Origin of the sequence: Mesorhizobium sp. L48C026A00 (genome assembly GCF_000502375.1) — a bacterium.
GTDB lineage: Bacteria > Pseudomonadota > Alphaproteobacteria > Rhizobiales > Rhizobiaceae > Mesorhizobium > Mesorhizobium muleiense.
In genome coordinates, this window is the sequence record NZ_AYWU01000007.1 from 225,167 (window position 1) to 337,003 (window position 111,837).

General features: G+C 62.3%; 120 protein-coding genes and 1 pseudogene (2 of these 121 only partly in view). 40 read left to right on the top strand and 81 right to left on the bottom strand.

All coding sequences use genetic code 11. The features are described 5' to 3' along the window. The 7 genes from X738_RS57630 to X738_RS57660 all read left to right on the top strand — a co-directional run. Positions 1–408 carry the final stretch of a LysR family transcriptional regulator gene (locus X738_RS57630; RefSeq protein ID WP_023799178.1) on the top strand. 516 nt of this gene lie to the left of the window's left edge, so 408 of the gene's 924 nt are visible here — the last part of the coding sequence; its start codon lies off the left edge, out of view; it ends in the stop codon at positions 406–408. A 168-nt stretch (positions 409–576) separates the two neighbouring features. Next, entirely contained in the window at positions 577–1,113 is a 537-nt protein-coding gene (locus X738_RS57635; RefSeq protein ID WP_023799179.1) for an Lrp/AsnC family transcriptional regulator, read from the top strand. Next, positions 1,110–2,273, top strand: a complete 1,164-nt coding sequence (locus tag X738_RS57640) for a saccharopine dehydrogenase family protein (RefSeq protein ID WP_023799180.1) — start codon at positions 1,110–1,112, stop codon at positions 2,271–2,273. The genes X738_RS57635 and X738_RS57640 overlap by 4 nt, the downstream gene beginning before the upstream one ends. Before the next feature lie 113 nt (positions 2,274–2,386). Continuing rightward, positions 2,387–3,175, top strand: coding sequence for an ABC transporter substrate-binding protein (locus X738_RS57645; protein WP_023799181.1), 789 nt, complete (start codon positions 2,387–2,389; stop codon positions 3,173–3,175). 147 nt (positions 3,176–3,322) lie between these two features. After that, the gene (locus X738_RS57650; RefSeq protein ID WP_023799182.1) at positions 3,323–3,994 is read left to right on the top strand and encodes an amino acid ABC transporter permease; all 672 of its coding nucleotides are present in this window, start codon (positions 3,323–3,325) and stop codon (positions 3,992–3,994) included. Then, positions 3,991–4,665, top strand: a complete 675-nt coding sequence (locus X738_RS57655; protein WP_023799183.1) for an amino acid ABC transporter permease — start codon at positions 3,991–3,993, stop codon at positions 4,663–4,665. Before X738_RS57650 ends, X738_RS57655 begins: the two co-directional genes overlap by 4 nt. Positions 4,666–4,694: 29 nt before the next feature. Beyond that, positions 4,695–5,423, top strand: coding sequence for an amino acid ABC transporter ATP-binding protein (locus tag X738_RS57660; protein WP_023799184.1), 729 nt, complete (start codon positions 4,695–4,697; stop codon positions 5,421–5,423). A 391-nt stretch (positions 5,424–5,814) separates the two neighbouring features. On the opposite strand, the gene X738_RS57665 is transcribed toward X738_RS57660, so the two are convergent. Then, positions 5,815–6,609: a class I SAM-dependent methyltransferase gene (locus X738_RS57665; protein WP_023799185.1), complete on the bottom strand. Its 795-nt coding sequence runs from the start codon at positions 6,607–6,609 to the stop codon at positions 5,815–5,817. Between the two features lie 1,193 nt (positions 6,610–7,802). Then, complete coding sequence (locus X738_RS57675; protein ID WP_198032816.1) at positions 7,803–9,107, bottom strand: adenylate/guanylate cyclase domain-containing protein; 1,305 nt, start codon at positions 9,105–9,107, stop codon at positions 7,803–7,805. A 156-nt stretch (positions 9,108–9,263) separates the two neighbouring features. Here X738_RS57675 and X738_RS84750 point away from each other — a divergent pair, with 156 nt between their 5' ends. After that, complete coding sequence (locus tag X738_RS84750) at positions 9,264–9,404, top strand: hypothetical protein (RefSeq protein WP_023799189.1); 141 nt, start codon at positions 9,264–9,266, stop codon at positions 9,402–9,404. Between the two features lie 1,001 nt (positions 9,405–10,405). Then, the gene (locus X738_RS57680; protein ID WP_245277657.1) at positions 10,406–12,616 is read left to right on the top strand and encodes a tetratricopeptide repeat protein; all 2,211 of its coding nucleotides are present in this window, start codon (positions 10,406–10,408) and stop codon (positions 12,614–12,616) included. Between the two features lie 47 nt (positions 12,617–12,663). On the opposite strand, the gene X738_RS57685 is transcribed toward X738_RS57680, so the two are convergent. Then, the gene (locus X738_RS57685; protein WP_023799193.1) at positions 12,664–13,176 is read right to left on the bottom strand and encodes a YHS domain-containing (seleno)protein; all 513 of its coding nucleotides are present in this window, start codon (positions 13,174–13,176) and stop codon (positions 12,664–12,666) included. Positions 13,177–13,201: 25 nt separating this feature from the next. Beyond that, a complete protein-coding gene (locus X738_RS57690) occupies positions 13,202–13,870 on the bottom strand; it encodes an ankyrin repeat domain-containing protein (RefSeq protein ID WP_023799194.1) in 669 nt (222 codons plus the stop codon). Positions 13,871–13,981: 111 nt separating this feature from the next. Here X738_RS57690 and X738_RS84755 point away from each other — a divergent pair, with 111 nt between their 5' ends. The 13 genes and pseudogenes from X738_RS84755 (at position 13,982) to X738_RS57745 (ending at position 26,405) form a co-directional block, all read left to right on the top strand. After that, on the top strand, positions 13,982–14,230 hold the full coding sequence (locus X738_RS84755) for a hypothetical protein (RefSeq protein ID WP_023799195.1): 249 nt from the start codon (positions 13,982–13,984) through the stop codon (positions 14,228–14,230). 646 nt (positions 14,231–14,876) lie between these two features. Next, on the top strand, positions 14,877–15,272 hold the full coding sequence (locus X738_RS80840) for a hypothetical protein (protein WP_023799196.1): 396 nt from the start codon (positions 14,877–14,879) through the stop codon (positions 15,270–15,272). An 814-nt stretch (positions 15,273–16,086) separates the two neighbouring features. Beyond that, a complete protein-coding gene (locus X738_RS82630) occupies positions 16,087–16,395 on the top strand; it encodes a hypothetical protein (RefSeq protein WP_084833709.1) in 309 nt (102 codons plus the stop codon). 302 nt (positions 16,396–16,697) lie between these two features. Then, positions 16,698–17,349: pseudogene (locus X738_RS82635) on the top strand (SulP family inorganic anion transporter); the annotation flags it as partial. Positions 17,350–17,354: 5 nt separating this feature from the next. Beyond that, positions 17,355–17,621 carry a hypothetical protein gene (locus X738_RS84760; protein ID WP_128174512.1) on the top strand — a complete coding sequence of 89 codons (267 nt, stop codon included), beginning with the start codon at positions 17,355–17,357 and terminating at the stop codon, positions 17,619–17,621. 660 nt (positions 17,622–18,281) lie between these two features. Next, positions 18,282–19,505 (top strand): septal ring lytic transglycosylase RlpA family protein, encoded by a 1,224-nt coding sequence (locus X738_RS57710; RefSeq protein ID WP_023799200.1) that lies wholly within the window; start codon positions 18,282–18,284, stop codon positions 19,503–19,505. A 209-nt stretch (positions 19,506–19,714) separates the two neighbouring features. After that, a complete protein-coding gene (locus tag X738_RS57715; RefSeq protein WP_023799201.1) occupies positions 19,715–20,881 on the top strand; it encodes a D-alanyl-D-alanine carboxypeptidase family protein in 1,167 nt (388 codons plus the stop codon). 64 nt (positions 20,882–20,945) lie between these two features. Beyond that, complete coding sequence (gene tmk / locus X738_RS57720; protein WP_023799202.1) at positions 20,946–21,617, top strand: dTMP kinase; 672 nt, start codon at positions 20,946–20,948, stop codon at positions 21,615–21,617. Then, positions 21,614–22,669 carry a DNA polymerase III subunit delta' gene (locus X738_RS57725; RefSeq protein WP_023799203.1) on the top strand — a complete coding sequence of 352 codons (1,056 nt, stop codon included), beginning with the start codon at positions 21,614–21,616 and terminating at the stop codon, positions 22,667–22,669. Before tmk ends, X738_RS57725 begins: the two co-directional genes overlap by 4 nt. An 80-nt stretch (positions 22,670–22,749) precedes the next feature. Beyond that, the gene (gene metG, locus X738_RS57730; RefSeq protein WP_023799204.1) at positions 22,750–24,303 is read left to right on the top strand and encodes a methionine--tRNA ligase; all 1,554 of its coding nucleotides are present in this window, start codon (positions 22,750–22,752) and stop codon (positions 24,301–24,303) included. Beyond that, a complete protein-coding gene (locus tag X738_RS57735; protein ID WP_023799205.1) occupies positions 24,303–25,097 on the top strand; it encodes a TatD family hydrolase in 795 nt (264 codons plus the stop codon). The genes metG and X738_RS57735 overlap by 1 nt, the downstream gene beginning before the upstream one ends. A gap of 3 nt (positions 25,098–25,100) precedes the next feature. Further along, positions 25,101–25,919, top strand: coding sequence for an MBL fold metallo-hydrolase (locus X738_RS57740; RefSeq protein ID WP_023799206.1), 819 nt, complete (start codon positions 25,101–25,103; stop codon positions 25,917–25,919). A gap of 15 nt (positions 25,920–25,934) precedes the next feature. Continuing rightward, a complete protein-coding gene (locus X738_RS57745) occupies positions 25,935–26,405 on the top strand; it encodes a YbaK/EbsC family protein (RefSeq protein WP_023799207.1) in 471 nt (156 codons plus the stop codon). A gap of 57 nt (positions 26,406–26,462) precedes the next feature. Here X738_RS57745 and X738_RS57750 read toward each other — a convergent pair whose 3' ends face one another. Beyond that, a complete protein-coding gene (locus X738_RS57750; RefSeq protein WP_023799208.1) occupies positions 26,463–27,116 on the bottom strand; it encodes a TetR/AcrR family transcriptional regulator in 654 nt (217 codons plus the stop codon). 243 nt (positions 27,117–27,359) lie between these two features. Here X738_RS57750 and X738_RS57755 point away from each other — a divergent pair, with 243 nt between their 5' ends. Further along, the gene (locus X738_RS57755) at positions 27,360–28,307 is read left to right on the top strand and encodes a homocysteine S-methyltransferase family protein (RefSeq protein ID WP_023799209.1); all 948 of its coding nucleotides are present in this window, start codon (positions 27,360–27,362) and stop codon (positions 28,305–28,307) included. A gap of 509 nt (positions 28,308–28,816) precedes the next feature. Here the strand turns inward: X738_RS57755 and X738_RS57760 are convergent. From X738_RS57760 to X738_RS86055, 4 genes are all read right to left on the bottom strand, one after another. Further along, positions 28,817–30,052: a MalY/PatB family protein gene (locus tag X738_RS57760; RefSeq protein ID WP_023799210.1), complete on the bottom strand. Its 1,236-nt coding sequence runs from the start codon at positions 30,050–30,052 to the stop codon at positions 28,817–28,819. Between the two features lie 190 nt (positions 30,053–30,242). Continuing rightward, complete coding sequence (locus X738_RS57765) at positions 30,243–30,812, bottom strand: OsmC family protein (RefSeq protein ID WP_031254923.1); 570 nt, start codon at positions 30,810–30,812, stop codon at positions 30,243–30,245. 375 nt (positions 30,813–31,187) lie between these two features. Beyond that, the gene (locus tag X738_RS57770) at positions 31,188–31,841 is read right to left on the bottom strand and encodes a TetR/AcrR family transcriptional regulator (protein ID WP_198032817.1); all 654 of its coding nucleotides are present in this window, start codon (positions 31,839–31,841) and stop codon (positions 31,188–31,190) included. Further along, the gene (locus X738_RS86055) at positions 31,838–32,002 is read right to left on the bottom strand and encodes a hypothetical protein (protein ID WP_023799213.1); all 165 of its coding nucleotides are present in this window, start codon (positions 32,000–32,002) and stop codon (positions 31,838–31,840) included. Before X738_RS86055 ends, X738_RS57770 begins: the two co-directional genes overlap by 4 nt. A gap of 179 nt (positions 32,003–32,181) precedes the next feature. Here X738_RS86055 and X738_RS89055 point away from each other — a divergent pair, with 179 nt between their 5' ends. After that, complete coding sequence (locus X738_RS89055; protein ID WP_353682583.1) at positions 32,182–32,355, top strand: isochorismatase family protein; 174 nt, start codon at positions 32,182–32,184, stop codon at positions 32,353–32,355. 70 nt (positions 32,356–32,425) lie between these two features. On the opposite strand, the gene X738_RS57775 is transcribed toward X738_RS89055, so the two are convergent. The 6 genes from X738_RS57775 to X738_RS57795 form a co-directional block, all read right to left on the bottom strand. Further along, complete coding sequence (locus X738_RS57775) at positions 32,426–32,707, bottom strand: hypothetical protein (RefSeq protein ID WP_023799214.1); 282 nt, start codon at positions 32,705–32,707, stop codon at positions 32,426–32,428. Between the two features lie 47 nt (positions 32,708–32,754). Beyond that, complete coding sequence (locus X738_RS88350) at positions 32,755–33,066, bottom strand: DUF2076 family protein (RefSeq protein ID WP_280807953.1); 312 nt, start codon at positions 33,064–33,066, stop codon at positions 32,755–32,757. Continuing rightward, positions 32,975–33,310, bottom strand: coding sequence for a DUF2076 domain-containing protein (locus X738_RS88355; protein ID WP_280807954.1), 336 nt, complete (start codon positions 33,308–33,310; stop codon positions 32,975–32,977). The genes X738_RS88350 and X738_RS88355 overlap by 92 nt, the downstream gene beginning before the upstream one ends. A gap of 124 nt (positions 33,311–33,434) precedes the next feature. After that, entirely contained in the window at positions 33,435–34,151 is a 717-nt protein-coding gene (locus X738_RS57785) for a Bax inhibitor-1/YccA family protein (protein WP_023799215.1), read from the bottom strand. Between the two features lie 21 nt (positions 34,152–34,172). After that, a complete protein-coding gene (locus tag X738_RS57790) occupies positions 34,173–34,946 on the bottom strand; it encodes an anti-sigma factor family protein (RefSeq protein WP_023799216.1) in 774 nt (257 codons plus the stop codon). Positions 34,947–34,954: 8 nt separating this feature from the next. After that, positions 34,955–35,473 (bottom strand): sigma-70 family RNA polymerase sigma factor, encoded by a 519-nt coding sequence (locus X738_RS57795; RefSeq protein ID WP_023799217.1) that lies wholly within the window; start codon positions 35,471–35,473, stop codon positions 34,955–34,957. A gap of 375 nt (positions 35,474–35,848) precedes the next feature. On the opposite strand from X738_RS57795, the gene X738_RS57800 reads away from it, so the two are divergent. The 3 genes from X738_RS57800 (at position 35,849) to mazG (ending at position 39,279) form a co-directional block, all read left to right on the top strand. Continuing rightward, a complete protein-coding gene (locus X738_RS57800) occupies positions 35,849–37,000 on the top strand; it encodes an OpgC family protein (protein ID WP_051407826.1) in 1,152 nt (383 codons plus the stop codon). Between the two features lie 182 nt (positions 37,001–37,182). Further along, a complete protein-coding gene (locus X738_RS57805) occupies positions 37,183–38,367 on the top strand; it encodes an amino acid aminotransferase (RefSeq protein ID WP_023799219.1) in 1,185 nt (394 codons plus the stop codon). 87 nt (positions 38,368–38,454) lie between these two features. Beyond that, positions 38,455–39,279, top strand: coding sequence for a nucleoside triphosphate pyrophosphohydrolase (mazG, locus tag X738_RS0141610; RefSeq protein WP_031254926.1), 825 nt, complete (start codon positions 38,455–38,457; stop codon positions 39,277–39,279). A 6-nt stretch (positions 39,280–39,285) separates the two neighbouring features. On the opposite strand, the gene hflX is transcribed toward mazG, so the two are convergent. From hflX to dusB, 8 genes are all read right to left on the bottom strand, one after another. Further along, the gene (hflX, locus tag X738_RS57810) at positions 39,286–40,677 is read right to left on the bottom strand and encodes a GTPase HflX (protein ID WP_023799220.1); all 1,392 of its coding nucleotides are present in this window, start codon (positions 40,675–40,677) and stop codon (positions 39,286–39,288) included. Then, complete coding sequence (gene hfq, locus X738_RS57815; protein WP_006202172.1) at positions 40,678–40,923, bottom strand: RNA chaperone Hfq; 246 nt, start codon at positions 40,921–40,923, stop codon at positions 40,678–40,680. It lies immediately after the preceding gene. Positions 40,924–41,068: 145 nt separating this feature from the next. Then, positions 41,069–41,929: a D-amino-acid transaminase gene (locus X738_RS57820; RefSeq protein WP_023799221.1), complete on the bottom strand. Its 861-nt coding sequence runs from the start codon at positions 41,927–41,929 to the stop codon at positions 41,069–41,071. Positions 41,930–42,117: 188 nt separating this feature from the next. Further along, on the bottom strand, positions 42,118–43,479 hold the full coding sequence (ntrX, locus tag X738_RS57825) for a nitrogen assimilation response regulator NtrX (protein WP_023799222.1): 1,362 nt from the start codon (positions 43,477–43,479) through the stop codon (positions 42,118–42,120). Further along, a complete protein-coding gene (locus X738_RS57830; protein ID WP_373420413.1) occupies positions 43,469–45,799 on the bottom strand; it encodes a sensor histidine kinase NtrY-like in 2,331 nt (776 codons plus the stop codon). Before X738_RS57830 ends, ntrX begins: the two co-directional genes overlap by 11 nt. Positions 45,800–45,923: 124 nt before the next feature. Then, positions 45,924–47,384: a nitrogen regulation protein NR(I) gene (gene ntrC, locus X738_RS57835; protein ID WP_023799224.1), complete on the bottom strand. Its 1,461-nt coding sequence runs from the start codon at positions 47,382–47,384 to the stop codon at positions 45,924–45,926. After that, on the bottom strand, positions 47,381–48,523 hold the full coding sequence (locus X738_RS57840) for a two-component system sensor histidine kinase NtrB (RefSeq protein WP_023799225.1): 1,143 nt from the start codon (positions 48,521–48,523) through the stop codon (positions 47,381–47,383). The genes ntrC and X738_RS57840 overlap by 4 nt, the downstream gene beginning before the upstream one ends. Continuing rightward, positions 48,520–49,548, bottom strand: coding sequence for a tRNA dihydrouridine synthase DusB (gene dusB / locus X738_RS57845; RefSeq protein ID WP_023799226.1), 1,029 nt, complete (start codon positions 49,546–49,548; stop codon positions 48,520–48,522). The genes X738_RS57840 and dusB overlap by 4 nt, the downstream gene beginning before the upstream one ends. A gap of 218 nt (positions 49,549–49,766) precedes the next feature. Here dusB and X738_RS57850 point away from each other — a divergent pair, with 218 nt between their 5' ends. Both X738_RS57850 and X738_RS57855 read left to right on the top strand, forming a co-directional pair. Next, entirely contained in the window at positions 49,767–50,996 is a 1,230-nt protein-coding gene (locus tag X738_RS57850) for a bifunctional 2-C-methyl-D-erythritol 4-phosphate cytidylyltransferase/2-C-methyl-D-erythritol 2,4-cyclodiphosphate synthase (RefSeq protein ID WP_023799227.1), read from the top strand. Continuing rightward, a complete protein-coding gene (locus tag X738_RS57855; protein ID WP_023799228.1) occupies positions 50,993–51,502 on the top strand; it encodes a CinA family protein in 510 nt (169 codons plus the stop codon). The genes X738_RS57850 and X738_RS57855 overlap by 4 nt, the downstream gene beginning before the upstream one ends. Here X738_RS57855 and X738_RS57860 read toward each other — a convergent pair. The 16 genes from X738_RS57860 to X738_RS88360 all read right to left on the bottom strand — a co-directional run bounded on the left by X738_RS57860 (position 51,478) and on the right by X738_RS88360 (position 65,243). Further along, the gene (locus tag X738_RS57860) at positions 51,478–51,936 is read right to left on the bottom strand and encodes a type II toxin-antitoxin system RatA family toxin (RefSeq protein WP_023799229.1); all 459 of its coding nucleotides are present in this window, start codon (positions 51,934–51,936) and stop codon (positions 51,478–51,480) included. The two genes, X738_RS57855 and X738_RS57860, sit on opposite strands and share 25 nt — an antisense overlap. Before the next feature lie 12 nt (positions 51,937–51,948). Beyond that, on the bottom strand, positions 51,949–52,914 hold the full coding sequence (gene lipA, locus X738_RS57865) for a lipoyl synthase (RefSeq protein WP_023799230.1): 966 nt from the start codon (positions 52,912–52,914) through the stop codon (positions 51,949–51,951). A gap of 126 nt (positions 52,915–53,040) precedes the next feature. Continuing rightward, a complete protein-coding gene (locus tag X738_RS57870; protein WP_023799232.1) occupies positions 53,041–53,298 on the bottom strand; it encodes a GlsB/YeaQ/YmgE family stress response membrane protein in 258 nt (85 codons plus the stop codon). 96 nt (positions 53,299–53,394) lie between these two features. After that, positions 53,395–54,858 carry a dihydrolipoyl dehydrogenase gene (lpdA, locus tag X738_RS57875; protein ID WP_023799233.1) on the bottom strand — a complete coding sequence of 488 codons (1,464 nt, stop codon included), beginning with the start codon at positions 54,856–54,858 and terminating at the stop codon, positions 53,395–53,397. Positions 54,859–54,877: 19 nt separating this feature from the next. Then, positions 54,878–55,516, bottom strand: a complete 639-nt coding sequence (locus X738_RS57880) for an SGNH/GDSL hydrolase family protein (protein WP_023799234.1) — start codon at positions 55,514–55,516, stop codon at positions 54,878–54,880. Positions 55,517–55,663: 147 nt separating this feature from the next. After that, positions 55,664–57,073 carry a pyruvate dehydrogenase complex dihydrolipoamide acetyltransferase gene (locus X738_RS57885; RefSeq protein WP_023799235.1) on the bottom strand — a complete coding sequence of 470 codons (1,410 nt, stop codon included), beginning with the start codon at positions 57,071–57,073 and terminating at the stop codon, positions 55,664–55,666. Between the two features lie 101 nt (positions 57,074–57,174). Beyond that, on the bottom strand, positions 57,175–58,560 hold the full coding sequence (locus tag X738_RS57890; protein ID WP_023799236.1) for a pyruvate dehydrogenase complex E1 component subunit beta: 1,386 nt from the start codon (positions 58,558–58,560) through the stop codon (positions 57,175–57,177). Between the two features lie 15 nt (positions 58,561–58,575). Further along, positions 58,576–59,622 (bottom strand): pyruvate dehydrogenase (acetyl-transferring) E1 component subunit alpha, encoded by a 1,047-nt coding sequence (pdhA, locus tag X738_RS57895; RefSeq protein ID WP_023799237.1) that lies wholly within the window; start codon positions 59,620–59,622, stop codon positions 58,576–58,578. A 172-nt stretch (positions 59,623–59,794) separates the two neighbouring features. After that, on the bottom strand, positions 59,795–60,118 hold the full coding sequence (locus X738_RS57900; protein WP_023799238.1) for an FtsB family cell division protein: 324 nt from the start codon (positions 60,116–60,118) through the stop codon (positions 59,795–59,797). A gap of 198 nt (positions 60,119–60,316) precedes the next feature. Beyond that, positions 60,317–61,591, bottom strand: coding sequence for a phosphopyruvate hydratase (gene eno, locus X738_RS57905; protein ID WP_023799239.1), 1,275 nt, complete (start codon positions 61,589–61,591; stop codon positions 60,317–60,319). A gap of 403 nt (positions 61,592–61,994) precedes the next feature. Continuing rightward, entirely contained in the window at positions 61,995–62,360 is a 366-nt protein-coding gene (locus X738_RS57910) for a PRC-barrel domain-containing protein (protein ID WP_023799241.1), read from the bottom strand. Positions 62,361–62,457: 97 nt separating this feature from the next. Continuing rightward, positions 62,458–62,661, bottom strand: a complete 204-nt coding sequence (locus X738_RS57915) for a dodecin family protein (RefSeq protein WP_023799242.1) — start codon at positions 62,659–62,661, stop codon at positions 62,458–62,460. A 101-nt stretch (positions 62,662–62,762) separates the two neighbouring features. After that, positions 62,763–63,593 carry a 3-deoxy-8-phosphooctulonate synthase gene (kdsA, locus tag X738_RS57920; protein ID WP_023799243.1) on the bottom strand — a complete coding sequence of 277 codons (831 nt, stop codon included), beginning with the start codon at positions 63,591–63,593 and terminating at the stop codon, positions 62,763–62,765. Then, positions 63,590–64,501, bottom strand: coding sequence for a VOC family protein (locus X738_RS57925; RefSeq protein ID WP_031254930.1), 912 nt, complete (start codon positions 64,499–64,501; stop codon positions 63,590–63,592). The genes kdsA and X738_RS57925 overlap by 4 nt, the downstream gene beginning before the upstream one ends. A gap of 208 nt (positions 64,502–64,709) precedes the next feature. After that, on the bottom strand, positions 64,710–65,000 hold the full coding sequence (locus X738_RS57930) for a Dabb family protein (RefSeq protein ID WP_023799245.1): 291 nt from the start codon (positions 64,998–65,000) through the stop codon (positions 64,710–64,712). A gap of 108 nt (positions 65,001–65,108) precedes the next feature. Further along, a complete protein-coding gene (locus tag X738_RS88360; RefSeq protein ID WP_023799246.1) occupies positions 65,109–65,243 on the bottom strand; it encodes a hypothetical protein in 135 nt (44 codons plus the stop codon). A 243-nt stretch (positions 65,244–65,486) separates the two neighbouring features. On the opposite strand from X738_RS88360, the gene X738_RS57935 reads away from it, so the two are divergent. Then, positions 65,487–66,743: an SAM-dependent methyltransferase gene (locus X738_RS57935; RefSeq protein ID WP_023799247.1), complete on the top strand. Its 1,257-nt coding sequence runs from the start codon at positions 65,487–65,489 to the stop codon at positions 66,741–66,743. Between the two features lie 207 nt (positions 66,744–66,950). On the opposite strand, the gene X738_RS57940 is transcribed toward X738_RS57935, so the two are convergent. After that, positions 66,951–68,216 (bottom strand): NAD(P)/FAD-dependent oxidoreductase, encoded by a 1,266-nt coding sequence (locus X738_RS57940; RefSeq protein WP_023799248.1) that lies wholly within the window; start codon positions 68,214–68,216, stop codon positions 66,951–66,953. Positions 68,217–68,457: 241 nt separating this feature from the next. Between X738_RS57940 and X738_RS57945 the strand changes: the two genes are divergently transcribed. Next, complete coding sequence (locus tag X738_RS57945; RefSeq protein ID WP_023799249.1) at positions 68,458–69,114, top strand: 5-formyltetrahydrofolate cyclo-ligase; 657 nt, start codon at positions 68,458–68,460, stop codon at positions 69,112–69,114. Here the strand turns inward: X738_RS57945 and X738_RS57950 are convergent. Further along, positions 69,111–69,584 carry an Lrp/AsnC family transcriptional regulator gene (locus X738_RS57950; protein ID WP_023799250.1) on the bottom strand — a complete coding sequence of 158 codons (474 nt, stop codon included), beginning with the start codon at positions 69,582–69,584 and terminating at the stop codon, positions 69,111–69,113. The two genes, X738_RS57945 and X738_RS57950, sit on opposite strands and share 4 nt — an antisense overlap. A 159-nt stretch (positions 69,585–69,743) precedes the next feature. On the opposite strand from X738_RS57950, the gene ald reads away from it, so the two are divergent. Both ald and X738_RS57960 read left to right on the top strand, forming a co-directional pair. Further along, positions 69,744–70,859 (top strand): alanine dehydrogenase, encoded by a 1,116-nt coding sequence (gene ald, locus X738_RS57955; protein WP_023799251.1) that lies wholly within the window; start codon positions 69,744–69,746, stop codon positions 70,857–70,859. Positions 70,860–71,060: 201 nt separating this feature from the next. Beyond that, the gene (locus tag X738_RS57960) at positions 71,061–72,362 is read left to right on the top strand and encodes an outer membrane protein (protein WP_023799252.1); all 1,302 of its coding nucleotides are present in this window, start codon (positions 71,061–71,063) and stop codon (positions 72,360–72,362) included. Between the two features lie 221 nt (positions 72,363–72,583). On the opposite strand, the gene X738_RS57965 is transcribed toward X738_RS57960, so the two are convergent. The 6 genes from X738_RS57965 to X738_RS57990 all read right to left on the bottom strand — a co-directional run bounded on the left by X738_RS57965 (position 72,584) and on the right by X738_RS57990 (position 77,372). Continuing rightward, positions 72,584–73,051, bottom strand: a complete 468-nt coding sequence (locus tag X738_RS57965) for a DUF1203 domain-containing protein (protein ID WP_023799253.1) — start codon at positions 73,049–73,051, stop codon at positions 72,584–72,586. A gap of 77 nt (positions 73,052–73,128) precedes the next feature. After that, positions 73,129–73,935: a 4-hydroxy-tetrahydrodipicolinate reductase gene (gene dapB / locus X738_RS57970; RefSeq protein ID WP_023799254.1), complete on the bottom strand. Its 807-nt coding sequence runs from the start codon at positions 73,933–73,935 to the stop codon at positions 73,129–73,131. 112 nt (positions 73,936–74,047) lie between these two features. Then, positions 74,048–74,611, bottom strand: a complete 564-nt coding sequence (locus X738_RS57975; RefSeq protein WP_023799255.1) for a GNAT family N-acetyltransferase — start codon at positions 74,609–74,611, stop codon at positions 74,048–74,050. 5 nt (positions 74,612–74,616) lie between these two features. Next, positions 74,617–75,468, bottom strand: coding sequence for a 3-mercaptopyruvate sulfurtransferase (sseA, locus tag X738_RS57980; RefSeq protein ID WP_023799256.1), 852 nt, complete (start codon positions 75,466–75,468; stop codon positions 74,617–74,619). A 51-nt stretch (positions 75,469–75,519) separates the two neighbouring features. Next, on the bottom strand, positions 75,520–76,263 hold the full coding sequence (locus X738_RS57985) for an alanyl-tRNA editing protein (RefSeq protein ID WP_023799257.1): 744 nt from the start codon (positions 76,261–76,263) through the stop codon (positions 75,520–75,522). Beyond that, positions 76,263–77,372 carry a cysteine synthase A gene (locus tag X738_RS57990; RefSeq protein WP_023799258.1) on the bottom strand — a complete coding sequence of 370 codons (1,110 nt, stop codon included), beginning with the start codon at positions 77,370–77,372 and terminating at the stop codon, positions 76,263–76,265. The genes X738_RS57985 and X738_RS57990 overlap by 1 nt, the downstream gene beginning before the upstream one ends. Positions 77,373–77,586: 214 nt before the next feature. On the opposite strand from X738_RS57990, the gene X738_RS57995 reads away from it, so the two are divergent. Both X738_RS57995 and X738_RS58000 read left to right on the top strand, forming a co-directional pair. Further along, the gene (locus X738_RS57995) at positions 77,587–78,408 is read left to right on the top strand and encodes an SDR family oxidoreductase (protein WP_023799259.1); all 822 of its coding nucleotides are present in this window, start codon (positions 77,587–77,589) and stop codon (positions 78,406–78,408) included. Positions 78,409–78,503: 95 nt separating this feature from the next. Further along, complete coding sequence (locus X738_RS58000; protein ID WP_023799260.1) at positions 78,504–79,478, top strand: alpha/beta hydrolase; 975 nt, start codon at positions 78,504–78,506, stop codon at positions 79,476–79,478. A gap of 101 nt (positions 79,479–79,579) precedes the next feature. Here X738_RS58000 and X738_RS58005 read toward each other — a convergent pair whose 3' ends face one another. Beyond that, complete coding sequence (locus tag X738_RS58005) at positions 79,580–81,001, bottom strand: DEAD/DEAH box helicase (protein WP_245277658.1); 1,422 nt, start codon at positions 80,999–81,001, stop codon at positions 79,580–79,582. A gap of 584 nt (positions 81,002–81,585) precedes the next feature. Here X738_RS58005 and X738_RS58010 point away from each other — a divergent pair. Together X738_RS58010 and X738_RS58015 are read left to right on the top strand one after the other, a co-directional pair. Next, positions 81,586–81,873 carry a GIY-YIG nuclease family protein gene (locus tag X738_RS58010; RefSeq protein ID WP_023799262.1) on the top strand — a complete coding sequence of 96 codons (288 nt, stop codon included), beginning with the start codon at positions 81,586–81,588 and terminating at the stop codon, positions 81,871–81,873. Between the two features lie 363 nt (positions 81,874–82,236). Further along, positions 82,237–83,769: an acyl-CoA carboxylase subunit beta gene (locus tag X738_RS58015; RefSeq protein ID WP_023799263.1), complete on the top strand. Its 1,533-nt coding sequence runs from the start codon at positions 82,237–82,239 to the stop codon at positions 83,767–83,769. 35 nt (positions 83,770–83,804) lie between these two features. Here the strand turns inward: X738_RS58015 and X738_RS86995 are convergent, their stop codons facing one another. From X738_RS86995 to X738_RS58025, 3 genes are read right to left on the bottom strand one after another with little or no spacing between them, the layout of a single operon-like run. Beyond that, the gene (locus X738_RS86995; protein WP_245277659.1) at positions 83,805–84,350 is read right to left on the bottom strand and encodes a hypothetical protein; all 546 of its coding nucleotides are present in this window, start codon (positions 84,348–84,350) and stop codon (positions 83,805–83,807) included. Continuing rightward, the gene (locus X738_RS58020; RefSeq protein ID WP_245277660.1) at positions 84,286–85,809 is read right to left on the bottom strand and encodes a hypothetical protein; all 1,524 of its coding nucleotides are present in this window, start codon (positions 85,807–85,809) and stop codon (positions 84,286–84,288) included. Before X738_RS58020 ends, X738_RS86995 begins: the two co-directional genes overlap by 65 nt. Continuing rightward, entirely contained in the window at positions 85,806–87,338 is a 1,533-nt protein-coding gene (locus X738_RS58025; RefSeq protein ID WP_023799264.1) for a bifunctional ADP-dependent NAD(P)H-hydrate dehydratase/NAD(P)H-hydrate epimerase, read from the bottom strand. The genes X738_RS58020 and X738_RS58025 overlap by 4 nt, the downstream gene beginning before the upstream one ends. A 388-nt stretch (positions 87,339–87,726) precedes the next feature. Here X738_RS58025 and X738_RS58030 point away from each other — a divergent pair, with 388 nt between their 5' ends. Both X738_RS58030 and glnA read left to right on the top strand, forming a co-directional pair. Continuing rightward, positions 87,727–88,065 carry a P-II family nitrogen regulator gene (locus tag X738_RS58030; protein ID WP_006205430.1) on the top strand — a complete coding sequence of 113 codons (339 nt, stop codon included), beginning with the start codon at positions 87,727–87,729 and terminating at the stop codon, positions 88,063–88,065. A gap of 54 nt (positions 88,066–88,119) precedes the next feature. Then, the gene (gene glnA / locus X738_RS58035) at positions 88,120–89,529 is read left to right on the top strand and encodes a type I glutamate--ammonia ligase (protein ID WP_023799265.1); all 1,410 of its coding nucleotides are present in this window, start codon (positions 88,120–88,122) and stop codon (positions 89,527–89,529) included. Positions 89,530–89,697: 168 nt separating this feature from the next. Here glnA and X738_RS58040 read toward each other — a convergent pair whose 3' ends face one another. Then, positions 89,698–90,738, bottom strand: coding sequence for a glutamine synthetase beta-grasp domain-containing protein (locus X738_RS58040; protein ID WP_023799266.1), 1,041 nt, complete (start codon positions 90,736–90,738; stop codon positions 89,698–89,700). A 316-nt stretch (positions 90,739–91,054) separates the two neighbouring features. Between X738_RS58040 and X738_RS58045 the strand changes: the two genes are divergently transcribed. After that, positions 91,055–91,249 carry a DUF2735 domain-containing protein gene (locus tag X738_RS58045; RefSeq protein ID WP_023799267.1) on the top strand — a complete coding sequence of 65 codons (195 nt, stop codon included), beginning with the start codon at positions 91,055–91,057 and terminating at the stop codon, positions 91,247–91,249. A gap of 85 nt (positions 91,250–91,334) precedes the next feature. Here X738_RS58045 and X738_RS58050 read toward each other — a convergent pair whose 3' ends face one another. The 29 genes from X738_RS58050 to rpsC form a co-directional block, all read right to left on the bottom strand. Further along, a complete protein-coding gene (locus X738_RS58050; RefSeq protein WP_023799268.1) occupies positions 91,335–93,221 on the bottom strand; it encodes an MFS transporter in 1,887 nt (628 codons plus the stop codon). Between the two features lie 286 nt (positions 93,222–93,507). Next, a complete protein-coding gene (locus X738_RS58055) occupies positions 93,508–94,299 on the bottom strand; it encodes an ATP12 family chaperone protein (RefSeq protein WP_023799269.1) in 792 nt (263 codons plus the stop codon). A gap of 11 nt (positions 94,300–94,310) precedes the next feature. Beyond that, positions 94,311–95,225: a DMT family transporter gene (locus X738_RS58060; RefSeq protein WP_023799270.1), complete on the bottom strand. Its 915-nt coding sequence runs from the start codon at positions 95,223–95,225 to the stop codon at positions 94,311–94,313. Positions 95,226–95,236: 11 nt separating this feature from the next. Then, positions 95,237–96,217: an RluA family pseudouridine synthase gene (locus X738_RS58065; RefSeq protein WP_023799271.1), complete on the bottom strand. Its 981-nt coding sequence runs from the start codon at positions 96,215–96,217 to the stop codon at positions 95,237–95,239. Positions 96,218–96,281: 64 nt separating this feature from the next. Further along, on the bottom strand, positions 96,282–96,620 hold the full coding sequence (locus tag X738_RS58070; RefSeq protein ID WP_023799272.1) for a DUF190 domain-containing protein: 339 nt from the start codon (positions 96,618–96,620) through the stop codon (positions 96,282–96,284). After that, entirely contained in the window at positions 96,617–97,117 is a 501-nt protein-coding gene (gene crcB / locus X738_RS58075) for a fluoride efflux transporter CrcB (protein ID WP_084833712.1), read from the bottom strand. The genes X738_RS58070 and crcB (X738_RS58075) overlap by 4 nt, the downstream gene beginning before the upstream one ends. Beyond that, on the bottom strand, positions 97,114–97,503 hold the full coding sequence (crcB, locus tag X738_RS58080; RefSeq protein WP_023799274.1) for a fluoride efflux transporter CrcB: 390 nt from the start codon (positions 97,501–97,503) through the stop codon (positions 97,114–97,116). The genes crcB (X738_RS58075) and crcB (X738_RS58080) overlap by 4 nt, the downstream gene beginning before the upstream one ends. Before the next feature lie 78 nt (positions 97,504–97,581). Beyond that, positions 97,582–98,892, bottom strand: a complete 1,311-nt coding sequence (locus tag X738_RS58085) for a replication-associated recombination protein A (protein WP_023799275.1) — start codon at positions 98,890–98,892, stop codon at positions 97,582–97,584. A gap of 51 nt (positions 98,893–98,943) precedes the next feature. Further along, entirely contained in the window at positions 98,944–100,431 is a 1,488-nt protein-coding gene (locus tag X738_RS58090; protein ID WP_023799276.1) for a DegQ family serine endoprotease, read from the bottom strand. A 196-nt stretch (positions 100,432–100,627) separates the two neighbouring features. Next, a complete protein-coding gene (gene rplQ, locus X738_RS58095) occupies positions 100,628–101,059 on the bottom strand; it encodes a 50S ribosomal protein L17 (protein ID WP_023799277.1) in 432 nt (143 codons plus the stop codon). 144 nt (positions 101,060–101,203) lie between these two features. Next, positions 101,204–102,214, bottom strand: coding sequence for a DNA-directed RNA polymerase subunit alpha (locus X738_RS58100; protein WP_023799278.1), 1,011 nt, complete (start codon positions 102,212–102,214; stop codon positions 101,204–101,206). A 205-nt stretch (positions 102,215–102,419) separates the two neighbouring features. Further along, a complete protein-coding gene (gene rpsK, locus X738_RS58105; RefSeq protein WP_023799279.1) occupies positions 102,420–102,809 on the bottom strand; it encodes a 30S ribosomal protein S11 in 390 nt (129 codons plus the stop codon). A 139-nt stretch (positions 102,810–102,948) separates the two neighbouring features. Next, the gene (rpsM, locus tag X738_RS58110; protein WP_023799280.1) at positions 102,949–103,317 is read right to left on the bottom strand and encodes a 30S ribosomal protein S13; all 369 of its coding nucleotides are present in this window, start codon (positions 103,315–103,317) and stop codon (positions 102,949–102,951) included. 191 nt (positions 103,318–103,508) lie between these two features. Then, positions 103,509–104,129 carry an adenylate kinase gene (locus X738_RS58115; RefSeq protein ID WP_023799281.1) on the bottom strand — a complete coding sequence of 207 codons (621 nt, stop codon included), beginning with the start codon at positions 104,127–104,129 and terminating at the stop codon, positions 103,509–103,511. Continuing rightward, positions 104,126–105,466 carry a preprotein translocase subunit SecY gene (gene secY / locus X738_RS58120; RefSeq protein WP_023799282.1) on the bottom strand — a complete coding sequence of 447 codons (1,341 nt, stop codon included), beginning with the start codon at positions 105,464–105,466 and terminating at the stop codon, positions 104,126–104,128. Before secY ends, X738_RS58115 begins: the two co-directional genes overlap by 4 nt. A 191-nt stretch (positions 105,467–105,657) precedes the next feature. Continuing rightward, a complete protein-coding gene (gene rplO, locus X738_RS58125) occupies positions 105,658–106,131 on the bottom strand; it encodes a 50S ribosomal protein L15 (protein ID WP_023799283.1) in 474 nt (157 codons plus the stop codon). Between the two features lie 22 nt (positions 106,132–106,153). Then, positions 106,154–106,351 (bottom strand): 50S ribosomal protein L30, encoded by a 198-nt coding sequence (gene rpmD / locus X738_RS58130; protein WP_006205449.1) that lies wholly within the window; start codon positions 106,349–106,351, stop codon positions 106,154–106,156. A gap of 25 nt (positions 106,352–106,376) precedes the next feature. Next, positions 106,377–106,940, bottom strand: coding sequence for a 30S ribosomal protein S5 (gene rpsE, locus X738_RS58135; RefSeq protein WP_006333394.1), 564 nt, complete (start codon positions 106,938–106,940; stop codon positions 106,377–106,379). 156 nt (positions 106,941–107,096) lie between these two features. Beyond that, complete coding sequence (gene rplR, locus X738_RS58140; RefSeq protein ID WP_023799284.1) at positions 107,097–107,456, bottom strand: 50S ribosomal protein L18; 360 nt, start codon at positions 107,454–107,456, stop codon at positions 107,097–107,099. Between the two features lie 192 nt (positions 107,457–107,648). After that, complete coding sequence (rplF, locus tag X738_RS58145; RefSeq protein ID WP_023799285.1) at positions 107,649–108,182, bottom strand: 50S ribosomal protein L6; 534 nt, start codon at positions 108,180–108,182, stop codon at positions 107,649–107,651. 111 nt (positions 108,183–108,293) lie between these two features. Further along, positions 108,294–108,692 carry a 30S ribosomal protein S8 gene (gene rpsH / locus X738_RS58150; RefSeq protein ID WP_006205453.1) on the bottom strand — a complete coding sequence of 133 codons (399 nt, stop codon included), beginning with the start codon at positions 108,690–108,692 and terminating at the stop codon, positions 108,294–108,296. A 12-nt stretch (positions 108,693–108,704) separates the two neighbouring features. After that, positions 108,705–109,010 carry a 30S ribosomal protein S14 gene (gene rpsN, locus X738_RS58155; protein ID WP_023799286.1) on the bottom strand — a complete coding sequence of 102 codons (306 nt, stop codon included), beginning with the start codon at positions 109,008–109,010 and terminating at the stop codon, positions 108,705–108,707. 27 nt (positions 109,011–109,037) lie between these two features. Further along, on the bottom strand, positions 109,038–109,616 hold the full coding sequence (gene rplE, locus X738_RS58160) for a 50S ribosomal protein L5 (protein WP_023799287.1): 579 nt from the start codon (positions 109,614–109,616) through the stop codon (positions 109,038–109,040). Beyond that, on the bottom strand, positions 109,609–109,923 hold the full coding sequence (gene rplX, locus X738_RS58165) for a 50S ribosomal protein L24 (protein ID WP_013531428.1): 315 nt from the start codon (positions 109,921–109,923) through the stop codon (positions 109,609–109,611). The genes rplE and rplX overlap by 8 nt, the downstream gene beginning before the upstream one ends. Positions 109,924–109,935: 12 nt before the next feature. Then, complete coding sequence (gene rplN, locus X738_RS58170; protein ID WP_006205457.1) at positions 109,936–110,304, bottom strand: 50S ribosomal protein L14; 369 nt, start codon at positions 110,302–110,304, stop codon at positions 109,936–109,938. 71 nt (positions 110,305–110,375) lie between these two features. Next, a complete protein-coding gene (gene rpsQ / locus X738_RS58175; RefSeq protein ID WP_023799288.1) occupies positions 110,376–110,615 on the bottom strand; it encodes a 30S ribosomal protein S17 in 240 nt (79 codons plus the stop codon). A gap of 11 nt (positions 110,616–110,626) precedes the next feature. Further along, entirely contained in the window at positions 110,627–110,827 is a 201-nt protein-coding gene (gene rpmC, locus X738_RS58180) for a 50S ribosomal protein L29 (RefSeq protein WP_023799289.1), read from the bottom strand. 13 nt (positions 110,828–110,840) lie between these two features. Beyond that, positions 110,841–111,254, bottom strand: coding sequence for a 50S ribosomal protein L16 (rplP, locus tag X738_RS58185; RefSeq protein ID WP_023799290.1), 414 nt, complete (start codon positions 111,252–111,254; stop codon positions 110,841–110,843). A gap of 27 nt (positions 111,255–111,281) precedes the next feature. Further along, positions 111,282–111,837 carry the 3' portion of a 30S ribosomal protein S3 gene (gene rpsC / locus X738_RS58190; RefSeq protein ID WP_023799291.1) on the bottom strand. The gene runs 170 nt beyond the window's last position, so only the last 556 of its 726 coding nucleotides appear in the window; its start codon lies off the right edge, out of view; its stop codon occupies positions 111,282–111,284.

Sequence of the window (111,837 nt, forward strand, 5' to 3'; positions counted from 1 at the left end):
CCGGCCTATCTGGCGGCGCGGGGCAGACCGGCCGTCCCACAGGACCTGCCTGGCCACGAAGGCATCCGGATGTCGAACATCGCGGGAAGCGACACGCTCGCCCTGCAGGGGCCGGGCGGCGACCGCCATGCGGTGTCCTTTGGCGGCCGATTTCGGGTCGACCATGGGCTCGCCGCACGCGAAGCACTCGTCGCCGGGCGCGGTATCGCACCTGCCCATCACTGGCTTGTCGACGATCTCCTCGCGGCCGGCCGGCTGGAAGTGATCCTGCCGGACTACGCCCCGTCTCCCATTCCGCTGAGCATGCTGATCGTCCCGGAGCGCGCCGGGATTGCCAGGGTCCGGCTGCTGGTCGATTTTCTCGCCGAGCGGATCGGCGGCATTCCGGGGATCGAGAAACCGCGTTAGTCGGCATACCCTCGGTCGGCTGCGGCTGGCAAAGCCCTCCGTCTTCCGGGATGCGGCCTTGTTGACAGTGGCCGAACGCTCTTGCGATTTAAAAAGATAAACCCTAAGCTGTTTTCACATCAGAAAGAAAAGTCGATAAATTCTTTTCATTTATGAAAGCCTGAGTGTTTGCGGGAACATCTCGATCAGACCGACCGGCGACTGGTCAAGCTGCTGTCGCAGGATGCGCAGCTTGGCGTCAATCGCCTCGCCGAGAAAATGGCCGTCTCGGTGCCGACGGTGCGCATGCGGCTGCGCAACCTGCTTGACCGCAACCTGCTCAAGATCGTCGGGCTGCTCAACCTGACCGAGCGCCCAGAATTGATCTCGGCGATCGTCGGCATCAATGCGCAGGGGCGCGGCCGCGCCCGGGAACTGGCGCAGCGCATCGCCGAACTGCCTTTCGTGAACTCGGCCTCGGTGGTCACCGGACGTTTCGACATCATCGTCGACGTGACGGTGGCCGGCGATGTCGCCGATCTCTATCGCGTCACCAGCGAACTGATCCCCGGCGCCGGCGAGCCAGGCGAAGTCGTGCGCAGCGAGACGTTCGTCGTCATGGCCTCCTGCAACAAATGGGTCAGCCTGCCGGAAGGCTGCTGGTCGGACGAGACCAAGCGCGACGAAACTGGGCGCGACGATACTGGGCGAAAGGAAATACCATGAAGATCGCGGTTCTCGGCGGCCTCGGCCTGCAAGGCCGGGCGGCGATCGCCGATCTCGTCGCCAGCGCCGATGTCGAAGAGGTCGTCTGCGTCGATACTGCGCCGAATGGGGCAGCCCGGCTTGGCGGCCTGACCGACCTTGCCCGCGTGCGTTTCGTCGTGCCCGAAGGCGCGATCGCCCCTGTGTTGGCGAGCGTGCTGGCGGGTGTCGACGCCGCCATCGATCTGTTGCCGCAGCCGCTGATGCGCGAGGCGGTGCAGGCCGCGATCGCGACGCGCACGCCGCTGGTCACCACCAATTACGGCAAGACGATCGCCGACCTTGCCCCGGCAGCGGAAGCGGCCGGCGTTTCGATCATGACCGAATGCGGGCTCGACCCCGGCATCGACCTTGTGCTCTACGCGCGCGCCGCCCGTCAGTTCGACGCCATCACCGCGATCGATTCCTATTGCGGCGGTATCCCCGAGCCGAAGGCGATGGCCAAGCCGCTGTGCTACAAGGTGAGCTGGAACTTCGACATGGTTCTGATGAGCCAGAACCGCGACAGCGTGCTGGTCGAGAACGGCAAGCGGGTCGAAGTGCCGGCCGGCCAGCAACATGAAAATCGCTTTATCCACGAGATCGAGATCGCCGGGCTCGGCAGGCTGGAAGCCTTCCCCAATGGCGATGCGCCGCATTATGCCGGCATGCTTGCCGCCGCCAAGGGGTTGCAGCGCTCCGGCCGCTATTCGTTGCGCTGGCCGGGTTGGTCGGCGTTCTGGGCGCCGCTGAAGGAGCTTGGCTTCCTTTCCGAAGACAAGGTGCCCGGCGTTGGCGCCAGCCCACGCGAATTTCTCGGCCGGCTGCTCGGCCCGCAACTGCAATATGGCGCCGACGAAAAGGACCTGTGCGTGATGCGCAATGTCTTTACCGGCACCCAGGATGGCCGCCGCAAGACGGTGATGTCGGACCTGGTCATCGAACGCGACCTCGCCTCCGGCCTGTTCGGCATGAGCCTTGGCGTCGGCTATCCCGCCAGCATCGTGGCGCAGGTGCTGGCGCGGGGCGAAATTACCGAGCCCGGCCTGCTCAATCCGCTGCTGCATGTGCCCGACGGCCGCTTTCTCGATGAACTGGCCAGACGCGGTATACGCGTATCCGAAACGATCGACTGGGACTGAAGGATTTTCGAACGGTGGCCGCCGCCGGCAACGGCGCTGCCGCTCAAAAAGCACCCCCAAAGGGGTGGAACAACAAAGTGAAAATAACAAACGACAACAAGGAGGAATGCCCAATGACGATTGCCAAGCTTTTCATCGCAGGTCTTGCGCTCGCCGGCCTCACTGCCGCGGCCAGTGCCGGAACGCTCGACGAGATCACCAAGCGCGGCGAATTGCGCGTTGCCGTGCAGACGCAGGGACCGCCCTTCTCGCTGGTCGGCGCTGCCGGCGAGCGCACCGGCAGTTCGGTCGAGCTTGCCGAACTGATGGCCAAGGAAATGGGCGTCAAGATCACCTTTTTGGATTTCGATTGGGACGGCCTGATCCCGGCCCTGCTGTCGGGCAAGGCCGATCTTCTGGTCGCCGACATGACGCCGACGCTGGCACGGGCGATGAAGGTCGCCTTCACCAAGCCCTATATGTACACGGGCAGCACCGTCTTCACCAAGGCCGACGGCAAGTTCAAATCCACCGAGGATTGCAAGGCCAAGGGTACCAAGATCGCCGTGCTGCTCGGCGCCACCGGCGAGAAGGAGGCCAAGAAGGCTTTCCCGGACGCCGACATCAAGAGCTACAAGGGCGGCGGCCCGCTGCTGCTTGACGCCGTCAACAACGGCCAGGCCGATTGCGGCGTCAACGACGTCTCGGCGGTCAAGGGCCAGTCGACCGCCTACCCGGCCGGCAGCTTCACCATCATGCCGGACATGCTGTCGAAGGAGCCGCTGGCCTTCGCCACGCGCTATGACGAGCAGGACCTGCTGACCTGGATGAACCTGTTCCTCGACCAGGTCAGCCTCGACGGCCGCCTGCAGAAGAACCTCGACTACTGGGTCAATTCCGACGACTGGAAGAAAGATCACTGAGTAGAGTTAATAGGCAATAGTGAATAGTGAATAGTGAATAGTGAATAGTAAGTATTAGATCACTACTCGCTATTCGCTGTTCACTACTCCCTATTTAACCATTCACTATTCACCATTCACCGCCATTCACCATTCACCGCCCCACCCATGCTCGAAAATTTCAGCTTCCGCACCATTGTCGAATATCTGCCGCTGTTCGGGCAGGGCCTCGTCACGACCGTGTGGCTGTCTGTCCTCGCCTTTGCCGGGGCGCTCACCGTCGGCATCGTGCTCGCCGCCATGAACCTGCAGCGCGGCCGGCTGTTCCGCATGCCGGCCAAGGCCTATATCGACGCGGTGCGCGCCACGCCCTTGCTGGCGCAGCTCTATTTCCTCTATTTCGGGCTGCCGCGGCTCGGCATCATCCTGCCTGAGCTCGTCGTCGGCATCCTTGCTTTGTCGCTGAACAGCGGCGCCTATGTCGCCGAGATCATCCGCGCCGGCATTCTGTCGATCCCGCGCGGCCAGGTCGAGGCCGGCGTCGCCTCGGGGATGACCTATGTCCAGCGCATGCGCTTCGTCATCCTGCCGCAGGCGTTCAAGGTGACGATCCCGCCGCTGCTCGGCCAGGCGATCGTGCTGGTCAAGGATTCCGCTCTGCTGTCGCTGATCGCGGTCGCCGAACTGACGCGCGCCGGACAATTGCTCGCCTCCGACCGCTTCATGCCGGCGGAAGGTTTCATCACCATCGCCGCCTTCTACCTGCTGCTCTATTACGGGCTGAAGGGACTGGCGGCGGTGTCCGGGCGCTGGCTCGGCCTCGCGGGGGCACGGACATGATCTGGCAGCAGCTGCAAAGCATAGCCGGCAGCTATCCCCTCGCCCTGCGCGGCCTCGGCATGACCGTGATGCTGTCGCTGGTCAGCCTGGTGCTGGGCACGCTGATCGGCTTTGGCCTCGGCATCCTGCGGACCGGCGGCAACCGGCTGATCAGCGGCGTGATCGGCGCCTGGGTCGACCTGATCCGCGGTACGCCGTTCCTGGTGCAGATCTTCCTGATCTTCTTCATCCTGCCGGAACTCGGCATCGAGCTCGACGCCTTCACTGCCGGCATCATCGCGCTGACCAATCTGGCCGCCTGCTTCATCTGCGAGATCGTCCTCGCCGGCATCCGCTCGGTGCCGACCGGCCAGGTCGAGGCGGCGCTGGCGTCCGGTCTGTCGCGCTGGCAGCGCATGCGCCAGGTGGTGCTGCCGCAGGCGATGCGCATCGTGCTGCCGCCGCTGGTCGGGCAATATGTGCTGCTGATCAAGGATTCCTCTGTCGTTTCGGCTATCGGGCTCACCGACCTCACCCGCGTCGGCTGGCTGGTTGTGCAACGCGTGCCCAACGGCCTGCTGGTCTTCTTCCTCGTCGGCCTCGGCTATTTCATCGTCTGTTATCCGCTGATCCTGCTGGCGCGCCGGCTTGAGCAGCGCATGGGTGCGGCCCATGGCGAGGTGCAGTTGTGACGTTGAACCTCAGCAAAAATGGTACCGGCATGATCGAGTTTCGCGGCGTCAACAAATGGTTCGGCGCGCTCAATGTGCTCAAGGACATCACGCTCAGCGTCGAGCCGCGCGAAGTGGTCGTCGTCTGCGGGCCGAGCGGTTCGGGCAAGAGCACGCTGATCCGCTGCATCAACGGGCTGGAGACGATCCTTGACGGCGACCTGGTGGTCGACGGCCAGCACCTCGGCGACCCCGCCACCAACATGACGCGGCTGCGCACCGAGATCGGCTTCGTCTTCCAGTCCTTCAACCTCTATCCGCACAAGACCGCGCTCGAGAACGTGACGCTGGCGCCGATCCATGTCCGCAAGATCCCGCGCGCCGAGGCCGAGAAGGCCGGGCGCGAGCTGCTTGCCAAGGTCGGCCTTGCCGACAAGGTCAATGCCTATCCCGCACAACTCTCCGGCGGCCAGCAGCAGCGCGTCGCGATCGCCCGCTGCCTCGGTATGCGCCCCAAGATCATGCTATTCGACGAGCCGACCTCGGCGCTCGACCCTGAGATGATCTCGGAAGTGCTCGACGTCATGGTCGCGGTCGCCGAGGAGGGCATGACCATGATGGTGGTGACCCACGAAATGGGCTTTGCCCGCAAGGTCGCCCAGCGCGTGGTGTTCATGGATGCCGGCGCCATCGTCGAGAGCGGCACGCCGGATGAATTCTTCTCGCACCCCAAGACCGACCGCAGCCGCGCCTTCCTGAGCAAGATTCTGCGGCATTAGAGTCAAAACTCAACCAGCTGGCTGTCGCCAACGGCCGAGACGGGTGGAATGTTGCCATTCGTCTCGTTGATGGTAACGAGCAATTAGCGCCAGAAGCGGTCACTCCGTAGCAAGCCCTTGAATGACCGCAATGGGGCCTTAGCGGTCAGTCGGCTTGCGGTGCAGGGGATAACGATAGCGGACATTCAACCTGCAAGGCCCGATGTCGTGGCCTGACCCCAGGCGGACCTCCCACCCGGTCTGCTTTTGCGTGGCTGTAATGACCGGACCTGACCTACACCGCCTTGACCACAGGGCGTGCAGCGATTCGCGAGAGGCGAGGGATTGTCGCCGCGTCAACCAGGAGGGCCTGTCTTTCGCAGCGCGTTTGGATGCTTTGCCGGAATGGGCGTTAAGCAGTGCCTCGGACTGCCCAGGCAACGCTCGCAAATCCGCGAGGGCCGTCGCTGTCGCCGCCAAGGTAAGCTGCTCTCACCGCGTCCCGAAGCCGGTCTCGCCTCGTCTCAGGTAGACCGTCAAAAAAGCCGCCAAACGTTCCCTGTCCGTAAACCATCGGATACCAGAAGTCTTCGAAATTTGCATAGTCCATACGGATCGCGAGCACCGTGTCTGCGACATCCGCAAAGCCTGCATGCTCGAAGACTTCGCGCAACTCTCCTTCGCCGGTCATCGGCTGCTTTGCGCTTGTCGGGCTTATATCGGCTGCTTCCGGCTCGATCGCGACGATTGCGTCCCAGAACAAACGCCAACTCGGCATGCCGCCGTAAGCCCAGACCGCAGCCGCGGCCCTGCCGCCGGGCCGCAGGACACGCCGCATTTCCCGCACCGCTCGATGCGGATCCGACGCGAAGTGTAGCACCAAGAGGGAGTAGACGCCGTCAAACTCCCCATCTCCATGGGGCAGCGCACAGATATCACCTTTTTGGGCTTTTATTCTGGGATCGGTCGTGCGCTTGCGCAGAGCGGTGACGAAGTCCTCCTCAAAGTCCACGGCCTCGATCGCTGCCAGATTGAGATAAGCCGCCAACGCCAAGGTCAGACTGCCGGTACCACATCCCGCATCGAGCACGCAGCCACCGGGTGGCACTCCCGAAAAATCGAGGAATGGTTCGGCCAGCCGCCGGCTCCAGCGTCCCATGATGGCTTCATAGCCATCCGCACCTTTGGCGACGAAATTTGATGGCATGTGATCCTCGACGCCTTTCAGGTGGTCTCCGTCAGGCTGAGCCCCTTTTGCAACGCGACTATGGCACATGTGTCAGGATAATCTATCCAGTGACGGGCTGATCCCTTTTTGCTGGTCCAAGAGGAGACTTGTTAACCACGTGCCGGATGTCCGCTTCTGGCGCAACGTGCTCGTTCTGGCTGTTGAGCCGAATGGCAACTTCCCATCCATTTCGGCCGTTGGCGGCGGCCAGCTGGTGGAGTTTTGACGCTGCACGTCGGCGTGCGAGATCGCCGCTGCCGGGACGGCCGGTCGCCGGCACGCGCTCGGGCGGGGGTGGGGTCGAATGTGGGGCCTACCCGATATGCAGGCGGCTGGTTTCAGCGGCAGGCCCAGTCGACAGCTGGGGAGGTAATGATCACAAATACCCACCGCTCGCTTCAACACAAGTGCATGGTCTGCGGTCTCCCACTGCACTGATCGGCCCCGACGATGTGGTGTGCGACCTGACGTGGAGCGCATCGCGTCAAGCCCTTGAGACCGGTTCGGGGGCCGCCGCCCGCCACTTAGTTACAGTAGCGATGCTGTGGTGGTGATCGCAATAGACGCGGTCCGGCGAGGTTGGCCCAGCACAAAAGCGGTGGCCGCCGGGCACTAACGGGTCTTCGCGAACCGGAAAGCGGCATTGACAGGAACCCAGCCTAATGAGGGGACGCCGCTCGTACTTACTTAGTCTGGGAATTTCAGGCATGATGTCTTTCAGGATCCTAGGGTTGGCAGTAGGCCATCGCCATGACGTACGAGTCTGCTTCCACCGTGAAGGGCAGCACGACCGTGTCGGGGCGAGCTTTCCTCGCCTTGGCTGGCTATGGACCACCATGTGGTATCGGGCGCTGCTTCAATGAAGTCCGAGGTTTGCTTTCAGAAGCCATTTGATTGCTGCTGGAGGCCACAGCTGCTGATGGTAGGTGCGCTTGGACTTTCCAAGACAGGAAGACCGTCGGACCCGCTGCGGCTCCACCTTTGCCGATTGTGTTTGCAGCTTCGCGGCGTTTGGCGACCATGTTGCGCCTTGCGACCGCCGAACCCGGCTGACGNGCTTGCCGATTGTGTTTGCAGCTTCGCGGCGTTTGGCGACCATGTTGCGCCTTGCGACCGCCGAACCCGGCTGACGCGAGGTTTGGAGCTCCAATGCGTCGCTTCAACCAGCGGCGTCAGAGTCCGTGTTCCGGTACGGTGAACAGGCTCACAGGGTCAGGGATGCCGCGGATGGGGAAGTCGCCCAGTTCCTCGACGGGCTCTTCGATCAATTCAGCAACCCTGTCGGACAGGAGCAAGCGCCGCCCGGTCGTTTTCGATAGCGGTTCGATCCGCGCCGCCAGATTGACAGTGCGCCCAATGGCGGTGAAGTCGAGCCGATCCCTGGATCCGATATTGCCGAAGAATACGGGACCGCGATGCAGCGCAATTCCCATGCTGAGCGGCCGCCAGGACAGGTCGCGCGACGGCTCGCCGGACTGAGCCTCGTTCAGGCTGTCCACCGCAGCCAAACCGTTCCGAGCGGCGGCGAGTGCCGCAGCGGCGGCGGCCGGCGCCGACTGCGTGCCGAAAATGGGGAAGGCCGCTAGCATGCCGTCACCGACAAATTTCAGGACCTCACCGCCTTGTTCATGCACCGCATCCACGAGACCTTCGAAAAAGGCGTTCAGCAGCCGGATCATCTCGGCGCTAGCGATGCGATCCGAGAGGCTGGTGAAGTTGCGCATGTCGGATACCCAGATGACCGCCTCGATGGTCTCGCCAAATCCGCGCCTTATGTCACCGGCGAGGACCCGCTTGCCAATGCGTCGGCCGAGATACGCATCGAGCACGTGCTCCGCGATCTTGCCACGCGAGACGATCTCGACATTGAGCGCCAGAGCCGGGCGCAACGCCTCGACGGCTTCGATGGTGGCGCGGGAAAAGCCCCCTGCTTGCCGTGTGGCAAGCGTCATCAGCGTAAACTGGCGGTCGTCCCGCTTCAGCGCGAAGCCCCAATAGTCCGTGTATCCGGCCTCCGCGAGGGTCTGCATGATCGGGTATGTCGACTGCGCCACTGAATCCTGGGGGTTCACCCGAATTGACCGGCCCTCCTCGATGATCGGCCTGAGGGGGCTGGTCAGATAGTCGGTTGTTTCGCGGACATGCGCGTTGACTTCCACCTCATCACAGACACCGAGATCTCCGCGCCAGTGCGCCGTGATGCCCACAAGCTGCGGATGCAGCGTCGACATGTTGAGCGTTGCCCGCTCGATCGGCTGGCCTGCCGCGACCAGTCGGGCGATGACGCCGTCCAGCAGCCCTGCCGGTCCGGCGGATGCTGCCGTCCCCGACATCAGCCAGTCGAGCGCCGTGCCATCATCTGTCGTGACTAGCGAAATGGGTCGGCGCCGGACCAACTGGAGATCAGGCGGATATTCCAACCCCACCGGACCAGTCGACAGCGATGCTTCAGCGAGTTCGGATCGTTGAGCCGGCATCATTCCTCGCGGCGTCATTCAAACGACAGATAGGCTTCCGAGGGGCAATCGCCAAGCTCCTATCATACGGCCTTTGAGCCCATCACTGTCTACAAAACGGTCTTGCCGACTTCTGCTTCTCCCTACGTTCCTCGATCGGGAGCATGAGGTAGCAACATGTCCAAGCTGAAAATCGCGGTCATCATTGGTTTCACGCGCGATTCCCGTTTCGGGCCGGCGCCCGGACAATGGATCTTCGAACTGGCCCGGAAGCGCGAAGAACACGATGTGGAACTTCTCGACCTGAAGGCGGGTTAGGTGACTGCAAAGCGCTGCGCCGCAGGTGGATCTGGTCACTCCGCCGAAGCAGGCGCCAGCAATGTCTGGCGCGACCTGCTCGCGCAGATGAGCCAAGGGCAACTTTTCGCTCTCTACGGTCGTTCAGTTGCGAGCGTNTGTCTGGCGCGACCTGCTCGCGCAGATGAGCCAAGGGCAACTTTTCGCTCTCTACGGTCGTTCAGTTGCGAGCGTCGCATGACGCGATCTGACCCGAAGCAGACTCTCCCAAACGGACCCGTACATGACAGCGTTGCGCTTAATGTCGGTCATTGAGATGATCTTTGCTGTTGCCCGATAGCAGACGCTGCCGGCGATCACCCTAGACATCGTAATTGCGCCATTTCGTGACCTTTGCGGACGCCGTCAGAAAGGTCCGGTTCCTGACACATTCTGCCTTCGGACCGCGCAATGACGCCCTGAACCCGTAAGCGTGGCCCCGGCTCGCAGCCCGAGCTAGTGCCGGGTCGGCCGCGGCAGGATTTGACGGAGCACCGTTTGGCACTGCAACCGGTCTCGCTGCATGCCTACTGGGACGGTCTGGTCGGTGACAAAGCAATGCCGCAGAAGGCAGTCGAAGCCGCGCGACGCTGCCGATTGCGCAATCCTCTTCACATTGCTGCATGCGGCGCGGTGCGGGTGCGCGTCCCGCGATAATGCCAGCAAATTGGTGGGCCAGCGTCGCAATCCAGACAACCTGCGCCTGCGCCATGCCTGGGGTCGCGTGTTTGCGAAGCTACATGGCGTCGCGTCTCCCCTTCGGTCCGCGCGGCGGCCTGCTCGAGATCGGCGGTACCGGATCCGCGTTCGCGATCCCTGCAATGCTGCACCAAAACCTGTGTGCTGCACGATTTAGCACAAAGGTTTCCCGCATTGAGCGTTTTCAGAGACTTAGCTTAGTGCTCGACGTGCAGCATTCGACGTTCGGGCTCCTTGGCCGCGCATATGGTCTTACCATGGGGCTTTCCCTATAGTCATGCGCAGTGGAACAGGACCAACATCTGGAACGCAAGCTGGTGGCCATCCTCGCCGCCGATGTGGTGGGGTACAGCCGGCTGATGGGGCTGGACGAGACAGGCACGCTCACCCGGCTCAAGGCGCTTCGCCGCGAATACATAGAGCCGTCGATCGAAGGATATCATGGCCGCGTCGTCAAGCTCATGGGCGACGGCGCGTTGGTCGAGTTCGCCAGTGTGGTCGATGCAGTAGCCTGTGCCGTCGAAATCCAGCGCGTCGCCGCGCAGCAGAACTTCAACGTGCCGGAGAACGCCCGGATCGTGTTCCGCATCGGAATCAACCTGGGTGACGTGATCATCGACAAGGATGATTTTTACGGCGACGGCGTCAATATCGCGGCCCGCCTGGAAGGACTGAGCGATCCCGGCGGTGTCGTCATATCCGGAACAGCCTATGATCAAGCCCGCAGCAAGCTCGGCCTGACCTTCAAGTCGCTGGGCGAACAGCGCCTGAAAAACATTGCCGAGCCGGTGCGCGCCTATCGCGTGCTGTTGGAGCAAGCCCCTAGTGCCAGGAAGTTGCGCTCTCGGCGGCCGTTGATCGGCGCTGCAGCGCTTTTCCTGGTGCTGGCGGCGGGCCTCGCGGTGGTTCTCTGGCCGCGGGCGGTCGCGCTTCTGCAGGACCAAAGCTCGACGATCTCCGCAGAGGGCAAGCCCTCCATTGCTGTGTTACCCTTTGCAAATCTCGGCCAGAAGGCGGACCAGGACTATTTCGCCGAAGGGCTCACAGACGATCTCATCACCGATCTCTCGAAGATCTCCGGGCTCCTCGTCATTGCCCGCAACTCCTCGTTCTCCTTTGGGGATCGATCCCTCGACATCAACGAGATCGCGAAGCAGTTGAATGTCCATTACGTGGTCGAGGGCAGCGTTCGCCGGGACGGAAATTCGGTCCGCATCAACGTTCAGCTCATCGACGCCAAAACCGGAAGCAACATCTGGGCCGAGCGCTTCGACCGCGACTACTCCAAGATTTTCGTGCTGCAGGACGAAGTGATCGGGCGCATCGTCGAGGCTCTGTCGGTGCGCCTGACGGAAGGCGAGAAGGCGCAGATTGCTCGCCTGCCGACGCGAAATCTGGAGGCGTACGACTTCTACACCCGCGCCGAGCAGAAAGCGTACGTGGTCGACTTCACGTCTCTCGGTGAGGCTCTGTCCCTGTATCAAAAGGCCATCAAGCTCGATCCGGCGTTCGCGGACGCCTATTCGGGATATGCCCGAGCCACCGTGGACGTGCTCGGCTTCGATTTCCAGCGCCTGATGCTGAGTGCCGTCGCACGGCAGCGCGCCTATCAAGCGGCAGGGCGAGCGCTGGAGCTCAATCCCCAGTCCTCGCGAGCCTATGCCGTGCTGGGCATCCTGCAGATGCTTGACGGCGAGATCGACGAGGCGCTCGCGTCCGTCCGCAAAGCCGTCGCGCTCGACCCGAACGGCGCGGAGGCAGAGCTCAACCTGGCGATCGTGCTGACGTATGCCGGGCAGAACCCGGAGGCACTGGCGGCTATGGAACGGGTGCTGCAGCTCGATCCCAAGCCACGGGCGCAGATCTACGACTATTACGGCTTCGTGCTCTATATGAACCATCAATACGAAAAGGCCCTGCAGGCGCTGAGCCAGGTCCAGCCGGAAGAGCGCAGCGACCTCGGCCTGGAGGCGCTCGCCATGGCAAATGCGCGCCTGGGCCGAATGGCCGAGGCGCGCGATGCGGTTGCAGCAATCCTGAAGAAGATTCCCGCGCAGAGTCTCGCCGGCTTTCGCGTCGTATACGCCCACCACCGGCGGCAGCAGGATCTCGATCATCGGCTGGATGCTCTTCGCTTAGCCGGGTTTCCGGAGCGCGCCTTCGATTTTCGTGCGCAGGAGGAGGACCGCCTGGACGCCGAGGCCGTGCGAGCCTTGACGGGCGATCGAACCTGGACCGGACGTCAAAACAATGGCGCACCGTTCGTCATGGAGCTGAGCGCAAACGGAGATTTCGCCCTGAGCTCGCAGGGCAGCATCATCACCGGTACGTCCACGCTGGAGGGCGACCTCTTCTGCACGCAATCCGTAGCGACGTTGCTCGGCCGCAAGTTCTGCGGCCCGCTCTATCGCAATCCCCAGGGGAACCGCGAAACGCAGGACGAGTATGTCTGGCCGGACTCCGTCACGGTATGGTATTTCTCGGTGTCTCAGTGATACGTTCGGTTCGACTCGAGCGACCGCGACATCGCGCCTGAGCCGAGTCAGTTGCCGGCCGCTCTCGCCTCGAATTCCTTCGCTTCGACCGCAGGCCATTCGGCGTCGGCCTTCGCAAGGACAGCGGCGGGGTCGGCATCGAAGTCTTCCTCCAGGCCCTCCTTCCCAGAGAAAAGGAAGAGCTTGCCGTTCACAATGCGCCAGGCTTCCGGGTCAATGTTCGCGGATGCCCCCTTGAATGCCGCATTCAGCGTGCAGAAGCCGCCAAACTGAGGGGCATAGCGCACCGGCTCGGAAGCGAAGGCATCGCGATGTTCGACGCTGGCGAAATACCACGTCGCCCCGAGCCACTTCTTCGAGATCTCGGGCGAACCCATGGTCGCACGACCGTCGGTGAAATACGCCACCGGATCGTAGCCCAGTATGGCGACGTTGCCGAAGTATCCAGTGTTCACTCCATCGACGGCGTAGGATGCGCCAGTGCCAAGGAGCAGGAGGGACGCGGCTGCCACTCCTGCGCAAAGCAAACTGTCAAACGCTCTGGAACGGTTTTGTGTCATGTTTCTCTCCAGTAACTTCGTGAGGTCAGTTTCCCGCGGCCATGCAATCCTTGAGCGCCGCCCCCAATTTTTCCTTGGGTTGGCATTTCGCCCCGCGCTGCTTGAGCAGAACCATCACCTGCGCACTCTGAAAGAACGTCGCCCGGCTGAGAGGTGTAAACCCGTACTCCTGGATTGCCTCGACCTGTGCACCACGCGCGATCAACAGGTCGGCGACGGCCACCTGGTTCTCTTCGGCCGCTACGTGCAGCGGGGTGATCTTGTGCGTGCTCAACGAATCAACCGCGGCCCCGTGGTCGAGCAGCAGTTCCGCTATCTTCAGGCTTCCTGAATACGCCGCCGCATGAAGCGCGGAGAAGCCGCGGTCGTTGCGGGCGTCGACGTCGGCCTTGGCCTCGATCAGCACCGTCGCTACCTCCACCTTGCCGGCAAGCGCGGCGTCGATCAGTGCAGTCTCGCGGCTTTCGTCGCGACTGTTCACATCCTCGCCTTGTGCAAGGAGCTCGCCGACTTTGGCGGCATCGCCCTCGCGCGCAGCGTCGTGAAGCGGCCCGGCAGTCACCGCACCGGCGGCTAACCAGGAAATGAAAGTAACGACGAGAGCCCGACTGAAAATCCGAAGCCAGCCGGTTCGGAAACGCCTGACCCGCATCGGGAAGGCCCTCGGCAGCAACAATCGCCTCGAGATCGTCATCGTCTAACCCTCCGGGCGCCGTTCGCCCGCGGATGGACGTGTATGAGACTACTCTAATACATTCGGCGCAGCGGAGCCATAGGGTGCGCGCGTCGAACTCGCGCGGACGGCGTGCCCAACAAGGCGACGCGAGAGCGTCAGCCGGTCCCTCTCGACGTGATCATCAATCGCATTCGCTGTCACGAGCGCAGTTCCTACCTGGCGCTCAAGGCGAACAATGACGTCGAGGCCGAGCGGCACCTCAAAGAGGCGGACCGCAGCCAGGGCCGCGGTGCCATACGTGATCCGAAGCTGTCCGCGATCGAGATGAACGGCGAGCTTGGGCGCGGGCGTGGTCAACGTCGTCGGGGTAGGCAGTAACGAGGATCGTCGGAATCGCGTAACCCGCCTCGATGAGGTGAAATGTCCGCCTTCCACTCCAATGCGGACCTCCAACGCGGTTCCGTGGAACGGCAGCATCGGGTCACATCCAGACCACCCTTTGAAGTGCAGCGCACGTCCGCTTCCGCACTTCGACTGCCGAAAGCTGTCTGTCCGCTGCCGGCCCCGTTCCGGTCGTTCCAAGATGCACTTCCGAATGGCTTACTTCTGTCGCAACGTGCTCGTTCTGGCCGTTGAGCCGAACGGCAACTTTCCATCCATTTCGGCCGTTGGCGGCGACCAGCTGATAGAGTTTGACCCTAGAACGCCAGCGTGCGAGATCGCAGCCGCCGGGACGGCCGGCCGCCGGCGCTGAATGTGGGGCCCAACCACCCCGCGCGTTCTGGTTCGAATGGCCTACTGACCACATTGTCAGCAGACGCGTCCGACCATCTCCATGACCTGCCACGGTGGTGCTATGGTACTCCGGCATCATCGGCAGCGAGGAGGACATAATCCATGAACGCGATCACCCGCCGTTCCCTTCTCGCGCTGACCGGCGCTGCGGCTGTCATCGACCCGGCGTCTGCTGACGTAAGGGTCTCGCCGGAGCTGCAGGCACTGATCGCGGCGCATGAGGCGGCCTATGCCGCTTTCCACCGCGTTGTTAATCGAGCAGCGAGCAGCAGGGATGACCGCGCGAGAGCTGACCGGCGGGCGCCGAAACTATGCCGAGATTGATGGCGGATCTGAGCTGATTGCGCTCGCAAAGAAGCTGCACCGTTATCCGGTCAATGGCCGGCAGCGGACTCTGGCTGATGTAGCGAAGGCGTTGGCGGACGCGGAGTATCTGTCGAGTGCTGGAACGCAGTACACACCGACTGCAGTATCGAGAATGCTGGCATCCACGGGAAGTAAGCGTGCCAAGCCACTCAAGGGCGAGGCAAAATCGCCCCTTGAACCAGTTGCTGCCGAGATCAAGGACGATGTGACCGTGACTGCGGATCCCGTTATGCGGACACCGCTTGGTTCGCGCTGGTAGCCATGCGACAATTTCTTGATTTTTGGGGGGCGGAAATGGCTCTGCAGCTTTGGATAAACGATTGCGGCCACTATTTCGTCGACACCACGCTTGGCGGCATCCAGGTTGGCTAAACTTGGTGCACGCCCTATGGCGACTGGGCGGTTGAGGTTAACGACGAGGAGCTTTCCGCTCCCGACCTCGAGGCAGCAAAGCGGCTGTTTGTCGACCTATATGATCGATCCAAGATAATGGTGAGCCCATTCGCTATCTCGGCGGAAGGAGACGGCTTGGAAGCGGATTTCAAAATTATCGACCTGCGCCGATGAGAACGCACAGGCAATCTGACATCGTAGGCGCCCCCCGGGCCCCGCCCCGCCGGGTTTGTCGGTGGCGGGGGCAGGGGTGGCCTGTGGGGCCCTTATCAGGTGCGCCCGGCCCTCGTTCAGGTTCAGGACCCTCCGCCTCTCTCGCCCCCAAAACCCAAATCGCTCCGAAAGACGGAGTTCAACCCCAACGGCGCTGCGAATCGCAGCAATGCGCGGCTGATCCGGTCATTCAAATGATCGCGTCCCATCCCCAACAGCGGACATCGTTGGTGACGGAGGCAGCAGCGGCGTGCGCCTTTCTCGGACAATCGCGAAGGCCGCTGCGAGATCGAAGGGCGTGGACCGCATAGAGGTTGGCGCGCGACCTTATTTGCTGCACGCTGGGCCGAACCATTAGCGACGATGCGCAACCTCGTTGACGTGGATCAATGCGGCTGCCGATGCAAATGTGCATCATTACTAAACCAGATTGGACAGGATCGACGAGCAGGCCGGGGAGACGGAACTTGGGTAAGAAAAAAATCTATCGAGCTCTTTTGGACGGCGCGACAGATGGGCTGACAGGTTCGCAACTGTCCGACCACGTCTTACAGCTGTTCCCGAACGCAACCAGCAAGAAGATTGTGGGTGCTGCTGCTTTGGCACTCAGCGACATCCATTTGAAGGACAGAAACGTCTTGAGAGTTATATGCGCGCTCGCAATTCAGCACCGAACACGTCCCTTGATCAAAAACAATGGAGGCAAACCTCCAGCGGCGATTAGCAGAAGAAGAGCAACGCCAGCGCCCGGGCATTCCTCGCCCACCAAAGACTAGCGCTCTGCGATCAGCTTCAAAGGCGGCCGCCCCGCATAAATGCGCGCTTCGATAGTACAGGAGTTGTCATGTACGAGTTTTCCGCCAAGCCGAGATGCGTTCCGCCCCAGAGAAGTTAAAGGTCAACCATGGCCAACCTGCCCACCCCTGCGAATTCTTGGCCTATGCGGCGGAAGCCGATTATTGCGCCCCGTTGTCCGTTAGACCTGATGCGCCAGGGATCCAAACAAGCAGCAACGCAGGATGTAGAAGCCGTGTCACACCTGCTGGGTTTCGAGGCGAATTTGATCTGTTGCTCGGGGCTCGGCGGGACCGCAGGGGTCGAGGTGCTCGGCCCATTGCCGGAGGGCTTGCCGTCTTTCACACTGCCGAGGATCCAGGCGAGCGACCTCGTTCCCGTCGTCACCCCTGGATTCGCCGTCGCACTCGTGTCCTTTGCCGACACCAGTGTCCTGTCGCGCTCCTACGCTGCACGGCTGCGGCAAAGCGTAGACCCCAACCAGGAAATGATCGGGCTCGGGGCAGCCAATCTCGCTGCGGGGTTCTTCCAGGGCTTCCCGATCAGCAGCAGTTCCTCGCGTACGCCCGTGGCAGAGTCCGCAGGTGCCAGGACACAGCTAACCGGCGTCATCGGAGCGGGAGGCGTGGCGCTGCTCCTGGTCCTTGCACCGGATCTTCTGCGAAACCTGCCCAGCAGCGGGCTGGCGGCAGTGGTGATCGCAGCCGCTATCGGCTTTTCGAGGTGGCCGACCTCAGGCGTAGCTACCGCATCCAGCGCTGGGAGTTCTGGCTGTCCATGCTGTGCTTCGTGGGGGTCGCCGTCTTTGGCGCCATCCCGGGCATCGGGATCGCGATGTCGTCGCGGTGATCGAGTTTCTCTGGGACGGGTGGCGTCCCTATTTCGCGGTCCTCGGTCGCGTTGACGTCCTGCGTGGCTACCATGACCTGAGGCGCTAACCTTGGTGGCCAAGCCGCCTCATCCTGTCAGAATTGTTCTGGAAGATGATCTTTACGGGGTTCGTTTCCGGACAGACTCCTGCCGACCAGCGAGCGTCCGTGATGACAGCGGCCTTCACTCGCTCATCGATCCGGTTGTTGATCCACCAATAGGCTCCGCCAGCGCAACCGACCGCAACTATCACACCGAGGAGCATGAAAACCTGACGAGGAAACGTGAAGAGCAGGAACAGTCCAATTCCTATTCCGATCACCCAAAACATTGTTAGTCCCCCCACCGCCCGGACCTGCCGATAGTCGCAGGAAATCCTTGGGAGCGCGAGCCCAGAACAGCCAGTGAACGAGTTGCTACGCTTTTTGCAACGCAACGCTACGGTATCGGACAGGACGACGCGGCACGAACGGCGCTGCTGGGTCTTCAAATGCTTGATAGACAAAGCATTGCGGGTACGCGGCGGGATGGGCAGGGATGGCTGGTAGCGAATTTCAAGACCGGTGCCTTAAACCGCTCGGCCATCCTCCATCGTGATTTTTCAACCACCTGGATGCTCGTCCTGATCTCAACGCGTACCCTGTGGGCACGCCTCGGAGATCGTTCGCGCTTCATTGCTCTAGTGCGCCCAACGAAGTCCTGTCAACCGGCTGTTGCCGGTTCCTGCCAAGCGCAGGGCACGGGTGCTTGGCGGCGGGCTTGAGCAGGACGAGCAGCGCTGCGCCGAAGCTCGAAACGCCGTGATTTCTCACAGCGATCGCCGGGACGGCTTGTGCCACAATCTCGCCCGGTTCCGACCATAATCGGTTAATACGGTGATAAACAATTCCTGTGCACAAGGGATTGGGAATCAAGGTGGCGCTGGCATTGTCGGGTAGGTTTTGGCCCGGCCGACGGTCAAGTCGCGGCGCCTTTGTTGAGAGGGGACAATCGAAAAATGCCAAGCACGACGCGCCCGCGTCTTCGTCGCGCTTCCGCTTTCGCGTTGTGTGCCTTGTCGGCTGCCTTGCTGGCGGCTTGCGCGGCGCCGCCACAGCCGAAGACAATGGTCAACAAGAAGCCTCGCTCCAAGGAATATTTTTCGGAATCCGAATATGGCGTAAAAGCCAGCCCGCGCGTTACCTTCAAGATGTCGGGCCTGCAGCGTGGCGGCGGACGCGATCAGCTCGGCAAGCCCTATCAAGTGCGCGGCAAGTGGTATTATCCGAAGGAAGACAAGCGCTACGCCAAGAAGGGTCTTGCCTCCTGGTATGGCGAAGCCTTCCACGGCAGGCTGACCGCCAACGGCGAAGTCTACGACATGACACATCTGACCGGCGCGCATCCGACAATGCCGCTGCCGAGCTATGCGCGCGTCACCAATCTGAAGACCGGCAGCTCGGTCGTCGTGCGCGTCAACGATCGCGGTCCTTACCATGACGGGCGCATCATCGATGTGTCGAAGCGGGCCGCCGAAATGCTCGACTACGCCAATATCGGCACGGCCAAGGTGAAGGTCGAATATGTCGGACGGGCGCCGCTTCACGGCAATGACGAACAGTATCTGATGGCCTCCTATAATCCAGGCAACAGAGTGCCGGATCCGTCGGACGGCCTGCCCACCGGCGTCATGATCGCCATGAACGGACCATCGCCGAGCACGGCGTTGGCCGCCGCCGCTGCCTTTCCCGGCCAGTTGACGAATTCCGCATCGGCACAGCCTGTCGTGGCAGCGCAGACGTCGGCCGCTGACAGTGTGACGCTGCCCGATTTCGGGCCGATCGTACCGGAACGGCCGCAGATCAATCTGCCGCCGCAATCGCCGTTCAGGGTAGCGACGCTGTCTTACGCCAACGAACGCGTGCAGCGCGCCTCCACTGTCTTTGCCGCGATGGATGGCGCCGGGCCCGCCGAAATCCTGCAATCGTGGAAGCGGCAAGTTCCTACGGCCGCTTTGCCCACGGACTATATCGCGGCGGGCTCGTTCGAGGATGCCGCCGAGGCGCAGCAGGTGGCAACCCAACTTTCCGGCTTTGGCAAGACCGAAATCCAGCGCTCCGAGTTCGAGGGCAAGGACTGGTATTCGGTCAATCTCTACCCGGACGGCCATGGCAGCCTGGACGAGATGCTGCAGGCGGCATGGTCGCATGGCGCGCCGGACGCGCTCGTGGTTCGGAATTGACCGGCAAAATCTGAAGTTTTGGCCGGTTGTCCATCGCGCGGTTGCTCGGCCGGGACAAAGCCTGATAATGCATGTCGCGCAAAAGTGTGCAGCGGTTTTGCGACAACGACATGCATGAAACAACAACCTGAAGCGCGTCGCGTGAGGTCGTCGAACGCGACGCGCTTTAGAGCTTGCCCGGAACTACCGGCTGACAGGTCGAACTTCTCATGAACTTTCGCTTCGCCGCGCCTCTCGCCGGGCTTCTGGGTTTTGGCCTGCTGCTGCTTTCGCTGGCTCCGGCCGCGGCGCAGCTTTTCGAAACCAAGGCCGCGCAGGCCTTCATGATCGATGCCGAAACCGGAACGGTGCTGTTTTCCAAGGATGCCGACAGGCCGATTCAGCCGGCGTCGCTGGCCAAGCTGATGACGATGGAGGTGGTGTTCAACGCCATCAAATCGGGGCGCGTGACGCTCGACGACACATACGTGGTGAGTGAGAACGCATGGCGCACCGGCGGCGCGCCATCCGGCACGTCGACAATGTTTGCCCAACTCAAGTCGACGATCCGGCTTCAAGACCTGATCCAGGGCGTGACGGTCCAGGCAGCCAATGACGGCTGCATCATCATCGCAGAAGGGTTTGCCGGGTCGGAGGCGAATTTCGCGACTGAGATGACGGAGCGTGCAAGGCAGATTGGCCTCGAGAAATCGGCATTCGTCAATGCAACCGGTCTGCCGGCCGATGGTCAGCAGACGACGGTTCGAGAGCTTGCGCTCCTGGCCCTGCATATCTGGCGCGAGTACCCGGACCTTTATCGCTACTACGGCCAGAAGGACTTCACTTGGAACAAGATCACCCAGAGGAACCGCAACCCGCTGCTGGCGATGGATATCGGCGCCGACGGCCTGGCTATCGGCAGGAGCGAGGCATCCGGCTTCGGCATCGTCGGCTCGGTCAGCCAAGGTGGCAGGCGGGTCATTGCGGCGATGAGCGGCCTGGCAAGCGACCGCGAGCGCGCCGAAGAAGCGCGAAAGCTGCTCGACTGGGGCCTTCGTTCCTTTGAGAAAACCGAGATTTTCGCCAAGGACGAGGTGGTCGGCGAGGCCCAGGTTTTCGGCGGCGCGAAATCCGGCGTGGCGCTGAAGGCAAAAGCGCCCGTGGTCATCTTCCTGCCGATCGCCAACCGCGACAAGCTGACCGCCAGGATCGTCTATGAGGGACCGGTTGCAGCCCCCGTGGAGGAGGGGCAACCGGTGGGTGCACTGCGGGTCTGGATCGGTGACACGCTGAGCCAGGAAACGCCGCTTTTCGCCGCCGAAACGGTTGGCGTCGGCTCGCTGCCGCAACGCGCGCTCGATGCCGCCAAGGAACTGGCGGTCGGCTGGCTGCGTTAGCAGCCGCGGCGTGGACCTTTTCTCAAGTCAGGACTATTACGGTCCCGCAGCATGGACAAAGGCTTTGGTGAGCGGATTCTTCATCACCTTCGAAGGCGGAGAAGGGGCAGGCAAGTCGACGCAGATCGAGCGCCTGGCCGGCAAGATGCGCGCCAAGCAATACGATGTTGTTGTCACGCGCGAGCCGGGCGGTTCGCCAGGCGCAGAGGCGGTCCGGCATGTCCTTCTCTCCGGCGCTGCCGAGCCATTCGGCCCCAGGATGGAGGCGCTGCTGTTCGCCGCTGCGCGTTCCGACCATGTCGAGCAGGTCATCCGGCCGGCGGTCGAGCGCGGCTCGGTCGTGCTTTGTGATCGCTTCATGGACTCCTCGCGCGTCTACCAGGGCGTCACCGGCGGCCTCGATCCAGCCTTCATGGACGCGCTGGAAAAGGTCGCCATAAACGGCATGGTGCCTGACATGACGCTGATCTTTGATCTCGACCCGGCCGAAGGACTGCGGCGCGCCACCGCACGGCGGGGCACCGATGCCGGCGCCGACCGCTTCGAAAAGGAAACGCTTGATATCCATCAGCGCCGCCGCGAAGCGTTTCTGGCGATCGCCGCGGCAGAACCCGAGCGCTGCATCGTCGTCGACGCGTCCGCCGACCCCGACACGGTGGAGAATGTCGTCGCCGGAGCCGTGTTCGCGGCGCTGGAGACGATGACGCCGAGACACAGGAAGCAGGCGCCGGGATGATTTTCGAACGGATCGCACCAGAACAGCACGACACGCTTGATGGCGTACCGGAGCCATCCGAGACGCCGCGCCTGGTCGGACATGACCAGGCAGCGAACATGCTGGCATCAGCCTATCGCTCCGGGAAGCTGCCGCATGCGCTGATCTTTGTCGGGCCGGTCGGCATCGGCAAGGCGACGCTCGCCTTTCATCTGGCGCATCATCTGTTGAAGCATCCGGCGTTCGAACAGGCGCCGGAGGTCCTTGCCGTTCCCGATCCGGCGTCATCGCTGTTTCGCCAGATCGCCACCGGCGCGCATCCCTCGGTGCTGCATCTGACCCGCCCGCCGAACGACAAGACCAAGAGTTTCAAGACGGTCGTCACCGTCGACGAGATCCGCAAGGTTAGCCGTTTCCTGTCGCTGACCTCGCATGACGGCAGCTACCGGGTGGTGATCGTCGACCCGGCCGACGACATGAATACCAATGCGGCCAACGCCTTGCTGAAGAATCTTGAAGAACCGCCGGCACGCACCTTGTTCATCCTCACCGTCCATGCGCCGGGCAGCCTGCTGCCGACCATCCGCTCACGCTGCCAGATGGTGCGGCTGACGCCGCTCGATGCCGAGAGCCTGATGACGGTTTTGGAAAGCGTCGAACCACCGCCTCCGGACGATCCCGCGGCGCGCGCGGCACTGGCCAAGCGGGCAGGGGGCAGCGCCCGCACCGCAATCCTGTTGACGCAGTATGGCGGGCTGGAAATCGCCGAGACGCTCGACGCCCTGGCGACAGCGGCAAAGAGCGATGTTGCCGGCGCCTATCGCCTCGCCGAGGCGGTCGCCGGGCGCGACCGGGCGATCCAGTTCGATATTTTCAATCGCCGTGCGCTCGACCTGCTCTCGACCGGCGCAAGCCAGGCCGCGCTGGCGGGCGATCTGGCGCGGGCCAAAACGCTGTCAGACACTTGGCACGAGGCTTTGAACGCTATATCTGAAACCGACACCTACAATCTCGACAAGAAGCAGCATGCCTTGACCATGATCGACCGCCTGAATTCTGCAATGCGAATGTGACGGCCCATCGGGATGGCAATCGCCGTTTCGATGCGATATCCACCGACATCTTTCATTCAGACATTCATGACGGTTCATTCATGTCACGCGAAAAATACTACCTCACGACGCCGATTTTCTATCCGAACGGCAAGCCACATATCGGTCATGCCTACAATGTCATCGCCAGCGACACGCTGGCCCGTTTTCAGCGGCTCGACGGTAAGGACGTCTTCTTCGTCTCGGGAACCGACGAGCACGGTTTGAAGATGCAGCAGACGGCGGACGCCGAAGGCCTGACGCCGAAAGCGCTTGCCGATCGCAATTCGGCGATCTTCCGCTCGATGCTTGAAGCGACCGGCTGTTCGAACGATATTTTCATCCGCACCACCGAGGAGCGCCACTACAAGGCCTGCCAGGCGATCTGGACACGCATGGCGGAAAATGGCGACATTTATCTCGACCGCTATAGCGGTTGGTATTCGGTGCGGCAGGAAGCCTATTTCGACGAGGCCGAAACCAAGGTCGGCGACGACGGCGTCCGTCGCGAACCGCTCGGCTCGCCCGTCGAATGGACCGAGGAAGAGAGCTATTTCTTCCGCCTTTCCGCCTATCAGGATAGGTTGCTCGCGCTCTATGAGAACAGCCCCGAATTTGTCGGACCGGCGGAGCGGCGCAATGAAATCGTCAGCTTCGTCAAATCCGGGCTGAAGGACCTGTCGATCTCGCGCACCACGTTCAAATGGGGCGTGCCGGTGCCGGGCGACGACAAGCATGTGATGTATGTCTGGGTCGATGCACTGACCAACTACATCACGGCTGCCGGTTATCCGGATGCGGCCGATGACAGATGGTCCTTCTGGCCGGCGAACGTCCACGTCATCGGCAAGGACATCGTCCGCTTCCATGCCGTCTACTGGCCGGCCTTCCTGCTGTCGGCAGGGATCGAACTGCCGAAGCGCGTATTCGCGCATGGCTTTCTGTTCAACCGCGGCGAGAAGATGTCGAAGTCGGTCGGCAATGTCGTCGACCCGTTTGCGATGATCGAGCATTACGGCCTCGATCAGGTACGCTATTTCTTCATGCGCGAGGTGCCGTTCGGCCAGGACGGCAGCTACAGCCACGAGGCCATCGTCAACCGCACCAATGCCGACCTCGCCAACGGCCTTGGTAATCTGGCGCAGCGCTCGCTGTCGATGATCGCCAAGAATTGCGGCGGCGTGGTGCCGAAACGCAGCGATCTGGCGGAGGCCGACAGGGCGATCCTCGACCAGACGGTGGAGGCGGTTGCTGCTGCACGCAAGATGATGGCGGAGCAGGCCATCCATCTGGCGCTGGCGGCGATTTTTGGCGTCGTGGCGGAGGCCGATCGCTACTTCGCCTCGCAGGAACCCTGGGCGCTCAGAAAGACCGATCCGGCGCGCATGGAAACGGTGCTGTGGACGACCGCGGAAGTCGTCCGACGCGTGGCGCTGCTGTGCCAGCCCTTCATTCCGGGGTCGGCCGCCAAGCTGCTCGACCTGCTGGCTGTGCCACAGGACCGTCGCGATTTCGCGCATGTCCACGCGGACTATGCGCTGGTATCGGGGGTTGCCTTGCCCGCGCCGGAGGGCGTGTTTCCGCGTTACGTCGAGCAGCCGGACGCGAACATCTGATGTTGGTCGACAGTCACTGCCATCTCGACTTTCCGGATTTCGCTGAGGAGCGGACGGCCATCGTCGCCCGCGCCTTGGCCGCTGGAATCGGTCGCATGGTGACGATCTCGACGCGTGTGAAAAAATTTCAGCAAGTACTTGAGATCGCAGAATCTTTCGACGAAGTCTATTGCTCGGTCGGCACCCATCCGCACAACGCCGCCGAGGAACTGGACGTGACTGTCGAGGCGCTTGCCCGGCTGTCCGCGCATCGCAAAGTGGTGGCGATCGGCGAGGCCGGGCTCGACTATTTCTACGATCATGCGCCGCGCGACGCGCAGGCTCAGGGCTTTCGCACGCACATCGCGGCAGCGCGGGAGACGGGCCTGCCTCTGGTCATCCATGCGCGTGATGCCGACAGCGACATGGCTGATATCCTCGAGGACGAAACAGGGAAGGGCGCCTTCCCCTTCGTCCTGCACTGCTTTTCGTCCGGGCGCAGGCTGGCCGAGATCGGCGTGGCGCTCGGCGGCTATGTTTCCTTTTCCGGCATCGTGACTTTCAAGAATTCGGCCGAGCTGCGCGCCATCGCCGCCGATGTGCCACACGACCGCCTGCTGGTCGAAACCGACGCGCCGTACCTGGCGCCGATCCCGTTTCGCGGCAAGCGCAACGAGCCTGCCTATGTCGCGCATACGGCCAAGGTGCTGGCCGAAACGATCGGCGTCAGCGAGGCCGACATTGCTGCCATTACCACCGACAATTTCTTCCGGCTGTTCAGCAAGATGCCGCGCCCGACCGCGCTGAGCGCCTGACGCATGAGCGACCGGCTGCGCCTCACCATTCTCGGCTGCGGCTCGTCGCCGGGCACGCCGCGCATCACCGGCGACTGGGGCAATTGCGATCCGGCCAATCCGAGGAACCGGCGCATGCGCACCGCAGCGCTCATCGAGCGGATCGCGGCAAACGGCGACAGGACCACAGTCGTCATCGACACCGGGCCGGATTTCCGCGCGCAGATGCTGCTGGCTTCAGTCAGGCGCATAGATGCGGTCGTCTATACGCATCCGCATGCCGACCACATCCACGGCATCGACGATTTGCGCGGCTTCGTGCTCGAGCAGCGTCATCGGATCGATATCCACGCCGACCAGCCGACCATGCTGCGGTTACGGGAAGCATTCGGCTATTGTTTCGAAACACCGTTAGGCAGTTCCTATCCGCCCATTGTCGAGCCCCATATCATCGACCATGCCAGGCCGGTGGTGATCGAAGGCGAGGGGGGTGCCCTGACCCTCGAGCCGCTGCCGCAGATCCATGGCGACATCATATCGCTTGGGTTTCGCATCGGCGGCCTCGCCTATTGCCCCGATGTCAGTGATTTCCCCGACGCCACCGCCGAACGGCTGCGCGATCTCGACGTGCTGGTCATCGATGCGCTGCAATACAGGCCGCATCCGAGCCATCTGTCGCTCGGCCAGGCACTCGGCTGGATCGAAAAACTGGCGCCGAAAAAGGCCGTACTGACGCATATGCATGTGCCGCTCGACTACGCTGCGGTGATGGCCGAGACGCCGGCCGACGTCGACCCGGCCTATGACGGCATGACGATCGAAATCCCTTATGAATCTGCATGATAGGTTCGGTTCTTCATGGCTGGAAGCATTGATCGTGTGACCAGGGCAGCGGCCGATGCCGGCCTCGACATCGAAATCAGGCGCATGGGCGCCTCGACACGCACCGCCGAGGAAGCCGCCGCGCAATGCGGCTGCACAGTCGCCCAGATCGTCAAATCCCTGGTGTTCCAGGGAGAAACCAGCGGAAAGCTGTTTCTCTTCCTGGTTTCCGGCTCCAACCAGCTCGATCTAGCCAAGGCTGCAGCACTGGCCGGCGAGTTGCTGAAGCGCGCCGACCCGCGGCAGATCCGCGACGAGACTGGATTTGCAATCGGCGGCGTGGCGCCGATCGGCCATCTGATTGCAATCCCGGCGTTCGCCGACGAAACGCTGCTCGGTTTCGATCGTGTTTGGGCAGCGGCCGGCGCGCACGACGCGGTGTTCGCCGCCGAGCCACAGGCAATGATCAGGGCAGCGCAGGCTGTCGTGGCGAAGCTGGCAGTCTGAATCGGACGCGCCTGATACGCAGCCTCGGGGGCTGAAGCGAGCGCCGCCCGGCGCACTCTATTCGGCGGCGATGGCGGTGGGCGGCTGCATGATTTCGGGCGCCGCCGGCGCGAACAACATCTTTACGACGTTGCGGAAGGCGAGGATCTGGCGTTCGAGGACACGCGGGTCGCCGAGCCCCCGCGACATGATGATGCCGCCATCGATCACACAGGAGAACATGATGGCGACGTCGTCGAGGTCCATGCCCTTGCGGGCAGGATAAACGGCCGCGATCTCGTTCAGCGCATCGCGAAACCGCCCGTTCCAGGAGCGGACGGCGGCGGCGGCGATGTCGCGAACGGTGCGGTCAAAGAGGCGCTCCTGATATGTGAACGTCGCGATCAGGCAGCCGGGGTGGCCGTTCGGCAAGTCACCCATCAGCTCGGCAAGCAGCTTGAGCGTGATCAGGAACGACTGCAACGGATCATCGGACAATTGCCTGCCGCGGTGAAACACATCATCGAAGATGCGATCGTTCTCCTCGACGTAGCGCAGCATCAAGGCGCGGGCGAGTTCGTTCTTGTCCTTGAAATGATAGAAGAAGCCGCTCTTGGTGATGCCGGCTTCGGCGATCACCTCCTCGATGGACGTCGCGCCGAACCCCTTGGCGAGCACCGAGGCCTCGGCGATCTCCAGAATGCGTTCGCGCGTTTCCGCACCTTTGCGCATGACCGAATGCCCTCAAATCTACTGTACCGGCGGTATGGTTTTCACACCCGCCACCATCGGCACCGATAGCAATATGACCGGCCCAGCGCGGCTGTCCGTCTGTAATTGCTGCGGTTTCCGCTTCGTTGGAGTACCGGACCACAAGCCTTCTACCGCACCGGCGGCACGTACTGCTAAAACCTGCCTATTGCGAACCGGCCGCCATCAGGGCGGCACGGTGTCATCTTACCACTGGAGACAAACATGGCCAAGTACCGCCAGAATCTGCCGCAACTCGCCAACAGAACATTCCTGAGCGATGGCGGCATGGAAACGACCCTCATCTTTCACGAAGGCCTCGACCTTCCGCACTTTGCTTCATTCACGCTGATGGCAACGCCTGAAGGCCGGCAGAAGCTGAGGGAATATTTCGTCCGTTATCTGACCATTGCGCGCAGAAGCGGGACCGGCTTCATCCTCGACACGCCGACGTGGCGAGCCAACCCCGATTGGGGAACCTTGCTCGGCTACGGGCCGGAAGCGTTGCGGGCCGTCAACGAGGCCTCGATCGAGCTTCTTCTCGACCTACGCAATGAGTTCGAGACCGCCGAAACGCAGTGCGTCATCAGCGGCGCGATCGGGCCGCGCGGCGACGGCTACAAAGCCGGCAAGATGGACGCCAGCGAGGCGGAAGCCTATCACGCGGCGCAGATCGAGAGTTTCGCGCGGACCGAGGCCGACATGGTTGCGGCCTATACGCTCACCAATTTCCACGAGGCAATCGGCGTGGCGCGGGCTGCCAAGGCGCATGCCATGCCGTGCATGATCTCGTTCACCGTGGAGACGGACGGCAAGCTGGTGACCGGCATGGCGCTCGGCGAGGCGATCGACAGGGTCGACGACGCGACAGACGGTGCGCCGGCCTACTATATGATCAACTGCGCCCATCCGACGCATTTCATGCAGGCGCTGAACAAGGGCGAGCGCTGGCTCGATCGCGTCTATGGCGTGAAGGCGAACGCTTCAACCAAAAGCCATGCCGAACTGGATGAATCGGAAACGCTCGACGCGGGCGACCCGGACGATCTCGGGCGGCGCTACAGCAGGCTGACAGCTTCGTTTCCGACGATGCGCATCCTGGGCGGTTGCTGCGGCACCGACCACCGGCACGTCGCGGCGATCTGCGAGGCCTGCGTGCCACAGGCGGCGTAGGAACTTGTGTGCGTCGCAGGAGGCGCAACGCCATCAACCGCAGTTCCGCTGGTTCCAAAGGAAATAAGGAACTGCGGTTGGGCCGAAAAGCAACGCAATCACAACGCACATCAGTTCCATAATCTATCTTATGCGACTTTCTGATGGGTGGAATTCTCAGCGTGAACCGACGGAAAGCCTCTCTGATTTTTGCGTCGATCGGCTTAGCGTAGGATTTCGTCCCCTACAGCACCGAAATCCTCAAGACCATCAAAATGACCGCCTCGCATCCCTTTCTCGGCTTCCCCGATCGTCTCGCCAATGGCCACACGCCCGTGCGGTGATCTTCGGAGCCGGTCACGGCAGCACCTATCCCGGCACGGCAAGCGGTCTGCTGCATCGACGCCGGCGACATCCCGACCACCATGCATGCGGCGACTGAGGCCGAGCACAAGGCCCCCAGCCGAACAGGCCGGTGCCTTCCGCTCTGTCGGCAAAAACCGAAACTTCCGCCGAAGCGATCTTCGGGGTTACCGCAGCGGCCTTGCATCCGCGTTGATTGGTTGGGTCCCTCGCCCCGCAAGCGCCTTATGTATATGCATGAGGGCGCTCGACAGCACTGGCCGTGGGCATGCGATGTTGAGGCGAACATGGCAGCCACCGTTCGACACGAACATCTCACCGCCTTCCAGTACGACGCCTGCTTTTTCCAGGAAGAAGCGCGTCAGGTTGATCGGCCGTGGGAAATAGGCCGACAAGTCGACCCAGGCGAGATAGGTCGCATCGGGGATCTTGAAGCGGGCTTGTTGCAGATGTTGGCCAAGGAAGGCCGCAACCATCCGAAAGTTTTCGTCGAGATAGGTGCGTAGCGCGTCCAGCCACGCACCTCCCTCGGTGTAAACCGCGACCGCCGCGGCAAGGCTGATCGGATTGACGAACGGATAGTGCCGCTCGCGCCACTGCGCGCGAAGCGACGGATCCGGGATGATGATGGTCGCGAGCATCAGTCCAGCGAGGTTGAACGTCTTGCTGACCGCCATACAGGTGACGATGTCCTTGCTGTCCGGAAACAGCTTCGCCAGCGGGAGGTGCCGTTTGCCCCGACGCAACAAATCGGCGTGAATTTCGTCCGACACCACACGAACGCCATTGGCGAAGCAGAATTCGCCCACACGGCGCAGTTCGTGCTCCGTCCAGGCACGGCCGGTTGGATTGTGTGGGTGGCACAGGAAGAACAGCGTGACAGACGGGTCCTTCACCTTCGCCTCGAAATCGACGAAGTCGATTTCATAAAGCCCATCCTTCAAGACGAGCGCGGATGACACCAGTTCATGGCCGGTCTGAACGGCTGCGCGCTGGAAATAGCCATAGGCGGGCGTCAGGGTCAGAATTTTGTCCCCTGGCGCGCAAAGATACTCCGCAAGCGCATAGAGCGCCGGGATAACGCCCAGCGACACCTGCAAGGCCTCGCGTTCGAAGCGCCAGTCGTATCGCTCGACGCACCAGGCATGGAACGCGTCGTAGAGTTCGCCGCCCATGTTCATCGTGTACCCGAAGATCGGGTGCGCCAGCCGTTCCGTCATTGCATCGAGGGCAGCTTGCGGCGCGGCGAACTGCATGTCCGCAACCCACATCGAGATCAATTCAGATCGAGGGACTGGCAACTTCAAATCGGCGTCGCCGCCGAACAGATAGTTCTCGAAACCGTCCTCGGCCACGGCGTTGGTCGCGGTGCGTGGAATGATGCGGTCGAAGTCGAAGGTCATGGGTGCGCCAGTATCAACAGGACTGCGAGCGACGGCATTGCCGCCATCATGTTGGGAGGGCCGGCCGACATTGGACGGCCAATGACGACGCGATTGGCAAGGGTGGCGCCCGACAGGCCGCAGGAGGTGAATAGCTGCTCATGGTAGTTGCGGGCGCCCGGTGTCGACAGGAAGGTTGGGTTCGAGGGACCTAGGCCTCGACGATCTCCAGCTTCGAGACCATCCGGATCGCCTTTGAGAAGTTCGCCAGGTTGACCGATGTCCTGGTGACGACGGCGTGAAGTTCTTCCAGCCGGTCGCGCGGGGCGTCGGTCGTCAGGCGAACGACGTAGCTGACCTCGTCGTAGCCGGGATTGACGCTCTCATCGAGCCCGAGGAAACCGCGAAGGTCGAGTTCGCCATCGGTCTCGATCTCGAGGCTGTGTACGGTGATGCCCATCGCCGCGGCATTGACGACGTAACCGACGGTCAGGCAGGCATTAAGCGCCGCCATCAGCAGCTCCTGGGGATTGGGCGCCGAATTCTGGCCGAGCAGTTCGGTCGGCTCGTCCGCGGCGATCTCGAAGTTGCGCTGATGCTCCAAACCGCCCAGCGAATAGTGGCTGACGGTCGCGACGGAGCGGGTCTGGCCGGCCCACTTCGTCTTGACGTTGAACCGCGCGCTGCGCTTCGACGAGTCTTCGGCGACCCCCATTGCGAACTGCTGCAGGGCCGCAACATCGATGCCATTGGGGTCGATGCTATTGGGATTGTCAGTCATGTGAGATGTCCTTGTTTCTGGATGTGGAGTGATGGTGGAAGAAGATCGACCCCAGGCGCCTTGTTAGGTCGCGAGATGTGTGAAGGCCGGAACTGGTCGGACCGGCGGTGCGGGCGACTATCCGGTGCACCCGTCGGCGCTGCAGGCAGCGCCGTCTGCGATGTCCATCGCCGCAGGCATCTCGATCGCCGCGTCACCACGGACATACGAAGTCCGCCCAAACCTGCACGTTAACTGTTTTCAAGACCGTCTTTCCTTTATGGTCACCACAGACTTTGTCGTTGCCGCTCCAACCCGACTAGTTGGTTGGCTCTCAAGGGAAATGGATGCCGCCACGGTTCACCGAACGCCCGGGGCCCGACCGCCTGCCCGTTCTCAGGTGCCTTCGATGATGAGGCGGATGATGCCGTCGTCGATGACATCGCCGTCTTTGGTTGCCCAGTCGATGAAGCTGGAACCCTCCAGCAAACTTAACAGCATGAAGGCCTTCTGCCTGGCGCCGCACCCGAGCGGAATTTCGCCGCGGCCTATTCCCTGCTCGATGATCCCGCTCAGCCACTTGAGCTGAATATCGAAGAAGCGTTTGGTCATCTTTTGCAGCCCAGCCGGGAGCGCCGACATTTCCGCGGCCAGCGCACCACACAAGGGCAAAAACCCGCTCTCGGTGCTCTTCCGGAACATTGTAAAGAAGGCTTCGAGACGTGCGATGACGCCACCGTTCTCGGCCTCGATCCGATCGAAGTCACGCCGGACCCGATCAATATAGGCTTCGACGATGGCGGTCCCGAGATCCTCCTTGGCGGGGAAATGATGGTGGATGGTCGGCTTGCTGATGCCCACCGTTTTGGCCAGATCCGCATAACTGAAGGCCGCATACCCTTTGGTCCGTATCAGACCCTCCGCGGTCTTTATCAGTGCATCACGTGTTCCGATTGCCATGGTCTTTCCATCCGCCTCGCCTCTTGGCGCCCGCCGTTCCAATTGCTTCACCTTACCGGTCGGCGCGCAGCCAGCCGATCGCTCGATCAAAGCTGCTCATAGGCTTCGAGCGCGCGGGAGGAATAGACATAGGCCCCTCTCTCGCGTGGGGCCTCCACCTTATGGACGGCGCTCGTAACCGGCGGGGTCGCTTTTGCCAATCCGCCGACCCGCTTGACCAGCGCGCCCAGTCTTTCGTTCCAGGTGTTCAATCGGATTGTCCCGCCAGCATGAACTTTGACTCTCTAACCTACCTACTAGTCGGTTGATAGAAGAGCGATCGCCCTCTGTCAAGCCTAAATGAAATTGTTGCCACGAAAGCGACGCCCCCTGAGGTAATGCGTTTGCCGGGCTTGACGAGCTACTGGCGGAATTGGGCGTCGGTGAATTGGTGTTATGCGGCGTCAATACGCACGCCTGCATCCGCATGGCTGCGGTGGACGCCTATCAACGGGATTTCCGGGTGGTCCTGGCCGAAGAATGCGTCGGCTCTTACGACGCAGAGCACGCGCGCCTCCCTGCATTACATGAACGGCTAGATAGCCAAAATAGCGACTGCTTCTGAGATCCTTAAACCTCTCGCGCAATCTCGCGCAATCTAATGAACGTCTGAAAGGCACCGACTGCGGTCATCATCACGAGTACATCCGATAAAGCACAAGCGGGATCAGGCCCACTACAATTGCAATGACGGCGCGTTCCAACCATCGCATAAATTTCGACTTCGAACGATTGCCCGATATCAAGTTACCCAGCATGTCACCGAGAAATTGGAGCAAATCACCCATCGTATATCCCAAGTCGTCATCGCCCTGCCGCTGTGAATGCACTACATCATTTACTTTTAGGTTGATGACCTGGCGGCTTAGGGCCGCACCCTGCCCTTCGCGTTGTCGTTGCCAGACACTCAAAACCAACGCCGGGAATTCCTGCTCAGACCGCCCTGCGCGCTTGCCGCTCCTTGTCAGAAGTCAATATCGCCGAAATCGCCACCGCCATCGGAGCCGGCATCGTCTGCCTGGTCGGAACCGCCCTCCTCTGCCTGTGACGCCGCCGGCTCGGTTGCCTGCGCTTGGCTTCCGCCAAACATGCCGGTGATGGCGTTGCCGAGAGGCACGCCGCCGGCCACGCCCATTGCAGTCTGCGCGGCTCCGGCGAGGAAACCGCCGCCTGCCCTTTGTTGATCATTGCCAGAAAGCGGCTCCTGCGGCGCAGCGGCAGCGGTGCGCCCGACCGCGGGACCGAACCCGAGCGCCGCCGCCGAAGAGCCCGCCAAGCAATCCGCCGCCGGCAGACTGCTGTGCCTGTTGCTCCAGGTCTTCGATGCGGGACTGCGCCGCGTTCAGCACCTGTTCCTGAACAATGATCGTCTGCGCCATGTAGTATGGCGCGCCGGGCTGCCGGGCAATCTGATCGTTGATAAAGCGTTCCGCTTCGGCGTCGCGTGGCGGCGTCTGCCGCTCGACCTTGGCAAGTTTCTCGAAAAGAGTGCCGATCGCCTGCTGATCGTTCCTGTCCATGGGAAGCAACTCCGATATCCAGGCGCGCCGCGTTGCGAGAGATTTTCGCGAAGCGCCTCAAGTCTCTGTTCACGCATGTCGCTGCTCCAAAACCGCTGCCGCGACATGCATGGATTTGACGCGGCTATTCGCGCTCGCCGGTGAAGTTCAACAGCAGCTGGAAGATGTTGATAAAATTCAGATAGAGCGAGAATGCACCGAAGACGGCGAGCTTCTGCTGCGATTCCGCACCGAAGTTTTCAGCAAACTGCTCCTTGATCGTCTGGGTATCCCAGGCGGTGAGGCCGATGAACACGGCGATGCCGATCACCGAGATGGCGAACTGGAGCGCGGTCGAGCCGAGGAAGATGTTGACGATGCTGGCGATCACCACGCCGATCAGACCCATGATCAGGAAGGACGAGAACTGGGTCAGGTCGCGTTTGGTCGTGTAGCCGTAAAGGCTGGTCGCGCCGAACATGGTGGCGGCGATGAAGAAGGTGCGCGCGATGCTGGTCCCGGTGAACACCAGGAACACGGAGGCCAGCGACAGGCCCATGACCGCACAGAATGCCCAGAACATCGCCTGAGCGCCGGCTGCGGACATCGTCTGTATCCGGAACGAGAACAACAGCACGAAGGCGAGCGGCGCCAGCATCACCACCCACTTCAACGGAGTGGAAAAGATCGGCACGTAGAGGGCTGGCGTCGAAGCCACGACGAAGGCGATCACGCCGGTAACGACGAGGCCAATTCCCATGTAGTTGTAGACGCGCAGCATGTGCTGGCGCAGGCCCTCGTCATAGACGGCGCCGGTTTGGGCTCCGACGCCGGTGCGGTAACCTAGATTGGGGGTGTTCATGCGGCTTCTCCTTTGTGAAGGTCAGTAAAGCGTGTTGGCGAGCGTTTCTGCGGTGCGATCGAGATCGCGGACACCGCTTCTGGCGACGACTGCGTAAGCAACTTCGCCGATCTGGAAATAGGCCGAGGAAATTTCGCCCGACGGGGCGACGGTCGGCTGGACGACGTCGAACGTTCCGGGCCTGATCGCGAACAGCGAGACCAGTCCCAGGTCTGTTGTTTCGACAGCCATCTCGACGCTCGGGCCGAACTGCGATGGATAGATCTGGACGTCACGGACTTTCCAGTCCTTCGGCAGCGACGGCATAACGATCGCCGTGGCGGCGCGGATTTCGTCCGCATCGTAATCCGGCGCTTCGGGCTGGGATGACATCGCCTCGCGTATGATCGTCGTCCTGTGTGCCCGGATCGCCTCTTCCAGATAGACGGGCGGCTGGGTCGAGGCGACGACTTTCGTCACCGATATCGGCCCGACGATCCCGTTGGCCAACCAGCCCGCAGCCAGCAGGACTGCGACCGCCGCAGCCCGCTGCAACGTGCGCAAGGCGCGCCCTCGAGCCAGTCCCCGTTCCAGCCGCCGTGCCGCATCAGCCGTCGCCGGCCGCGCCATGCCCTTGCATCCGGCAAGCGCCAGGCGCAGTTCGTCGCGCGTCCTGAGGTCGGACATCACGCGGGCGGCAGCCTCCGGACGGGCGGACAGAAACGCCTCGACCTCAATGCGGCGGGCAACGTCCAGCTGGTCGTCGACATAGGCGTCGAGGTCGGCATCGGTCACCGGGTCGCGCAGTTCGCTCATCATGGACATCACGGGCCTCCCACGATCTTGAGGTGGCTTTTCGCATGTGCCGGCAATTTGTCCTCCATCTCGCGGAGCGCTGCGCGCGCCCTGCCGATGCGCGACATCAGCGTTCCCAGCGGCACGCCGCTGGCCTCGGCCGCCTGGCTGTAGGTAAGTCCCTCGATGGCGACGAGATGCAGCGCCGAACGCTGCTCATCCGGCAATTTGAAAAAAGCTTCGCGCACCTGTGCCAGGCGGACGGAATGCTCCTGGGGTGCCTGCATGCTGGCGTCGGCAAGATACCCGGCCTGCTCGACGCGCGCCGCTTCGGATTTGCGGGACCGCAGGCCGTCAATGAAAGCATTGTGGACGATCGACAGCAGCCATGCGCGCAGGTTTCCGCCGGATCGAAAGGTGCCGCGCCGCTCATAGGCACGCACCAGCGCGTCATGCACCAGATCCTCTGCTTCTGCGCCGTCGCGCGTCAGCGAACGCGCGTAGCGCCGCAGAGAACCAAGCTGTCCTACGATATCGAAGCGTGGCATCGACCCTCTCACGTCCTGTTTACGGAGCATGGCAGGCTTTTAATCCCGCTCTTTGAGTTTTTTGAGTTTTTTGCGATCCGGGATGTCAGGCACAGCCGGTACAACGCCACCAGTGCGCGTACGGCTTCCTTGTCCGGGAACGAGCGGCCCTCCCCGCAGCCGCCTCAATTCGCCGCGCGGTTTTAGCGCCACCGGGGATTTCGATGTTTATCCCTGAATTAATTTGTGACGCGAAAAATCGCGAAAGTGTCATCTTTTTCGGGGCACTTGCGAGTTATAGGCAGGAAACATTCACCGCCGAATCTTCCTTCGCCGACGGCCCTTTGGGCCCGCTTTTGTTCAACGAATTATCGACCCGACATGACAAGCCCCGACATGACAGGCAATGTGCCAGCCCAGCGGGATACCCGCATCGATGTCTTCCGCGCGCTGGCGCTGCTGACGATCTTCGTCAACCACGTGCCGGGGACGATCTTCGAGTATGTCACGCACAAGAATTTCGGCTTTTCCGATTCGGCCGAAGCCTTCGTGCTGATTTCGGGGATTGCCGTTGGGCTCGCCTACGGACTGAAGTTCCAGCCGGGGAATCGGTTGCTCATCACCCTGAAGGCCTGGCGGCGTGCCGGTGTCCTCTATGTCACCCACGTCATGACCACTGTCGCGACGCTGGCGATCTTCTCGGCGGCTGCATTGCATTTCTCGCGGCCCGATCTTTTGAAGCTGATCAACATCCAGATGATCATCGAGGACACGCCGGAAGCGCTGCTCGGCATCGCGGCGCTCGGGCATCAGATCGGCTATAACAACATTCTTTCCATGTATGCCGTCGTACTTCTGATGATGCCTCTTTTCCTGTGGATCGGCACTTTCAGCCTGCGCCTGATGCTCGCTGCGTCCGCTTTCCTCTGGCTCATCGCCGGCATTTTCCAGATCGCGCCTTCGAATTTTCCTGGCGACGGCTTCTGGTTCCTGAACCCGCTCTCCTGGCAGTTTCTTTTCGTCATCGGCATCGCCGGCATGCTGCATATCAAGCGCGGCGGCGAAATCCGCTTCAATTGGATGATGGCGAGTGCGGCCGTCCTGTATCTGGTCGGCGCGCTGATTTGGGTGCGGCTGCCGCTTTGGGGCATCGAGACGGCCTCCGGCCTGCCTACCGTGCTGACTGGCTTCGACAAGACGTTCCTGTCGCTGTCGCGCCTCATGCACATTCTGGCGATCGCCTATCTGATCGTGGCAATCCCGGCGCTTTCCAACCTGGCGAAGACGAGGCCCGGACACCCGCTCGCGGTTCTCGGCAAGCATTCGCTGCCGGTCTTCATCGCCGGAACGATCCTCGCCATGATCGCGCAGGTCATGAAGGTCGTCAGCCCGGGCGGCCTGCTCTACGACGCGATCCTGATCTCGACAGGCATCGCGCTGCAGTTCGGGTTCGCCTACTACCTCGAATGGTTGCCGCGGATCGGTTGGGGCGGCAAGAAGCGGCAATCTGGAGCCGCTTTGCCGTCTGCTGCTCTCAAACCGGCATGATAGAACGGCGCGACGCGCCGTGCGATCCAGACCTTTCGCCGGTGCGAGCCTCGCCTCCAGGCCACGCTTTGGATTCCTGTGTCCAGTCTCCCGGTTGGCGGTTTTCAGCCTGGCGCAACTGAAAACCGCTGGCGCAGCACAGCCGATTTGCGTATCACTCCGCCGCCAACGGAGCCGCGCCGATGTTCGAAAACCTCCAGCCTGCCCCAGCCGACAAGATCCTCGCCTTGATCGGCCTCTATCGTGCCGATCCCCGCCCCGGCAAGGTCGACCTCGGCGTTGGCGTCTACAAGGATCGCGATAGCAAGACGCCGGTGATGCGCGCCATGCGCGAAGCCGAAAGACGATTGCTGCAGAGCCAGGACACCAAGACCTATCTCGGGCTTGCGGGCGATACCGGCTTCAACACGGCGATGGCGAGGCTGGTTTTTGGCCCTGCGGCCGAGCTAACGCGCATCCGTGCGGCGCAGGCGCCCGGCGGCTCGGGCGCGCTGCGGCTGGTGGCCGAGTTGCTCAAGAGGACGCGATCCGACGCGACGATCTGGCTGTCGGACCCGACCTGGCCGAACCACATGCCGGTGATGCGCGCCGCCGGCCTGCAGATACGCGAATATCCCTATTTCGACGCAGCCTCAGGTGCTGTTCGCTCCGCCGACATGATGAGCGCGCTGGCGACCGCCAGGAACGGCGACGTGGTGCTGCTGCATGGTTGCTGCCACAATCCGACAGGCGCCAATCTGGACATCGCGCAGTGGGCTGAAATAGCAGAGCTCGTCGTCGAGCGCGGCCTGCTGCCCTTTGTCGACATTGCCTATCAGGGGTTTGGCGAGGGCCTTGACGCTGACGCCGCCGGCTTGCGCCTGCTGGCAGCAAAAGTCCCGGAAATGGTCGTTGCCTCGAGCTGCTCGAAGAACTTTGCCGTGTATCGTGACCGCGTCGGCGCGGCGATGATCCTGGCAAAAGACAGCGCGCAGGCGGATGTCGCAATGAGCCAGATGCTGTCGGCGGCGCGCGCCATGTACTCGATGCCGCCGGACCACGGCGCGGCCGCGGTGCGCATCGTGCTTGAAGACGCCACGCTGCGCGCCGACTGGGAAGCGGAGCTCGAGGAGATGCGCCTGCGCATGCTGCGGCTTCGGGTGCAGTTCGCCGAAGCGCTGCGGCGGCAGTCCAATTCCGATCGCTTCGATTTCGTCGCCAGCCATCGCGGCATGTTTTCCCGGCTTGGCCTGTCCGAAGCGCAGGTCGAGCGGCTGCGCGCCGAGCACGGCGTCTATATGGTCGGCGACAGCCGCATCAATGTCGCCGGCCTGCCGGAGGACGGCATGGACGCGCTCGCCAAGGCGATCGTCTCTGTGCTCGACTGAGGTTTTGAGCAGCAGCGCTGTGGACAATCGCCCCTCGCCTGCCGACGGCGTTGGCTACACCGTTGGACGCAGGCTAGCATGCGACCGATGAAACCCTCGAAAGACATTTCCCGGCTGATCGAGATCATGGCGGCGCTGCGGGCGCCGGAAACCGGCTGCCCGTGGGACGTCGAGCAGGATTTCTCGAGCATCGCGCCCTACACGATCGAGGAAGCCTACGAGGTGGCGGACGCCATCGCGCGTGGCGACCTGGACGATCTGCGCGACGAGCTCGGCGACCTTCTGCTGCAGGTCGTCTACCATGCGCAGATGGCCGAGGAGGCCGGTGAATTCGCCTTTGGCGACGTGGTCCAGGCCATCACCACAAAAATGATCCGCCGCCATCCGCATGTCTTCGGCGACGATGAGGCGCGCAGCGCCGGCATGGCCAAGGGCATGTGGGAGAAGATCAAGGCCGAGGAAAAAGCCGAAAAGCGAAATGCCCGCCTCGCCCGCGGGCACGATCCGGAGGATCATGGCAAGGGTTTTCTGGACAGCGTACCGGTCGCCCTGCCGGCTTTGACGCGGGCGCTCAAGCTGCAGGAAAAAGCGGCCCGCGTCGGCTTCGACTGGAGCGAGGCCACGCCGATCCTCGACAAGATCGAGGAAGAGATCGGCGAGTTGCGCCAGGCCCTTGCCAAGGGCGATACGGCTTCGATCAAGGAAGAGTTCGGCGACATGCTATTTGCCGTCGTCAATCTCGGGCGTCATCTCAAGGTTGATTCCGAAGCGGCGCTCAGCGGCACCAACGAGAAATTCCGCTCGCGGTTCCACTATGTCGAGCACGCGCTGGAAAGGTCCGGAAACACCCTGGAAAAGGCGACGCTCGACGAGATGGAGGCGCTTTGGCAGCAAGCTAAAAGCGCGAAGTAACAGAAATTACCCGTTGTTTTTACGGTGCAATCTGGTTTCTATATCTTCGTGTGCGCTTCGTGTCGCTTTGAGCGACACGGTTATACCGCCATCTTCATTGTCGGTGCGCGAGACCACGTCGCCATTGCGGTAGAGCCAGTCGACGAACCCAAGCTGGTCAGGCTTGAGCGTGACGGTCTGCGTTTCCAGTTCGCCTGAAACTCGTGTCTCGATGATCGCCTTCAGCACATCGATGCCCTCGCCGGTGGCGGCCGATATGGCAATCGGCGGTGCCTTGCTGCCGTCGATCCCGTCGGCGAGCAACCGCTCCCGGTTGCCCTCATCGAGCCGGTCGATCTTGTTCCACACTTCGATGACGCGCCTGCCGTCGCCGGCATCGACGCCGAGATCGGCGAGGATGCGCTCGACATCCTCGGCCTGGGCGGCCGTGTCGGGATCCGAAATATCGCGCAAATGGATGACGAGATCGGCCTCGACCACCTCTTCGAGCGTTGCCCGGAAGGCGGCGATCAGATGCGTCGGCAGGTCCGAAATGAAACCGACGGTGTCCGAAAGGATGACCGGCGTGCCGTGCGGCAGCCGCACCCGACGCAGTGTCGGGTCGAGCGTGGCGAACAGCATGTCCTCGGCCAGCACCCCAGCTCCGGTCAGCCTGTTGAACAGCGTCGACTTGCCGGCGTTGGTATAGCCGACAATGGCCACGACCGGGAACGGCACCTTCTTGCGCTTGGCGCGGTGCAGGTCACGGGTGCGTCGCACTGTTTCCAGCTCGTGCTTGAGCTTGTTGATCTTGTCCTGTAGGACACGGCGGTCCGACTCGATCTGCGTTTCGCCAGGGCCGCCGAGGAAACCGGCACCGCCGCGTTGGCGCTCGAGGTGAGTCCAGCTTCGCACCAGCCGGCCCTTCTGATAGTTCAGGTGCGCCAGATCGACCTGCAGCGTGCCTTCCTTGGTCCGCGCACGCTCGCCGAAAATTTCCAGGATCAGGCCGGTGCGATCCAGCACCTTGGCGTTCAATTCCTTCTCCAGGTTGCGCTGCTGCACCGGCGTCAGCGGATGGTCGACAATGACCAGTTCGGCACGGCCCTCTTTGACGATCTCGGCGAACTCCGCGACCTTGCCGCTGCCGAGCAGGGTTGCAGGCCGGGGATCGTTGACGGTCACAACAGCGGTATGGATCGGGTCGAGGTTTATGGCTTGGGCAAGGCCGACCGCCTCGTCGTGGCGGGCCTCGGCAGAACGCGTCAGGCGCGGGCGATTGGTGTCTTCGTCGCCGCGCGGCTGGCGGGTAAGCACCGGCACGATGACCACGGCGCGGGTCGGGCCTTCGGCCTCCGCCCCCGGCTGATATGCTGGTTTTTCGCGAACGCTGCGATCCGCGTCTTTCTTACGTGCCAATCAGGCGCCCTGGCTTTCCTCGCCATCGAACATCTGAACCGGCTGGCTCGGCATGATCGTGGAAATGGCGTGCTTGTAGACGAGCTGGGAGTGGCCGTCTCGACGCAGCAGAACACAGAAATTGTCGAAGGAAGTGACCACACCGGTCAGCTTCACGCCGTTGATGAGGAAGATGGTGAGTGGGTTTTTGCTTTTGCGAACTGAATTCAGGAACAGGTCCTGAAGATTTTGCGATCGTTCCGCCATTGTTCTTGTCTTTCGCCGATCCCCTTCGGTTTGCAGGCCAATGCGCCAAATTAACTGGCACATGTCAAGCGCGCAAACACCGTCTTGCCGTCAATAACGACAAGCAGAACGAGATATATTGATGTTCATTCCACCTGTGCGGTTATCAGGCTGGACTTTTTTCCGCAACGTCAAAAAAGGCGTGCCGCAAGGAAAGTGTTATCGAGCCCGGATGGCCGTTGGCGACCGGAGCACCGTCGATCGCCACGATCGGCATGGCGATTGTGGTCGCGGAGCTGATGAAAACCTCGCGCGCGGCCTTGGCTTCGGCGACCGAAAAGCCCCGCTCCTCGATCGTCAGGCCGAGCTTGGCGGCCACTTCGAACAGCGTGGTGCGGGTGATGCCGCGCAGGATGCCGTGCTCGGCCGGACGCGTCACCAGCACGCCGTCCCTGGTGACGATCCAGGCGTTCGACGACCCACCTTCCTTGACGGTGCCGTCGGCATCGATGAACCAGGCTTCCTGGGCGCCGGCTTCCTTGGCCTTCTGCTTGGCGAGCACGTTTGGCAGCAGGCCGACCGACTTGATGTCGACCCGGTCCCAACGGTTCTCCGGCACGGTGATGACCTTGATTCCGCTTTCGGCCCTCCTGGTGGCAGCAGCGGGGTCGGCTTTCCTGGCGGTAACCACCAGCGACGGCTTCGTGCCCGCCGGGAAAACAAAATCACGGCTGGCGACGCCGCGCGTCACCTGAAGATAGACCAGGCCATCGGCGACATGGTTGCGGCGGACCACCTCGCGCAGGATAATCGGCAACACGCCCGGCGTGACCGGCCAGTCGATCGACAATTCGGTCAGCGAGCGGTTCAGCCGTCCGAGATGGCGAGGCATATCGACGATGAAGCCGCGCGCCACCTCGCAGACCTCGTAGACACCGTCGGCGAACTGATAGCCACGGTCCTCGATATGCACGAAAGCGTCGGCGTGAGCGACATAGCGCCCGTTCACATAGGCAATGCGCGGCATGGGTCACCCCTGAAGAAGTCAGCGCATGGCCCCCGAAAATCGGAATCCATTTTTCGGGGAAGACCATGCGCAAAAAACAAAATGCTACAGCGTCCGTTGCGCGTCCCGAAAGACGTGCGGCAGCGTTTCTTATGCGATTCCGCCGCCGCCGTAACCGATAATTGCGTAGGCCACGACCGGATTGGCTGTCAGACGCCCAGCGACTTCAGCTTCCGGTGAAGCGCCGAGCGCTCCATGCCGATGAACTCGGCCGTCTTCGAGATGTTGCCGCCAAAACGGTTGATCTGGGCGATCAGATAGTCCTTCTCGAACTGTTCGCGCGCTTCACGCAACGGCAGTGCCATGATGTGCTGATCGGATTGGTTTGGCGTGCGCGGCATGACATCGCCGATCTCGGCAGGCAAGAGATCGGCGGTGATCGGTGCGTCGATATCGTCGCCGCGCGCCAGGATCATCAGCCGCTCGACGTTGTTGCGCAACTGGCGAACGTTACCTGGCCAGTTGTGCGCCTGCAGCACCGCCAGCGCGTCGTCGCCGATGCGCCGCGGCCGGATGCCGGCCTGGCGGGCGATCTGCTTCATGAAATTGTCGACAAGATAGGGGATGTCCTCACGCCGCTCGGCCAATCCCGGCACCATGACCGGAACCACCGCCAGGCGGTGATAGAGATCCTCGCGGAAACGACCGCCGGCGATCATCGCCTCCAGGTTCTGCGACGTCGACGAAATGATGCGGACATCGACCTTGACCCGTTTGGTGCCCCCTACCCGCTCGAACTGCTGCTCGACCAGCACGCGCAAGATCTTGTTTTGCGTTTCGCGCGGCATGTCGGCCACTTCGTCGATGTAGAGAATGCCGCGATGGGCTTCCTCAAGCGCGCCGACCTTGCGTTCGACACCGTTTGATTCGGTGCCGAACAGCTCGACCTCCATGCGTTCGGGCGTGATGTTGGCGGCGCTCAGCGTGACAAACGGGGCGCCCTTGCGCGCCGACAGCGTGTGGATGGCGCGCGCCGCGAGTTCCTTGCCCGAGCCGGAGGGGCCGATGATCATGACGCGGCTGTTGGTCGGCGCGACGCGCTCGATGGTCTGGCGCAACTGACTCATCGCCGACGACATGCCGATCAGGTCGAAGGTCTCGCCGCTGCGCAGCTTGAGATCCGAAACCTCGCGTCTCAGCTTCGAGGTTTCAATCGCACGTTCGGCGATGAGGATCAGCCTGTCGGCCTTGAACGGTTTTTCGATGAAGTCATAGGCGCCGCGGCGGATTGCCGAGACCGCGGTCTCGATGTTGCCGTGGCCCGAGATCATCACCACCGGCAGGCTCGGATGCATCGTCTTGATCTCGTCCAGCAGCGCCAGCCCGTCCAGGCGCGAGCCTTGCAGCCAGATGTCGAGGAAAATCAGCCTCGGCGCCCGGTCGGCGATCGCCGCCAAGGCGCTGTCGGCATCGAATGCCGTGCGGGTTTCGTGACCTTCGTCGCTCAGGATACCGGCGACAAGCTCGCGGATGTCTTCCTCGTCATCGACGATGAGAATGTCAGACGCCATTACCGACCTTTTCAGTTTCTCTTTCGGGTTCCGTCCTGCCTTCGCCGCGCGACGGCACGGTGGCGGCGAGCGGCAGGATGATGCTGATCATCGCGCCTCGCCCGTCGTGGAAATCCGCCGGCGCGTCATTCAATTCGAGCCGGCCGCCATGGTCCTCCACTATCTTCTTGACGATAGCGAGGCCGAGCCCGGTGCCCTTCTCGCGTGTCGTCATGTAAGGCTCGAGCAATCGCTGGCGGTTCTCGCGCGGCAAGCCCTTGCCGTTGTCGATGACATCGATGCGAATCGTACCATCCTGGCGCCCGGCTTGAATCCGGATTATGCCGTGCGAGCGGTCCTTTTGATCAAGTCCGTCAATCGCCTCGGCTGCGTTCTTGATGACGTTGCCAAAGGCCTGCGCCATCAGGCGGCTGTCGAACGTGCCTTTGAGCGGTTCGTTGCCGAATACGCGCTCGAAGGTGATATCGGAGCGGCTCACCTCGACGAGGAACGAGGCTTCGCGCAACGATTCGCGCAAATCGAGGGCCTTCATTTCGGGCTTGGGCATGCGTGCGAAAGCGGAGAACTCGTCGACCATGCGGCCGATGTCCTCCACTTGCCTGATGATCGTATCGGTGCACTGATCGAAAACCTCGCGGTCTTCGGTGATGACCTTGCTGTAGCGGCGCTTGATGCGCTCGGCCGAAAGCTGGATCGGCGTCAGCGGGTTCTTGATCTCGTGGGCGATGCGCCGCGCCACATCCGCCCAGGCCGAGGAACGCTGCGCCTGGACCAGATCGGTGATGTCGTCCACCGTCACGACATAGGATTTCTCCTCCGAACCGTCGTCGCCGGCCTCGACCGTGATCTGCAAGTTGAAGGTGCGCTCCGCACCGGCGCGATAGAAGGTCACCTGTTCGCGATGGACAGGCTTGCCCGACTTGCGGCCGATCTCGAAGACGCGGCCGACATGCGGCAGCACGGCGGAGAGGTTTTGCCCGAGTGCGGCGGTGGCGGATATGGCCAGCATCGTTTCGGCCGAGCGGTTGACGATGGTGACGATGCCATACGGATCGACGCCGATAACGCCGGCGGTGACACCGGCAAGCACGGCTTCCGAAAAACGCCGCCGCTCGTCGATCAAATCCTTGGCGGACAGAATCTCGTTACGCTGCGATTTCAGTTCCAGCAGCATCTTGTTGAAGGTGTCGCCGAGCGAGGCGACGTCGCCGTCGGAGGGCCGAACCGGCACGGCAACGTCGAGATTGCCGGTCGCGACCTCGTCGGCCGCGCCGATGAGCTGGCGGATCGGCCGCACCAGGCGGTCGGCCACGGCGATGCCGGTCCAGATGGCGGACAGGATGATGATCAGCGTCAGCGACAAATAGGGAAGTGCAAAGGCCACCTGCGAGGTGCGGCGACTGTCTTCGAGGCCGCGATATTCGTCGCTGTTGGACCTGACAATCTGCCGCGCCTTGATCACCTCGGGATCGACGAGCCGGATGGTGTAGAGATAGAGCCCTTCGATCTCGCGCAGTTTGACGATGGCGCCCATGATGTTGCGCGTCTTCGGCTCGATCAGCACCGGCCTGCCGTCAGCGGCACCGCTCATGGCGCCTTCCGGCGGCTCCGGCATGGCAAAATCGGCGTCGGTCTTGGCGCTCATGACGAACGAACCGTCGGACCTGATCAGTGCGGCATGGGCCAGCGAGCGTCCAACGGCTTCCTTGTTCATCAGATCGAGGAAGCCGGTTCGATCGAGGCCGTAGAGCGTGCGGGAGGCGTCGAGATCGTAAGCCATCGACAGGGTCGTTCCCTGGAGGTTGCGCGCGTTCTCCTGCACATAGGCATCGGCTATCGACAGCGACGAATTGACGATCGTCTTGGTGCGGATTTCGAACCAGCGATCAAGACCGATATCGAGCGTGATCGAGGCGATGATCGCCACCATGATGGCGGGAATCGCGGCGACCAGCGCGAACATCGCGACGATCCGCACATGCAGCCGCGACGCCGCCTTGCCGCGCCGGCGCGCCATCACGATACGATGTACTTCGCGGCCAACCAGCGCGATCAGGAACAGGATGAACGCCGCATTGACGGCGATTAGCGCCAGCGTTGTGCTCTCGTCCGGCGTGATCGGCGTGGCACCGACGAGGATGGCGAAGGAGATCGCCGCCGTAACCAGCGCACCGGCAATTGCCACCACGCCCGGCAGCGCAAGCAGCCGGCGCCCGTCACTTGTGCGGGGTTCGCTGAAAAGCGTTTCGCTCAGTCTCGTTGCCCGTGGAGCCATGTCGCCGTCTAGAGCCAGTGATTGCGTCGGATGTATGCAACGCATTGTGGCGATTATGCAACAAGTGTGGCCTGGACGGAACTGTTTCGGCGCTCGATCCCCCGGAAAAGGCTTCGCTCTGTCACACCGGCCCGAAATTCGGGATCGATTTGTTGAAAGAAAACGGCGCTTAAGCTTGCCTGGTCGATTTGTAGACGTTGACGCCGAGTTCGCGAATCTTCTTGCGCAGGGTGTTGCGGTTGAGCCCGAGGAGCTCCGCAGCCTTGATCTGGTTGCCGCGGGTTGCCGTCATCGAAGCAAGCACCAGCGGATATTCGACCTCGGAAAGGATACGCTGATAGAGGCCGGCGGGCGGCAAGTCGCCGGCGAACGACGCGAAATAGCGCTGCAGGAAATGTTCCACCGCCTGGCCGATGGACAGATCGTCGGGAATGAGGTTGCCGCCGCCGGGAACGACCGGCCTCTCGCCGGTCTTCAGTTCTGCCTCGATGACTTCGGCAGAAATCTCGTCCTGCGAATAGAGCGCGGCAAGTCTGCGGACAAGATTTTCGAGCTCGCGCACGTTGCCCGGCCACGGATAGCGCTTCATCAGCTCGATGCCGCCCGTGGAAATGCGCTTGGTCTGCAGGCCTTCGCTGGCGCCAAGCTTGAAGAAGTGCCGGACGAGATCCGGAACGTCCTCGGACCGCTCGCGCAGCGCCGGCAGCCTCAGCGGCACGACATTCAGGCGGTAGAACAGATCCTCGCGGAAAAGCCCTTGATTGATCAGCGTGCGCAGATCCTTGTTGGTGGCGGCGACGATGCGCACGTCGGTCTTGATCGGCGTGCGGCCGCCGACAGTGGTGTATTCGCCCTGCTGCAGGACACGCAGCAGGCGGGTCTGCGCCTCCATCGGCATGTCGCCGATCTCGTCAAGGAAGAGCGTGCCGCCTTCGGCCTGCTCGAAACGGCCGGTGGAGCGGTTCTGCGCGCCGGTGAAGGCGCCTTTCTCGTGCCCGAACAGTTCCGATTCGATCAGGTCGCGCGGGATCGCAGCCATGTTGATCGCAACGAAGGGGCCGCCGCGGCGGCGGCCATACTCGTGCAGCGCGCGCGCCACCAGTTCCTTGCCGGTGCCCGATTCGCCTGAAATCATCACCGTCAGGTCGGTCTGCATCATGCGCGCCAGCATGCGGTAGATATCCTGCATGGCGGCCGAGCGGCCAACCAGCGGCATGGTTTCCGGCGGCTCGTCCGCCCGCGCATCGATCTTCGGCCGTCGGGGCTCGGAAAGCGCCCGGTTGACGATGTTGAGTAGCTCGGTCAGGTCGAACGGTTTCGGCAGATATTCGTAGGCGCCGGTTTCGGAGGCGCGAATCGCGGTCATGAACGTGTTCTGGGCGCTCATGACGATGACGGGCAGTTCCGGCCGCGCCTTCTTGATGCGCGGCAGCATGTCGAAGGCGTTTTCGTCGGGCATAACCACGTCGGTGATGACGAGATCGCCCTCGCCCGCCGCCACCCAGCGCCACAGCGTCGAGGCGTTGGACGTCACGCGCACCTCATGGCCGACGCGCGAAAGCGCCTGATTGAGGACGGTGCGGATGGCCGCATCGTCGTCGGCGACGAGAATATTGCCGCGAACCGTCATTTGCGGTCTCCTTCGCCATCGTCGTCTGTGCCGAACGGCGTTTCTTTCCAGGCTGGCATCAGGATGCGGAAGGTGGTTGCGCGCGGCGTCGAATCGCATTCGATGATGCCGCCATGCTCGCCGACGATTTTCGCGACCAGCGCCAGACCAAGCCCCGACCCGTTCGGCTTGGTGGTGATGAAGGGGTCGAACAGGATCGGCAGGATATCTTCGGAGACGCCAGAACCGTTGTCGCGCACGCAGAATTCCAGCGGCAGCGACACGCGGCCCTGCGATCCCGGAACGGAAACACGGATGCCCGGCCGGAACGCGGTCGACAGGGTGATCTCGCCTTGCGGATCGCCGCCAATGGCCTCGGCCGCATTCTTGACCAGGTTGAGGAACACCTGGATGAGCTGGTCGCGGTTGGCGAAAACCGGAGGCAATGATGGATCATAATCCTCCAATATCTTGATCCGTTTGGCAAAACCGTTCTTGGCAATCGCCTTCACGTGGTCGAGCACGACATGGATGTTGACCGGATAGCGATCGACGGGCCGCTCGTCGGAAAACACCTCCATGCGATCGACGAGCGAGACGATGCGGTCGGTCTCGTCGGTGATCAGCCGGGTCAGCGCGCGATCCTCGTCGGAAGCCGACAATTCGAGCAGTTGGGCGGCGCCCCGGATGCCGGATAGCGGGTTCTTGATCTCGTGGGCAAGCATCGCGGCAAGGCCGGTCACCGAGCGTGCCGCACCGCGGTGCGTCATCTGCCGGTCGATCTTGTCGGCCATCGACCGTTCCTGGAACATCACCACGACGGAGCCCGGGAATTCCGACACCGGCGCGACATAGAGATCGACGACCTTCTCGATGCCGAGGCGCGGCGATGATACGTCGACCCTGTATTCGTTGACGGGTGCCCGGCGCTCGCGCACCTGGTCGACAAGCGTCAGCAACGGACTGCCGAATGGAATGAGCTTGGGTAATGTGTTGCGGGCGAGCATGGTCGCGCTCGAGCGGAAGAAATCCTCGGCATCGGCGTTGGCGAAGGTGATGAACCCTTCCGCATCGAGCATGATCACCGGGCGGCGGATGGTGTTGAGCACGATGTGTGCGGCGTCCGCCATGTCCATGTTCTGTGCAACGGTGGCATTCATGCTGCGCTCCGCAGGTTCATCGCCTCGGCAGCGCTTGAAAACACCTCACGCAACGCGGCGATGACGCGGACGGGTTCGAAGCAGGTAAGGATGGCCTTTCGCTGCTCATCAACGACGCCAGCGGCGTGGTGGTCGAGATACCAGCCAAGATGCTTGCGCGCCTGGCGCACGCCGCTTTCGATGCCGTAGAGCGACAGCATGTCCTGGTAGTGGGCAACGACGTAGTCGGCCAGCGCTTGCGGGCTTTCCGGCACACCGGGCGTCGCCTCTTTTGCCGCGCCTGCCGCGATGCTGCCTGCCGTCCATGGCACGCCGTAGTGCGCGCGGCCGATCATCACCGCGTCGGCGCCCGACTGGTCGAGGATCATTGCTGCCTCCGCCGGCGAGCCGACATCGCCATTGGCAACGACCGGGATCGAAACAGCCTGCTTTATGCGTGCGATGGCGCGCCAGTCGGCCTTGCCCTGGTAGAACTGGCAGCGCGTGCGGCCATGCACCGTCACCATCTGAACCCCCGCCTGCTCGGCGCGGCGCGCCAGAACAGGCGCATTGAGCGCGCTTTCGTCCCAGCCGAGCCGCATCTTGACCGTGACCGGCACCTCGACGGCGCCGACCACCGCCTCGATCAGCGACAAAGCGTGATCGAGATCGCGCATCAGCGCCGCACCGGCATAGCCGCCCGTCACCTTCTTGGCCGGGCAGCCCATGTTGATGTCGATGATGTCGGCGCCCTCGCCCGCGGCTATACGGGCGCCCTCTGCCATATGCACCGCCTCACGGCCGGCAAGCTGGACCATGTGCACCGGCAGCCCGGAATGGCGGATGCGCAGGTCGCAACCGGCTCTGCCCCTGGCAAGTTCGCCGCTCGCCACCATCTCCGACACCACCAACCCGGCGCCATGCGCATAGGCACGCTGCCGGAACGGCTCATCTGTTATGCCCGACATGGGCGCGAGAAAAGCGCGATTGCGGATTCTCACACGACCCACATCCAGCGGAGATGCCAATTTGGTCAGGTCAAGCATGCACAAAAACCAAGCATTTTTAATAGCTGCACATTCACTAGCCAGAATGGCGGCAATGTGCAACGCGCAATGACGTCGCATTAAGGCGCATTTGGGAAAATGCTGGCACTAGCCAAAGTGCGGTGCGTGTAGGGGACGCCATTGGCACTTTGCATCTGCGCATGATCTCTTCCGAAAAGCGATTCCACTTTTTGGGATGATGCGCTAAGCGTCTCGGCATGACAGACGCAAGCGAAAAGCAGGCTTTGGCTGCGGACGACAAGGTTGCCGTCGTTATCGTCGCCGCCGGCCGCGGCGCGCGCGCCGGTCAGGCCGACGGGCCGAAGCAATACCAAAGGATCGGCGGCCGTGCCGTCATCGCGCGCACATTGGACGTGTTTTTGGCGCATACGAAAATCGGTCCTGTCGTCGTCGCCATTCATGCCGACGACAGCGGGCTTTTTCGCAGCGCCGCTGGCGCCAACGCCGACCGGGTGGTCACGGTGACCGGCGGCGCGTCCAGACAGGACTCCGTCCGGCTCGGATTGCTTGCGCTGAGAGGCCATGCACCGCGCCGGGTTCTGGTCCATGACGCCGTCCGCCCGTTCGTCGACGCGGAATTGATAGACCGCACGATCGCCGCCATCGGCGAGCGCCAGGCAGCGCTGCCTGCCCTGCCCGTCGCCGATACGCTGAAACGCGAGTCGGCCGCGGGCATGATCGGCGAGACGGTTTCCAGGAACGGGCTTCATGCCGCGCAGACGCCGCAGGGCTTCCCGTTCTGGCCGATCCTGGCCGCCCATGAAAAGGCCCATCATCTGGGCAAGGCGGACTTCACCGACGATGCCGCGATTGCCGAATGGGCACATATTCCAGTGAAAATCGTCCCGGGCTCGCCGGACAATGTCAAACTCACCTGGGCAAGGGATATCTCGATGGCGGATCAGCGGCTTTCCGGCGAACGGCCGCGTTTTCCGGACATCCGCACCGGCAATGGCTACGACGTCCATGCCTTCGAGCCCGGCGACCATGTCGTCCTGTGCGGCGTCTCGATCCCGCACGACAAGAAACTGTCCGGCCATTCGGACGCCGATGTCGGCCTGCACGCCTTGACCGACGCGCTGCTCGCCACTTGCGGTGCCGGCGACATCGGCACGCATTTCCCGCCGTCGGACCCGCAGTGGAAAGGCGTGGCCTCGCGGATCTTCGTCGAACATGCGGCAGAACTGGTACGCGCGCGCGGCGGGCGCATCGCCAATGCCGACATCACGCTGATCTGCGAGGCGCCGCGCGTCGGCCCACATCGCGAAGCGATGACCGAAATCCTTTCGGCAATGCTGGCGATTTCCCGGGACCGCATCTCGATCAAGGCGACAACCAACGAAAAGCTCGGCTTTGTTGGACGCGAGGAAGGCATAGCCGCCATCGCCACCGCCAGCGTCGTGTTTCCAGGTGATGTCCCCGAATGAGCAACAGCGATCTCGCAGATGCTCTGCTTCAAGCCTGCCAACAGCGCGGCATCATGCTGGCGACGGCCGAGAGCTGCACCGGCGGCATGATCATCGCCGCCTTGACCGACATCGCCGGCTCTTCGACAGTGGTCGACCGGGGTTTCATCACCTATTCCAACGAGGCCAAGACTGAGATGCTCGGCGTTTCCGCCGCCACGCTCGAGGCGCACGGCGCGGTCTCACGGGAAACGGCGGTCGAGATGGCGGCCGGCGCCTTGGACCATTCGCGCGCCGGGCTAACTCTTGCCGTCACCGGCATTGCCGGTCCGGGCGGCGGCTCGACGGAAAAGCCCGTCGGCCTGGTCTGGTTCGGTATCGCCTTGACCGGCCGGCCGGTCGTCAGCGAATGCCAGTTGTTTGCCGACAAAGGCCGCAAGTTCATCCGCCGGGAGACCGTCAGACACGCGCTTGAACTGGGCTTGCGCGCGCTCGCTGCGGATCAGGCTGCCGGCGCTGCGCCATAGATGACGTCGGCGCGCTTCTCGAACGCCTCGGAAAACATGCGGAAGGCGCGATCGAACATCGCTCCCATCACCGCACCCAGAATACGACTCTTGAATTCGTAGTCGATGAAGAAGCAGACATTGCAGCCGCCGTCGGCCGGCTCGAAACGCCAGGCATTGCTCAGATATTTGAACGGACCGTCGATATATTTGACGTCGATGGCCTTCTCGTCAGGCTTTAGCAGCACCTGCGTGGTGAAAGTCTCGCGGATCGCCTTGTAGCCAATGCTCATGTCGGCGACGAGGAGGGTGCGTCCGTCGCGTTCCTTGCGCGAGCGAACCGTCAGCGCCTCGCAAAGCGGCAGGAATTGCGGATAGGATTCGACATCGGCGACCAGAGCGAACATCTGTTCCGGCGTATGCGCAACGCGGCGATGGGCTTCGAATTGTGGCATGAAACCAGTGTGTTAGGCGGACTTCTTGAGAAACGCTTCCCGTGCCGCGCGCAGCTTGGCGAAATCGTCGCCGGCGTGATGCGACGAACGCGTCAGCGGGCTCGATGCCACCAGCAGGAAGCCCTTGGTCTTGCCGATTGTCTCGAAGGACTTGAATTCCTCCGGCGTGACGAAACGGATCACCGGATGGTGCTTTTTCGATGGCTGCAGATACTGACCGATTGTCATGAAGTCGACATTGGCCGAACGCAGATCGTCCATCAATTGCAGGATCTCGTTCCGCTCCTCGCCAAGGCCAACCATGATGCCGGATTTGGTGAAGATCGAGGGATCGAGTTCCTTGACCCGCTGCAGCAGCCTGATCGAATGGAAATAGCGGGCGCCCGGCCGGACCGTCAGATAGTTCGACGGAACGGTCTCCAGATTGTGGTTGAACACATCAGGCTTGGCCGCCACCACGATCTCCAGCGCGCCGTCCTTGCGCAGGAAGTCGGGCGTCAGGATTTCGATCGTCGTCGAAGGCGTTGCCGCCCTGATGGCGCGGATGACCTCGGCAAAGTGCTGAGCGCCGCCATCGGCGAGATCGTCGCGGTCGACTGAGGTGATGACGACATGGGTTAGACCCATTTGCTTGACGGCGTGGGCGATGCGCGCCGGTTCATCGGGATCGAGCGCGGTCGGAATGCCGGTGGCGACGTTGCAGAAGGCGCAGGCGCGCGTGCAGATCTCGCCCATGATCATGAAGGTGGCGTGCTTCTTCTCCCAGCACTCACCGATATTGGGGCACCCGGCCTCTTCGCACACCGTCACCAGCCTGTGCGACTTCACGATGTCGCGCGTCTCGCCATAGCCTTTCGACATCGGCGCCTTGACGCGGATCCAGTCGGGCTTGCGCAGCACATCCTGGTCAGGCTTGTGCGCCTTTTCAGGATGCCGCAGGCGCGGCGCATTGGCGATCGTGTCGAGGACGGTGACCATCAGAAATCCAGTTCATTCGCGATCGCTTCCGGCGTTCGCTTTCCATCTAGGACTTTTCGCTGCAAAGAAAAAGGCCGCGGCGACGCATGCCGCCACAGCCGTTTTCGCATGGCAAGAGTTCAGCAACTAACGACGCACCATGCGCCCTGCCAAGATCAGCAGGCAGGCGCCAACGAAACCGGTGATCAGATAGGCGATCCAGCCGGTGCCGAAGGCGCCGATGTTGAGCGCCTGCAGGATGGCATTCAGCACGATCGCGCCGACGATGCCCAGAACGATGTTCATCAAGATGCCCATGTTGCTTTTCATGAACATCTCGGCAAGCCAGCCCGCCAGCCCGCCGATGATGATGGCTGCGATCCAGCCCACGCCATTCACGTCCATATGCCCTCTCCTCTGGTGATAAATGCATCCGGAAACGAATTACCTTACGGTTGAGTTCCTTGGCTCTCACCTTTTGAGTCTCACGCGGTCAATTTATCACGCGTTGAGCGCGCGGCCATAGGCGTCGAGCACGCTTTCCTTCATCATCTCCGACAGCGTCGGGTGCGGGAAGATCGTGTGCATCAGTTCTTCCTCGGTGGTCTCCAGGTTCATCGCCACGACAAAGCCCTGGATCAGCTCGGTCACTTCGGCACCGACCATATGCGCGCCGAGCAACTGCCCGGTCTTCCTGTCGAAGATGGTTTTTACGAAACCCTGGTCCTCGCCGAGCGCGATGGCCTTGCCGTTGGCGGCGAACTGGAAGCGGCCGACGCGGATGTCCTTGCCTTCGGCCTTGGCTTTCGCTTCGGTCAACCCGACGGAAGCAACCTGCGGGTTGCAATAGGTGCAGCCCGGAATTTTCAGTTTGTCAGTGGCGTGCACGCCGGGGACGTTGGCGATCTTCTCCACGCAGACCACGCCTTCATGCTCGGCCTTGTGGGCGAGCATAGGCGGGCCGGCAACGTCGCCGATAGCATAGATGCCGGGCACATTGGTGCTGCCGTAGCCGTCGACGACGACGCAGCCGCGATCGGTCTTCACGCCGAGCGCCTCGAGGCCGAGATTCTCGATATTGCCCTGCACGCCGACGGCCGAGATCATCCGGTCGGCGGTGATCTTCTCGACCTTGCCGTCCTTCATCTCGACATGCGCGGTTACCGAGTTCGCAGCTTTTTCGACCTTGGTGACTTTCGCATCGAGGATGATCTTCATGCCTTGCTTCTCGAACTGCTTTTGCGCGAATTTCGAGACCTCTGCGTCCTCGACCGGCATCACCGCCGGCAGCAACTCAACCACCGTCACCTCCGCGCCCATGGTGCGGTAGAATGAGGCGAATTCGATGCCGATTGCGCCCGAACCCATCACCAGCAGCGATTTCGGCATCTCCTTCGGCACCATCGCTTCGAAATAGGTCCAGATCAGCTTGCCGTCGGGCTCGATGCCGGGCAGCGCCCGCGGCCTGGCGCCGGTCGCCAGGATGATGTGCTTGGCGGTGTAGGTGCCCTCGCCCTTGACGCCCTTGGGCGCCGGCGGCTGAGGCTCCATCGGCTTCTTCGACGATTTCGACACGACGATCTCGCCCGGTCTGTCGCCGGAAGCCGCTTTGGACAGCCTGGCTTCGCCCCAGATGACATCGACCTTGTTCTTCTTCATCAGGAAGGCGACGCCGCCGTTCAGCCGCAGCGAGACCTTTCGCGAGCGGTCGACCACGGCAGCGGTATCGACGCTGACCTTGCCGTCGATCTTCAAGCCGTAGTCCTTCAAATGATCCGAATAGTGCATGATCTCGGCCGAACGCAGCAGCGCCTTGGTCGGGATGCAACCCCAGTTGAGGCAGATGCCGCCGAGATGCTCGCGCTCGACGATCGCTGTCTTGAACCCGAGTTGGGCGGAACGCACCGCCGTGACATAGCCGCCGGGGCCGGAGCCGATGATGATGACGTCGTAGTTCTCAGCCACGGATTTCTCCCATGATTCTCTAGAGTTCCAGCATGACGCGCACGATTGGCGCCAATGCCTGCCCGATTTTGCGCGTGTTCTCTGCGTCGAGATGGACGCCGTCGAGTGGCGTGGTCTCGGCCACCGAGCCGGCATCGAAGAAGCCGCAGCCGACCTCGTCGGCAAGGACGGAAAATTGTGGCGCCAGCCGCTTCGACGCTTCATCGCCGCCGGCGAACATTTCTTTGAATTCGGCGTTTTCCGTGCGGCTGACGGCGGGCGGCGCGACGATCAGGATTTGCGGCGACGGCCAATCGAACGGGTAGTCGTGACCGCGCACGATGTCGATCAGGCGCTGCATGCCTTGCTTGGCGGCGACCGGATTGCCGTGAATCCACGGCTTCATGTCGTTGGCGCCGAGCATAATGATGACCAGGTCGATCGGCGCATGCGTCATCAGGATCGTCGGCAGCACTCTTGCGCCGTTACGGTCGGCGCCGGCCAGATGGTCGTCGAAAGCCGTTGTGCGGCCGTTCAAGCCTTCGGCGATGACCTCGATACCGCCTCCCAACGTCGCCTGCAGCACACTCGGCCAGCGGTCGTTGAGCGGGTGACGATCCAGACTTGCCGCATCATAGCCCCAGGTGAGCGAATCGCCGTAGCAAAGGACTGTTTTCATGCGTTTGCCCCACTCCGGTCGAAATTCGCCTGCGCGCGCCTCACCCGCCAACCCACGAACAGCCAATGCACGACGATCGTTGCGACGCTGGAAAGGCTGAAGGCAAAAAGGCTGGTGAAGAGTTTTTCCGCACCCCCTCCTTCCTTTCTAGACCAGCATGCCCATCGGGTTTTCGATCATGCGTTTGAAGGCGACAAGGAGTTCGGCGCCGAGCGCCCCGTCGACGGCGCGGTGATCGGTCGACAATGTCACCGACATGATTGTCGCTGTTCTGATCTCACCGTTCTTGACCACCGCGCGCTCCTCGCCGGCGCCGACCGCCAGGATCGTCGCATGCGGCGGGTTGATGACGGCGGCAAAGTCCTTGATGCCGAACATGCCGAGATTGGACACCGCCGTGGTGCCGCCCTGGTATTCTTCCGGCTTCAGCTTGCGGCTGCGCGCGCGGCTGGCAAGATCCTTCATCTCGTTGGAGATGACCGACAGCGTCTTTTCGTCGGCGCGCCGGATGATCGGCGTGATCAGCCCGCCGGGGATCGACACGGCGACACCGACGTCGGCATGCTTGTGCTTGACCATGGCGCTCTCGGTCCATGACGCATTGGCATCCGGCACCGCCATCAGCGCCATTGCCATCGCTTTGATGATCATGTCGTTGACCGACAGCTTGTAGGCCGGCGCCTCACCCTTGTCGGTCTTCTTCACCGGGGCGGCCGCATTGAGCTGCGCGCGCAGGGCCAGAAGCGCATCAAGCTCGCAGTCGAGCGTCAGGTAGAAGTGCGGGATGGTGGTCGTGGCCTCGACCAGCCGGCGCGCAATGGTCTTGCGCATGTTGTCATGCGGGACAAGCTCGTAAGAGCCGTCGGCAAACAGTTTCAGCACCTGGTCGTCCGACATTGGCTTGGCTGCGGCCGCCGGAGCCGGAGCGCCGGCAGGTGCGGCTTTCGCGGCGGGTGCCGCCTTGGCGCCGCCGCTGGAAATCGCTGCGTCGACATCGGCCTTGACCACGCGCCCATGCGGGCCGGAGCCGGTCACGGCGGAGACATCGACACCGGCTTCCCGGGCGATGCGACGGGCCAGCGGCGAGGCGAAGGTGCGACCGTCCGACTGGCTGATCTCCCCCCTTGTGGGGGAGATGGCCGGCAGGCCAGAGGGGGGCGCCTCGTTCCTTGCCGCTGGCGGGACAGCGCCCCCCTCTGTCGACTTCGTCGACATCTCCCCCACGGGTGGGGAGATTGGCGCCTTATCCTGTTTTGCCTCGGCCTTTGCCGGCGCAGCGCCGTCGCCGCTTTTCGCGGCAGCCGCCGCATCTTCACCTTCGGCCGCGAGCACGGCGATCAGCGCGTTGACCTTGACGCCTTCGGTGCCGGCTGGAACCACCAGCTTGGCCACCGTGCCCTCATCGACAGCTTCGACTTCCATCGTCGCCTTGTCGGTCTCGATCTCGGCGATCACATCGCCCGGCGAAACCTTGTCGCCCTCCTTGACCAGCCACTTGGCAAGATTGCCCTCTTCCATCGTGGGCGACAGGGCCGGCATGGTGATGTTGATCGGCATAGGTATTCTTCTCCCAAGCGAAATGCGTTCACCGTGTCAGCAGCGCTATACAGATAGCGAAAGAGTCTCTCTCGCAGTCGCCACCGGATCCTCCCCATTCATCAGCGATATGTGACGGCCTTGACCGCCTCGACGACCTCGCCGACATTGGGCAGCGCCAGCTTTTCGAGGTTTGCCGCATAGGGCATCGGCACGTCCTTGCCGGCAATGGTGATGACCGGCGCGTCGAGGAAATCGAAGGCGCGCTGCGACACCTGGCTGGCGATGTGGTCGCCGACCGAGCTCTGCGGGAATCCTTCCTCCACCACCACGAGACGATTGGTCTTCTTGACCGAGGCGATGATGGTGTCGAAATCGAGAGGGCGGATGGTCCTGAGGTCGATGATCTCGGCATCGATGCCCATGCCACGCAATTCGGCCTCTGCCTTCACCGTGTAGCTCATGCCGATGCCGAAAGAGACGATGGTGACATCCTTGCCCGACTTGTGGATGCGCGCCTTGCCGATCGGCAGCACGAAATCGTCGATCTTCGGCACATCGAAGGACTGGCCGTAGAGGATTTCGTTCTCGAGGAAGATGACCGGGTTCGGGTCACGGATCGCGGCCTTCAGCAATCCCTTGGCGTCGGCGGCGGTGTAGGGCATCACCACTTTGAGGCCGGGAATGTGGCTGTACCAGGCGGCATAGCACTGTGAGTGCTGGGCGGCGACGCGGGCGGCCGCGCCGTTTGGCCCGCGGAAGACGATGGGCGCGCCCATCTGGCCGCCGGACATATAGAGCGTCTTGGCGGCAGAGTTGATGATATGATCTATCGCCTGCATGGCGAAGTTGAAGGTCATGAACTCGACGATCGGCCTCAGGCCGGCCATCGCCGCGCCAACACCGACGCCGGCAAAACCGTGCTCGGTGATCGGTGTGTCGACGACGCGACGCGCCCCGAATTCCTGCAGCAGCCCTTGCGTGATCTTGTAAGCGCCCTGGTACTCGGCGACCTCCTCGCCCATCACGAAGACGTCTGCGTCACGGCGCATTTCCTCGGCCATCGCGTCACGCAGCGCTTCGCGCACCGTGGTCGAGACCATCTCCGTGCCGGCCGGGATGTCGGGATCGGCGGCGATTTCGGTTCTCGGCGCCGCGGCGACAGGTGCTGCGCCCTCGCTTTTGGCCGCAGCAGGCGCTGGCGCTGCAGTTTCCGCCTTGGCAGGTTCCTCGCCGATGCCTTCGCCTGCCTTGTCGATGTCTTCACCATCAACGGCGAGCACGGCGATCAGCGTGTTGACCTTGACACCTTCGGTGCCGGCAGGAACCACGATCTTGGCTAGCGTGCCTTCGTCGACGGCCTCGACTTCCATCGTCGCCTTATCGGTTTCGATCTCGGCGATCACATCACCAGCGACAACCTTATCGCCCTCTTTCTTCAACCATTTGGAAACATTGCCCTCTTCCATAGTCGGCGAGAGAGCGGGCATGAGAATTTCGATCGGCATGGCCTTGCCCTCTCGTTACAGTACGATATCGGTCCAGAGCTCGGACGGATCCGGCTCTGCGTCGTTCTGGGCAAATTCGGCGGCGTCGGCGACAATGTCGCGGACCTCCTTGTCGACCGCTTTGAGCTCGTCCTCATCAGCCCACTTCTTGTCGAGCAGGCGCGCCTTGACCTGCTCGATCGGGTCGCGCTCGGAGCGCATCTTCTGCACTTCTTCCTTGGAGCGGTATTTTGCCGGATCGGACATCGAGTGGCCGCGGTAGCGATAGGTCTGCATTTCGAGAATCAGCGGCCCCTTGCCGTCACGGCACCATTCGGTGGCGAGATCGCCGGCTGCCTTGACTGCACGGACGTCCATGCCATCGACCTGGATGCCCGGAATCTTGAAGGAGGCGCCGCGGTGCGAAAAATCCGTCTCGGCCGACGAACGCGTTACCGAGGTGCCCATGGCATAGCGGTTGTTCTCGATGATGAAGATCACCGGCAGCTTCCACAGCGAGGCCATGTTGAAGCTCTCATAGACCTGGCCCTGATTGGCGGCGCCGTCGCCGAAATAGGTCAGTGTCACATTGTTGTTGCCACGATAGCGATTGGCGAAGGCGAGGCCGGTGCCGAGCGAAACCTGCGCGCCGACAATGCCGTGGCCGCCGTAAAAATGCTTCTCCTTGGAGAACATGTGCATGGAGCCGCCCTTGCCCCTGGACAGGCCGCCGCGGCGCCCGGTCAATTCGGCCATGACGCCGCGCGGCGACAGTTCCATCGCCAGCATGTGACCATGGTCGCGGTAGGCGGTGATCATCTGGTCGCCGTCGATCAGCGCCATCTTCATGCCGGTGACAACTGCTTCCTGGCCGATATAGAGGTGGCAGAAGCCGCCGATGAAGCCCATGCCGTAGAGCTGGCCGGCCTTTTCCTCGAAGCGGCGGATCAGCAGCATGCGCCGGTAGGCGTCAAGCTCCTCATCCTTGGTGAAGTCGACAGGTTTGGGGGCTGAAAGCCCTGCCGATTTGCCGTCGGATTTGGGTTTGGTTTTGGCAGGCGCTTTTCTGGCGGCGGTGGCCATTCATCACTCCCTGTTGGCGTCTCTTGCGGACACTGAGGGAGATCAGTTCTCCCCACCGATTTGGCAAAGGCTAACACGCGGGAAAGCGTTTCGCCATGCTGAAAAATGCATGGCTGACATGCGTCTAAGCGATTAAAATCGTTGAAAATATCGGCGATTAACTTGAATTCGGTTATCTTGCCGTTGCCGGCAACATGATGGTGATTTCGTCGGCGTGGGACACATTGAGCGCCTTGCGCGCCTGCTCGTCGAGCATGTCCTTCTCCAGCGTGCCCTGATGCATGAGCTGAACACGCCGCTGCAGATCGAGCCGGCGCGCCTTGACGGCATCGAGCTTACCTTGCAGGTCGACGGCTTCGGCTTGCAACCGGTATTTGGAATAGATGCCGAATTCGCCGTGGTAGGCATGAAAGCCGAAATAGGCGAGGAACGCCACGCAGAGCGAGGGGATGATCAGCCGACCGGTATTTCTCTGCTTGTGCTGACGTGTCCACATGACCCAAATCCCTTAGAGCGCCGCGCGCGCCTGGACGCGCAAAGGGCACTCTAACCACTCTGCGACCTAGCCCTTTCTCGCCCGATTGTGCTTAATGGACGGTTACGGACGACCGGATCTGGCGTGTTGAAACAAAAAAGGCGAGAATGCCCCGCCCTTTCGTTTTCGGATTTTCTGGGTTTTAGGATTTTCTGCGGCTCAGCCCTTCACGATCGACTTGCCGGCGTAGAGCGCCTGCTTGCCGAGCTCTTCCTCGATGCGGATGAGCTGATTGTACTTGGCCATGCGATCCGACCGCGACAGCGAACCCGTCTTGATCTGCCCGCAATTGGTGGCGACGGCGAGATCGGCGATGGTCGAATCTTCGGTTTCGCCCGAGCGGTGCGACATGACCGCGGTGTAGCCGGCTTTGTGCGCGGTCTCGACGGCATCGAGCGTTTCGGTCAGTGAGCCGATCTGGTTGACCTTGACCAGGATAGAATTGGCGACGCCCATGCGGATACCGTCGCGCAGCCGGGCCGTATTGGTGACGAACAGATCGTCGCCGACCAGCTGGGTCTTGTTGCCGATGAGGTCGGTCAGCGTTTTCCAGCCGTCCCAGTCGTCTTCGGCCAGCCCATCCTCGATGGTGATAATCGGATAGTCCGCGGCGAGCTTGGCCAGATACTTGGCCTGGGTCTTCGGATCGCGGGTCTTTTTCTCGCCTTCATAGACGTAGTTGCCGTCCTTGAAGAATTCGGTCGCGGCGCAGTCGAGGCCGAGCGCAACCTCTTCGCCCGGCTTGAAGCCGGCCTTCTCGATCGATTCCATGATGAAATCGAGCGCTGCGGGCGCGCTTTTCAAGTTAGGAGCGAAGCCACCCTCGTCGCCGACATTGGTGTTGTGGCCGGCGTCCTTCAGCCGCTTCCTCAGCGTATGGAAAATTTCCGAACCCCAGCGCAAGCCGTCACGCAGTGTCGGCGCACCGATCGGCAGGATCATGAATTCCTGGAAATCGATCGGGTTGTCGGCATGGGCGCCACCGTTGATGATGTTCATCATCGGCACCGGAAGCACATGCGCCTTGGTGCCGCCGACATAGCGGTAGAGCGGCAGGCCAGCCGCTTCCGCCGCAGCCTTGGCCACCGCCAGCGACACGCCAAGGATCGCATTGGCGCCGAGGCGGCTCTTGTTGGGTGTGCCGTCGAGCTCGATCATGGTCTGGTCGATGTGGATCTGGTTCTCGGCTTCCATCCCGCCGATCGCCTCGAACAGCTCGCCATTGACGGCCTCTACCGCCCGCAGGACGCCCTTGCCGAGGTAGCGGGCGCCGCCGTCGCGCAGCTCGACCGCCTCATGCGCGCCGGTCGAGGCGCCGGAAGGCACCGCAGCGCGGCCCATCGAGCCGTCTTCGAGCACGACGTCGACCTCGACGGTCGGGTTTCCGCGGCTGTCCAGGATTTCGCGCCCGACAATGTCGATGATGGCAGTCATTGCGATGTCCCCGATTGATCTGACGAAGCGTCGCGCACGTCTTAGCCAAAGTGCCGCAAAACGCAATCGGGGCGTCCGCAAATAGTGCCGCCACTTCCGCCACATCGAATCACGAAGCACAAATTGCTGTCATCATAAGTCATGTCAGTCATAGGCCTTGGCGGCATGCGGCTTTCTGGTTTATGCTCACAGCTGCGCGGGGCGAAACAGGAGGAGTTTCGCCATGTCTCAGTTGAGCGGTATTGTGAGTTTGTTCCTGATCGCGGCGGCGTTTTTGACGTCGTGTGACACTCAGCAGCCTCAACAGGGCGCGGTAGAGTTGTCCACCCTTGCAGCGGAGTAGATATCCCAGAGAAAAGGCCCCCGGTTCAACCGGGGGCCTTTTGATTCCGGCAGAGCAAGATCAATGCCAATAAGGCTCGACCCTGTAGTAACTGTATGAAGCATCACGCGCGGCCTCGCCGTCGGCGCCCGTCAATTCGTTGATCGAATAGGCGGGAGCTGCCTTCAGTTGCTCCTTGGTGAACGGCACGACATAGCCGCCCTTGTTCTCGTCATAGTCGAGGCTCGCCCACGGAATGGCGTGGTATTTCTCGCCGATGCCGAGAAATCCGCCAAAGCCGATCACGGCAAACATGATTCCATTCGACAATTTGTCGAGCATGACATCCTCGATGTCGCCGATGTGCGTGCCTTCCGTGTTGTAGACGGAAGTGCCGATCACCCGCGAGGCAGCGATGGCTTCAGTGTGTCCTGTCTGGGTTGTCATGATGTGCTCCTCTTGTCGTTCACTTCAGCTTCGACAATGAGGAGAGGGCTGCGAAGGTTCCAGACTTTTATGGACGCGGTCATACGTACAGGGCTGATCACTCAGCGAGGATGAAGGTGACCTTCATGTTGACGCGGTAGGCGGAGATCGTGCCGTTCTCGACGACGACCTTCTGGTCCTGGATCCAGGCGCCTTCGACGTTCTTCAATGTCTTTGCGGCGCGGGCAATCCCCTGTTCGATGGCGTCCTGAAAACTCTTATTCGACGATGATGTGATTTCGGTGACGCGGGCGACGGACATGGCTTCCTCCTCCAAGGCACTCGGTTGCCTGGGCAGCGTACAACTGGCGCCTGTTGATCACAAGTTTCGGGTCGGACTTAGGGCTGGGCCGCTGAACTTGCTCAGCCCTTGGCGACGCGATCGAATGCCATCAGCCTTTCAAGCAGCGCCCGAAGGTCCTTCAGCGGCACCATGTTGGGACCGTCGGAGGGGGCGTTGTCGGGATCCTGATGCGTCTCGATGAAGACGCCGGCGACACCGACCGCAACCGCGGCGCGCGCCAGCGTCTCGACGAAGCGCCGATCGCCGCCTGACGAGCCGCCCTGCCCGCCCGGCTGCTGCACCGAATGCGTGGCGTCGAAAATCACCGGCGCGCCGATCTCGGCCATGATCGGCAGGGCGCGCATATCGGACACCAGCGTGTTGTAGCCGAAGGACGCGCCGCGCTCGGTGACCAGCACATTGGCGTTGCCGGAACCGGTGACCTTGGCGACGACGTTCTTCATGTCCCACGGCGCGAGGAACTGGCCCTTCTTCACATTGACGACCTTGCCGGTTCTTGCCGCCGCGATCAGCAGATCGGTCTGGCGGCTGAGGAAAGCCGGAATCTGCAGGATATCGACATGCGGCGCCACGAGCGCGCACTGTTCCTCGGTGTGGATATCGGTCAGGATCGGCAGCGAAAACGCCTTGCGCAAATCGTCGAAGACGGGCAGCGCCGCATCGAGCCCGGCGCCGCGCGTGCCGCCAAGCGAGGTGCGGTTGGCCTTGTCGTAACTGGTCTTGTAGACGAGGCCCAGCCCGAGCTTCTCGGTCAGTTCCTTCAGCGCGCCAGCCATGTCGAAGGCGTGCTGGCGCGATTCAAGCTGGCACGGGCCGGCAATCAGCGACAGCGGCGCGCTGTTGCCAAAGACGACATTGCCGACGGTTACGGACGAATTGGGCTTGCTCATGCTTTCTCCTGGAAAACGAAGGCCGCACCCTGCCCGGATGCCGGCCGCACGACAATATCATCGCCGCGTATGTCATGTTCGACGGAACTTGCTGCAAGCAGCCTGGCGACCGTGTCGGCGGAACCAACTGAAAAGACGATCGCCGCGAAGCGGAGGTCCGATGGCGCGCCGGCAGGTATGCCGAAGCGCGTTTCGAAGGCGGCGGGGTCAAGCAGGGTCAAGGTCGCGTTCGGCAGGTCAAGCGCGGTGCTGCTCCCCTGCCCGGTCGCCGGACTGCGCGTCGCGATCGAAATCAATCGGTGCTGTTCGGCTGGCTCGGTGCTGACCGCCACGACTTCGATGATGCCGGTTGCGCCATTGGCGTGGACCTGCAGCGCGCTCCGGTCCACTTTCGGCGCATTGATCCGCTCGCAGGCAAACAGGAATGCATCCGTCGCCCCGGTGCCGGAGGCGAAGGCCAGTTTGAACGATGCCGTGTCGCTGTTTCCCGCCGAGTCGGTGAAGGCGCGCGAAAGGCTCAGCATGTCTCCAGCCGACAGGCCGGCTTCGACATAGCGTGCGTGGTCGGCATCGGCATTCTGGGTGCCCAGGACAAGGGCGGAAAATCCCTCATTGCCGCAGCTGTCGCGATAGGCACGATCGCGCGCGACGAAGACGTTGCCGTCAGCGACCGCTTTCGCCGCCGCTTGCGCATTGCCCACTGCCAGCAGCTCGAGATAGGTGCCGTCCTCAAGGAAGACGCAGCAGTTTTCCGTGCCGAAAGGATGGATGCCGGTCGGCGCCACAACAAAGCCAAGCGAAACCAGCCGCGCCCGCGCCACGTCGAGGCTCGCGGTCGGCAGCACAAGATGGTCAAGCGGACAAGCGCCGGGCGGATAAGCGCCGGGCGAATGAGGGCGTGCTGGCATCGTCTCGGTCATGCCGGCGCGGTGTGCATCATTCCGGAAGTTGGTTCAAGGGCCCTCGCCTGACGCGCAGGGATTTCATGGCGGCAGCGGACGTCGCGATGGCTGTTCTTGGCCACGCTGCCTAGGCGACGCGCGAAAGCGGCAGGGCGCTGATCCGACCGAACCAATGGCCGCAGACGGGTGCGCTCCTGCTTCGGTCAGTTTCCCTTCAAGTCGCAGCCACAATGTCCGCCGAATAGCGCAATTCGCGCAGCGGTTTGACCTGGCTGGTTGTCTCGGCATAGAGCGGATGCGCCTTGTAGGCGGCCAGAGCGGCGTCATCCTCGAACTCGGCATAGACGACCACGTCGATCTCGTCCGAAAGCGGGTCGACCTTGCTGTTGAGCGTCACCTCGAACTGACGGGAATGGGGGATGTTGCCCAGCGCCAGCAAGCCCGTGCGTACGGCCTCGACATCCTCTTTGTGCCGTGCGCTGAAGAAAACGATATGCCGGATCAACCCCAGCCTCCTCGATCGATGTGCAGGCATGTTTTGTGTGGGCGACACGATCGCGTCAATCGGCAACGATGTCGCGGCACCAACGCGTTGGGGCGAAGGCGAGGAAACCTACATCATGCTGGTGATGTAGCGCACGATGCGGTTAATCTCCCTGACCGTGGTGTCGAGATAGCTGCCCTGATTGTAGAGCCCGTCCCAGATCAGGAAGAACGTGACGGCGCAGATGACGATGACATAACGCATGGCTAAAACTACTGCATCCGGGTGGCTGCAACCATAGTGATTCCGGCGTTGATCAGCGCCCTCCCCCAAAATCTTTCCATGATCCGTGCTCGCTTGCCTTGGCTCTTGAAGTTCCCCTTGATGACGTGAAAGATTGCTGCGGGGATTCATCGGGAAGCGGCGTTCGCGCCCTGCCGATGAACTGCGAGAGAGTTGGAAACCGGCGATTTTGCGCCGGCGCCGCAGAAGTCCCGGGGGCGTGACATGGCTCACAAGGAAGACACCGGCGTTGCGTCGGGCGACGCGGTCAGATTGGACGAATTCAATTTCGCCGAGACCGTCAAAGGCCTGCCGGCCAAGGCGCGCATGGTGCTGTCGGCGGCGATGAACCTGCAGCGTGGCTCGCTCAAGGTGAGGATGCCGGACGGCCGCGCCGTCCTCGTCGGCGGCAAGGGCCCGGGTCCGGACGCCGAACTGGTGCTCAAGAACTGGCGCTTGCCCGGCCGCGCCTTCACCGGCGGCACCATCGGCATCGCCGAATCCTACATCGACGGCGATTGGGACAGCCCCGATGTGACCAGTTTCCTCGAACTGTTCGTAGTCAATTCAGAAATCGGAGAGCGCATCGCCGGCGGCGCCAGTTGGTTGATCAACGCCGTCCAGCGTGTCCGCCACTGGTTCAACCAAAACACCCGCACCGGCTCGAAGCGCAACATTTCGGCGCATTACGATCTCGGCAACGCCTTTTACAAGGAATGGCTGGATCCGAGCATGACCTATTCGTCGGCGCTCTATGCGGCTGGCGCCAACGATCTGGAAAGCGCGCAAGCCGCCAAATATCGCGCGCTGGCCAAGGACACGGGCATCGGCGCGAACGACCACGTGCTTGAAATCGGTTGCGGCTGGGGCGGTTTTGCCGAATTCGCCGCGCGCGAGATCGGCTGCCGCGTCACCGGGCTGACGATCAGCCGCGAGCAGCATGACTTCGCCAGAGCACGCGTCCAGAAGGCTGGATTTGCCGACAAGATCGACATCAAGCTGCAGGACTACCGCGACGAAACCGGTTCCTACGACCGCATCGCCTCGATCGAGATGTTCGAGGCGGTCGGCGAAAAGTACTGGCCCGTGTTTTTCGGCAAGATGAAGGATTGCCTGCGGCCTGGCGGCACCGCCGGCCTGCAGATCATCACCATCAACGAGAAAGCCTACGATACCTATCGCGCCCGGCCGGATTTCATCCAGCGTTACGTCTTCCCGGGCGGCATGCTGCCGACGCCGTCGATCCTGAAAACGCTCGGCAAAGACCATGGCCTTGCTCATCTGCGCGAGCGCATTTTCCCGGACGACTATGCCCGCACGCTCGCCGAATGGCGCCACCGTTTTTGTGGGTCATGGGAAAAGATCGTCCCGCTCGGTTTCGACGACCGCTTCAAGAAGCTCTGGGAGTTTTACCTGCATTATTGCGAAGCCGGCTTCCGCGCCAGCTACATCGATGTCCGCCAGGTGGTTTACAGGGCTTAGGGTGGCGACGACTAATTTCCGCATGGGATCAATTGGTTCTCCGTCGAACATCAAGTCGATGATGCGGTTCGAGGCGGCTGCTGTTCAACGACGTGCCAGCCTTCAACAGCGTGCCAAGTCCTGACCGAAGCAGAGCTTCGCGCCTGAATCCGGTCGAGTCCATAAGGGAACAGATGACGTGCGGATGCATGTGCGCGGGCGGAGACGTCAGTTCCTGTCGTCGTCGCCTTGGGTGATCAGCCGCGCGCTGCGCTGCCCTGTCAGGTAGATCCATAGCCAGCTCAGCGAAACCGCAAGCCGGTTACGGAAGCCGATCAGGAAATAGATGTGCGCCAGGCCCCAAAGCCACCAGGCCAGCCGGCCGGTGAGCTTGATCCAGCCGAAATCGATCGCGGCGGCGCGCTTGCCGATCGTCGCCAGATCGCCGTCATGCCTGTAGCGGAAAGGCCGCGGGGCTGCGTCGCCGGCAAGCCGGGCCTTGATCGTCGCGGCGACATGCCGGCCCTGCTGCTTGGCGGCGGGTGCTACGCCGGGCACCATGCGGCCATCCGGCCGCAGGACGTGTGCAGCGTCACCGACGACGAAAATCTCCGGGTTGCCCGGCACGGTCAGATCAGGCTCGACCAGCACCCTGCCCGCGCGGTCCGCTGCCGCCCCCAGCCATTCGGCGGCCGGCGAAGCGGCGACGCCTGCTGCCCACAGGATAGTCCTGGCCGGCAGATGCGTTTCACCGAAGACGACACCCTCCGCGTCGCAACGTGTCACGGGCCGACCGAGTTCGACCGTCACGCCAAGCCGCTCGAGCGCCTTGCTGGCATAGTCGGAGAGTTCCGGCGCGAAATTGGGAAGGATACGGTCGCCGGCCTCGATCAGCACCACGCGCGTCTGCCGCGTATCGATGTTGCGGAACTCGCCGCGCAGCATCTCGTGCGCCAGTTCGACAATGGTGCCGGCCAGTTCCACGCCGGTCGGTCCGCCACCGACGATCGCCAATGTCAGCAGCGCCTGGCGCCTGGCGGGATCACTTTCCCGCTCGGCCTGCTCGAAGGCGAGCAGAATGCGCCGTCGAATGGTGGTGGCGTCCTCCAGCGTCTTTAGCCCCGGTGCGAAAGGCTCCCATTCGTCATGGCCGAAATAGGCGTGGCGGGCGCCGGTGGCCAGCAGCAGCGTGTCGTAGGCGATCGCGTCGCCATCATCGAGCAGCACATTTTTGCCGGCGCGGTCGACGCCGCTGACAGTGGCGAGCAGTGTCGTCACATCCTTGCGCTTGCGCAGAAGATGGCGGATCGGCCAGGCGACTTCCGAGGTCGCCAGCGCCGTAGTCGCCACCTGATAGAGCAGCGGCTGGAAAAGATGATGGTTGCGCTTGTCGATCATGGTGATGCGCACCGGCGCACCGTCAAGCGCGCGGGTGAATTCGAGACCCCCAAAGCCCGCCCCGACGACGACGACATGATGTCTGGTTTCGTTCATCTCATTCACTCCGGGAGCAGGCTGGCCGGGAGCAGGTTGGCCGGGAGAGCAGGTGGGCCGTGAGGGCAGTTGGCCGTGAGGGCAGACTGGGGAGCAATTTCGCCAAGGCTGATGTAGCTACTTTTGTGCACCGCAACAACATCCGACTTTGCCTACTGCCGGCCCTAACATGTCGCTGTTGTACATGCCCCATCCTGCCGCCGAGTATAATTTCATCGAAAGCAGACGAAAGGAGAGGAACTTGGCTAGCGATCATGACGACGGTCCGGGGCGATATTCCTCGCCGCCTTGCTTCATGCACGAGTTCGACCCGGAATTCCGGCCGCCCCTATCCGATTGGAACGACGTGAAACGATGGCGCAAGGCCGAGCGCGAGCGGCTGATTGCGGCCCGCCTGGCTGTCCCGGCTGACGTGCGGACGGCAATGTCGCAGCGCATCGGCGAAAGCCTCGACGCGATGATCGGCGACATTGCCGGCCGCATGGTCAGCCTCTACTGGCCGTTCCGCGGCGAGCCGGATTTGCGGGCCTGGATGGCTTCCGTCAGTGACCGCGGCGGCCGTACCGCGCTGCCTGTTGTCGTCGAAAAAGCCCGCCCGCTTATCTTTCGCGCCTACGTTCCGGGCGATCGGCTGGAAAAAGGTGTCTGGAATATCCCGATCCCGGCTGAAGGCGATCCGGTGCTGCCCGACATCGTCATCTCGCCGATCGTCGGCATCGATCCGGGACAGTATCGGCTGGGCTATGGCGGCGGCTTCTTCGACCGCACGCTGGCGGCGATGCCGTTCAAGCCGCTGGTCATCGGTGTCGGCTACGAACTGCAGCGCATCGCCACCATCTACCCGCAGCCGCATGATATCCCGATGGACCGGGTGGTAACGGAGGCTTTCAAAGCCTAGGCAAGTTCCGGCTTCATCCCGACCGCCGTCCGGTCGACGATCTCGCGCAAGGCGAACGACGAGTTGATCTTCGTCACATGCGGCATTGCCGACAGCCATTCCTTGTGGATGCGCTCATAGTCGACGAGGTCCTTTGCCGCGATGCGCAGGATATAATCGTATTCACCCGACATCAGGTGGCAGGACAACACATTCGGGCAGCGCTTTATCGCCGCCTCGAAATCCGACAGTGTCTTTTCGAATTGCCCCGACAGCGATATATGCACGATCGCCGTCATCTGGTGGCCAAGAGCGGCATTGGAAAGCCGGGCGTGGTAGCCGCGGATGGTTCCGGATTTCTCCAGATTGTCGAGCCGCCGCGAGCAGGCCGACTGCGACAGGCCGACCTTCTCGGCAAGCGCCGCGTTGGGTATCCGCCCATCCCGTTGCAACGTTTCGAGGATGGCGATATCAATCCTGTCGAGCGGCATTTTTCGGGATTCCTGCGACAATCCAGCTGTTTTACGCAACGATTATCGAACCGCACCGTCTTGCGCAAGCGTATTCGCAAACACCTACGCGACGATTCGTGGTTCACTGTCTCTCAACAGCGAACATGCCCCAAAAGGCTGGATCAGGAGGAGAAGAAGATGCGCGTCGGCTGCCCCCGGGAAATCAAGAACCACGAATACCGCGTCGGCCTGACGCCGGGATCGGTCCGCGAATATGTCGCGCATGGCCACGAAGTGCTGGTCGAGACCGGCGCCGGCGCCGGCATCGGCGCCGACGACAACGCCTATCGCGCCGCCGGCGCCACCATCGCCAAGACGGCCGCCGACGTGTTTGCCAAGTCCGACATGATCGTCAAGGTCAAGGAGCCGCAGCCCAACGAATGGGTCCAGCTCCGTGACGGCCAGATCCTCTACACCTATCTCCATCTCGCTCCGGATCCGGAGCAGACCAGGGGCCTGCTGGCCTCGGGCGTGACGGCCATCGCCTACGAGACGGTCACCGACGACCGCGGCGGCCTGCCGCTGCTGGCGCCGATGTCGGAAGTCGCGGGCCGCTTGTCGATCCAGGCGGGCGCCACCGCGCTGCAGAAGGCCAATGGCGGCCGCGGCGTTCTGCTCGGCGGCGTGCCCGGCGTGCTGCCTGGCAAGGTCACTGTGCTCGGCGGCGGCGTTGTCGGCCTGCATGCCGCACGGATGGCGGCCGGCCTTGGCGCCGACGTCACCATCATCGACCGCTCGATCCCGCGGCTGCGCCAACTCGACGATATCTTCGGCGGCCGCGTCCACACCCGCTACTCGACGGTCGAGGCGCTGGAAGAGGAATGTTTTTCGGCCGACATCGTCGTCGGCGCCGTGCTGATCCCGGGTGCCGCCGCGCCAAAACTCGTTTCGCGCGAAATGCTGTCGGGAATGAAGAAGGGCTCGGTGCTGGTCGATGTTGCCATCGACCAGGGCGGCTGCTTCGAGACCTCGCACGCCACAACTCATGCCGACCCGACCTATGAGGTCGACGGCGTCGTTCACTATTGCGTCGCCAACATGCCGGGCGCGGTGCCGGTCACCTCGGCTCAGGCGTTGAACAACGCGACGCTGCATTACGGCCTGCAGCTCGCCGACAAAGGCCTGAAGGCGCTGGTCGACGATCATCATTTGCGCAACGGCCTCAATGTCCACAAGGGCAAGATCACCAACCGCGCGGTGGCCGAATCGCTCGGCTATGAACTGGTCGAGCCGAAGGCCGTTCTCGCCGCCTGAACCCGCCGCTCGATCCTCTCCCGAAAGAGCCGCCGACGCCCCCGGCGGCTCTTTTTTCCACAAGAAAATTTCACGAATTGCGCTAGGCCGGGCGGCTTTACCCGTTTTGCTTGCAATGTGTCATTGTTGTGGCTTTTTTGTTACATCCGCCGGCGTGGGCAGGTGCTAGACGGCTGACGGGTTTTTCAAAAGGCAGGGGCAATGACCAGCAAACGATTCGCAAAATCTCTTCTTCTTGGCGCGGTTTCCGTACTGGCGCTCCGATCGGCTTCTCAGGCCGCCGACGCGCTTGTGCCGGTGGTCGAAACGTCGGCCTTCAACTGGAGTGGCATCTATGTCGGCTTCGGCGTTGGCGCCGGCGCCAATGTCCACGAGCTCAGCAGCGATTTCCTTCCGGGCTTCTCGTTGAACGGCATTGGTGGTGAAGGCGTATACGGTGAACTGACCGTTGGGTACGACTATATGGTGTCGCCGCGCTTCCTGATCGGCGGACTCCTGGACGCCCATATCGGCAACATTGAAACCACGCTCGATGTAGCTGGACTAGAGGCTTCGGTCCGCGAGACCTACGGTTTCGATGCTGGTCTGCGAGCCGGTTACCTGTTCACGCCGAACACGTTGGGCTATGTGCTCGGCGGCTATTCCTGGCAGAAATACAAACTCGACACCAACGCTGGTTTTGACCTGGATTGGGACCAGAGCGGTTACTTCGTCGGAGCCGGCGTTGAAACGGCCATCAACAGCAACTGGACCATCAAGACAGAATATCGCTATACCCGCTTCGGTACCAATGATGATCTGCTTTCCGAGTTCGGTTTGCCGGATGGCGCCCTCAATATCGACACGTCGCGGCATACGTTCCAGGTCGGGGCCAACTATCGCTTTGGCGCCCAGAATGGCGGCGTCGCCTCTTTTGAAGCGCCTGCCTACAACTGGACCGGCTTCTACGTCGGCGGCGCCGCCGGCGCGGGTGCGTCGGTGCATCAGATCGAGGTTCCGCCGCTTGGTGGGCTCGAGTTCAACGGGCTCGGCGGCGAAGGTGTGTTCGGCGAATTGAACGTCGGCTATGACCATGATTTCGGCAGCTGGGTCGCAGGTGTCATGGTGGATGCCCGCTACTCCGGCATGACTTCCGAGTTGGAACTTCCAGGCGGATCGATCAATCTGGATACCGATTACGGCTTCGATGTGCTTGCCCGCGTCGGTATGAAAGTCAACGAATCAACCCTCGCCTACGTGCTCGGTGGTTACAGTTGGCAGCACTTCGATCTGAACGCGTCTTCGCCGATCGGCGATATCCTCGATTGGGACTCCAGCGGCTTCTCGGTGGGTGGTGGTCTGGAAACGGCCATGTCCAGCAACGTGACCGTCGGCCTCGAGTACCGCTATTCGCAGTTCTCCGAGGAGGATTTCTCGTCGGAACTTGGGCTGCCGGACGACACTCTCACCTCGACGCCTTCGTTCCATACCGTCCGCATTGGTGCGAAGTACAAGTTCAACTAATTTTCGAGCCGTCCAGACAACAGTCAAAGCCCGTCGGTCATTCCGGCGGGCTTTTTCTTTGGGTAAAGAAATATAATGCAGGCAGCAAAAAAGCGGAGCCAAAGCCCCGCTTCCTCTGATATCGAGATCTCCCGCCGGTTCATCCGCGGTCGGCAAATCGATCGACAATCATTCCATAACGCGACATTGCGACAGGCGTACGACAGCTGCGACCGATCCGGTCACGCGCGCTCGATCCGGCACTGATAGCAGTTGTTGCGTGCCGAGCGAACATGCACATAGGCGATGTCGTCGCGCTCGAACAAACTCTCGGCCCGTGCCGCAATAGCGGCCGTTGGGATGACGCCGCCGCTGCCGTAGACGATGCGATCGTCGCTGCCGTAACCGCGCACGATGTAGTCGCTGCCTTCGAGAATTTCGGGAAGCGCCTCGGCCTCGGCAGCGCGCTCGCAAGGCTCGGCATGGAGGAAGATCGGGCCGGTCTCGGCATAAGGCTGCAATTGCGGGAATGGCCGATAAGCCAGGACAAGGTAGGCTTCTCCAGCGGCGACGTTCTTCAGGCAGTGGCGGCAAGGCACGCCGTCACCGTCGGATATTTTCCGCTCTGGGATCAGGCCATAGGCGTCCGGCCCGCCGCGCTGCAAAGCTCTGACGCCTTCCGTGGGCAAGGCCTTGAACTGGATGGTCATGGTGAAATCTCCGATGTCATCGACCGGAAATTACGTCGCTGCGCCAGCGCTTCCCACCCGATTCCTGCCAATCTGGATCAGTCCATCAGCGCGTCGAGACCGCGCACCAGCCCTGTGATCTCCTGTACCCGCCGGATGGCGAGCAGCGTCCCGGCCACATAAGGGGCAGCGGACGAGCCGGCGTCGTGGCGGATGGTCAGCCGCTCGTCGGGCAGGCCGAACAGCGCTTCGCAGGACAGGATGTAGGAAGGCAGGCGAAGCGCATGCACCTGCACCCCCTCGCCCGTGCCAACCGCCGCACCGCGCGTTCCCGGCACACCGGAGACCTCCGAGACCGGCCGCGCGGTCGAAGCCTTGCGGACATCGGCCAGCGCTTCGGCAAGCTCGCGCGCCGTGCCGGACGGCGCGTCGGGCTTTTTGGCGCTGGCATAGTCGATGACCTCGACATCCGGCACGTATTTCGCCGCCATCAGGGCAAACCGCTTCATCAGCGTGGCGGTGATCGAAAAATTGCCGGCGGCAATGACGCCGACACGATTGGCGCGGGCTGCAGCATCGATCTCGCCGAAATCGGCCGCACCCAGCCCCGAGGTGCCGATCACCACGTGCCGTCCGTTTTCGATGGCCAGCAGCGCATGGTCCTTCACGACATGCGGTTTGGTGTAGTCGAGCAGCACGTCCGAGGGCACCTCCATTGCCTCGGCCAGCGAGGCGGCAACGATGATGCCGTTTGCCGACAGGCCGACCAGCAGGCCTGAATCCTGCCCAGCGCCGCTGCGTGACACGGCACCGGCCAGCGCCATGTCGCCTTGCGCCCCGATCGCCGGAACCAGTGCCTTGCCGACCCAGCCGGTCGCACCGGCCATCACCACCCGAATCGTCATTGATCCTCCCATCGCCATTTCGAGCGCCACGCGTTCCCTTGGATGCGTGGCGAACGCTCCAACAGTTTGCCTCCGAGCTGAAGCATCGATGAAATTCAGTCTGCGGAGAAAATCATGGCCGCATGACGCTGGCCGCACGTTCGGCGAAGGTCATTGGATGCACCATCTCCTTCTTTTGCGCGACCGGTTCAAAGCCGAGCTTCTGATAGAGCGGCAATGCCGCCGGATGGTCGAGCGTGCAGGTCTGCACCGTCACCCGCCTTGGTCCGTGCGACCAGGCGGCGTCGATCGCCGCACCCAGGAACCAGCGGCCGATGCCTTGGCCGGTGGCGTGCTCCATCATGCCGAAATAGGCCAGTTCCACTTCTCCCGGCAGATGTGGCTTCAGGTCGAAAAAGCCGGCCGGCGAGCCGTCGAGATACAGCACCCTGATATCGCGGTCCTCGCGATGGATCCCGGCAGAAAGCTCCTCGTCGCTCAGCCTCAGCACATTGACCCAGTGCCATTTGCGGCCCACCCGATCCATCAAATAGCGGTAGAAATGCAGCGGAATGTCCTTGGTTTTTAGCAATGCGATCTGGCGGTTGTACGGCAGCGGCGGCGAATAGGCCGGCGGCGCATGCATTTCGAGAAACGTCACCGTGACCTCGATGTCGTCAAGCGCGCCGTTTTCCATCACAGTCAGTCCTTGCCCGTCACGACGGGCGTATCGCCAAGCCCACCCCATTCGGTCCATGAACCGTCGTAGAGCCTGTTGTCGGTGTGGCCTAGCGTCTCGAGCGCCAGCGTGATCGCCGCCGCCGTAACGCCTGAGCCGCAAGAGGTGACGACCGGCTTTGACAGGTCGATGCCGGCGTCCTCGATCACCTTGCGCAACCGGTCTTTCGACAGCAACTCGCCATCCTCGGCAAGCGCCGAAAACGGCGCATTGCGCGCGCCGGGCATATGGCCCGAGCGGACGCCGGCGCGAGGCTCCGGCTCGGTACCGGCAAACCGGCCAGGCGAACGCGCATCGGCGATCTGGCTTTCTCCGGTCTCGACGATCCGGCGCATGTCGGCCAGGCTGGCGACGCGAGCGGCATCGAAGTCGGCATGGAACACGCAAGGCGCGATCTTCGTCGGCTCCGCCGTCACCGGCCGTCCAGCCGCTTTCCAGCGATCGAAGCCGCCGTCCAATATGTAGACCTGGAACACCCCCATGACACGGAACATCCACCAGGCGCGCGGCGCCGAGAAGAAGCCCGGGCCGTCATAGACAACGATGGTGTCGTCGGCCGAAATGCCCATGGCGCCGACATACTGGGCGAAATGCTGCGGCGACGGCAGCGTGTGCGGCAGTGGGGAATCAGGATCCGAGATCGCATCGTGATCCAGGAAACGGGCGCCCGGAATGTGCGCTGCGTCATATTCGGCGCGCGCGTCGCGTTTCTGCGCCGGCAAATACCAGGACGCGTCGACGATGGTCAGGCCAGGCTCGCCGAGGCGCTTCTGCAACCAGTCCGCATCGACGGTGAAAGGGCTGTCTTCGGCCATTGTTCTTCTCCTGCCCGCCTTCGACAATCTGTTTATCAGGCCGGCTGTTTATCAGGCCGGCGGCATTGGTCCAAAGCGTATTCGGAAGCGCCGGTTCTCGCGACCCTTCTTCTCGATCTTGCCGATATGTATCTCGCCGACTTCTCCAGTGCTCTTCACATGAGTGCCGCCGCAAGGCTGGCTGTCGATCGAGGCGTTCTCGCCAATGCAGACCAAGCGGATCTTGCCCGTGCCGACCGGCGGCCGAACATTCTTCGATTTCACCAGTCCCGGATTGGCCGCCAACTCCTCGTCGGTGATCAGCCTGACAAAGACCGGGTGGTCGGCCCACACCAATTCCATCAGCCGGGCCGTCACGTCTTCCCTGGTGAAGCCGGCATCCGGAATATCGAAATCGATACGGCTGTCGTCCTCGGAAACCGAGGCACCGGTGATCGGGAACGGGCAGACGACGGTAAGCAAGTGGCAGGCTGTGTGCATGCGCATCAGAAGATGCCGCCTCTGCCAATCGAGGGCAAGCTTTACCGGCTCACCGACCTCAGGCACCGCCTGCTCAGGCGGCGGCACATGGATGATGTCATCCTTGGTCTCACCGGTGATGGTGGCGGCAACAGCGATCAGGCTGCCGTCGGCGCGTTCGAGGGTGCCCGTATCGCCAGGCTGCCCGCCCGACGTGGCATAGAAGATCGTCCGGTCCAGAATGATGCCGCCACGGTCGTTGACGGCGACAACCACGGCATCAGCCGTCCTGAGATAGGCGTCGTCGCGAAACAGGGCATCCGTCCTGTAAGCCATCACGCAACCTTTTCGAACGGCACCGAGATTGTGCTCCGCTGTTCCATCCAGCCCGGCACCGGCAGCTGCTTCTGACGCAGGAATTCCGGGTTGAACAATTTCGACTGATAGCGCGTGCCGTAGTCGCAAAGCACGGTCACGATGGTATGGCCGGGACCCATCTCACGTGCCAGCCGGATCGCGCCGGCAATGTTGATGCCGGTCGAGCCGCCGACGCACAGGCCTTCCTCCTGGATCAGGTCGAAGACGATCGGCAGTGCATCCTCGTCCGGAATCTGGAAGGAGAAATCCGGCGTGAACCCTTCCAGATTGGCGGTGACCCGCCCCTGCCCGATGCCTTCGGTGATCGAGCTGCCTTCGGATTTCAGCTCGCCGCTGGTGTAGAAACTGTAGAGCGCCGCACCGAGCGGATCGGCGAGCGCGATCTTGACGTCCTTGCTCCTGGCCTTGAGCCCGAAGGCGNTGTAGAGCGCCGCACCGAGCGGATCGGCGAGCGCGATCTTGACGTCCTTGCTCCTGGCCTTGAGCCCGAAGGCGACCCCTGCCAGTGTTCCGCCGGAGCCGACCGCCGAGACGAAACCATCGACCTTGCCGCCGGTCTGGGCCCAGATTTCTTCCGCCGTGGTGCGGGTATGGCCATCACGGTTGGCGACGTTGTCGAACTGATTGGCCCAGATCGCGCCGTTCGGCTCGGACCGGGCCATCTGCTCGGCCAGACGGCCCGACAGTTTCACATAATTGTTGGGGTTCTTGTAGGGAACGGCAGGCACCTCGATCAGCTCGGCGCCGAGCAATCTGATCGTGTCCTTCTTCTCCTGGCTTTGCGTCTCCGGGATGACGATTACGGTGCGGTAGCCAAGCGCCTTGGCAACCAGCGTCAATCCGATGCCGGTGTTGCCGGCCGTCCCCTCGACAATCACCCCGCCCGGCCTCAAAAGTCCGCGCTGCTCGGCGTCGCGGATGATGAACAGCGCGGCACGGTCCTTGACCGACTGGCCCGGATTCATGAATTCGGCCTTGCCCAGGATCTCGCAGCCGGTTTCTTCCGAGGCTTTGTTGAGGCGGATCAGAGGCGTATTGCCGATCGCTTCGATCACAGAACGGGGCATGGAGATTCCTTTATGCTTGCGGCCGAACCCTAGAAACCCGAAGCTTGGGTTTCAAGGCAAGAATTTGCCTGATCCAGCGGCATTTCCGGGCTGCAATTTCCTAAAACAGATGTTGCGTTGAGCCAATCATTGAAGCTCACCATTGAAAAGCGCTCTTTTCATCCGATTTCTTCACCGCTAGAGCACAGGCTAAGAAAAAGCCGCAGGGCATAGCATGACACTCTATCGGGCCGACCCGAAGCACGGCGTCGCCTGGATTACCGGCAGCAGCAGCGGCATCGGCCGTTCACTGGCCAAGGACCTTGCGGCGCAAGGCTATGTCGTCGCGGTGACGGCGCTCGACGACGATCCGATCGACACGCTTGTTGTCGAGACGGCGCAGATGCCGGGCCACGTCACGGCCTATCCTTGCGACGTCACCGACGAAGAACGCATGGCAAGGACGGTCGCGGCGATCGAGAAGGATCTCGGCCCGATCGTCTTGGCCGTGTTCAATGCCGGGAGCTATATTGCGACCGTCGGCGAAGACCTCACTGCCCGTGGATTTCGCCAGTCCTTCGATGTCAATTATTTCGGCATCATCAATGGCCTGGTGCCGGTCATCGAGCGCATGCGCGTCCGCGCGCGCGGCCATATCGTCCTGGTCGGTTCGGTCACTGCCTATTTCGGCTGGCCGACCACGGCCGCCTATGGCGGCACCAAGGCGGCGATCAATATCCTCGCCGAGTCGCTGAAGTACGATTTCGACAAGATGAACGTCCGCATCCAGGTGATAAACCCGGGCTTCGTCGACACCCCGCTGACCGAGAAGAATTTGCTGCCGATGCCCGGGCTGATGCCCGTCAATCGCGCCTCGCGCCGCATGGCGCGCGGCATCAAATCCGGCGGCTTCGAAGTCACCTTCCCGTGGCGCTTGTGCTGGGGCCTGAAGCTGCTCAGAATCCTGCCGAGACCGTTCTGCCGATGGGCCATCAGCACCGCGACCCGCTGGAAGGCGCGTCCGCTGAATTTCGACCGCAAGCCGCCGAGCGAATAGACCGGCCATCAAGTTGGCGCTCCCGCCGCCGGCGGGACGTCGTTGCCTGTTTGCCATCGTGGCCATAGGTTGAGATTAATTGCATGGAGTCTGCGATGGGGCGACGGATCGTGCTTGCGGTATTGGGTCTCGCCGTCATTCTCGTCCTTGCCTACGTCTTCGGCCCGCGCGCCCCAGCCGACATCACGATCCGCTTCGATCCTTCCGTGATCGGCGATGACCCGCAAGCCTACCTGGCACGCAAGGAGGCGGCCGTACCTGATATCCACGACGGGCTGGAAAAGGAAATCATCTGGGTCAATCCGATGGTTCACGCCAGGACGCCGCTGTCGATCGTCTATATCCACGGCTTTTCGGCGTCGAAGGGCGAGGTTCGTCCGCTTCCCGACGAGGTGGCCGAAGGGCTCGACGCCAATCTTTACTACACCCGTCTCACCGGTCACGGACAGGGCGGTGCCGCGATGGCGGACGGCAGCGTCAACGCCTGGATCAACGATTATGAGGAAGCGCTCGCCATCGGCCGAGCGATCGGCGACAAGGTGATCGTCATCGCCACCTCGACCGGCGGCTCGCTGGCAGCCTGGGCTGCGACGCAGCCGGGCGCATCGGACGGGGTGGCGGCCATAGCATTCATCTCGCCGAATTTCGGCGTCAAGGCTTCCGGCGCCGAACTTCTGACCATGCCGTGGGGCCGAGAGATCGCCGAGCTGGTCGCCGGCAAGGAGCGCAGCTTCGTGCCGCGCAATGCGCTGCACGAGAAATTCTGGACCTGGCGCTATCCGATCGCGGCGACGCTGCCGATGGTGGCGCTGACCGAGCTGGCCAATGGCGCGCCGGTGGAGAAGGCGACCATCCCTGCCCTGTTCATCTTTTCCGATTCGGACAAGATCGTGCGGCCGGACCGCACCCGCGACATCGCCGGGCGCTGGGGCGCGGCGCACGAACTGGTGCCGGTCGACGATACCGGCGATCGGGACAATCATGTCATTGCCGGAGACGCGCTGTCGCCAGCAACCACAGCTTTCCTGGCGCAGCGCATTGTCGTGTGGGTACAGGCGGTGGTGAAGTAGGTCTCAGGCGAAAAAGGCGACCGAAGCATCGCTCCGATCGCCTTTTTCAATTGTGAGCAGCCGGGCCGAGCCGACCGGCGCGGGCCGGATGCACTATCTGGTTACGCAGCCCGCGCTGCTGGCCGCTTGCCGCCGAAACGACGCTTGTTGTTGCCCTTGAACGCCTTGGCGCCTTCCGGCTTGCGCTCGCCGGCGAAGGCCGGCTTGTCGCCGAAGCGCTTGTTGCCGTTGTTGTGGCCGCCCGGCCGCCTGCCGTCGCGACGACCGCTGCGGTCGTTGGCCGGCTCGAAGCTGCGCTCGTTCTTTTCGGCAGGATTGCGCTGCGGGTCGGGACTGCCGAGATGATCGGCAACGATCGGCAGCTTGGTGCGGATGATGCGCTCGACCTGGCGCAGCTTGCTGTTCTCGGACGGGTCGCAAAGCGTGATGGCGATGCCGTCCATGCCGTTACGGCCGGTGCGGCCGATGCGGTGGACATAGCTCTCTGCCTCGTCCGGCAGGTCGAAATTCACCACATGGCTGATGCCGGGCACGTCGATGCCGCGCGCCGCGATATCGGTCGCAACAAGAATGCGCACCGAACCCTCGCGGAAATCGTTCAGCGCCTTCTGACGGGCGTTCTGCGACTTGTTGCCGTGGATGACGGCGGCCTTGAAGCCATCGCGCTCGAGATCCTTGGTCACCCTGTCGGCGCCATGCTTGGTGCGCGAAAAGATGATGACGGACTTCATCGCCTGGTCGGCGAGCATCGTCGCCAGAACCTGGCGCTTCTGCTTGGTGCGGGCAAAGACGACGCCCTGTACGATCTCGGCCGCCGCAGTGCTGTGCGGCGCCACTTCGACGCGGATCGGGTTCTTCAGCAGGCCTTTCGCCAGCTCGGCGATTTCGGCCGGCATGGTCGCCGAGAACAGCACCGTCTGACGGTCCGGCGCGGTCGCCCTGGCGATGCGCTTGACGTCGTTGATGAAGCCCATGTCGAGCATGCGGTCGCCTTCATCGAGCACCAGCCATTTGGTGTCGGCAAGCACGAGGTCGCCCTCACGCACCAGATCGGTCAGCCGGCCGGGCGTGGCAATCAAAATGTCGACGCCGGGAGCGATCTTCTTCACCTGGCTGAAGCGCGAGACGCCGCCAAGCACGAGTGCTGTCGAGACATGCGCGCCCTTGGCGAGCAGCTTGATCATCTCTTCGATCTGCACGGCGAGCTCACGCGTCGGCGCCAGGATCAGCGCACGAGCGGTCTTCGGCCGGCGCTTGGTGCCGAGCGCGATGATCTTCGACAGGATCGGCAGCGCGAACGCCGCGGTCTTGCCCGAACCGGTCTGGGCGATGCCGAAAATGTCACGGCCTTCCAGCTGCGGCGGGATCGCCTGGGCCTGGATCGGCTTCGGCTCGGTGAAGCCTGCGCCATGGGTCGCCTTGAGCAGCGCGCCCGTAATGCCAAGTGCTGCGAAACCCGAAAGTTCCCCAGTGTCTTTACCGGGCAGAGTGTTCTTGCCGGTCAGAGTGTTTTCGTTGGTCAAAATATTCTTCTTTCACGCGGCTCCTGGCCGCAAACATCGATGGCGGCAGGGCGCAACCTGCCGTCGAAAAAACTGTCATGAAAACGACAAGGCGGGCGGACGTTATCGTCCGCACGGCTGCGCTGTCGTGCCCGCAGGCATCATGCCACGGGGCTTTTTCGCCGCCTTGCCGATATGTCGGAAAGAGGGAAAACAGACGCAACCAGTCTCATTCGTCGAGAAGGCCGGATAGTCCGGCCCAAGCGCCTATGCCGCCGCATATGGCCCAGTTCGCCGCGAAATGCAAGGGCCGTCATGTTGCAGCGCAGCGAACCAGTCAAGAAGAGCAGCCGTGAACGTCTGCTCAAACTTCACCCGGCCATTCCCTCGCCCCATGCTGGACGAACAGAACTTCTATTTGAGTGTCTTTCACCCGATACGCTGGCGATTGGCCAGATCCAATCCGCGCCTTCGTCATCCTAGGGCGAAGCAAGGAGCGAAGCGACGCGGCGCAGACCCTAGGATCCATGCCGTTACCCAGGCCGAAAAATGCAGCGGCTCAGAATGGCGCTTGCGTCCGCAACGGTGCCAGCTAACCTTCTACCATGACCGGCTATGCCTACATGACCGCGAGCCAAAAGCGTGGCACGATCTACATCGGCGTCACCAACGACCTAGGCCGCCGCATGCCGGAGCATAAATCCGGCCAAGGCTCGCGCTTCACCAGCCGCTACGGCGCGCAGCGTCTGGTCTGGTACGAGGAGCACTTCGATATTCGAGACGCCATCCAGCGGGAGAAGTCGCTGAAGCGCTGGCCGCGCCAGTGGAAGATCGAGCTGATCGAGAAGGCCAATCCGGAGTGGTTCGAGCTTTTTCGCGGAACCGGGTGGTAGCGTTCGGTTCAGAGCCGCTGCATTCTTCGGCTGATGTCACGGAATGGATCCTAGGGTCTGCGCCGCGTCGCTTCGCTCCTTGCTCCGCCCTAGGATGACGAAGTGGAGGGATGCTTCGGCTAATCTCGAAGGTCAGTGATTTGCCGCTGAGATCGGCCCGTTTGCGGCGGACGCTGCCCCAGCAAGCGAAGCGAGAGCGGTTGGTAAGCCGCACCTAACAGACGGCCAGCTATGCCCGCCAGCGTATCGAGATCGGCGGCGAAAGCACGCCAGCGTTGCGAAAACAAAGCAGGCCGAAAAGCGGCGCTTGCGCTCGCTTACCGCCATGATTACCACAAATCAGCTTCTTTTGGGGATCGAGCGATGAAGGACGTGCTGAAGGAACTCGAGCGCCGCCGCGCCATGGCGCGCATGGGCGGTGGCAAGGCCCGTATCGACGCTCAGCACAAGAAGGGCAAACTCACCGCGCGCGAACGCATCGACGTCTTTCTCGACGAAGGCTCGTTCGAGGAGTTCGACATGTATGTCGAGCATCGCTCAACCGATTTCGGCATGGAAAAAACCAAGATCGCCGGCGACGGCGTCGTCACCGGCTGGGGTACCGTCAATGGCCGGCCGGTCTATGTCTTTGCCAAGGACTTTACCGTGTTCGGCGGCTCGCTGTCCGAGGCCCACGCCGAAAAGGTGGTCAAGGTGCAGGAGATGGCGCTGCGCAACCGCGCGCCGATCATCGGCCTCTACGACGCCGGCGGCGCCCGCATCCAGGAAGGCGTGGCAGCACTTGGCGGCTATGCCGAGATCTTCCAGCGCAATGTGCTCGCCTCCGGCGTCATCCCGCAGATTTCAGTGATCATGGGCCCTTGTGCCGGCGGCGACGTCTATTCGCCGGCAATGACCGACTTCATCTTCATGGTGCGCGGCACCTCCTACATGTTCGTCACCGGCCCGGACGTGGTGAAGACCGTCACCAACGAGACGGTAACCGCCGAGAGCCTCGGCGGCGCCTTGGTCCACACGACGAAGTCGTCGATCGCCGATGGCGCTTACGACAATGACGTCGAGGCGCTGCTGCAGATGCGCCGACTGGTCGATCTGCTGCCTGCCTCCAACACGGCTGAAATCCCCGAGATCGAGTGTTATCAGTCGGTCACCGATGACGATCTGTCGCTCGACCGACTGATCCCCGACAATGCCAATAAACCCTACGACATCAAGGAGTTGATCCTTAAAGTTGCCGATGAGGGTGATTTCTTCGAGATCCAGCAGGATTTTGCGAAAAACATCGTCACCGGTTTCGGGCGCGTCGAAGGGCGCACGGTTAGCTTCGTCGCCAACCAGCCGATGGTGCTGGCCGGCGTGCTCGATTCGGACGCCAGTCGCAAGGCGGCGCGGTTCGTGCGCTTCTGCGACTGTTTCTCGATTCCGATCGTCACCTTCGTCGACGTGCCAGGCTTCCTGCCCGGCACCGCACAGGAATATGGCGGCCTGATCAAGCACGGCGCCAAGCTCTTGTTCGCCTATGCCGAAGCGACCGTCCCGAAGATCACCGTGATCACCCGAAAAGCCTATGGCGGCGCTTATGACGTGATGGCGTCGAAGCATCTGCGCGGCGACATGAACTATGCCTGGCCGACGGCGCAGATCGCAGTGATGGGCGCCAGGGGCGCGGTCGAGATCATCTATCGCAAGGACATCGGCGATGCTGAGAAGATCGCAGCACATACAAAGGCTTACGAGGATCGCTTCCTGTCGCCCTTCGTCGCCGCCGAGCGCGGTTATGTCGACGAGGTGATCATGCCGCATTCGACCCGCCGCCGCATTGCGCGTGCGCTGCGCATGCTGCGCAACAAGGATATGCAGAACCCCTGGAAGAAGCACGACAACATTCCGTTGTGAGGCGCTGATGTCGCGAAAGCGACCACCGCAAAAGCTCACTCCGCTTCCGCGGCGCCGAACCCAGCGCCCATCGTCGCGCGGACGGCTCCAGACCACGGGGTGGCATGATTGTCGATGCGCATCTGGAAGATAAAATAGGTTGGCGAGCAGAAACCGACACCTTTCACCTTGCCGATACCGGGCGTATCGGGCGGCAGCGATTGGCACATGTAATCTTCGCGGCAGAAATGGTCGGCCGAGCAAGCCGGCCGATTGCCGCGGTTGACGGCGCCGCCCAAGCACTGGTCGAAATTATTGGTCGCCACGCAGATGTCGAATTTCTTGCCGCCGACCAGGCCGCAGATCTCGTTCGGCATCGGCTTGCCCGGCTTGAAGCCGGCAAAGGCACGGTCCTTGTCATTGCATCCGCGATAGGCGATGCCGGCCGGCACACCGATCTTCGGTGGCCGGCAGGTGTAGGCGGTGCGCGACATGTCGGTGGCGAAGGCCGCGAACTGGCCTGTAATGCTGTAGCGGTCATTGAAAGGCTGCGTGCCGTTGCTGGCGATCGAGCCGGTCAGGCATGGATGGCCGGAAAACATCTTTTCGCTGTCCTTGGGCAGCAGGCATTGCGCCAGTTTCGGCCGCACCCCCGATGCCGTCGCCAGCGCCGTGCAGACGGTGCCGCCGCCGCATTGCCAGGTCGTGCCGAAGCGGGCCGCATCCTCCGGCATCAAACACGGCATCGCCATCTCGGCCGGTGCGTAAGCGACCTCGCGGGCGTCTTTCCATGCGGCCGGCGGCGCGAAGGACAGCGGGGCGGAGGCGGTTCGGCTCCTTGCCGTCGGCGGTCGCACGCAGCCAGGCTTCGCGCCGCGGCATCTCGGCATGAAGATGCGGCGAGATGCCGACCTCGATGCGGTTCAGCGGCGATGTCGTCTTGTCGTCGAGGCCGATGAAATGGAAACCGGCGGTCGAACTAGCCTGATGACAACCCTGGCAGGCGCCATTGTCGAGCCGCTCGACCAGCGCTTCCGGCGTGCGCAGCAGCTTCAGCGCGGAATAGTCCAGCCCGGAAAAATCCGCGGGATGGAACAGCGGCGTGAACGGGTGATTGGCCTGCCTTGCGCTGCCGAAAGTCGACCACGAGACGACTTTCTTGGCCAGGAATTCATCCGGGATTTCGTAGACGCCGAGATCGACCGCCGCGACATTGGCGCTGATATAATCGGAAAGTTTTGCTTTCAGCGCGGCGTCTTCCGAGAGCAGCGCCACATCCGGCGTGTTTTCCAGCGGCTTTTCGCTGACCGTCTCTCCATCGATGCCAAAAATCCGCAGGAGGTAGGCAGCCTGCCCGCCAAATTCGGTCTCCTGGCCGGAGGGAAAGCGCACCATTTGTGCGTTGAGCTCGAGCTGCTTGAAGCTCAGCCCGGCCCTTTCAAGCGGCCCGCCGATGAGCCAGCCGATATCGACGGTCTCATCGAGCTGCGGCGTCCAGCGTCCGGCAACGCCGACGCAGCCGCCATCGGCGTCCGGCGCGACGCTATAGATGGCATTGAAATTGAACGGCAGGCGCGAGGCCAGAACCTTGCCGTTTTTCTTGAAGCTGTAGGCGAGGCGGTAAATGAAACGGACCTCGCCGCAGCCCCCGTCGCCTCGTATTTCGGCGAAATCACGCCGATCGAGCCGGTTGACGACACCGACCAGCCGAAAGCGCGCAGCGTCGGTCTTCAGCCAGCGCATGTCGATGATGCGGCCGACATTGCCGTCGGTGACTTCGTAGAGCGACCGCCCGCCAGCCTTCATCTCGGCGCGCAGCGCGGTAACATCGCCGGCAATCGTTTCGACGATCTGATGATAGGCCGGCGCCTTGTCATAAAGCGTCTTCAGGTCGGCCTTGCCGTCGACATCGAAAATGCCGGCGAAATCAAAACCCCTGGCGTCGAGAGCGGCGAGCACGGCCGGATCGTCGACGATCATCACCGGACCTTCGGCGCGCGCCAGGCTGGCCAAGAAAAAATTGGCGAGAATCACGGCGATCAGGGCGAGCCGACGGTTCATTCAGCGGTCATCCTGTTGCGATTTTCGGCAAGCTCGCGCAGCACCGGCACCAGCGCCAGCGGCAAGTCTTCAGCGATCAGCCCAGGTCCGAAACGGCTGCCGGCCTCAGCATGAATCCAGACCGCCGCGCAGGCGGCTTCGAAAGCCGGCATGCCTTGTGCCAGGAGGCCGGCGATGATGCCCGACAGCACGTCGCCCGAACCGGCGGTGGCCAGCCATGGCGCGCCGTTGCCGTTGATCGCCGCCCTGCCATCGGGCGCCGCGATCACCGTGTCCGCGCCCTTGTAGACGACGATGGCGCCGGCGCGCGCGGCGGCAGTGCGCGCCTTGGCCAGCTTGGACAGGTTCCTGGCTCCGGCGATGTCCGCAAACAGCCTGGCGAATTCGCCCTCATGCGGCGTCAGCACCAGCGCCGGTGCGTTCGGGCGACGGGCGGCTTCGAACAGAACGTCGGGCGTATCGCGAAACGAAGTGATGCCATCGGCATCGAGCACCAGCCCGTCGACCCTGCCGTGTTGCCGTTGTCCGGCGGCCAGTACGTCGAGGGCAAAATCGCGTGTTTTTTCGCCGACGCCAAATCCGGGTCCGAGGACGAACGCCGACGGCCGCCGGTCGCCAATGAATTTCTGCACATCCGCGATGCTGTCGACCTTTTGCAGCATGATCGAAGTCAGATGCACGGCATTCACCTGCACGGCATTCGCCGGCGACAGCACGGTCACCGCCCCTGCCCCGCTTCTGGCCGCGGCAAGCGCCGATAGCCGTGCGGCACCCGTCGCCGATGGCCCGCCGGAAAAGACGCCGACATGGCCGCGCCTGTATTTATGCGCGTCGACGGCTGGGACTGGGAAATTTTCGAGCCAAATCGGCGGGATGTTCTCGAAGGTGAGCGGTTCAAGCTGAGCAACGATATCGTCGCTAATGCCGATATCGGCAAGCACCAGCTCGCCGCACATCCCGCGCCCCGGCAACAGCAGATGGCCGGGCTTTTTTCGCGCGAATGTTACCGTGAATTGGGCGCGGAATGCCTGGCCGAGAATCTGGCCACTGTCGCCTGACACGCCTGAGGGCAGATCGACCGCGACGACAGGCAGGTTCAGTTCTGTCGCAACCTCGACCGCCCTGGCGGCATCACCGGACAGCGGCTTGGACAGCCCCGCCCCATAAAGCGCATCGACCAGGATCGAACCTTTATCGGCAGCAAATTCCGACAGCGGCCGTGGACTGACCCGGCATTCCAACGCGGCGAGCGCCGCGTCGCTGCCGGCTTTGGGCGAGCCGGATGCCCACAGCAACACGTCGACGGCGCTGTCCCTTAGAATGCGGGCGACGACATAGCCATCGCCGCCATTGTTGCCAGGCCCGCACAGCACGTGGACGCGCCTGGCAGCCGGAAAATGGGCGAGCACCACCGCAGCGACTGCGCCACCTGCATTGCGCATCAGGACAATGCCGTCGAATGGTCCGGCGGAAATCGTCAGCCGGTCGGCCTCAGCCATTTCGGCCGGAGACAGAATTTCATTGCTCATGGATGCCGATCCGCATTGGCTCAAGCCGATCCTGTGGTCAAACCCCGATCCCTGTGATCAAACATTGTCCAGTTTTCGGTTCGAAGCAAACGGCGATGAAATGGCACGATCTGTAAGCACATCGTTAGGGACAATGGCGTCCTCGAAGCACAACTGCCCGCGAAATGCTCTATCTGCCCAATTATTGTGCGGACTGTAGCGTCGACAATGTGTAGGTTCCCAGTATCCATGACGCAGCGAATGACGCGAATTTAGCCCTCAACGCGGCATGGCATCGAAATCGCGTGATACCGCTTCGAATCTCCTCAAATTGGCACAGTTCGTGCTTGAAAGAGGCGCAAGCGGGGCTCACAACCCGTCTTTTTTGACAGTGGAGGCCACTTTTTACATGAAAAAGATCGAAGCGATCATCAAGCCGTTCAAGCTAGACGAAGTGAAGGAAGCGCTTCAGGAGGCCGGGCTGCAAGGCATCACCGTAACGGAGGCCAAGGGTTTTGGCCGGCAGAAGGGCCATACCGAACTCTATCGCGGCGCTGAATATGTCGTGGATTTTCTGCCCAAGGTGAAGATCGAGGTCGTGCTCGGCGACGACGCGGTCGAAGGCGCGATCGAAGCCATTCGCAAGGCGGCCCAGACCGGCCGCATCGGCGACGGCAAGATCTTCGTCTCCAACATCGAGGAAGTCGTGCGCATCCGCACCGGCGAAACAGGGATGGACGCGGTCTGAGGATTCTGATTTCAGATCATCTCCTCGAAACGTCATCAGACAGGGAAACATGACATGACGACAGCCAAAGACATCATGAAGCAGATCAAGGACAACGACGTGAAATTCGTTGACCTGCGCTTCACCGATCCGAAGGGCAAGCTGCAGCACGTGACGATGGATGTCGTTGAGGTCGAGGAAGACATGTTTGCCGACGGCGTTATGTTCGACGGGTCCTCCATCGCCGGCTGGAAGGCGATCAACGAATCCGACATGGTGCTGATGCCCGACACCGAGACGGTGCATATGGACCCGTTCTTCGCGCAGTCGACCATGGTCATCCTGTGCGATATCCTCGATCCGATCTCCGGAGAATCCTACAACCGCGACCCGCGCGGCACCGCCAAGAAGGCTGAAGCCTATATGAAGGCGGAAGGCATCGGCGATCAGATCTTCGTCGGCCCGGAAGCCGAGTTCTTCGTGTTCGACGACGTCAAGTACAAGGCCGATCCGTACAACACCGGCTTCAAGCTCGACTCCACCGAATTGCCGTCCAACGACGACACCGACTACGAGACCGGCAATCTCGGCCACCGCCCGCGCATCAAGGGCGGCTATTTCCCGGTGCCGCCGATCGACTCGGCGCAGGACATGCGCTCTGAAATGCTGACCGTGCTCGCCGAAATGGGCGTGCGTGTCGAAAAGCACCACCACGAAGTCGCCGCTGCCCAGCACGAGCTCGGCATCAAGTTCGACACGCTGGTCCGCAACGCCGACAAGATGCTGATCTACAAATATGTCGTGCACCAGGTCGCCAACGCCTACGGCAAGACGGCCACCTTCATGCCGAAGCCGGTCTTCGGCGACAACGGCTCGGGCATGCACGTCCACCAGTCGATCTGGAAGGGCGGCAAGCCGACCTTCGCCGGCAATGAATATGCCGGCCTCTCGGAGAGCTGCCTGTTCTACATCGGCGGCATCATCAAGCATGCCAAGGCGATCAACGCCTTCACCAACCCGCTGACCAATTCCTACAAGCGTCTGGTGCCGGGCTACGAAGCGCCGGTGCTGCTTGCCTATTCGGCCCGCAATCGCTCCGCCTCCTGCCGCATTCCATTCGGCTCGTCGCCGAAGTCCAAGCGCGTCGAGGTCCGCTTCCCCGATCCGGGCGCCAACCCCTACCTCGCCTTTGCCGCCATGCTGATGGCCGGGCTCGACGGCATCAAGAACAAGATCCACCCGGGACAGCCGATGGACAAGGATCTCTACGACCTGCCGCCTAAGGAACTGAAGAAAATCCCGACCGTCTGTGGTTCGCTGCGCGAAGCGCTGCAGAGCCTCGACAAGGACCGCGGCTTCCTGAAGGCCGGCGGCGTCTTCGACGACGACCAGATCGACAGCTACATCGAGCTCAAGATGGCCGAAGTGATGCGCTTCGAAATGACCCCGCACCCGGTCGAGTATGACATGTATTACTCGGTCTGAGCGGACGAGCTAAGCGACAAACAAAACCCCGCCGGAGCGATCCGGCAGGGTTTTTGTTTGGGATGGCGAACACTCAATCCAGCAGTTGGTGTTGTCGCCCTGACAAAAGGCCGACGCGACGGAGAGCAGTCACGGCGCAGACACTCAGGTCCGAGCCGTGACGAGCGCTCAAGCGGCGGCCGAAACCTCGGCGCTGGTCGGGACGGAGGCGATCGTCTTCAGGATCTGAGAAGCGATCTGGTAGGGGTCGCCCTGCGAGTTCGGGCGGCGATCCTCGAGATAGCCCTTGTAGCCGTTGTTGATGAACGAATGCGGCACGCGGATCGAGGCGCCGCGATCGGCGATGCCATAGCTGAACCTGTTCCATGGCGCGGTCTCATGCTTGCCGGTCAGACGCTTGTCGTTGTCCGGGCCGTAGACGGCGATGTGATCCATCAGGTTCTTGTCGAAGGCTGCCATCAGCGCCTCGAAATAGTCCTTGCCGCCGACTTCGCGCATATAAGCGGTCGAGAAGTTGGCGTGCATGCCGGAACCATTCCAGTCGGTGTCGCCGAGCGGCTTGCAGTGGTATTCGATATCGATGCCGTATTTCTCGGTGAGGCGCTGCATCAGGTAGCGGGCCATCCACATCTGATCGGCGGCCTTCTTGGAGCCCTTGCCAAAAATCTGGAATTCCCACTGGCCCTTGGCCACCTCGGCGTTGATGCCTTCATGGTTGATGCCGGCGGCAAGGCAAAGGTCGAGATGCTCCTCGACGATCTGCCTGGCGACGTTGCCGACGTTGCTGTAGCCGACGCCGGTGTAGTACGGGCCTTGCGGCGCGGGGTAGCCGCTCTCGGGGAAGCCGAGCGGGCGGCCATCCTTGTAGAAGAAATACTCCTGCTCGAAGCCGAACCAGGCGCCCTCGTCGTCGAGGATGGTGGCGCGCTTGTTGGATGCATGCGGCGTCACACCGTCCGGCATCATGACTTCGCACATGACGAGCACGCCATTGCTGCGCGCGGGATCCGGATAGATGGCGACCGGCTTCAGCACGCAGTCGGACGAGTGGCCTTCGGCCTGCATGGTCGAGGAACCGTCGAAGCCCCACAGCGGAAGCTGGTCGAGCGTCGGGAATTCGGCATATTCCTTGATCTGCGTCTTTCCGCGAAGGTTGGGAACCGGGGTGTATCCATCGAGCCAAATGTACTCGAGCTTGTATTTCGTCATTCTAGCCTCTCGTTGCTTTGATCACCGAACCTGGACGGCGCCGGCATGCCAGCCACCCTGCAGCCGACCTGCCGGGTTATTAAAAAGCAATTCGTGTGCCATTCTCACCGGCCAAGGATGCGACAAAACTGACGCCGCATCCCGACAAATCCGCTGCCGCGTAATCGCAATGCGTCCGGATCAATCACAAGCATGTTCTGCATAAATAACAGGCAGATACTGATCTTTTTATAATCATATTGCCTAACTGGATTGCAGAACCTATCTTCGGGAAAGATTGAATCGGCAAGGCTCTGCAGAAGAAGGGAAACCGACTATGGAAATCACTCCTGTCCGTCAGTCGGCCAAAATCCTGATGTTCCCGGTGGCAGCGCGCGCTTCTGCCTCAAATTTAAGCGGAAAGGCTAAGTTCGCGGCAGAGCTTGCTTCGTTGCGCAACCGTACGGATTTCGGAAGCGGCTGGTATCACGAAGCGGCCATCAAGGAAGAAAAACAGGACCGGAACAGCTAACCTTTCCTCCGCATCGCTTTGACGAATTGCAAAGCCCGGCGCGATCGCTCGCGCCGGGCTTTTCATTTTTGCTGTCAGGCGAGGATCAGGTCTTGGCGTGCAAGTCCGTTCCCAGCGTATCCCTAACAAAGATCGTACCGATGATCAGCGACATCGCCGCAATCACCACCGGATACCAGAGGCCGTAATAGATATCGCCGCTGTAGGCGCTGAGCGCGAACACCGTCGCCGGCAGCAGGCCGCCAAACCAGCCATTGCCGATGTGATAGGGCAACGACATGCCGGTATAGCGGATGCGGGTCGGGAACATTTCGACCAGGATCGCGGCGATCGGTCCGTAGACCATGGTCACGTAAATGACCAGGATGAACAGGACGCCGATGACCTTTGCCCAGTTGACCTGTTCAGGGTCGGCAAACATCGCAAAGGCGCCTGCCGCCGGGACGCTGTAGACGGTGATCTCGGGCACCGCCGCGGCCTCATCGGCCGTCAGCAGCTTGTCCTTGACCGCCCGGTCGGCCGCAACCGTCGTCTTGTCGCCGGCGCGGATTGCGGCGGCGTCGAGCTTCAGTTCCGGATTGGCCGCGACGAAGGCGTCAAGCTTCTGGTCGGCGACCTTGGCCGCAGCACGCTTCAGCGGATAGCCGCCGTCCCGCAATGCAATGTTGATTGCCTTCTTGAACGCGGCGTCGCTTGAAGTTGCCTTGTCTGCGGCTGCCACGGCATCATAGGACGCCACCGTTGCGGTGCCGATCTTGACACTGGCCGCGGTCCCCGGTGCCGCTGTCGTGACAATGTCATAGGGCACCGAGCTCTTGGCAAGGAAGTCCGTCGCAATATCGCACGACGTCAGAGGCTTGCGCGCTCCGGTCGGATTGAACTGGAACTTGCAGTCCCCAGGTGCAGCGGTAATCGTCGCACGGGTGTTTTGCTGTGCGGTGGCGAGCGCCGGGTTGGCTGCCCAGGTCAGCGCCTTGAACAACGGGAAGGTGGTGACGATCGCCAGCGCCAGGCCCGCCATGATGATCGGCTTGCGGCCGATCTTGTCGGAGAGCCAGCCGAACACGACGAAGAAGATCGTGCCGAGCGCCAGCGCGATGGCGATCATGATGTTGACCGACTGGCCGTCGACCTTGAGCACGTTCTGCAGGAAAAACAGCGCGTAGAATTGGCCGTTGTACCAAACCACGGCCTGGCCGGCAGTAAGGCCGAAAAGCGCCAAAATGGCGATCTTGGCATTTTTCCACTGTCCGAAGGCTTCCGTAAGCGGCGCCTTGGAGCCCTTGCCCTCGTCCTTCATCCGCTGGAAGGTCGGCGATTCGGCAAGCGACAGGCGAATCCAGACCGATATGCCGAGCAGAATGGCTGAGAGCAGGAATGGAACGCGCCAGCCCCAGGCCTCGAAATCCTCCTTGCTCAGCGAATTTTGCACGATAAGGATGACGACCAGCGACAGGAACAGGCCAAGTGTCGCCGTCGTCTGGATCCACGATGTGTAGAAGCCGCGACGGTCGTCGGGCGCATGCTCGGCCACATAGGTCGCCGCACCGCCATATTCACCACCGAGCGCCAGGCCCTGCAGCATGCGCAGCGCAATCAGGATAATAGGCGCTGCAATGCCCCAGCTTGCCGAACCAGGCAGCAGGCCGACCAGGAAGGTCGACAGGCCCATGATCATGATGGTGACGAGAAAGGTGTATTTGCGACCTACGAGATCACCGATGCGGCCAAACACCAGCGCGCCGAACGGGCGCACGAGGAAGCCAGCGGCGAAAACCAGCAGCGTAAAGATGTTGCGCGTCGCTTCCGGATACGAGTTGAAGAATGTCGAGCCGATCGCTGCCGCCAATGCGCCGTAGAGATAGAAATCGTACCATTCGAAAACGGTGCCGAGCGAGGAAGCGAAGATGACTTTCTTCTCTTCCCGCGTCATTCCGCGGCTTGCTCTGCCGGCGGTCGCTGCCATTGCCATGAATTCGTCCTCCCGTGACATCTCGCTGTGCTTGATGCTGCGCGGTGTCGCCTCTGGACACGAACTCGGGCAGCTATCGCCGCGAGAAGTGACAGAAAGCGCCGCCCAGAGGCAGCCCGTCTTTGGGATTATGACTTTGGTCCAATGCATCGGCCCGAACATCGGAATCGATGTTCGGAAAGCACGATGCATAGATTCAAAGTGTTAGAGCGTATTTTGCACGTCCAACTGGAACGCACGTCGCTCTAATAGGGCAAGGCGAAACGAATGAGGGCGGCGATTGCCGTCAGCCCTTGAGCGCCTCGAGGAGACCGACGGCGGCCATCATGTCGCGCTTGCGGTGGGCACGGCGGGCGACGGCTTCCGCGTCATGGCCCCAGTGCTCGGCCTGCCAGTCCTCGTCGACATGGCCGGCGGCCCAGGCTGCCTCGCCGTCGATCTCGCCGAAATCGACGGCCAGCGCCAGCAGTGCCGATCCCGTCAGCGACGTCATGACGTGGATGGCGGCAAGCCGGAGCGGGTCGGCACGCTGGGCAAGATGAACGCCGAGCACTGCGATGCTCTCGCGCGGCTGCTCGACATGGATCACCCCTTCGGCGAGTTGAAACCGGGCGCCGAGCGCGCTCCGCGCCCAATCGATGACGGGGTCCCAATATTCGTTCTGCCGATCGACGAGCCCTTGGGGGGCGTCGGCGCGATAGCAGAGCAGGTCGGACGAGGCAAAGCGCAGGATGTCTTCCAAAACCGCCTGCGGGTCGCTGGCGACGCCGTCGATGGCCGTGTTGACCAGACGCATGACCGGCATCGTCATCGGGTCGATCGTCTCGCCTTGCGCGGCGAACTCGCCTGCGACCAGAGCGGCGGCTTTTTCGGTCGGCAGGATCAGAAGCGCTTTGCCCGGCGTACGGACCGGCTTGCCATCGAGATGAACCGCAAAACCAGCTTCGGCCGGTGCGACCGAGACGGTTTTGTAAAAGCGTTTCGGCAGGTGCGTCTTCATCTGGATCTGGGCACGGCGCACCGGATCCGGATCGGAAAGTTGCTTTCCCGCTTCGAGGTCGTTGAGAATATCGCGCATGCCGGAGCCTTTCATCCGGGGATCTGTTTTCGGGCCGGCCGATTCACAATGATCAGACCGGCTGCGATGAGGCCGAGTGCCAGGAAAATACGGATGGTCAGCGGCTCGTTCAAGAAGATGGCGCCGCACAGAACGCCGAACACCGGCGAAAGAAAGGTGAAGCTCGACAGGCCCGATGCCGGATAGCGCCGCAGCAACCAGAACCAGAGCACATAGGTGAAGGCGACGATGTAGACCGCCTGGAAAAGCAAGGCCAAGGTCGGCAAAGCGGCGAAGTCGCGGACGGGCGGCCCGGCGCAAGGCAGCACCAAGGCGCCGACCATCGCAGCGCCGGCCAGTTGGTAGAGCAGCAACTTCTCGGCGCTCGTTTCCGCCAGTTTCGTGCGCTTGATGACGATGTAGGTCAAAGCCCACAGAATGCCGGCGCCGAGACTGAGCAGATCACCAATCAGGGTCGCACCGTTATCGGCGCTCAACTGGTCGGAGAACACCGCGACCAGGCCGGCGAAAGCGAGCAGAAGGCCGACGAGCCGGCGCGCGGTGATGCGTTCGTTGAGCAGGAAATGCCCGCCGACCAGCACCCAAAACGGCATGGTGTTGACCAGCAAGGTGTTGCGCGCGACGGTCGTCTGTTCGAGCCCGACATAGAGAAACAGGAACTCGAGACCAAAGAGCGCGCCCGCCAGTATGCCGGCGACAAGGGTTCCGTCGCGGCTGAAAAGCGCAATGCCGCGCCAGCGGCACCAGACGAGAACGCACAGCCCGCCGATGACCGACCGTGCGATCGACAGGAAAACAGGGTCGTAGCCGGCATAGGAGATCTTGGCGGCGACGTAGTTCAGCCCCCAGGAAAAGGTCAGCCCGACCATGATGGCGGCGGCGGCCATGTCGACCCTGTCGCGGCGGTCGAGCGTATCGGTGGCCATACCCACTGGAACTAGTCCTCGGCGCTGGCGTCGTCGAAGCCGATCAGGTTCCAGCTCTGGCGCATATGCGGCGGCATCGGTGCGGTGACGTCGACAAAGCCCTTGTCGGGATGCGGGATGACGATGCGGCGCGCGTGCAGATGCAAGCGGTTCTGCATGCCGCCGGGGAAATCCCAATTGGTGTCGGCCTCGAAATATTTGGGGTCACCGATGATCGGGCAGCCGATGTGAGCGGCATGGACGCGAAGCTGGTGGGTGCGACCGGTGTAAGGCTCCATCTCCAGCCAGGACAGGGTCTGCGCCGCCTGCTCGACGATCCGGTAATAAGACACCGCGTGGTCGGCACCCTTTTCGCCATGCTTGGCGACGCGAACGCGGTCGCCGTCGGGTGTCGGCTCCTTGATCAGCCAGGTTGAGATCTTGTCCTCGCGCTTCGGCGGCACGCCCTTGACCAGCGCCCAATAGGTCTTCTTGGTCTCACGCGCCCGGAACGCCTCGGCAAGCTTCATGGCGGCGAGCCTGGTGCGGGCGACGACCAGCACGCCTGACGTGTCGCGGTCGAGCCGGTGCACCAGACGCGGTTTCTCGCCCTTCTGGCTGCGCCAGGCTTCCAGCATGTCGTCTACATTGCGGGTGACACCTGAGCCACCCTGGACGGCGAGGCCGGCCGGCTTGTTGAAGACAAACACTTTTGGATCTTCATGGATCAGCATCTTGGCCAAAACGTCGGCGTCGCCCTGGTTGCGGATCGAGTGACCGGTGAGCGGGCTCTCGCCCTTCTTGTCCACTTCGAGCGGCGGGATACGAACCGTCTGGCCCGGCTCGACGCGGGTATCGGCCTTCACCCTGCCGCCATCGACACGGATCTGGCCGGAGCGCAGCAGTTTTTGCAGATGGCCGAAGCCAAGACCCGGAAAATGGGTCTTGAACCAGCGATCGAGCCGCATGCCCGCCTCGCCGGCCTCTACCGTGATCTGTTCTACGCCTGCCATAATTCCAATCGCCGTTTCGCGGGCATGCAACGGCATTCACCGGCACCCGCAACCTCACACTCGATCATTCGTTATCGGTTCCATATTGCAGAACCTGAACTTTCTCCAGTGTGATCAAACCACTTGTCATGATTGTTTCAAGGGCGGGCAGGAAAGCGGCTATCTTTTCCTCGTCATCGACGATCTCGATCACAAGGGGCAGATCCTCCGATAGACGCAGGATCTTCGTAGTGTGAAGCCGGCTGGAATGGCCGAACCCCATAGCCCCGCGCAGGACGGTAGCGCCGGCAATCTGCATTTCGCGGGCCTTCAGCACAATCGCCTCATACAGCGGACGGCCGTCTGCCCTGTCGTTCTCGCCGATGAATATGCGCAGCAACTGCGCCTGTCTTGGTATCTTCATTGCCTGGATCCTCTCAGCCGGTTGAGGCGCACTGCAAGGATGTGGCCAAGCCAGACGGCGGCAAGCCACGTTACCACGGAGATCGCGATATTGAGCGCAGCCGCCATAAGCTTCCCGCTTTGCGCGAGGGTGAGCGTTTCAAGGCTGAAGGCGGAGAAGGTCGTCAGGCCACCGCAGAAGCCGGCCATGAAGAACTGGCGCTGCAACGGGCTGGCGAAGACGCGGCCATCCGGCCCCGTCAACGTCGCGTAGAAGCCGATGAGGAATGAGCCGACAATATTCACGAGGAGCGTCCCGAATGGGAATCCATTGCCCCACAAGGCAGTGCTCGTCAGCGAGGCAAGCGCCCGCAGCACGCCGCCGATCATGCTGCCTGCGGCCACGGTCGCATAGATCCGAACCGCTTCGTTCGTTTTGCGCCAGCTAATGAGGCGCGCCGCATGCTCTGCTGCGGCGGTGTCCGTCCCGCCGGAGCGGAGCTTCCGCGGGCTGCTCATGGCACCCCACTGCCAATCAGAAGACTTCCTGCGGCAAAGCCCAGCGTCACACCACCGAGGCTCAGAAAGACCGAAAGCAGCACATTGCCACCGGCGCGCAGCCATTCGCCCTGGCGCGCCAGTGCCAGTGTCTGCAGGCTAAAGGAGGAAACCGTGGTGTAGCAGCCGAGGCCGCCGGTTGCGGCAAAGGCCCAGATGGCGGGCATGCTGTCGCGCGCCACCGCATGCGCAACGACACCGATCGCAAATGCCCCCGAAACGTTGACGACCATTGTGCCCCAGGGAAAGGTCTCGCCGACCCGGCGGGCGACAAAGCCGGACAGGAAGAAGCGGGCCATTGCGCCGATCGCGCCACCAAGACAGACAAGCAACAGATGATACATCATGCTCCCTCTTGCCGGTCAGGCTACAGTGTCAGGCAGATCCGGCCTTCTTGGTCTCAGAGACCGCAGGGCCGCGCAAGCCTACTTTTGCCGCTCGCCGCGCAGCTTCGCCCAATAGTCGAGCCGCTTCCTGATATCACGCTCGAAACCGCGCTCGGGCGGATCATAGAATTTACGGCGGCCCATCTTTTCCGGAAAATAATCCTGTCCGGAAAAAGCGTCCGGCTCGTCGTGGTCGTAACGGTAGCCGGCGCCGTAATCTTCTTCCTTCATCAGCTTGGTCGGCGCGTTGAGGATGTGTTTGGGCGGCAGCAATGAGCCGAACTCCTTAGCCGCCTGTGTGGCAGCCTTGAAGGCGGTGTAGACGGCGTTGGATTTGGGCGCGCTGGCGAGATAGACCGTGGCCTCGGCGAAGGCGAGCTCGCCCTCTGGCGAGCCCAGATAGTCGTAGGCATCCTTGGCGGCATTGGCGACGACCAGCGCCTGCGGGTCTGCCAGCCCGATATCCTCCATCGCCATGCGCACCAGGCGGCGGCCGAGATAGAGCGGATCCTCGCCGGCATCGAACATGCGGGCGAGATAATAGAGGGCGGCATCGGGGTCGGAGCCGCGCACCGATTTGTGCAGCGCCGAGATCAGATTGTAATGGCCGTCCTGGCCCTTGTCGTAGATCGGCGCGCGGCGCTGGACGATGCGCTGCAGGCCTTCGGCGCTGAACACCTCGCCTGACTTGGCGGCGCGCCAGACCTCTTCTGCCAGCGTCAGCGCCGCACGACCATCGCCATCGCTCATGCGGACGAGCATCGCCCTCGCCTCGTCGTCGAGCGGCAGCGCCCTGCCCTCGGTCTCCTCGGCACGGGCCAGCAGTTTTGCGATGCTGTCCTCACCGAGCGAATGAAAGACCAGCACGCGCGCGCGGGACAGTAGCGCCGCATTCAGCTCGAAGGACGGGTTTTCGGTGGTGGCGCCAACCAACACGACGGTGCCGTCTTCCATCACAGGCAGAAAACTGTCCTGCTGGGCGCGGTTGAAGCGATGTATCTCGTCGACGAAGAGCAGCGTCTGACGGCCGTTGGTGCGGCGCAGCTTCGCCGCCTCGAACACTCTCTTCAGGTCGGCGACTCCGGAAAACACCGCCGATATCTGTTGGAACGCAAGGCTGGTTTCGCCGGCAAGCAGCCGCGCGACCGTGGTCTTGCCCGTCCCGGGCGGCCCCCAGAAGATCATCGAGCCGAGCGAGCCGGAGCCGATCAGCCGCGTCAGCGCGCCGTCGGGTCCGGTCAGATGCTCCTGGCCGACGACCTCGCTGAGGTTCTGCGGGCGCAGCCGGTCGGCCAGCGGCCTGCCGGGCGGCGCCTTTTCCGGTTCATCGACACTGAACAGATCGGCCATGCACGTCTTTTCGTTGGAGCGCGATCTCGTCCGAAGGATCGACGCTCGGGCTCAGTAACGCAACACCTGGCGCAGTATCTGCCCGCCGCGCTCGACGGTAAAGCGCCACCAACGCGTCTCCTGCATGGCTGCCTGCTCCAGGGTCGCCGCGGTATCGATGGTCAAGCCGTTGACCTCGCGAACGATGTCGCCCGGCTGGAAGCCGAAACCGGCTGCGGGCGAACCGCGATTGATGTCGATCACCGTAACACCCTTGACGTCCGTGCGAATGCCGAGCCGCTGGGCGAGCCGCGGCGACAGTTCCGCAACCTTGGCACCGGAGAACGGGCTGCGACCGCGCAGCGTCACTTCCGCGAGTTTCGCACCTTCCGGCGCACGCTCCAGCGCGATGTCCATCGCCGCTTGCTGGCCTTTGCTCAGAACGGCGAAGCTGGCATTGGTGCCGATCGACAGCGTCGCCATCCGGTAATCCAGCGCCTCGATGCTCTCGACCGGCGTACCATTGAGCGACAGCACGACGTCACCGGCCTTGAGCCCCGCCTTGGCCGCCGGCCCAGCTTCGTCGATGGACGAAACCAGTGCCCCGGTCGGCGTCTCGAGACCGAGCGATTCGGCGATTTGCGGCGTCACGCGCTCGAATTCGGCGCCGATATACGGCCTCTCGAAGAAGTCGCGCCCGGCCTTGGCCGCATCGGCAAACGCGCGAACCATATTGGAGGGAATAGCAAAGCCGATGCCGATCGAGCCACCGCTGCGGCTGTAGATCGCCGTGTTGATGCCGACCAGTTGGCCACCCATGTTGATCAGCGCACCGCCGGAATTGCCGGGATTGATCGCAGCGTCGGTCTGGATGAAGAAACTGGAATCGGAAACGCCGATGTGGCTGCGGGCAAGTGCCGAAACGATGCCGCTGGTGGTGGTCTGGCCGACACCGAAGGGGTTGCCGATGGCCAACAACAGGTCGCCGACCTCAAGCGCGTCGGAATCGCCGATGGCGACGACCGGAAATGGCTTGTCGGCGGAGATCTTGAGCACGGCGAGGTCAAGTGTCTCGTCCTTGAGCAGCACCTTGCTGTCGAATTCACGCCCGTCCGCGGTGGCGACCTTGACCTGATCGGCGTCCTTGATGACGTGGAAATTGGTGACCACTATGCCTGTCGGGTCGACCAGCACGCCGGAGCCGAGCGAAGACTGCGCGCGCGGCTGCGAACGACCGAAGAACTCTTCGAAGAACGGATCGCCGTCGAAGGGCGACCTCAGCCTGGCCGTTTGCGAGGCATAGACATTGACCACGGCCGGCGCCGTCTGCTTGACCAGCGGCGCAAACGACAGTTGCATCTCCTCGCGGCCGAACGGCACGCGCTTGTCTGGACCGGAGGTGGCATTTTCGCCTTCGGCGCCGCGCAACATGTCGGTCAGCACGTCGGACAGACCGGGATCGGCCTTGGTGTCCTGAGCCAGCGCCTGCCTGGCGGCCGGCACGACTGCCGCCGCCGTCAAGGCGCAGAGTAGAACAAGGGACATCCGTTTTACGCGCATTCCGAATCCTCCGGGGGTCGGGCGCCATTGTCCCGACGATTGTGCAAAATGAAAGGCTAAGTCGATGTAATCGAATTATTCTCGAGGAAAAGACATGGGCTTAAGTCAAGACAGTCCCCGCAATGCTCCCTACCGCGTCCAGAACGCACAAAAGGGCCCGCAGGCCCTTTTGAACTCCTTGAGGGAAAACCGAAGCTTATGCGGCTGCGGCTTCCTCGTCAGTGCCTTCTGCCTCGATGCGGGCACGGTCGCCGGCGCCCTTGGCCGAGGTGTCGCGATCGACGAACTCGATGACCGCCATGGCGGCATTGTCGCCGTGGCGGAAGCCCGCCTTCATGATACGCAGATAGCCGCCGTTGCGGGTGGCGTAGCGCGGCGCGATCGTGTCGAATAAGCGCTTGACGACGCCTTCATTGCCGATCTGGGCAATCACCTGGCGGCGGGCATGCAGGTCGCCGCGCTTGCCTAGCGTCACCAGCTTCTCGACGATCGGACGCAGATCCTTCGCCTTCGGCAAGGTGGTGAGGATCTGCTCATGCTCGATGAGCGACACGGCAAGATTGGCAAACATCGACTTGCGGTGGCTTATGCTGCGGGCGAACCGGCGGCCTTTAAATCCGTGGCGCATGGCTCTTCTCCTGGTGTTGTGGGCGGTTGGCCCGGCTGTTTCGTTTTGTGAATGGTCAATAGTGAATGGTGAATGGAAGGGCTCTACCTCTCCGAAGTCGCCGACCGACGACCATTCACCATTTCACCATTCTCAATTCACCGGTCAGTATTGATCTTCGTAACGCTTGGCGAGGTCTTCGATGTTTTCCGGCGGCCAATCCGGCACTTCCATGCCGAGGTGCAGGCCCATCGCCGCCAGGACTTCCTTGATCTCGTTCAGCGACTTGCGGCCGAAGTTCGGGGTGCGCAGCATCTCGGCTTCGGTCTTCTGGATCAAGTCGCCGATATAGACGATGTTGTCGTTCTTCAGGCAGTTGGCCGAACGCACCGAAAGCTCGAGTTCGTCGACCTTCTTGAGCAGCGCCGGGTTGAAGGCAAGCTCGGTCACCTGCTCGGCGGCGACTTCCTTCTGCGGCTCGTCGAAATTGACGAACAGGCCAAGCTGGTCCTGCAGGATGCGGGCGGCGAAAGCCACCGCGTCCTCGCCGGAGATCGAACCGTCGGTATCGATCGTCATGGTCAGCTTGTCGTAGTCGAGAACCTGGCCCTCGCGGGTGTTCTCGACCTTGTAGGAGACCTTCTTGACCGGCGAGTAGAGGCTGTCGACCGGGATGAGGCCGATCGGCGCGTCTTCGGCGCGATTGCGGTCGGCCGGAACGTAGCCCTTGCCGGTATCGACGGTGAACTCCATGCGGATTTCTGCGCCCTCGTCCAGCGTGCAGATGACGTGGTCGGGATTGAGGATCTCGACGTCGCCGACCGTCTGGATGTCGCCGGCCAGAACAGCGCCCGGTCCCTGCTTGCGCACGACCATGCGCTTGGGGCCGTCGCCTTCCATGCGGATGGCGATTTCCTTGATATTCAAGACGATATCGGTCACGTCCTCGCGCACGCCGGCGATGGACGAGAATTCATGCAGAACGCCGTCGATCTGCACGGCGGTCACCGCCGCGCCACGCAGCGAAGACAGAAGCACGCGACGCAGCGCGTTGCCGAGGGTCAGGCCAAAGCCGCGCTCGAGCGGCTCGGCGACCAGCGTGGTCAGCGTCTTCTTCTTCGAAGAGAACTCGATCTTGTTCGGCTTGATCAGTTCCTGCCAATTTTTCTGGATCATGATGCTTTCCTTCCGTTGACCCGCCACCATCCAATCGTGGCGGGCGACCTGGAATGCCGTGGAGGAACGCTCCTGGCGTTCGCGCGGCGTTCGGTAATTTTTTCCCTAAAGCGCGTAGCGCTTCAGGTCTCTGTTCTTATGCCTGTCGTTGCCCCAAACCGCTGCGCCTCGGTTCAGGCCCGAGGCAATGCTTGGGCGACAATCTTTAGACGCGGCGCTTCTTGCGCGGGCGGCAGCCATTGTGCGGGATCGGCGTCACATCACGGATCGAGGTGATGGTGAAGCCGGCTGCCTGCAATGCGCGCAGCGCCGATTCACGACCTGAGCCCGGTCCGCAGACCTCGACCTCAAGCATGCGCATGCCGTGTTCCTGGGCCTTCTTGGCAACGTCCTCGGCAGCCATCTGGGCAGCGAACGGGGTCGACTTGCGAGATCCCTTGAAGCCCTGGGCTCCCGCCGACGACCAGGCAATCGAATTGCCCTGCGCGTCGGTGATGGTGATCATCGTGTTGTTGAAGGTCGAGTTGACGTGGGCAACGCCCGACGAGATATTCTTGCGTTCGCGACGGCGAACACGTGTGGCTTCCTTGGCCATGATGGTCCTTTCAGTTGATCTCTACACCGCCGTAATGCCAGCGGCTCCACCAGGGAGAAGGCAGTAGGGGAATACGGCAGAAGGGCAGTATGTCTGCCGATCCTATTGAGTTACTGCCCTACTCCCGTACTGCCCTAAATTACTTCTTCTTGCCGGCGATCGACTTGGCCGGACCCTTGCGGGTGCGCGCATTGGTATGCGTGCGCTGGCCGCGAACCGGCAGCGAGCGGCGATGACGCAGGCCGCGGTAGCAGCCGAGGTCCATGAGCCGCTTGATGTTCATCGACACTTCGCGGCGCAGATCGCCCTCGACCTGGTAGTCACGGTCGATCGTCTCGCGGATCTGCAGCACTTCCGCGTCGGTCAGCTGGTTGACGCGGCGCTCGGCCGGGATGCCGACCTTGTCGACGATCTCCTGGGCGAAGCTCTTGCCAATGCCGTGAATGTACTGAAGCGCGATGACGACGCGCTTGTTGGTCGGAATGTTGACGCCGGCTATACGAGCCATGTTCTTCTCTTCTCCATGTGGGCCGGACAAGCCGGCGCTATCAAAGTTGCCCCGCGTCCGGTGGAGGCCGGCCCATGCGGGAGTTTCCAGTTCAAAGCGGCTGCCTTGCCCTTGCGGGCAAGCAAGCCTCGTGCCTGATAGGAAGACGGGCCGCCATACCCCAGCGAACCGCTCCAGTCAAGCGTAATCGTTTATTTTCCGTACGCAGACCCTTGCGCCGCCACTGGGGTCGCAGCCGTGAGCACAGCTTCGATCTGCCGCGTCACCGCATCGATGTCGGCCATGCCGTCGACACCTCTCAGCTTGCCCTTGGCATAGTAGTAGCCGATCAGCGGCGACGTCTTCTTGTAGTACTCCTTCAGGCGCTCTTCGAACACCGCCGGATTGTCGTCCTTGCGCACCGGCAGACCCGCGGCCTTGGCCTCTTCGGCGCGCTTGCCGATTCGGCCAACCAGCGCCTTGTCGTCGACGACAAGTTCGATGACGGCGTCGAGAGTGAGGCGGCGAGCCGAGAGCATCGATTCAACCGCGTCCGCCTGCACCAGGGTTCGCGGATATCCGTCAAGGATGAATCCCCATGCGCAATCGGCCTGATCGATACGCTCGGCGACGATAGCGTTGACGATGGCGTCGGAAACCAGTTCGCCAGCGTCCATCACCGCCTTGGCCCGTTTGCCGACTTCGGTGCCGGCCTGGACAGCAGCGCGCAGCATATCGCCCGTAGAGAGTTGGGGTATGCCGTATTTTTCTACCAGTCTTTGTGCTTGTGTCCCCTTGCCCGCCCCTGGCGGCCCAAGCAATATCAACCTCATCTGGCCTTCTTCCCCCCGCGCAGCTTCGACTTCTTGATCAGGCCCTCATACTGGTGCGCGATCAGGTGACCCTGAATTTGCGCCACCGTGTCGAGCGTTACACTGACCACGATCAGAAGCGATGTGCCACCGAGGTAGAATGGTACGCCAGTCGCTGAAATCAGGAACTCGGGCAGCAGACACACCAGCACCAGATAAATGGCGCCGACGACAGTTATGCGGGTAAGGACATAGTCGATGTAATCCGCGGTGCGCTCGCCCGGACGGTAGCCCGGAATGAAACCCGAATGCTTCTTGAGCTGGTCGGCGGTGTCCTTCGGGTTGAAGACGATCGCCGTATAGAAGAAGGCGAAAAACACGATCATCGCCGCATAGAACGCCATGTAGAGCGGCTGGCCATGACCGAGTGCCGCCAGGACGGTGCTGGCCCAGGCTGGCATGTTGGTCGTCTGCGAGAAGCCGGCGACCGTCGCCGGCAGCAACAGCAGCGAAGAGGCGAAGATCGGCGGAATGACGCCGGCCGTGTTGAGCTTGAGCGGCAGGTGCGAGGTGTCGCCCTGGAACATGCGGTTGCCGACCTGGCGCTTGGGATACTGGATCAGCAAGCGCCGCTGGGCGCGCTCGAAGAACACGATCAGCGCGATGACGACGACGGCAAGAACGATGATCGCCAGGATCAGGCCGGTCGACAGCGCGCCGGTGCGGCCAAGTTCCAGCGTACCGGAGATGGCTTGCGGCAGGCCAGCGACGATGCCGGCAAAGATGATCAGCGAAATGCCGTTGCCGATGCCGCGGGCGGTGATCTGCTCGCCGAGCCACATCAGGAACATGGTGCCGCCGACCAGCGTGATGACGGTCGAGATGCGGAAGAACATGCCGGGATCGCTGACGATGCCGCTGCCGCCTTCCAGCCCGACCGCAATGCCGTAGGCCTGGACCAGCGCCAAAAGCACGGTGCCGTAGCGAGTATACTGGTTGATGACCTTGCGGCCCTGCTCGCCTTCCTTCTTCAGCGACTCCAGTGACGGGATGACGGAGGTCATCAGCTGCATGATGATGGAAGCGGAGATATAGGGCATGATGCCGAGGGCAAAGATCGCCATGCGCTCGACGGCGCCGCCGGCGAACATGTTGAACATGCCAAGCACGCCCTTGCTCTGCGACGAGAAGGCCTGGGCGAAAGCGTCGGGATTGATGCCGGGCAGCGGGATATAGGTGCCGAGGCGGTACACGAGCAGCGCGCCAACTGTGAACCAGATGCGCTTCTTCAGATCCTCCGCCTTGGCGAAGGCCGAGAAATTCAGATTCGAGGCTAGTTGTTCAGCAGCCGAAGCCATGCCTGATTCTCCGCTTGGTCACGCTCGATGGCCCGCAACTCAGGCGGCGCGTGTCACCGAAGCTCACGAGATAAGCTCCGGACTGCAAACATGCAAGCGGCCGCGTTGACGCGGCCGCCATATTGATCGGATCAAAGCGCAATCAAAAGCGAAACGTGTCCCGCTCTTGCCGATCGCGCTTCAAATCGCCGTTACTCGGCTGCTGCCTTTTCCGGCAGCTTCACCGAACCGCCGGCCTTTTCGATCTTCTCGACGGCAGCCTTGGAGGCGCCGGCCACGTCAAAGGCAAGCTTCGACTTGATCTCGCCGTCGGAGAGGATGCGCACGCCGTCCTTGACGCGGCGGATGACGCCGGCCGCGACCAGCGCTTCGGCGGTCACGGTCGTCTTGGCGTCGAGCTTCTTGGCATCGAGCGCAGCCTGGATGCGGGCCAGCGACACGACGGCAAAGCTCTTGGCGAAGATGTTGTTGAAGCCACGCTTCGGCAAGCGCCGATAGAGCGGCATCTGGCCACCCTCGAAGCCGTTGACGGCGACGCCGGAGCGCGCCTTCTGGCCCTTGACGCCGCGACCGGCGGTCTTGCCCGAGCCGGAGCCGATGCCGCGGCCGAGACGCTTCCTGGAATGCGTCGCGCCGTCCTTGTCACGCAGATCGTTGAGTTTCATCTGAGTTCTCCTGCGCTCTGGTTCAGCCCTCGTCCACGACGCGGACGAGATGCTGGACGGCAGCGATCATGCCGCGCACGGAGGGGGTGTCCTCCAGCGTGCGCTGCTTGTGCATCTTGTTGAGGCCGAGGCCGACCAGCGTCGCGCGCTGCTCCTTCGGCCGGCGGATCGGCGAACCGATCTGCTCGACGGTGATGGTCTTGGTTGCTTTCTTGGCCATGGTCAATATCCCTGGTCAGCGTCGACTATTCTTCGGCCGCTACGGCGGTGCCGCGGCGGGCCTGAAGGGTCGAATACTTGATGCCGCGCGCGGCAGCCACATCCTTGGGATGCATCTGGCTCTTCAGCGCGTCGAAGGTGGCGCGAACCATGTTGTAGGGGTTCGACGAACCCATCGACTTGGCGACCACGTCATGCATGCCGAGCGTCTCGAAGACGGCGCGCATCGGGCCGCCGGCGATGATGCCGGTACCCTGCTTGGCAGCGCGCAGCAGAACGCGTCCGGCACCCCAGCGTCCTTCGACGTCGTGATGCAGCGTACGGCCCGAGCGCAGCGGCACGAAGATCATGTCGCGCTTGGCCGATTCGGTCGCCTTGCGGATCGCCTCTGGCACTTCGCGCGCCTTGCCGTGACCGAAGCCGACACGGCCCTTCTGGTCGCCGACGACGACGAGTGCTGCAAAGCCGAAGCGCCGGCCGCCCTTGACGACCTTGGCGACGCGGTTGATGTGGACGAGCTTGTCCACCATGCCGTCGTCGCGCTCTTCGCGATCACGGCCGCGGCCGCCATCCCTACGTTCCTGTGCCATATCCTGTTCCTTGTTTTTTTCCGGAAGCACGGTTGATGATGATATCCGGTTCCCTCTGTGGGTTGCCGGGAGCGAAACTCATTTTTCCCTTCGCATGATCTTATCCGAAAAGTCTGCAACTTATTGCTGCGCTGACCTCCGGTTCGGGATCATGCTTTAGAAGCTCAAGCCACCTTCACGGGCGGCCTCGGCCAGCGCCTTGACGCGGCCGTGATAGATGTACGGTCCGCGGTCGAAGACGACTTCCTTGACGCCGGCCTTCGAAGCGCGCTCGGCAATCAGCTTGCCGATCGCCACAGCGGCGGCAGTGTCGGCACCGGTCTTGAGCGAACCCTTGAGGTCCTTCTCCAGCGTCGAGGCGGCAGCGATGGTGTGGCCCTTGGCGTCGTCGATGACCTGGACGTAGATGTTCTTCGACGTGCGGTGGACCGACAGACGCGGACGCTCGCCAGCGACCTTCTTGATCTGGCGGCGGACGCGCTGAGCGCGGCGTTGGGTGGAGTCTTTCGAGCCCATGATATAAGTTCCTTGCCTTCAAAAAACGGGGGCAACCCTGTGCGGTAGGACAAGCCTCCCGCGACCGCTCCCCGCGGCGTTGATTTGCAGTGAATGGTGAATGGAAAAATGGTGAAAGGTAGAAACCAGGTGCCGCCCGGCTCCTGCCCATCCTACTGCCATTTTACCATTCACCATTCACCATTGACGAAATTACTTCTTCTTGCCTTCCTTGCGGACGATCTTCTCGCCAGCGTAACGAACGCCCTTGCCCTTGTACGGCTCAGGACCGCGATATTCGCGGATCTCGGCAGCGACCTGACCGACCTTCTGCTTGTCGATGCCGGTCACGGTGATTTCCGTCGGCTTCGGCACGGTGATGGTGATGTCCTGCGGCGTTTCGTAGACGACGTCATGGCTGAAGCCGAGCGCCAGCTGCAGGTTCTTGCCCTGCATGGCGGCGCGATAGCCGACGCCGGTGATCTCGAGCTTCTTTTCGAAACCGTCCTTGACGCCCTGCAGGATGTTGACGATCTGCGTGCGCGACATGCCCCATTTGGAACGGGCGGTCTTGGTCTGGTCGCGTGGCTGGACAGCGATCTCGCTGCCTTCCATCTTGACCAGCACTTCGTCGTTGACCACGAACTTCAGCTCACCCTTGGGGCCCTTCGCCGTGACGGTCTGGCCGTCGACGGTCGCGGTCACGCCCTGCGGCAGCGAAACGGGTTTCTTTCCAATACGAGACATTTTGTTGTCCTCGTCATTTCTCTTGTTTCAGGTCTCTGTTTCGAGCGTGATCTTGTGCGAATCCGGGTTCCACTTTTCACTGCGTGGTTCGGTTCGGGATCGCGCTCCAGATCAGAAGATCTGGCAGAGGATTTCCCCGCCGACATTCTGTTCACGCGCTTCGTGGTCGGCCATCACGCCCTTCGGCGTCGAAAGGATGGCGATGCCGAGGCCGTTGGCGACGTGCGGGATCGACTTCGCCGAAACGTAAACGCGACGGCCCGGCTTCGAGACGCGGGCGATTTCGCGCACCACCGGCGCACCGTCGAAATACTTCAGCTCGATCTCGATTTCGGACTTGCCGTTGTCGAAGTCGGTCTGGCTGTAGTCGCGGATATAGCCTTCCGCCTTCAGCACGTCGAGGACGCGGGTGCGCAGGCGCGAGGCCGGCGTCGAAACGCTCGACTTCTTGCGGCCATAGGCGTTGCGGATGCGGGTCAGCATATCGCCGAGAGGATCGCTCAATGACATGTTATGTCCTCCTTACCAGCTCGACTTGACCAGGCCCGGGATCTGGCCGTTGTTGCCGAGATCACGAAGCGCGATGCGCGATACTTTGAGCTTGCGATAATAGGCACGCGGACGTCCGGTGACTTCGCAGCGGTTGCGGATGCGGATCTTGGCCGAGTTGCGCGGCAGTGCCGCAAGCTTCAGCTGAGCGCGGAAGCGCTCTTCCATCGGCTTGGACTGATCCATGATGATCGCCTTGAGGACCTTACGCTTGGCAGCGTACTGGTCCACAAGCTTGCGGCGCCTGTTGTTCTTCTCGACTGAGCTGGTCTTTGCCATTTCAGATTTTTCCTTTTCTCGCTGCCGTTACTGGCGGAAGGGGAAGTTGAAGGCCTTGAGCAATGCCCTGGCTTCGTCGTCCGTCTTCGCAGTCGTACAAACGATGACGTCCATGCCCCAGATCTGATCAACCTTGTCGTAGTTGATCTCCGGAAACACGATGTGTTCCTTGATGCCCATGGCATAGTTGCCACGGCCATCGAAGCTCTTCGGATTGAGTCCGCGGAAGTCGCGGACGCGCGGCAGCGCGATGTTCACGAGGCGGTCGAGGAACTCGTACATGCGTTCCTTGCGCAGCGTGACCTTGGCGCCGATCGGCATCTTTTCGCGGACCTTGAAGCCGGCGATCGAGTTGCGCGCGTGCGTGACGACGGCCTTCTGGCCGGCGATCAGCGCAAGATCTTCCGCCGCGATCGAAGGCTTCTTCGAATCGCCGGTCGCTTCGCCGACGCCCATGTTCAGCACGATCTTGTCGATGCGCGGAACCTGCATCTCGTTCTCGTAGCCGAACTGCTCCTGCAGCGCCTTGCGGATGGTCTCGTTGTAGACCTGCTTGAGGCGCGGCGTGTTCTGGGCAGTCGCCTGCTTGGTTTGAGCCTTAGCCATTGATGACTTCTCCCGAGCGCTTGGCGACGCGCACCTTCTTGCCGTCCTTCTGGAAGATGAAGCCGACACGGGTCGGCTTGCCATCCTTGGGGTCGGCCAGCGCGATGTTCGACAGCTGGATCGGCGCTTCCTTGGTGATGATCCCGCCCTCTTGGGACTGGGACTGCTTCTGGTGACGACGGATCATGTTGACGCCGCGCACCAGCGCGGTGTCTTCCTTCGGCTGTACCGAGAGGACTTCGCCCGAACGGCCCTTGTCCTTGCCGGCCAGCACGACGACCTTGTCGCCTTTTCTAATCTTCTGCATTGGTCCGGCTCCTTACAGCACTTCAGGCGCGAGCGAGATGATCTTCATATGGTTCTTGGCGCGGAGTTCGCGCGGAACCGGTCCGAAGATACGCGTGCCGATCGGCTCTTTCTTGTTGTCGACGAGAACGGCCGCGTTCTTGTCGAAACGGATCACGCTGCCGTCCGGGCGGCGGATGTCCTTGGCCGTGCGAACCACGACCGCCTTCATCACATCGCCCTTCTTGACGCGGCCGCGCGGGATGGCTTCCTTGATCGACACCACGATGATGTCGCCCACGGAAGCGTATTTCCGCTTCGAGCCGCCCAGCACCTTGATGCACATGACACGACGGGCGCCGGAATTATCCGCGACGTCGAGGTTTGTTTGCATCTGAATCATGACTGGCCGCCTTCTTCTCTTCTAACGGGACGGGCGCAAAGCCCCTCCCCGGTCTGTCCAAAATTCGTTGTTTACGCCTGGTCCGAAGACACGACGGTCCAGCGCTTGTCCTTGGAAATCGGCTTCGATTCCTGGATGAACACCTGATCGCCGACCTTGTGGGCGTTGTTCTCGTCGTGCGCCTTGTACTTCTTGGTCATGCGCACGGTCTTCTTCATCACGGGATGCGTGAAGCGCCGTTCGACCTTGACGACAACCGTCTTCTCGTTTTTGTCGCTGACGACGGTGCCCTGCAGAATGCGCTTTGGCATGGTTTTCGTCCTTAAGCCTTCTTAGCCGCGGACTTTTCCGCAGCGATGGTCTTGATACGCGCAATGTCCTTGCGGACCTGCCTCACGCGCGCGGTCTTCTCGAGCTGGCCGGTGGCCTTCTGGAAGCGCAGGTTGAACTGCTCCTTCTTCAGGCTGGCCAACTCGTCGGTCAGCTGGTCCTGGGTCTTGGTCCGGATGTCTTCGGCTTTCATGATCAGCCCGTCCTTATTCTGCGATGCGCTGTACGAAGCGCGTCCTGACCGAGAGCTTGGCCGCGCCGAGACGCAGCGCCTCACGGGCGGTTTCCTCATTGACGCCGTCGATCTCGAACATGATCCGGCCAGGCTTGACGCGCGCCGCCCAGTAATCGACCGCGCCCTTGCCCTTGCCCATGCGGACTTCGGTCGGCTTCGACGTCACCGGCACGTCCGGAAAGATACGGATCCAGACACGGCCGGCGCGCTTCATCTCGCGGGTGATCGCGCGGCGGGCCGCCTCGATCTCACGCGCGGTGACGCGGTTCGGCTCAAGCGCCTTCAGCCCGAAACCGCCGAAATCCAGATTGGTGCCACCCTTGGCGGCACCGTGGATACGACCCTTGAACTGCTTGCGGAACTTTGTGCGCTTTGGCTGCAGCATCGTTCTAACTCCAAATTCTCAACTGTCTCAGGCGTTTTCGCGACGGCGACCGCGTTCGCGCTCACCACCACCGCCATGCGCATGATCGCCCTCGGTGGCGCGGCGCTCCGAAGCCATCGGGTCGTGCTCGAGGATTTCGCCCTTGAACACCCAGACCTTGACACCGCAGATGCCGTAGGCGGTGTGTGCTTCGGCCGTGCCGTAGTCGACGTCGGCGCGCAGCGTATGCAGCGGCACGCGACCTTCGCGATACCATTCCATGCGCGCGATCTCGGCGCCGCCGAGACGGCCGGCGCAGTTGATGCGGATGCCTTCGGCACCAAGGCGCATCGCCGACTGCACGGCGCGCTTCATGGCGCGGCGGAACGCGATACGGCGCTCGAGCTGCTGGGCGATCGACTGGGCGACCAGCGTCGCGTCGATCTCGGGCTTACGCACTTCGACGATGTTCAAATGCGTCTCGGACTTCGTCATCTCCATCAGCTTCCTGCGAAGCTTCTCGATGTCGGCGCCCTTCTTGCCGATGATCAGGCCCGGACGCGCCGCATGGATGGTGACGCGGCACTTCTTGTGCGGACGCTCG

Bases quoted from the DNA above. Each gene is read 5' to 3' on its own strand.
- ald (WP_023799251.1), top strand. From the start codon at position 69,744: ATGCGCGTCGGCTGCCCCCGGGAAATCAAGAACCACGAATACCGCGTC.
- X738_RS57850 (WP_023799227.1), top strand. From the start codon at position 49,767: ATGACAGACGCAAGCGAAAAGCAGGCTTTGGCTGCGGACGACAAGGTT.
- X738_RS57915 (WP_023799242.1), bottom strand. From the start codon at position 62,661: ATGTCCGTCGCCCGCGTCACCGAAATCACATCATCGTCGAATAAGAGT.
- X738_RS57750 (WP_023799208.1), bottom strand. From the start codon at position 27,116: ATGCGCAAAGGTGCGGAAACGCGCGAACGCATTCTGGAGATCGCCGAG.
- X738_RS58015 (WP_023799263.1), top strand. From the start codon at position 82,237: ATGAAGGACGTGCTGAAGGAACTCGAGCGCCGCCGCGCCATGGCGCGC.
- rpsH (WP_006205453.1), bottom strand. From the start codon at position 108,692: ATGTCATTGAGCGATCCTCTCGGCGATATGCTGACCCGCATCCGCAAC.
- X738_RS57660 (WP_023799184.1), top strand. From the start codon at position 4,695: ATGATCGAGTTTCGCGGCGTCAACAAATGGTTCGGCGCGCTCAATGTG.
- X738_RS57840 (WP_023799225.1), bottom strand. From the start codon at position 48,523: ATGAATGCCACCGTTGCACAGAACATGGACATGGCGGACGCCGCACAC.
- rplO (WP_023799283.1), bottom strand. From the start codon at position 106,131: ATGAAACTCAACGATCTGCGTGACAAGGACGGCGCGACGCATTCCAGG.
- X738_RS58010 (WP_023799262.1), top strand. From the start codon at position 81,586: ATGACCGGCTATGCCTACATGACCGCGAGCCAAAAGCGTGGCACGATC.
- X738_RS88355 (WP_280807954.1), bottom strand. From the start codon at position 33,310: ATGGACAGGAACGATCAGCAGGCGATCGGCACTCTTTTCGAGAAACTT.
- X738_RS57765 (WP_031254923.1), bottom strand. From the start codon at position 30,812: ATGACTGACAATCCCAATAGCATCGACCCCAATGGCATCGATGTTGCG.
- X738_RS57755 (WP_023799209.1), top strand. From the start codon at position 27,360: ATGGCCAAGTACCGCCAGAATCTGCCGCAACTCGCCAACAGAACATTC.
- X738_RS80840 (WP_023799196.1), top strand. From the start codon at position 14,877: ATGCCGCTTTCCACCGCGTTGTTAATCGAGCAGCGAGCAGCAGGGATG.
- X738_RS88360 (WP_023799246.1), bottom strand. From the start codon at position 65,243: ATGCGTTATGTCATCGTCATCTGCGCCGTCACGTTCTTCCTGATCTGG.
- X738_RS57880 (WP_023799234.1), bottom strand. From the start codon at position 55,516: ATGAAAACAGTCCTTTGCTACGGCGATTCGCTCACCTGGGGCTATGAT.
- X738_RS57870 (WP_023799232.1), bottom strand. From the start codon at position 53,298: ATGGACGTGAATGGCGTGGGCTGGATCGCAGCCATCATCATCGGCGGG.
- X738_RS57935 (WP_023799247.1), top strand. From the start codon at position 65,487: ATGGCTCACAAGGAAGACACCGGCGTTGCGTCGGGCGACGCGGTCAGA.
- lipA (WP_023799230.1), bottom strand. From the start codon at position 52,914: ATGGTCACCGTCCTCGACACGATCGCCAATGCGCCGCGCCTGCGGCAT.
- crcB (WP_023799274.1), bottom strand. From the start codon at position 97,503: ATGATGTATCATCTGTTGCTTGTCTGTCTTGGTGGCGCGATCGGCGCA.
- X738_RS57785 (WP_023799215.1), bottom strand. From the start codon at position 34,151: ATGAACACCCCCAATCTAGGTTACCGCACCGGCGTCGGAGCCCAAACC.
- X738_RS57685 (WP_023799193.1), bottom strand. From the start codon at position 13,176: ATGACACAAAACCGTTCCAGAGCGTTTGACAGTTTGCTTTGCGCAGGA.
- X738_RS58020 (WP_245277660.1), bottom strand. From the start codon at position 85,809: ATGAACCGTCGGCTCGCCCTGATCGCCGTGATTCTCGCCAATTTTTTC.
- X738_RS57805 (WP_023799219.1), top strand. From the start codon at position 37,183: ATGTTCGAAAACCTCCAGCCTGCCCCAGCCGACAAGATCCTCGCCTTG.
- crcB (WP_084833712.1), bottom strand. From the start codon at position 97,117: ATGAGCAGCCCGCGGAAGCTCCGCTCCGGCGGGACGGACACCGCCGCA.
- rpsQ (WP_023799288.1), bottom strand. From the start codon at position 110,615: ATGCCAAAGCGCATTCTGCAGGGCACCGTCGTCAGCGACAAAAACGAG.
- rplF (WP_023799285.1), bottom strand. From the start codon at position 108,182: ATGTCTCGTATTGGAAAGAAACCCGTTTCGCTGCCGCAGGGCGTGACC.
- X738_RS57655 (WP_023799183.1), top strand. From the start codon at position 3,991: ATGATCTGGCAGCAGCTGCAAAGCATAGCCGGCAGCTATCCCCTCGCC.
- X738_RS58000 (WP_023799260.1), top strand. From the start codon at position 78,504: ATGGGGCGACGGATCGTGCTTGCGGTATTGGGTCTCGCCGTCATTCTC.
- X738_RS57855 (WP_023799228.1), top strand. From the start codon at position 50,993: ATGAGCAACAGCGATCTCGCAGATGCTCTGCTTCAAGCCTGCCAACAG.
- X738_RS57675 (WP_198032816.1), bottom strand. From the start codon at position 9,107: ATGCCGGCTCAACGATCCGAACTCGCTGAAGCATCGCTGTCGACTGGT.
- X738_RS86995 (WP_245277659.1), bottom strand. From the start codon at position 84,350: ATGTTTTCCGGCCATCCATGCCTGACCGGCTCGATCGCCAGCAACGGC.
- X738_RS58050 (WP_023799268.1), bottom strand. From the start codon at position 93,221: ATGGCAATGGCAGCGACCGCCGGCAGAGCAAGCCGCGGAATGACGCGG.
- rplE (WP_023799287.1), bottom strand. From the start codon at position 109,616: ATGGCTAAGGCTCAAACCAAGCAGGCGACTGCCCAGAACACGCCGCGC.
- rpsN (WP_023799286.1), bottom strand. From the start codon at position 109,010: ATGGCAAAGACCAGCTCAGTCGAGAAGAACAACAGGCGCCGCAAGCTT.
- X738_RS57985 (WP_023799257.1), bottom strand. From the start codon at position 76,263: ATGGCTTACAGGACGGATGCCCTGTTTCGCGACGACGCCTATCTCAGG.
- X738_RS57745 (WP_023799207.1), top strand. From the start codon at position 25,935: ATGGCTGGAAGCATTGATCGTGTGACCAGGGCAGCGGCCGATGCCGGC.
- X738_RS57960 (WP_023799252.1), top strand. From the start codon at position 71,061: ATGACCAGCAAACGATTCGCAAAATCTCTTCTTCTTGGCGCGGTTTCC.
- X738_RS57885 (WP_023799235.1), bottom strand. From the start codon at position 57,073: ATGCCGATCAACATCACCATGCCGGCCCTGTCGCCCACGATGGAAGAG.
- X738_RS57995 (WP_023799259.1), top strand. From the start codon at position 77,587: ATGACACTCTATCGGGCCGACCCGAAGCACGGCGTCGCCTGGATTACC.
- X738_RS57710 (WP_023799200.1), top strand. From the start codon at position 18,282: ATGCCAAGCACGACGCGCCCGCGTCTTCGTCGCGCTTCCGCTTTCGCG.
- rpmC (WP_023799289.1), bottom strand. From the start codon at position 110,827: ATGAAAGCCGAAGACATCCGGACCAAGACCCAGGACCAGCTGACCGAC.
- X738_RS58045 (WP_023799267.1), top strand. From the start codon at position 91,055: ATGGAAATCACTCCTGTCCGTCAGTCGGCCAAAATCCTGATGTTCCCG.
- pdhA (WP_023799237.1), bottom strand. From the start codon at position 59,622: ATGGCCACCGCCGCCAGAAAAGCGCCTGCCAAAACCAAACCCAAATCC.
- X738_RS57640 (WP_023799180.1), top strand. From the start codon at position 1,110: ATGAAGATCGCGGTTCTCGGCGGCCTCGGCCTGCAAGGCCGGGCGGCG.
- X738_RS58030 (WP_006205430.1), top strand. From the start codon at position 87,727: ATGAAAAAGATCGAAGCGATCATCAAGCCGTTCAAGCTAGACGAAGTG.
- X738_RS57690 (WP_023799194.1), bottom strand. From the start codon at position 13,870: ATGACGATCTCGAGGCGATTGTTGCTGCCGAGGGCCTTCCCGATGCGG.
- X738_RS57715 (WP_023799201.1), top strand. From the start codon at position 19,715: ATGAACTTTCGCTTCGCCGCGCCTCTCGCCGGGCTTCTGGGTTTTGGC.
- kdsA (WP_023799243.1), bottom strand. From the start codon at position 63,593: ATGAGCAAGCCCAATTCGTCCGTAACCGTCGGCAATGTCGTCTTTGGC.
- rpsK (WP_023799279.1), bottom strand. From the start codon at position 102,809: ATGGCCAAGGAAGCCACACGTGTTCGCCGTCGCGAACGCAAGAATATC.
- metG (WP_023799204.1), top strand. From the start codon at position 22,750: ATGTCACGCGAAAAATACTACCTCACGACGCCGATTTTCTATCCGAAC.
- X738_RS58090 (WP_023799276.1), bottom strand. From the start codon at position 100,431: ATGCGCGTAAAACGGATGTCCCTTGTTCTACTCTGCGCCTTGACGGCG.
- eno (WP_023799239.1), bottom strand. From the start codon at position 61,591: ATGACTGCCATCATCGACATTGTCGGGCGCGAAATCCTGGACAGCCGC.
- X738_RS58060 (WP_023799270.1), bottom strand. From the start codon at position 95,225: ATGGCCACCGATACGCTCGACCGCCGCGACAGGGTCGACATGGCCGCC.
- X738_RS57830 (WP_373420413.1), bottom strand. From the start codon at position 45,799: ATGCGTTGCATACATCCGACGCAATCACTGGCTCTAGACGGCGACATG.
- X738_RS84750 (WP_023799189.1), top strand. From the start codon at position 9,264: ATGTCCAAGCTGAAAATCGCGGTCATCATTGGTTTCACGCGCGATTCC.
- X738_RS57860 (WP_023799229.1), bottom strand. From the start codon at position 51,936: ATGCCACAATTCGAAGCCCATCGCCGCGTTGCGCATACGCCGGAACAG.
- rpmD (WP_006205449.1), bottom strand. From the start codon at position 106,351: ATGGCCAAGAAAGCAACCAAGACCATCACCGTCGAGCAGATCGGTTCG.
- X738_RS57910 (WP_023799241.1), bottom strand. From the start codon at position 62,360: ATGACAACCCAGACAGGACACACTGAAGCCATCGCTGCCTCGCGGGTG.
- X738_RS57820 (WP_023799221.1), bottom strand. From the start codon at position 41,929: ATGCCGCGCATTGCCTATGTGAACGGGCGCTATGTCGCTCACGCCGAC.
- X738_RS58055 (WP_023799269.1), bottom strand. From the start codon at position 94,299: ATGCGCGATATTCTCAACGACCTCGAAGCGGGAAAGCAACTTTCCGAT.
- X738_RS57975 (WP_023799255.1), bottom strand. From the start codon at position 74,611: ATGGAAAACGGCGCGCTTGACGACATCGAGGTCACGGTGACGTTTCTC.
- rpsE (WP_006333394.1), bottom strand. From the start codon at position 106,940: ATGGCACAGGAACGTAGGGATGGCGGCCGCGGCCGTGATCGCGAAGAG.
- X738_RS57645 (WP_023799181.1), top strand. From the start codon at position 2,387: ATGACGATTGCCAAGCTTTTCATCGCAGGTCTTGCGCTCGCCGGCCTC.
- X738_RS58025 (WP_023799264.1), bottom strand. From the start codon at position 87,338: ATGAGCAATGAAATTCTGTCTCCGGCCGAAATGGCTGAGGCCGACCGG.
- sseA (WP_023799256.1), bottom strand. From the start codon at position 75,468: ATGGCCGAAGACAGCCCTTTCACCGTCGATGCGGACTGGTTGCAGAAG.
- X738_RS58115 (WP_023799281.1), bottom strand. From the start codon at position 104,129: ATGAGGTTGATATTGCTTGGGCCGCCAGGGGCGGGCAAGGGGACACAA.
- X738_RS58070 (WP_023799272.1), bottom strand. From the start codon at position 96,620: ATGAAGATACCAAGACAGGCGCAGTTGCTGCGCATATTCATCGGCGAG.
- X738_RS57900 (WP_023799238.1), bottom strand. From the start codon at position 60,118: ATGTGGACACGTCAGCACAAGCAGAGAAATACCGGTCGGCTGATCATC.
- ntrC (WP_023799224.1), bottom strand. From the start codon at position 47,384: ATGACGGTTCGCGGCAATATTCTCGTCGCCGACGACGATGCGGCCATC.
- X738_RS57795 (WP_023799217.1), bottom strand. From the start codon at position 35,473: ATGCCACGCTTCGATATCGTAGGACAGCTTGGTTCTCTGCGGCGCTAC.
- X738_RS57925 (WP_031254930.1), bottom strand. From the start codon at position 64,501: ATGCCAGCACGCCCTCATTCGCCCGGCGCTTATCCGCCCGGCGCTTGT.
- glnA (WP_023799265.1), top strand. From the start codon at position 88,120: ATGACGACAGCCAAAGACATCATGAAGCAGATCAAGGACAACGACGTG.
- X738_RS57790 (WP_023799216.1), bottom strand. From the start codon at position 34,946: ATGAGCGAACTGCGCGACCCGGTGACCGATGCCGACCTCGACGCCTAT.
- hfq (WP_006202172.1), bottom strand. From the start codon at position 40,923: ATGGCGGAACGATCGCAAAATCTTCAGGACCTGTTCCTGAATTCAGTT.
- X738_RS57760 (WP_023799210.1), bottom strand. From the start codon at position 30,052: ATGACCTTCGACTTCGACCGCATCATTCCACGCACCGCGACCAACGCC.
- X738_RS57740 (WP_023799206.1), top strand. From the start codon at position 25,101: ATGAGCGACCGGCTGCGCCTCACCATTCTCGGCTGCGGCTCGTCGCCG.
- X738_RS57725 (WP_023799203.1), top strand. From the start codon at position 21,614: ATGATTTTCGAACGGATCGCACCAGAACAGCACGACACGCTTGATGGC.
- X738_RS57650 (WP_023799182.1), top strand. From the start codon at position 3,323: ATGCTCGAAAATTTCAGCTTCCGCACCATTGTCGAATATCTGCCGCTG.
- X738_RS58065 (WP_023799271.1), bottom strand. From the start codon at position 96,217: ATGGCAGGCGTAGAACAGATCACGGTAGAGGCCGGCGAGGCGGGCATG.
- X738_RS57950 (WP_023799250.1), bottom strand. From the start codon at position 69,584: ATGCCGCTCGACAGGATTGATATCGCCATCCTCGAAACGTTGCAACGG.
- X738_RS57965 (WP_023799253.1), bottom strand. From the start codon at position 73,051: ATGACCATCCAGTTCAAGGCCTTGCCCACGGAAGGCGTCAGAGCTTTG.
- rplP (WP_023799290.1), bottom strand. From the start codon at position 111,254: ATGCTGCAGCCAAAGCGCACAAAGTTCCGCAAGCAGTTCAAGGGTCGT.
- X738_RS57735 (WP_023799205.1), top strand. From the start codon at position 24,303: ATGTTGGTCGACAGTCACTGCCATCTCGACTTTCCGGATTTCGCTGAG.
- ntrX (WP_023799222.1), bottom strand. From the start codon at position 43,479: ATGGCGTCTGACATTCTCATCGTCGATGACGAGGAAGACATCCGCGAG.
- rpsM (WP_023799280.1), bottom strand. From the start codon at position 103,317: ATGGCTCGTATAGCCGGCGTCAACATTCCGACCAACAAGCGCGTCGTC.
- X738_RS58085 (WP_023799275.1), bottom strand. From the start codon at position 98,892: ATGGCCGATCTGTTCAGTGTCGATGAACCGGAAAAGGCGCCGCCCGGC.
- X738_RS57800 (WP_051407826.1), top strand. From the start codon at position 35,849: ATGACAGGCAATGTGCCAGCCCAGCGGGATACCCGCATCGATGTCTTC.
- secY (WP_023799282.1), bottom strand. From the start codon at position 105,466: ATGGCTTCGGCTGCTGAACAACTAGCCTCGAATCTGAATTTCTCGGCC.
- dapB (WP_023799254.1), bottom strand. From the start codon at position 73,935: ATGACGATTCGGGTGGTGATGGCCGGTGCGACCGGCTGGGTCGGCAAG.
- rplN (WP_006205457.1), bottom strand. From the start codon at position 110,304: ATGATTCAGATGCAAACAAACCTCGACGTCGCGGATAATTCCGGCGCC.
- mazG (WP_031254926.1), top strand. From the start codon at position 38,455: ATGAAACCCTCGAAAGACATTTCCCGGCTGATCGAGATCATGGCGGCG.
- X738_RS57940 (WP_023799248.1), bottom strand. From the start codon at position 68,216: ATGAACGAAACCAGACATCATGTCGTCGTCGTCGGGGCGGGCTTTGGG.
- X738_RS57890 (WP_023799236.1), bottom strand. From the start codon at position 58,560: ATGCCGATCGAAATTCTCATGCCCGCTCTCTCGCCGACTATGGAAGAG.
- X738_RS57665 (WP_023799185.1), bottom strand. From the start codon at position 6,609: ATGCCATCAAATTTCGTCGCCAAAGGTGCGGATGGCTATGAAGCCATC.
- X738_RS58100 (WP_023799278.1), bottom strand. From the start codon at position 102,214: ATGATCCAGAAAAATTGGCAGGAACTGATCAAGCCGAACAAGATCGAG.
- rplR (WP_023799284.1), bottom strand. From the start codon at position 107,456: ATGGGCTCGAAAGACTCCACCCAACGCCGCGCTCAGCGCGTCCGCCGC.
- dusB (WP_023799226.1), bottom strand. From the start codon at position 49,548: ATGCTTGACCTGACCAAATTGGCATCTCCGCTGGATGTGGGTCGTGTG.
- rplX (WP_013531428.1), bottom strand. From the start codon at position 109,923: ATGCAGAAGATTAGAAAAGGCGACAAGGTCGTCGTGCTGGCCGGCAAG.
- X738_RS58040 (WP_023799266.1), bottom strand. From the start codon at position 90,738: ATGACGAAATACAAGCTCGAGTACATTTGGCTCGATGGATACACCCCG.
- rplQ (WP_023799277.1), bottom strand. From the start codon at position 101,059: ATGCGCCACGGATTTAAAGGCCGCCGGTTCGCCCGCAGCATAAGCCAC.